The sequence below is a fragment of the Mycobacterium sp. MUNTM1 genome (genome assembly GCF_054660795.1).
Window position 1 is genome coordinate 1 of record NZ_BAAGDE010000012.1, and the last position, 115,343, is coordinate 115,343.

The 115,343-nt window shown below is 68.4% G+C and carries 95 protein-coding genes, 1 tRNA gene and 3 pseudogenes (1 of these 99 running past the window's edge); 54 read left to right on the top strand and 45 right to left on the bottom strand.

Going from position 1 to position 115,343, the window contains the following annotated elements; all coding sequences use genetic code 11:
- Positions 1-892, top strand: an 892-nt coding sequence (locus ACYQ8K_RS09065; protein WP_459968177.1) for an RluA family pseudouridine synthase, incomplete at its 5' end; no start/stop codon positions are given.
- A gap of 1 nt (position 893) precedes the next feature.
- On the opposite strand, the gene ACYQ8K_RS09070 is transcribed toward ACYQ8K_RS09065, so the two are convergent.
- Positions 894-1,652 carry a class I SAM-dependent methyltransferase gene (locus tag ACYQ8K_RS09070; RefSeq protein ID WP_459968179.1) on the bottom strand — a complete coding sequence of 253 codons (759 nt, stop codon included), beginning with the start codon at positions 1,650-1,652 and terminating at the stop codon, positions 894-896.
- Between the two features lie 138 nt (positions 1,653-1,790).
- Complete coding sequence (locus ACYQ8K_RS09075; RefSeq protein ID WP_459968181.1) at positions 1,791-2,201, bottom strand: group I truncated hemoglobin; 411 nt, start codon at positions 2,199-2,201, stop codon at positions 1,791-1,793.
- A 284-nt stretch (positions 2,202-2,485) separates the two neighbouring features.
- On the opposite strand from ACYQ8K_RS09075, the gene ACYQ8K_RS09080 reads away from it, so the two are divergent.
- From ACYQ8K_RS09080 to dnaE, 4 genes are all read left to right on the top strand, one after another.
- Positions 2,486-3,526: an SDR family NAD(P)-dependent oxidoreductase gene (locus ACYQ8K_RS09080; RefSeq protein ID WP_459968183.1), complete on the top strand. Its 1,041-nt coding sequence runs from the start codon at positions 2,486-2,488 to the stop codon at positions 3,524-3,526.
- A gap of 4 nt (positions 3,527-3,530) precedes the next feature.
- Positions 3,531-4,334 carry an SDR family NAD(P)-dependent oxidoreductase gene (locus tag ACYQ8K_RS09085; protein ID WP_459968184.1) on the top strand — a complete coding sequence of 268 codons (804 nt, stop codon included), beginning with the start codon at positions 3,531-3,533 and terminating at the stop codon, positions 4,332-4,334.
- Positions 4,335-4,503: 169 nt separating this feature from the next.
- The gene (locus tag ACYQ8K_RS09090; protein ID WP_459968186.1) at positions 4,504-4,935 is read left to right on the top strand and encodes a type II toxin-antitoxin system Rv0910 family toxin; all 432 of its coding nucleotides are present in this window, start codon (positions 4,504-4,506) and stop codon (positions 4,933-4,935) included.
- 67 nt (positions 4,936-5,002) lie between these two features.
- Complete coding sequence (gene dnaE, locus ACYQ8K_RS09095; RefSeq protein ID WP_459968187.1) at positions 5,003-8,536, top strand: DNA polymerase III subunit alpha; 3,534 nt, start codon at positions 5,003-5,005, stop codon at positions 8,534-8,536.
- Here dnaE and ACYQ8K_RS09100 read toward each other — a convergent pair.
- Complete coding sequence (locus ACYQ8K_RS09100) at positions 8,533-9,474, bottom strand: MBL fold metallo-hydrolase (RefSeq protein ID WP_459968189.1); 942 nt, start codon at positions 9,472-9,474, stop codon at positions 8,533-8,535. The genes dnaE and ACYQ8K_RS09100 overlap by 4 nt on opposite strands.
- Positions 9,471-9,911, bottom strand: coding sequence for a PPOX class F420-dependent oxidoreductase (locus tag ACYQ8K_RS09105; protein WP_459968191.1), 441 nt, complete (start codon positions 9,909-9,911; stop codon positions 9,471-9,473). The genes ACYQ8K_RS09100 and ACYQ8K_RS09105 overlap by 4 nt, the downstream gene beginning before the upstream one ends.
- Before the next feature lie 61 nt (positions 9,912-9,972).
- On the opposite strand from ACYQ8K_RS09105, the gene ACYQ8K_RS09110 reads away from it, so the two are divergent.
- The 4 genes from ACYQ8K_RS09110 (at position 9,973) to ACYQ8K_RS09125 (ending at position 15,161) form a co-directional block, all read left to right on the top strand.
- Entirely contained in the window at positions 9,973-10,374 is a 402-nt protein-coding gene (locus ACYQ8K_RS09110; protein WP_459968344.1) for a helix-turn-helix domain-containing protein, read from the top strand.
- Positions 10,375-10,530: 156 nt separating this feature from the next.
- On the top strand, positions 10,531-12,357 hold the full coding sequence (gene fadD11 / locus ACYQ8K_RS09115) for a fatty acid--CoA ligase FadD11 (RefSeq protein ID WP_459968193.1): 1,827 nt from the start codon (positions 10,531-10,533) through the stop codon (positions 12,355-12,357).
- On the top strand, positions 12,354-14,258 hold the full coding sequence (locus ACYQ8K_RS09120) for a lysophospholipid acyltransferase (protein ID WP_459968195.1): 1,905 nt from the start codon (positions 12,354-12,356) through the stop codon (positions 14,256-14,258). The genes fadD11 and ACYQ8K_RS09120 overlap by 4 nt, the downstream gene beginning before the upstream one ends.
- 117 nt (positions 14,259-14,375) lie before the next feature.
- The gene (locus tag ACYQ8K_RS09125; RefSeq protein ID WP_459968197.1) at positions 14,376-15,161 is read left to right on the top strand and encodes a DUF6065 family protein; all 786 of its coding nucleotides are present in this window, start codon (positions 14,376-14,378) and stop codon (positions 15,159-15,161) included.
- 7 nt (positions 15,162-15,168) lie between these two features.
- On the opposite strand, the gene ACYQ8K_RS09130 is transcribed toward ACYQ8K_RS09125, so the two are convergent.
- Together ACYQ8K_RS09130 and ACYQ8K_RS09135 are read right to left on the bottom strand one after the other, a co-directional pair.
- Entirely contained in the window at positions 15,169-16,635 is a 1,467-nt protein-coding gene (locus tag ACYQ8K_RS09130; protein ID WP_459968199.1) for an FAD-dependent oxidoreductase, read from the bottom strand.
- Positions 16,632-17,039: a hypothetical protein gene (locus ACYQ8K_RS09135; protein ID WP_459968201.1), complete on the bottom strand. Its 408-nt coding sequence runs from the start codon at positions 17,037-17,039 to the stop codon at positions 16,632-16,634. The genes ACYQ8K_RS09130 and ACYQ8K_RS09135 overlap by 4 nt, the downstream gene beginning before the upstream one ends.
- A 96-nt stretch (positions 17,040-17,135) precedes the next feature.
- Between ACYQ8K_RS09135 and ACYQ8K_RS09140 the strand changes: the two genes are divergently transcribed.
- From ACYQ8K_RS09140 to ilvA, 3 genes are read left to right on the top strand one after another with little or no spacing between them, the layout of a single operon-like run.
- Entirely contained in the window at positions 17,136-17,693 is a 558-nt protein-coding gene (locus ACYQ8K_RS09140) for a TetR/AcrR family transcriptional regulator (RefSeq protein WP_459968203.1), read from the top strand.
- A 46-nt stretch (positions 17,694-17,739) separates the two neighbouring features.
- The gene (locus ACYQ8K_RS09145) at positions 17,740-18,177 is read left to right on the top strand and encodes a nitroreductase family deazaflavin-dependent oxidoreductase (protein WP_459968205.1); all 438 of its coding nucleotides are present in this window, start codon (positions 17,740-17,742) and stop codon (positions 18,175-18,177) included.
- Between the two features lie 38 nt (positions 18,178-18,215).
- Positions 18,216-19,499 carry a threonine ammonia-lyase gene (gene ilvA / locus ACYQ8K_RS09150; RefSeq protein WP_459968206.1) on the top strand — a complete coding sequence of 428 codons (1,284 nt, stop codon included), beginning with the start codon at positions 18,216-18,218 and terminating at the stop codon, positions 19,497-19,499.
- 90 nt (positions 19,500-19,589) lie between these two features.
- On the opposite strand, the gene ACYQ8K_RS09155 is transcribed toward ilvA, so the two are convergent.
- Entirely contained in the window at positions 19,590-20,261 is a 672-nt protein-coding gene (locus tag ACYQ8K_RS09155) for a pyridoxamine 5'-phosphate oxidase family protein (protein ID WP_459968208.1), read from the bottom strand.
- A 40-nt stretch (positions 20,262-20,301) separates the two neighbouring features.
- Here ACYQ8K_RS09155 and ACYQ8K_RS09160 point away from each other — a divergent pair, with 40 nt between their 5' ends.
- On the top strand, positions 20,302-21,630 hold the full coding sequence (locus ACYQ8K_RS09160; RefSeq protein ID WP_459968210.1) for an aminotransferase class I/II-fold pyridoxal phosphate-dependent enzyme: 1,329 nt from the start codon (positions 20,302-20,304) through the stop codon (positions 21,628-21,630).
- A 7-nt stretch (positions 21,631-21,637) separates the two neighbouring features.
- Here ACYQ8K_RS09160 and ACYQ8K_RS09165 read toward each other — a convergent pair whose 3' ends face one another.
- From ACYQ8K_RS09165 to ACYQ8K_RS09195, 7 genes and pseudogenes are all read right to left on the bottom strand, one after another.
- Complete coding sequence (locus tag ACYQ8K_RS09165; protein WP_459968211.1) at positions 21,638-21,820, bottom strand: hypothetical protein; 183 nt, start codon at positions 21,818-21,820, stop codon at positions 21,638-21,640.
- Between the two features lie 56 nt (positions 21,821-21,876).
- Entirely contained in the window at positions 21,877-23,607 is a 1,731-nt protein-coding gene (gene treZ / locus ACYQ8K_RS09170; protein ID WP_459968213.1) for a malto-oligosyltrehalose trehalohydrolase, read from the bottom strand.
- Positions 23,600-25,900, bottom strand: coding sequence for a malto-oligosyltrehalose synthase (gene treY, locus ACYQ8K_RS09175; RefSeq protein ID WP_459968215.1), 2,301 nt, complete (start codon positions 25,898-25,900; stop codon positions 23,600-23,602). Before treY ends, treZ begins: the two co-directional genes overlap by 8 nt.
- Before the next feature lie 3 nt (positions 25,901-25,903).
- Positions 25,904-28,105, bottom strand: a complete 2,202-nt coding sequence (gene glgX, locus ACYQ8K_RS09180) for a glycogen debranching protein GlgX (RefSeq protein ID WP_459968217.1) — start codon at positions 28,103-28,105, stop codon at positions 25,904-25,906.
- Between the two features lie 61 nt (positions 28,106-28,166).
- Complete coding sequence (locus ACYQ8K_RS09185) at positions 28,167-30,323, bottom strand: acyltransferase family protein (protein ID WP_459968219.1); 2,157 nt, start codon at positions 30,321-30,323, stop codon at positions 28,167-28,169.
- A gap of 339 nt (positions 30,324-30,662) precedes the next feature.
- A pseudogene (gene ripD / locus ACYQ8K_RS09190) lies at positions 30,663-31,304 on the bottom strand (NlpC/P60 family peptidoglycan-binding protein RipD); the annotation flags it as partial.
- A gap of 340 nt (positions 31,305-31,644) precedes the next feature.
- Positions 31,645-32,121 carry a hypothetical protein gene (locus ACYQ8K_RS09195; RefSeq protein ID WP_459968221.1) on the bottom strand — a complete coding sequence of 159 codons (477 nt, stop codon included), beginning with the start codon at positions 32,119-32,121 and terminating at the stop codon, positions 31,645-31,647.
- Positions 32,122-32,183: 62 nt separating this feature from the next.
- Between ACYQ8K_RS09195 and ACYQ8K_RS09200 the strand changes: the two genes are divergently transcribed.
- The 4 genes from ACYQ8K_RS09200 to ACYQ8K_RS09215 are packed head-to-tail and all read left to right on the top strand — an operon-like array spanning position 32,184 to position 35,849.
- Complete coding sequence (locus ACYQ8K_RS09200) at positions 32,184-33,500, top strand: adenosylmethionine--8-amino-7-oxononanoate transaminase (RefSeq protein ID WP_459968223.1); 1,317 nt, start codon at positions 32,184-32,186, stop codon at positions 33,498-33,500.
- Positions 33,501-33,504: 4 nt separating this feature from the next.
- Positions 33,505-34,650 (top strand): 8-amino-7-oxononanoate synthase, encoded by a 1,146-nt coding sequence (locus ACYQ8K_RS09205; RefSeq protein ID WP_459968224.1) that lies wholly within the window; start codon positions 33,505-33,507, stop codon positions 34,648-34,650.
- Positions 34,651-34,659: 9 nt separating this feature from the next.
- Entirely contained in the window at positions 34,660-35,340 is a 681-nt protein-coding gene (bioD, locus tag ACYQ8K_RS09210; protein WP_459968226.1) for a dethiobiotin synthase, read from the top strand.
- The gene (locus ACYQ8K_RS09215) at positions 35,340-35,849 is read left to right on the top strand and encodes a 2'-5' RNA ligase family protein (RefSeq protein ID WP_459968227.1); all 510 of its coding nucleotides are present in this window, start codon (positions 35,340-35,342) and stop codon (positions 35,847-35,849) included. Before bioD ends, ACYQ8K_RS09215 begins: the two co-directional genes overlap by 1 nt.
- On the opposite strand, the gene ACYQ8K_RS09220 is transcribed toward ACYQ8K_RS09215, so the two are convergent.
- The 6 genes from ACYQ8K_RS09220 to ACYQ8K_RS09245 form a co-directional block, all read right to left on the bottom strand.
- A complete protein-coding gene (locus ACYQ8K_RS09220; RefSeq protein ID WP_459968229.1) occupies positions 35,846-37,258 on the bottom strand; it encodes a mechanosensitive ion channel domain-containing protein in 1,413 nt (470 codons plus the stop codon). The two genes, ACYQ8K_RS09215 and ACYQ8K_RS09220, sit on opposite strands and share 4 nt — an antisense overlap.
- Positions 37,255-39,435: an adenylate/guanylate cyclase domain-containing protein gene (locus ACYQ8K_RS09225; RefSeq protein WP_459968231.1), complete on the bottom strand. Its 2,181-nt coding sequence runs from the start codon at positions 39,433-39,435 to the stop codon at positions 37,255-37,257. The genes ACYQ8K_RS09220 and ACYQ8K_RS09225 overlap by 4 nt, the downstream gene beginning before the upstream one ends.
- Before the next feature lie 75 nt (positions 39,436-39,510).
- Positions 39,511-40,875 carry a hypothetical protein gene (locus tag ACYQ8K_RS09230; RefSeq protein ID WP_459968233.1) on the bottom strand — a complete coding sequence of 455 codons (1,365 nt, stop codon included), beginning with the start codon at positions 40,873-40,875 and terminating at the stop codon, positions 39,511-39,513.
- A complete protein-coding gene (locus tag ACYQ8K_RS09235; RefSeq protein WP_459968235.1) occupies positions 40,872-41,234 on the bottom strand; it encodes a hypothetical protein in 363 nt (120 codons plus the stop codon). Before ACYQ8K_RS09235 ends, ACYQ8K_RS09230 begins: the two co-directional genes overlap by 4 nt.
- Positions 41,235-41,238: 4 nt before the next feature.
- Positions 41,239-43,071 (bottom strand): hypothetical protein, encoded by a 1,833-nt coding sequence (locus tag ACYQ8K_RS09240; protein WP_459968237.1) that lies wholly within the window; start codon positions 43,069-43,071, stop codon positions 41,239-41,241.
- Between the two features lie 113 nt (positions 43,072-43,184).
- On the bottom strand, positions 43,185-43,376 hold the full coding sequence (locus tag ACYQ8K_RS09245; RefSeq protein WP_459968239.1) for a hypothetical protein: 192 nt from the start codon (positions 43,374-43,376) through the stop codon (positions 43,185-43,187).
- Positions 43,377-43,511: 135 nt separating this feature from the next.
- Between ACYQ8K_RS09245 and bioB the strand changes: the two genes are divergently transcribed.
- Genes bioB through ACYQ8K_RS09260 form a run of 3 tightly spaced genes read left to right on the top strand, consistent with a single transcriptional unit; the run spans position 43,512 to position 45,489 of the window.
- On the top strand, positions 43,512-44,549 hold the full coding sequence (gene bioB / locus ACYQ8K_RS09250; protein ID WP_459968241.1) for a biotin synthase BioB: 1,038 nt from the start codon (positions 43,512-43,514) through the stop codon (positions 44,547-44,549).
- Between the two features lie 29 nt (positions 44,550-44,578).
- Positions 44,579-44,815, top strand: a complete 237-nt coding sequence (gene bsaP, locus ACYQ8K_RS09255) for a biotin synthase auxiliary protein BsaP (RefSeq protein WP_459968243.1) — start codon at positions 44,579-44,581, stop codon at positions 44,813-44,815.
- Complete coding sequence (locus ACYQ8K_RS09260; protein WP_459968244.1) at positions 44,812-45,489, top strand: DUF2567 domain-containing protein; 678 nt, start codon at positions 44,812-44,814, stop codon at positions 45,487-45,489. Before bsaP ends, ACYQ8K_RS09260 begins: the two co-directional genes overlap by 4 nt.
- Here the strand turns inward: ACYQ8K_RS09260 and ACYQ8K_RS09265 are convergent.
- Positions 45,455-46,795, bottom strand: a complete 1,341-nt coding sequence (locus ACYQ8K_RS09265; RefSeq protein ID WP_459968246.1) for a lipase family protein — start codon at positions 46,793-46,795, stop codon at positions 45,455-45,457. The genes ACYQ8K_RS09260 and ACYQ8K_RS09265 overlap by 35 nt on opposite strands.
- Before the next feature lie 161 nt (positions 46,796-46,956).
- Entirely contained in the window at positions 46,957-47,682 is a 726-nt protein-coding gene (locus ACYQ8K_RS09270) for an NUDIX hydrolase (RefSeq protein WP_459968247.1), read from the bottom strand.
- A 46-nt stretch (positions 47,683-47,728) separates the two neighbouring features.
- On the opposite strand from ACYQ8K_RS09270, the gene nadA reads away from it, so the two are divergent.
- From nadA to nadC, 3 genes are read left to right on the top strand one after another with little or no spacing between them, the layout of a single operon-like run.
- Positions 47,729-48,778: a quinolinate synthase NadA gene (gene nadA, locus ACYQ8K_RS09275; RefSeq protein WP_459968249.1), complete on the top strand. Its 1,050-nt coding sequence runs from the start codon at positions 47,729-47,731 to the stop codon at positions 48,776-48,778.
- Positions 48,775-50,355, top strand: a complete 1,581-nt coding sequence (locus tag ACYQ8K_RS09280) for an L-aspartate oxidase (RefSeq protein ID WP_459968251.1) — start codon at positions 48,775-48,777, stop codon at positions 50,353-50,355. Before nadA ends, ACYQ8K_RS09280 begins: the two co-directional genes overlap by 4 nt.
- A complete protein-coding gene (gene nadC / locus ACYQ8K_RS09285; RefSeq protein ID WP_459968253.1) occupies positions 50,352-51,212 on the top strand; it encodes a carboxylating nicotinate-nucleotide diphosphorylase in 861 nt (286 codons plus the stop codon). The genes ACYQ8K_RS09280 and nadC overlap by 4 nt, the downstream gene beginning before the upstream one ends.
- An 84-nt stretch (positions 51,213-51,296) precedes the next feature.
- Here nadC and ACYQ8K_RS09290 read toward each other — a convergent pair whose 3' ends face one another.
- Positions 51,297-51,710 (bottom strand): nitroreductase family deazaflavin-dependent oxidoreductase, encoded by a 414-nt coding sequence (locus tag ACYQ8K_RS09290; RefSeq protein ID WP_459968254.1) that lies wholly within the window; start codon positions 51,708-51,710, stop codon positions 51,297-51,299.
- 96 nt (positions 51,711-51,806) lie between these two features.
- Here ACYQ8K_RS09290 and hisD point away from each other — a divergent pair, with 96 nt between their 5' ends.
- The 9 genes from hisD (at position 51,807) to ACYQ8K_RS09335 (ending at position 59,490) form a co-directional block, all read left to right on the top strand.
- Positions 51,807-53,165 (top strand): histidinol dehydrogenase, encoded by a 1,359-nt coding sequence (hisD, locus tag ACYQ8K_RS09295; RefSeq protein WP_459968256.1) that lies wholly within the window; start codon positions 51,807-51,809, stop codon positions 53,163-53,165.
- Positions 53,162-54,304 (top strand): histidinol-phosphate transaminase, encoded by a 1,143-nt coding sequence (locus tag ACYQ8K_RS09300; protein ID WP_459968258.1) that lies wholly within the window; start codon positions 53,162-53,164, stop codon positions 54,302-54,304. Before hisD ends, ACYQ8K_RS09300 begins: the two co-directional genes overlap by 4 nt.
- Positions 54,301-54,921, top strand: coding sequence for an imidazoleglycerol-phosphate dehydratase HisB (gene hisB / locus ACYQ8K_RS09305; RefSeq protein ID WP_459968260.1), 621 nt, complete (start codon positions 54,301-54,303; stop codon positions 54,919-54,921). Before ACYQ8K_RS09300 ends, hisB begins: the two co-directional genes overlap by 4 nt.
- Positions 54,918-55,541, top strand: a complete 624-nt coding sequence (gene hisH, locus ACYQ8K_RS09310; RefSeq protein ID WP_459968262.1) for an imidazole glycerol phosphate synthase subunit HisH — start codon at positions 54,918-54,920, stop codon at positions 55,539-55,541. Before hisB ends, hisH begins: the two co-directional genes overlap by 4 nt.
- Before the next feature lie 82 nt (positions 55,542-55,623).
- A complete protein-coding gene (priA, locus tag ACYQ8K_RS09315; protein ID WP_459968264.1) occupies positions 55,624-56,355 on the top strand; it encodes a bifunctional 1-(5-phosphoribosyl)-5-((5-phosphoribosylamino)methylideneamino)imidazole-4-carboxamide isomerase/phosphoribosylanthranilate isomerase PriA in 732 nt (243 codons plus the stop codon).
- Positions 56,356-56,361: 6 nt separating this feature from the next.
- Complete coding sequence (locus ACYQ8K_RS09320) at positions 56,362-57,162, top strand: inositol monophosphatase family protein (RefSeq protein WP_459968266.1); 801 nt, start codon at positions 56,362-56,364, stop codon at positions 57,160-57,162.
- 1 nt (position 57,163) lies between these two features.
- Positions 57,164-57,952 (top strand): imidazole glycerol phosphate synthase subunit HisF, encoded by a 789-nt coding sequence (gene hisF / locus ACYQ8K_RS09325; RefSeq protein WP_459968268.1) that lies wholly within the window; start codon positions 57,164-57,166, stop codon positions 57,950-57,952.
- The gene (hisI, locus tag ACYQ8K_RS09330; protein WP_459968270.1) at positions 57,949-58,296 is read left to right on the top strand and encodes a phosphoribosyl-AMP cyclohydrolase; all 348 of its coding nucleotides are present in this window, start codon (positions 57,949-57,951) and stop codon (positions 58,294-58,296) included. Before hisF ends, hisI begins: the two co-directional genes overlap by 4 nt.
- 102 nt (positions 58,297-58,398) lie before the next feature.
- Positions 58,399-59,490: a calcium:cation antiporter gene (locus ACYQ8K_RS09335; RefSeq protein ID WP_459968272.1), complete on the top strand. Its 1,092-nt coding sequence runs from the start codon at positions 58,399-58,401 to the stop codon at positions 59,488-59,490.
- Between the two features lie 3 nt (positions 59,491-59,493).
- Here ACYQ8K_RS09335 and ACYQ8K_RS09340 read toward each other — a convergent pair whose 3' ends face one another.
- Entirely contained in the window at positions 59,494-59,952 is a 459-nt protein-coding gene (locus ACYQ8K_RS09340) for a peroxiredoxin (RefSeq protein ID WP_459968274.1), read from the bottom strand.
- A 187-nt stretch (positions 59,953-60,139) separates the two neighbouring features.
- Between ACYQ8K_RS09340 and ACYQ8K_RS09345 the strand changes: the two genes are divergently transcribed.
- The 10 genes and pseudogenes from ACYQ8K_RS09345 to ACYQ8K_RS09390 all read left to right on the top strand — a co-directional run.
- On the top strand, positions 60,140-61,678 hold the full coding sequence (locus tag ACYQ8K_RS09345) for an anthranilate synthase component I (protein ID WP_459968276.1): 1,539 nt from the start codon (positions 60,140-60,142) through the stop codon (positions 61,676-61,678).
- A complete protein-coding gene (locus ACYQ8K_RS09350; protein ID WP_459968278.1) occupies positions 61,671-62,357 on the top strand; it encodes a TIGR02234 family membrane protein in 687 nt (228 codons plus the stop codon). Before ACYQ8K_RS09345 ends, ACYQ8K_RS09350 begins: the two co-directional genes overlap by 8 nt.
- Before the next feature lie 114 nt (positions 62,358-62,471).
- On the top strand, positions 62,472-63,290 hold the full coding sequence (trpC, locus tag ACYQ8K_RS09355; RefSeq protein WP_007776189.1) for an indole-3-glycerol phosphate synthase TrpC: 819 nt from the start codon (positions 62,472-62,474) through the stop codon (positions 63,288-63,290).
- Positions 63,291-63,359: 69 nt separating this feature from the next.
- Entirely contained in the window at positions 63,360-64,622 is a 1,263-nt protein-coding gene (gene trpB, locus ACYQ8K_RS09360; protein WP_459968346.1) for a tryptophan synthase subunit beta, read from the top strand.
- A complete protein-coding gene (gene trpA, locus ACYQ8K_RS09365) occupies positions 64,619-65,434 on the top strand; it encodes a tryptophan synthase subunit alpha (RefSeq protein WP_459968280.1) in 816 nt (271 codons plus the stop codon). Before trpB ends, trpA begins: the two co-directional genes overlap by 4 nt.
- A complete protein-coding gene (locus ACYQ8K_RS09370) occupies positions 65,431-66,966 on the top strand; it encodes a prolipoprotein diacylglyceryl transferase (protein WP_459968282.1) in 1,536 nt (511 codons plus the stop codon). Before trpA ends, ACYQ8K_RS09370 begins: the two co-directional genes overlap by 4 nt.
- 85 nt (positions 66,967-67,051) lie before the next feature.
- Complete coding sequence (locus tag ACYQ8K_RS09375) at positions 67,052-67,483, top strand: DUF2752 domain-containing protein (RefSeq protein WP_459968284.1); 432 nt, start codon at positions 67,052-67,054, stop codon at positions 67,481-67,483.
- Positions 67,484-67,549: 66 nt separating this feature from the next.
- A complete protein-coding gene (gene pyk / locus ACYQ8K_RS09380; protein ID WP_459968286.1) occupies positions 67,550-68,968 on the top strand; it encodes a pyruvate kinase in 1,419 nt (472 codons plus the stop codon).
- Between the two features lie 92 nt (positions 68,969-69,060).
- On the top strand, positions 69,061-69,909 hold the full coding sequence (locus ACYQ8K_RS09385) for an acyl-CoA thioesterase domain-containing protein (protein ID WP_459968348.1): 849 nt from the start codon (positions 69,061-69,063) through the stop codon (positions 69,907-69,909).
- A 513-nt stretch (positions 69,910-70,422) separates the two neighbouring features.
- A pseudogene (locus ACYQ8K_RS09390) lies at positions 70,423-71,364 on the top strand (bifunctional lysylphosphatidylglycerol flippase/synthetase MprF); the annotation flags it as partial.
- Positions 71,365-71,366: 2 nt separating this feature from the next.
- Here ACYQ8K_RS09390 and cydC read toward each other — a convergent pair.
- The 7 genes and pseudogenes from cydC to ACYQ8K_RS09425 form a co-directional block, all read right to left on the bottom strand.
- Positions 71,367-73,110, bottom strand: a pseudogene (gene cydC / locus ACYQ8K_RS09395) (thiol reductant ABC exporter subunit CydC).
- Positions 73,097-74,710: a thiol reductant ABC exporter subunit CydD gene (gene cydD / locus ACYQ8K_RS09400; protein ID WP_459968350.1), complete on the bottom strand. Its 1,614-nt coding sequence runs from the start codon at positions 74,708-74,710 to the stop codon at positions 73,097-73,099. The pseudogene cydC and the gene cydD overlap by 14 nt, the downstream one beginning before the upstream one ends.
- Before the next feature lie 62 nt (positions 74,711-74,772).
- Positions 74,773-75,813 (bottom strand): cytochrome d ubiquinol oxidase subunit II, encoded by a 1,041-nt coding sequence (gene cydB, locus ACYQ8K_RS09405; RefSeq protein ID WP_459968288.1) that lies wholly within the window; start codon positions 75,811-75,813, stop codon positions 74,773-74,775.
- Between the two features lie 35 nt (positions 75,814-75,848).
- On the bottom strand, positions 75,849-77,321 hold the full coding sequence (locus ACYQ8K_RS09410) for a cytochrome ubiquinol oxidase subunit I (RefSeq protein WP_459968290.1): 1,473 nt from the start codon (positions 77,319-77,321) through the stop codon (positions 75,849-75,851).
- An 88-nt stretch (positions 77,322-77,409) separates the two neighbouring features.
- On the bottom strand, positions 77,410-78,015 hold the full coding sequence (locus tag ACYQ8K_RS09415; protein WP_459968292.1) for an HdeD family acid-resistance protein: 606 nt from the start codon (positions 78,013-78,015) through the stop codon (positions 77,410-77,412).
- A 27-nt stretch (positions 78,016-78,042) separates the two neighbouring features.
- A complete protein-coding gene (locus ACYQ8K_RS09420; RefSeq protein ID WP_459968294.1) occupies positions 78,043-79,374 on the bottom strand; it encodes an adenylate/guanylate cyclase domain-containing protein in 1,332 nt (443 codons plus the stop codon).
- A 783-nt stretch (positions 79,375-80,157) separates the two neighbouring features.
- Positions 80,158-80,234: transfer RNA gene (locus ACYQ8K_RS09425), tRNA-Leu, on the bottom strand.
- 110 nt (positions 80,235-80,344) lie between these two features.
- On the opposite strand from ACYQ8K_RS09425, the gene ACYQ8K_RS09430 reads away from it, so the two are divergent.
- Entirely contained in the window at positions 80,345-80,962 is a 618-nt protein-coding gene (locus ACYQ8K_RS09430) for an ANTAR domain-containing response regulator (RefSeq protein ID WP_459968296.1), read from the top strand.
- Positions 80,963-81,092: 130 nt separating this feature from the next.
- Here ACYQ8K_RS09430 and ACYQ8K_RS09435 read toward each other — a convergent pair whose 3' ends face one another.
- Entirely contained in the window at positions 81,093-82,295 is a 1,203-nt protein-coding gene (locus ACYQ8K_RS09435; RefSeq protein ID WP_459968298.1) for a lipid-transfer protein, read from the bottom strand.
- Entirely contained in the window at positions 82,292-82,735 is a 444-nt protein-coding gene (locus ACYQ8K_RS09440; RefSeq protein WP_064952727.1) for a Zn-ribbon domain-containing OB-fold protein, read from the bottom strand. The genes ACYQ8K_RS09435 and ACYQ8K_RS09440 overlap by 4 nt, the downstream gene beginning before the upstream one ends.
- Positions 82,736-82,824: 89 nt before the next feature.
- On the opposite strand from ACYQ8K_RS09440, the gene polA reads away from it, so the two are divergent.
- The 3 genes from polA (at position 82,825) to coaE (ending at position 88,466) form a co-directional block, all read left to right on the top strand.
- A complete protein-coding gene (polA, locus tag ACYQ8K_RS09445) occupies positions 82,825-85,560 on the top strand; it encodes a DNA polymerase I (RefSeq protein ID WP_459968300.1) in 2,736 nt (911 codons plus the stop codon).
- 236 nt (positions 85,561-85,796) lie between these two features.
- Positions 85,797-87,233, top strand: a complete 1,437-nt coding sequence (gene rpsA / locus ACYQ8K_RS09450; protein ID WP_065056140.1) for a 30S ribosomal protein S1 — start codon at positions 85,797-85,799, stop codon at positions 87,231-87,233.
- 18 nt (positions 87,234-87,251) lie between these two features.
- On the top strand, positions 87,252-88,466 hold the full coding sequence (coaE, locus tag ACYQ8K_RS09455; RefSeq protein ID WP_459968302.1) for a dephospho-CoA kinase: 1,215 nt from the start codon (positions 87,252-87,254) through the stop codon (positions 88,464-88,466).
- 6 nt (positions 88,467-88,472) lie between these two features.
- Here coaE and ACYQ8K_RS09460 read toward each other — a convergent pair whose 3' ends face one another.
- The 4 genes from ACYQ8K_RS09460 to ACYQ8K_RS09475 form a co-directional block, all read right to left on the bottom strand.
- Complete coding sequence (locus ACYQ8K_RS09460; RefSeq protein ID WP_459968304.1) at positions 88,473-88,886, bottom strand: hypothetical protein; 414 nt, start codon at positions 88,884-88,886, stop codon at positions 88,473-88,475.
- A 56-nt stretch (positions 88,887-88,942) separates the two neighbouring features.
- Entirely contained in the window at positions 88,943-89,719 is a 777-nt protein-coding gene (locus ACYQ8K_RS09465; protein ID WP_459968306.1) for an Fpg/Nei family DNA glycosylase, read from the bottom strand.
- A 76-nt stretch (positions 89,720-89,795) separates the two neighbouring features.
- Positions 89,796-90,236 (bottom strand): ribonuclease FAU-1 family protein, encoded by a 441-nt coding sequence (locus ACYQ8K_RS09470; protein WP_459968352.1) that lies wholly within the window; start codon positions 90,234-90,236, stop codon positions 89,796-89,798.
- A gap of 96 nt (positions 90,237-90,332) precedes the next feature.
- A complete protein-coding gene (locus tag ACYQ8K_RS09475; protein WP_459968308.1) occupies positions 90,333-93,092 on the bottom strand; it encodes an ATP-binding cassette domain-containing protein in 2,760 nt (919 codons plus the stop codon).
- A gap of 413 nt (positions 93,093-93,505) precedes the next feature.
- Here ACYQ8K_RS09475 and ACYQ8K_RS09480 point away from each other — a divergent pair, with 413 nt between their 5' ends.
- From ACYQ8K_RS09480 to ACYQ8K_RS09490, 3 genes are all read left to right on the top strand, one after another.
- Positions 93,506-95,470 (top strand): serine/threonine-protein kinase, encoded by a 1,965-nt coding sequence (locus tag ACYQ8K_RS09480; RefSeq protein ID WP_459968353.1) that lies wholly within the window; start codon positions 93,506-93,508, stop codon positions 95,468-95,470.
- 136 nt (positions 95,471-95,606) lie between these two features.
- Positions 95,607-97,766, top strand: coding sequence for an excinuclease ABC subunit UvrB (uvrB, locus tag ACYQ8K_RS09485; RefSeq protein ID WP_459968310.1), 2,160 nt, complete (start codon positions 95,607-95,609; stop codon positions 97,764-97,766).
- Between the two features lie 57 nt (positions 97,767-97,823).
- Positions 97,824-99,242: an MFS transporter gene (locus ACYQ8K_RS09490; protein ID WP_459968312.1), complete on the top strand. Its 1,419-nt coding sequence runs from the start codon at positions 97,824-97,826 to the stop codon at positions 99,240-99,242.
- A gap of 2 nt (positions 99,243-99,244) precedes the next feature.
- On the opposite strand, the gene ACYQ8K_RS09495 is transcribed toward ACYQ8K_RS09490, so the two are convergent.
- A complete protein-coding gene (locus ACYQ8K_RS09495) occupies positions 99,245-99,964 on the bottom strand; it encodes an MgtC/SapB family protein (protein WP_459968314.1) in 720 nt (239 codons plus the stop codon).
- A 52-nt stretch (positions 99,965-100,016) separates the two neighbouring features.
- Positions 100,017-101,603 carry a mannosyltransferase gene (locus ACYQ8K_RS09500; protein ID WP_459968316.1) on the bottom strand — a complete coding sequence of 529 codons (1,587 nt, stop codon included), beginning with the start codon at positions 101,601-101,603 and terminating at the stop codon, positions 100,017-100,019.
- A 284-nt stretch (positions 101,604-101,887) separates the two neighbouring features.
- Between ACYQ8K_RS09500 and ACYQ8K_RS09505 the strand changes: the two genes are divergently transcribed.
- Positions 101,888-102,331 carry a universal stress protein gene (locus tag ACYQ8K_RS09505; protein ID WP_459968318.1) on the top strand — a complete coding sequence of 148 codons (444 nt, stop codon included), beginning with the start codon at positions 101,888-101,890 and terminating at the stop codon, positions 102,329-102,331.
- A gap of 7 nt (positions 102,332-102,338) precedes the next feature.
- Here the strand turns inward: ACYQ8K_RS09505 and ACYQ8K_RS09510 are convergent, their stop codons facing one another.
- Positions 102,339-103,016, bottom strand: coding sequence for an MBL fold metallo-hydrolase (locus ACYQ8K_RS09510; protein ID WP_459968320.1), 678 nt, complete (start codon positions 103,014-103,016; stop codon positions 102,339-102,341).
- Positions 103,017-103,149: 133 nt separating this feature from the next.
- Between ACYQ8K_RS09510 and uvrA the strand changes: the two genes are divergently transcribed.
- On the top strand, positions 103,150-106,065 hold the full coding sequence (uvrA, locus tag ACYQ8K_RS09515; protein WP_459968322.1) for an excinuclease ABC subunit UvrA: 2,916 nt from the start codon (positions 103,150-103,152) through the stop codon (positions 106,063-106,065).
- A 6-nt stretch (positions 106,066-106,071) separates the two neighbouring features.
- Here the strand turns inward: uvrA and ACYQ8K_RS09520 are convergent, their stop codons facing one another.
- Positions 106,072-106,320 (bottom strand): PspA/IM30 family protein, encoded by a 249-nt coding sequence (locus ACYQ8K_RS09520; protein ID WP_459968324.1) that lies wholly within the window; start codon positions 106,318-106,320, stop codon positions 106,072-106,074.
- A 270-nt stretch (positions 106,321-106,590) separates the two neighbouring features.
- On the opposite strand from ACYQ8K_RS09520, the gene ACYQ8K_RS09525 reads away from it, so the two are divergent.
- Positions 106,591-107,304, top strand: a complete 714-nt coding sequence (locus ACYQ8K_RS09525) for a hypothetical protein (protein ID WP_459968326.1) — start codon at positions 106,591-106,593, stop codon at positions 107,302-107,304.
- 42 nt (positions 107,305-107,346) lie between these two features.
- On the top strand, positions 107,347-107,949 hold the full coding sequence (locus ACYQ8K_RS09530) for a class I SAM-dependent methyltransferase (RefSeq protein ID WP_459968328.1): 603 nt from the start codon (positions 107,347-107,349) through the stop codon (positions 107,947-107,949).
- Positions 107,950-107,987: 38 nt separating this feature from the next.
- Here the strand turns inward: ACYQ8K_RS09530 and ACYQ8K_RS09535 are convergent, their stop codons facing one another.
- On the bottom strand, positions 107,988-109,853 hold the full coding sequence (locus ACYQ8K_RS09535; protein WP_459968330.1) for a putative bifunctional diguanylate cyclase/phosphodiesterase: 1,866 nt from the start codon (positions 109,851-109,853) through the stop codon (positions 107,988-107,990).
- A gap of 205 nt (positions 109,854-110,058) precedes the next feature.
- Complete coding sequence (locus ACYQ8K_RS09540) at positions 110,059-111,429, bottom strand: cytochrome P450 (protein ID WP_459968355.1); 1,371 nt, start codon at positions 111,427-111,429, stop codon at positions 110,059-110,061.
- Between the two features lie 264 nt (positions 111,430-111,693).
- Between ACYQ8K_RS09540 and ACYQ8K_RS09545 the strand changes: the two genes are divergently transcribed.
- Positions 111,694-112,536, top strand: a complete 843-nt coding sequence (locus ACYQ8K_RS09545; protein ID WP_459968332.1) for a class I SAM-dependent methyltransferase — start codon at positions 111,694-111,696, stop codon at positions 112,534-112,536.
- A 43-nt stretch (positions 112,537-112,579) separates the two neighbouring features.
- Here ACYQ8K_RS09545 and ACYQ8K_RS09550 read toward each other — a convergent pair whose 3' ends face one another.
- Together ACYQ8K_RS09550 and ACYQ8K_RS09555 are read right to left on the bottom strand one after the other, a co-directional pair.
- Positions 112,580-114,712, bottom strand: coding sequence for an Rv1355c family protein (locus tag ACYQ8K_RS09550; protein WP_459968333.1), 2,133 nt, complete (start codon positions 114,710-114,712; stop codon positions 112,580-112,582).
- Between the two features lie 64 nt (positions 114,713-114,776).
- Positions 114,777-115,343, bottom strand: the 3' portion of a protein-coding gene (locus ACYQ8K_RS09555) for a TetR/AcrR family transcriptional regulator (RefSeq protein WP_459968335.1). Its footprint extends 96 nt past the window's final position; the window shows 567 of its 663 coding nt (coding positions 97-663); the start codon falls outside the window, past its right edge; the stop codon is at positions 114,777-114,779.

A 115,343-nucleotide genomic window follows, 5' to 3' on the forward strand; every position in this document is an offset into this window, starting at 1 on the left:
GGCGGGCATGCGTGTCGACGCCGGGCTGGCCCGCCTGCTGGGCCTGTCGCGCAGCGCGGCGGCGGCGCTCGCCGAGGACGGCGGCGTCGAACTCGACGGCGTCCGGGCCGGCAAGTCCGACCGGCTGACCGGCGGCGCCTGGCTGCAGGTGCGGCTGCCCGAGGCGCCCGCGCCGCTGCAGAATACGCCGGTCGACATCGAGGGCATGACGATCCTGTACTCGGACGACGACATCGTCGCGGTCGACAAGCCGGCGGCGGTGGCGGCGCACGCGTCGGTCGGCTGGAGCGGGCCCACGGTGCTCGGCGGCCTGGCCGCCGCCGGCTACCGGATCACCACCTCGGGGGTGCCCGAGCGGCAGGGCATCGTGCACCGCCTCGACGTCGGCACGTCCGGGGTGATGGTGGTGGCGCTGTCCGAGCGCGCCTACACCGTGCTCAAGCGGGCGTTCAAACAGCGCACCGTCGACAAGCGCTATCACGCGCTGGTGCAAGGACATCCGGACCCGTCCAGCGGGACCATCGACGCACCGATCGGGCGTCACCGCGGCGGCGAGTGGAAGTTCGCGGTCACCAAGGACGGCCGGCACAGCCTCACCCACTACGACACCGTGGAGGCCTTCGTGGCCGCCAGCCTGCTCGACGTGCACCTGGAAACCGGCCGGACCCACCAGATCCGGGTGCATTTCTCCGCGCTGCACCATCCGTGCTGCGGTGATCTCGTCTACGGCGCCGACCCCAAGCTCGCGAAAAAGCTTGGGCTGGAACGTCAATGGCTGCACGCCCGCTCGCTGTCCTTCGCCCATCCGGCCGACGGCAGGCGGATCGAGATCGTCAGCCCCTACCCGCCCGACCTGCAACACGCGCTGGACGTGCTGCGCGACGAGGGCTGACTCAGGCGGGCTTGCGGGCCTCGACGAGCACCCGCGTCGGGTAAGTCACGAACGGCCCTTGGGCCTCGATGCGCTCGTGCAGTTCGGCCAGCCGCTCGCGGTAGCGCTGCACGCTGAAGTCGGGCACCGTCCAGATCACCTTGCGCAGGAAGTACACGACGGCTCCGACGTCGAAGAATTCGGCGCGCATCCGCTCCATCCGCATATCGACGATCTCGAGCCCGGCGGCCTCGGCCCGTGCGCGCACGGTGTCCGGATGGAACTCGGCCCATTTCTCGGGCTGCGGCCCGATGAAGTACTCGACCAGTTCGCTCATGGTGGCCGGGCCGATGTGCTGCGCGAAGTAGGTGCCACCCGGCCGGAGCACCCGAACGATCTCGCTCCACCAGACCGAGATCGGGTGACGCGTGGTCACCAGGTCGAACGCGTCGTCGGCGAATGGCAGCGGCGGCTCGTCACGGGTCGCGACGACCACCACGCCGAGCGCGTGCAGGCGCTGGGTGGCCAGCGCCGCGTTCGGCGGCCACGTCTCGATGGCCGCCATGGTCGGCGGGAACGGTGCCGCGCCGGACAACACCTCCCCGCCGCCGGTGTGAATGTCCAGCGCGGCCGACACCGTCGCCAACCGGGCCCGCAGCAGCCGCTGATACCCCCACGACGGGCGTGTCTCGGTGGCCCGGCCGTCCAGCCACGAAAAATCCCAGCCCTCAACCGGGGCGGCGTCCGCCTCGGCGATCAGGTCGTCAAATGTGCGCCGCATGTCAGGCATGCTAGGCGGCGAACCCGGCCCGCGACATGCCGAGATTGCCACCGTGGTCGTGCTTGGAGCCGCAATCGCAGCCCGCACGGCAATCTCGGCGCGCGACCCGCCTTTCGGCGCGCGGCCCGCCTCAAACCGTCAGATTCTGACCTTGCCGGCGTCGCCCGTAGCGATCTCGGGGGCCAGCGGCGCTATCGCGCCGAGGATCTCGCTGACCGTCTCCGACGGCACCCCGGCGGCGGCCAGCGCATCGGCCAAATGCCCCGCCACCAAACCGAAGTGGTGCATCGTGATCCCGCGGCCCTGGTGCACCTGCTTCATCGGGGCGCCGGTGTAGGGCTCCGGGCCGCCCAGGGCGGCGGCGAAGAACTCCACCTGTTTGCCCTTGAGGCGGTTCATGTTCGTGCCGGTGAAGAAGCCGGACAGTTCCTCGTCGGCGAGCACGCGAACGTAGAAGTCCTCGACCACGACTTCGATCGCCTCGTGCCCACCGATCCGGTCGTAGATGGATGCCGGTGCGGACCTGCGGAAGCGCGCCAGAATTCTCATAAGCACGATTGGAACATTGCGGCGTTGCTCGTCAGTTAGTGCGCGATCACACCCGGATTGCCCTGTGTAACAAGCGGATTGCCCACAGCTGGCGACCGTTGCCGGCGAACCGTGAGAACGCGCGTCGCGTTACATGACCGCAATCTGCGTCGGGGTGAGCCACTGATGTCCTAGGTTGGCTTAATGATGCACGTCACATCACTCGCGCAGCCCCGCAAGGCGGTCGTGGTCAACGGGCAGGCCAGGTGCGGCCGGGGGGCTCACATCATCAGGAGCGAAGGCCGATGAATCTTGGTGACTTAACGAACTTGGTGGAGAACTCGATCGGGAACCTGGTGGAAAAGCCACTGGCCGCGGTGTCCCACATTGTCAACACCCCGAACTCGGCCGGGCGGTACCGGCCGTTCTATCTGAGGAATCTGCTGGACGCCGTGCAGGGCCGCACGCTCGAGGAGGCCGTCGAGGGCAGGATTGCACTGATCACCGGGGGATCCTCGGGCATCGGCGAGGCCGCCGCGAAAAAGATCGCCGAGGCCGGCGGCACGGTGGCGCTGGTGGCGCGCACCCGGGAGAACCTGGAGAAGGTCGCCGACGAGATCCGCGGCGACGGCGGGACCGCCCACGTCTACCCGTGCGACCTGTCCGACATGGACGCCATCGCCGCGATGGCCGATCAGGTGCTCGACGATCTCGGCGGCGTCGACATCCTGATCAACAACGCGGGGCGCTCGATTCGGCGCTCGCTCGAGCTGTCCTACGACCGGATCCACGACTATCAGCGCACGATGCAGCTGAACTATCTCGGCGCGGTCCAGCTGATCCTCAAGTTCATCCCCGGGATGCGGGAGCGCGGATACGGGCACGTGCTCAACGTCTCCTCGGTCGGCGTGCAGACCCGCGCGCCGCGCTTCGGCGCCTACATCGCCAGCAAGGCCGCGCTGGACAGCCTGTGCGACGCGCTGCAGGCCGAGACGGTGAACGACGACGTGCGGTTCACCACGGTGCACATGGCGCTGGTGCGCACGCCGATGATCAGCCCGACCACGCTCTACGACAAGTTCCCGGCGCTGACGCCCGATCAGGCGGCCGGGGTGATCACCGACGCGATCGTGCACCGGCCGCGGCGGGCCAGCTCGCCCTTCGGGCAGTTCGCCGCCGTCGCCGACGCGGTCAACCCGGCGGTGATGGACCGGGTGCGCAACCGGGCGTTCGCCATGTTCGGCGATTCCGACGCGGCCAAGGGTGATGAATCATCAACCGATACAACGAAATTCGATAAACGCAGTGAGAACTTCGTACGCGCGACCCGAGGGATACATTGGTGACACGATGAGCCTGCCAAAACCTGACATTCAGACCACCGTTGTCATCACCGGCGCCTCGTCCGGTATCGGCGCCGAGCTGGCCCGCGGGTTGGCCCGCCGCGGATTCCCGCTGCTGCTGGTCGCGCGGCGCCGCGAGCGCCTCGACGAGTTGGCCAACGAGGTGGGCCAGGAGTACTCGGTGGGCGTCGAGGTGCTGCCGCTGGACCTCAGCGACGGCAAGTCCCGCGCCAAGCTGGCGAGCCGGCTGCGCAGCGAGCCGATCGCCGGCCTGTGCAACAGTGCCGGTTTCGGCACCAGCGGGGTATTCCACGAGCTGCCGGTGGAACGCGAGAGCGAAGAGGTCACCCTCAACGCGCTGGCGTTGATGGAACTCACCCATGCGACGCTGCCCGGCATGGTCGAGCGCGGCGCCGGCGCGGTGATGAACATCGCCTCGATCGCCGGGTTCCAGCCCGTTCCGTACATGGCGGTGTACTCGGCCACCAAGGCCTTCGTACAGACGTTCTCCGAAGCGGTGCACGAGGAGCTGCACGGCACGGGCGTGTCGGTCACCTGCCTGTGCCCGGGGCCGGTGCCGACCGAGTGGGCCGAGATCGCCAACGCCGAGCGGTTCAGCATTCCCATCGCGCAGGTGTCGCCCCGCGACGTGGCCGAGGCGGCCATCGGCGGCATGCTGGCCGGCCGGCGCACGGTCGTGCCCGGCGTGGTGCCCAAGGTGGTCAGCACCGGAGGCCGGTTCGCGCCGCGCAGCCTGCTGTTACCGGGCATCCGGATCGGCAACCGATTCCGCGGCGGGCCCAAGAACTGAGGTTGCCGAGCGTCGGCTCGGCCAGTGTGCATCCGGGGCTGCGCTGTGCGGCGACGGCTTTGATTGTGCGGCTACGGCGGGCTTGGCTCGGCGTGTCGTCGCCGTGAGCACACACGCAAAGCCCTGAACGCACACTCAAGGCGAGCGAGCGTCGGGCTAGGCTCAGGCGGTGGCTGCTGTGGACCTGACCGCCGACGTCCCGATGACCCCGCAGGACATGTGGGATCACGTCTCCGACCTGTCGGACCTGGGCGACTGGCTGGTCATGCACGAGGGATGGCGCGGCGAGCTGCCCGACGAGATCGCCGAGGGCACCCAGATCGTCGGCGTGGCGCGGGCCAAGGGCCTGCGCAACCGGGTGACGTGGACGGTCACCACGTGGGACCCGCCGCACGAGATGGCGATGTCGGGGTCCGGCAAGGGTGGGGCCAAGTACGCCGTGACGCTCACCGTGCGGCCCGCCGGCGAGGGATCGACGCTGGGGCTGCGTTTGGAACTGGGCGGACGGCCGCTGTTCGGCCCGGTGGGTTCGGCGGCGGCGCGCGCCGTCAAAGGCGACGTCCAGAAGTCGCTGAAGAACTTCGTCGAGCTCTACGGATAAACCCGTCAAGACACACGCCGCGACACGCCCAACTGGTGTCGGCCCGCGGTCATAGACTGGCGTCCCTATGAACCACTCGTCCTTCGTGCACCTGCATAACCACACCGAGTATTCGATGTTGGACGGTGCCGCGAAGATCGCGCCGATGCTGGCCGAGGTGGACCGGCTGCAAATGCCCGCGGTCGGGATGACCGACCACGGAAACATGTTCGGCGCCAGCGAGTTCTACAACGCGGCGACCAAGGCCGGGATCAAGCCGATCATCGGCGTCGAGGCTTATATCGCCCCGGCCTCGCGCTTCGACACCCGGCGGATCCTGTGGGGTGACCCGGGGCAGAAGTCCGACGACGTGTCGGGCAGCGGCTCCTACACGCACATGACCATGGTGGCCGAGAACGCCACCGGCCTGCGCAACCTGTTCAAGCTCTCCTCGCTGGCGTCGTTCGAGGGCCAGCTCGGCAAGTGGTCGCGGATGGACGCCGAGATCATCGCCGAACACGCCGAGGGCATCATCGCCACCACCGGCTGCCCGTCGGGGGAGGTGCAGACCCGCCTGCGGCTGGGGCACGAGCGCGAGGCGCTGGAGTCGGCCGCCAAGTGGCGCGAGATCTTCGGCGCCGACAACTACTTCCTGGAGCTGATGGACCACGGGCTGTCCATCGAGACCCGGGTCCGCGAAGGGCTGCTGGAGATCGGCCGCAAGCTGGGCATCCCGCCGCTGGCCACCAACGACTGCCACTACGTCACCCGCGACGCCGCCCACAACCACGAGGCGCTGCTGTGCGTGCAGACCGGCAAGACCCTGTCGGACCCCAACCGGTTCAAGTTCGACGGCGACGGCTACTACCTGAAGTCCGCCGCCGACATGCGCCAGATCTGGGACGCCGAGGTTCCCGGCGCCTGCGACTCCACCCTGCTGATCGCCGAGCGGGTGCAGTCCTACGACGAGGTGTGGGCGCCGCGCGACCGGATGCCGATCTTCCCGGTGCCCGAGGGACACGACCAGGCGAGCTGGCTGCACCACGAGGTGCTGGCCGGGCTGCAGCGCCGTTTCCCGTCCGGCGTCGGGCAGGACTACATCGACCGGGCCGAGTACGAGATCAAGGTCATCTGCGACAAGGGTTTTCCCTCCTACTTCCTGATCGTCGCCGACCTGATCAACTATGCGCGGTCGGTCGACATCCGGGTGGGTCCGGGACGTGGCTCGGCGGCGGGCTCGCTGGTGGCATACGCGCTGGGCATCACCAACATCGACCCGATCCCGCACGGTCTGCTGTTCGAGCGCTTCCTCAACCCGGAACGTCCGTCGGCGCCCGACATCGATATCGACTTCGACGACCGTCGTCGCGGCGAGATGGTGCGCTACGCCGCCGAGAAGTGGGGCTCCGACCGGGTCGCCCAGGTGATCACCTTCGGCACCATTAAAACCAAAGCGGCGCTGAAGGATTCGGCGCGCATCCACTACGGCCAGCCCGGGTTCGCGATCGCCGACCGGATCACCAAGGCGCTGCCGCCGCCGATCATGGCCAAGGACATCCCGCTGTCGGGCATCACCGACCCGGGCCATGAGCGCTACAAGGAGGCCGCCGAGGTCCGCGGCCTGATCGAAACCGACCCGGACGTGCGCACCATCTACCAGACCGCGCGCGGCCTGGAGGGCCTGATCCGCAACGCGGGCGTGCACGCGTGCGCGGTGATCATGAGCAGCGAGCCGCTGACCGAGGCCATCCCGCTGTGGAAGCGACCCCAAGACGGCGCCATCATCACCGGCTGGGACTACCCGTCGTGTGAGGCCATCGGCCTGCTGAAGATGGACTTCCTGGGCCTGCGGAACCTGACGATCATCGGCGACGCCCTGGAAAACATCAAGAGCAACAGGGGAATTGACCTCGACCTGGAATCGGTGCCGCTGGACGACAAGCCCACCTACGAGCTGCTCGGCCGCGGCGACACCCTGGGCGTGTTCCAGCTCGACGGCGGCCCGATGCGAGACCTGTTGCGCCGCATGCAGCCCACCGAGTTCAACGACATCGTCGCGGTGCTGGCGCTGTACCGCCCGGGCCCGATGGGCATGAACGCCCACAACGACTACGCCGACCGCAAGAACGGTCGTCAGGCGGTCAAGCCGATCCACCCGGAGCTCGAGGAGCCGCTGCGCGAGATACTGGCCGAGACGCACGGCCTGATCGTCTACCAAGAGCAGATCATGTTCATCGCCCAGAAGGTCGCCTCCTACACGATGGGCAAAGCCGACGCGCTGCGTAAGGCGATGGGTAAAAAGAAGCTCGAGGTGCTCGAGGCCGAGTACAAGGGCTTCTACGAAGGCATGACCGCCAACGGCTTCTCCGAAAAAGCGGTGAAAGCGTTGTGGGACACCATTCTTCCGTTCGCGGGGTACGCGTTCAACAAGTCGCACGCGGCCGGATACGGCCTGGTCTCCTACTGGACGGCCTACCTGAAGGCCAACTACCCGGCCGAGTACATGGCAGGCCTGCTGACCTCGGTCGGCGACGACAAGGACAAGGCCGCGGTCTACCTGGCCGACTGCCGCAAGCTCGGCATCACGGTGCTGCCGCCGGACGTCAACGAGTCCCTGGTGAACTTCGCCTCGGTGGGCCAAGACATCCGCTTCGGGCTGGGCGCGGTGCGCAACGTCGGCGCCAACGTGGTCGGCTCGCTGATCGGCACCCGCAACGGCAAGGGCAAGTTCACCGACTTCTCGGACTACCTCAACAAGATCGACGTCGCGGCCTGCAACAAGAAGGTCACCGAATCGCTGATCAAGGCGGGCGCCTTCGACTCGCTGGGCCATGCCCGCAAGGGCCTGTTCCTGGTGCACACCGACGCGGTCGACTCGGTGCTGGGCACCAAGAAGGCCGAGGCAATGGGCCAGTTCGACCTGTTCGGCGGCGATGACGGTTGCACCGAATCGGTGTTCAACATCAAGGTGCCCGACGACGAGTGGGAGGACAAGCACAAGCTCGCCCTGGAGCGAGAAATGCTGGGCCTCTACGTGTCCGGGCATCCGCTCAACCAGGTGGCGCACCTGCTGACCGCCCAGGTCGACACCCAGATCCCGGCCATCCTCGACGGCGATGTGCCCAACGACACCCAGGTGCGGGTGGGCGGCATCCTCGCCTCGGTCAACCGGCGGGTCAACAAGAACGGAATGCCTTGGGCCTCCGCCCAATTGGAAGACCTTACCGGTGGCATCGAGGTGATGTTCTTCCCGCAGGCCTACTCGGTGTACGGGGCCGACATCGCCGACGACGTCGTGGTGCTGATCAAGGCCAAGGTGTCGCTGCGCGACGACCGGGTCGCGCTGATCGCCAACGAGCTTGTGGTGCCCGACTTCTCCAACGCGCAGCCGAATCGTCCGCTAGCGGTCAGCCTGCCGACGCGGCAGTGCACTATCGATAAGGTCACCGCGCTCAAGCAGGTGCTGGCCCGTCACCCCGGGACGGCGCAGGTGCACCTGCGCCTGATCAGCGGTGACCGGATCACCACGCTGGAACTGGATGCCTCCCTGCGGGTTACGCCGTCGCCGGCGCTGATGGGGGATCTCAAGGCGTTGCTCGGCCCCGGCTGCCTGGGCGGCTAGGCGCTCAGTCCCAGCACGGCCTGGTGGTCGTGGGTCGGGACGATCGTGACCGAGTGCCGCGCCAGGTGCAGGCGGTGCAGGGTCTTGAAGGTCTGCTCGCGGTCCTCGTCCACCAAATTGCCTGGGTAGCTTGACTTTTGGCGGACCATCTCGATCTGCAAATAATGCCACGCGGCGTCGCCGGCGATGAGGATCCAGCCCCGCGCGGTATGGGCGAGCACCCCGACGCTGCCCGGGGTGTGGCCGGCCAGGTCCACCAGCAGCACGGACTGGTCCCCGAAGAGGTCGTGGCTTCGGGTGAAGGTGAGCACCGGCGGCCCGTCCAGCTCGTACTGGACAACGACCCGGTCGCGCAACGAATCCCGCACGCCGCCGACGGGCGCGACGGGCCCGGCGCCGATCCAGCCGTGTTCGGTGCGGTGCAGGTGCACGGGCAACCCGGGCAGGTCCAGTAGCCCCGAGACGTGGTCCCAGTGCGCGTGGGTGGGCAGCGCGAAATCCAGGCGCGGCGCGTCGGGCAACCGGTTCAGTGCGGTGCGGGTGGGGATCGTGCCGGCCGGCGGACGGACCGCCACCCGCAGCACCGCGGGCAGCTGGGCGATCGCTCGCCGCTCGACGTCGACGCACACGGCGGGGTCGACGATGAAGGTGGCCTGCGGGTGACCGACGACGAACGACGTCAGCGAGTTCTCGATGCGGGCCGGAGTGAAGGCGCCCTCGACGATGGCCGCGGTCGGCACCGAGCGGGGCACCTGGGGCAGCGCGGTCACCGTCACCGTGCGGCCGGGCGTCGGCAGCCCGGCGTCGGCGACGCTGCGGATGAACCGCTCGTCGGGCCGCCGCGGGCGCACCATGCCGAGCGCCAGTCCCGCTGCGGCGCTGCAACATTGGCGGATGCCGGGGGAGCGGACCGGGGCGGCCACCGGCGCGTGCGTCATGGCAGTTCCACCCGCACGATCACGCTGTCCGGCCACACCCCGCGGTCGCGGGCGCGCCGCAGCTTCTCTCGGGCGGACAGGTCTTGGTGCACGTTGGTCACGCCGGGAACCTTGATCAGCGGCACGATGTTCCATTGCCAGCCGTAGCGCCGGTGCAGCACGCGGTTGGCACGTTCCGCGTCGGCGCCGCAGAGCACCGTGGCGCGCCCGGCTACCGTCGCCGCGTCCGGACGCGGGCGGCCCCGGTAGTCGCAGGCCGCGAGTTCGACCTCGCGGCGCGCGGCCAGCCGCCGGGTCTTCGGGCCCACCTTGGTGCGGAACAGCAAGCCGCCGTCGTCGAAGGCGAACCAGATCGGGGTGTCGACGGGGCTGCCGTCGCGGCGAAACGAGCGCAACAGGGCGTAACGAGATTCGCTGAGTTCTCGGGGGATGGTCATGACCACAGTCAAGGACTTAGGGTTGACTCGAAGTCAAGCATTGAATTCCCGGGAGGCCGCGATGGCGCCGAGCCTGACGATCGGGGAGGTGGCGCGCCAGGCCGGGGTGGCCGCGACGGCGTTGCGCTACTACGAGCAGATCGGCCTGGTGCCGCAGCCGGCGCGGCTGGGCGGACAGCGCCGCTACGACGCCTCGATTCTGGCCCGCCTCGAGGTGATCGCGCTGTGCAAGGCCGCCGGGTTCTCGCTGGACGAGATCCAGCTGCTGTTCGCCGACGACGCCCCCGGGCGGCCGGCCAGCCGGGCGCTGGCCGAGGCCAAACTCGCCGAAATCGACGCCCAGATGGACTCGCTGGCCCGCGCCCGCGCCGTCATCGAGTGGGGGATGCGCTGCACCTGCCCCTCAATTGACGCCTGCACCTGCGGCATTCACCCACCCCACGCCGGCACGGAGCCCACATGACCGAGCAGCACCCCATCGCCGTGCGGAACTTCTCGCACGGTGCAGCTCTGGCGCCCCGAGGCGTGAACCGGTGAAGTCACGCGATCTGTTCCCCGCCCCGGTGCTCGGACGTAGGCTCACGGGGGCAGTGCTGGTGCGGCGCCGAGGAGGACGGGAATGACGACAGCCCAGGATCCGGCCACCTTGTGCGAGGCATTTCAGCGCAACGCGGCGATCGACCCCGACGCCGTCGTGCTGCGCACACCCGGCGCAACCCAGACGATGACGTGGCGCGAGTGCGCGGAACAGGTACGCAAGGTCGCCGCCGGTCTTTCCGGGCTGGGGGTACGGCGCGGCGACGCCGTCTCGCTGATGATGGCCAACCGGATCGAGTTCTATCCGCTCGAAATCGGTGCGCAACACCTTGGGGCGACATCGTTTTCGGTGTACAACACGCTGCCCGCCGAGCAGCTGACCTACCTGTTCGGCAACGCGGGCACCAAGGTCGCGATCTGCGAGGAGCAGTACGTGGACCGGATCCGCGCCAGCGGGGTGCCGATCGAGCACATCGTCTGCATCGACGGCGCACCGCCGGGCACCCTGTCGGTCGAGCAGCTGTACGCGGCGGCCGAAGACGGCTTCGACTTCGAATCGACCTGGCGCGCGGTACAACCCGACGACATCGCCACGCTCGTCTACACCTCGGGAACCACCGGAAACCCCAAGGGTGTGGAGATGACCCATGCCAACCTGCTGTTCGAGTCCCAGGCCCTCAACAGCGTGCTCCCTTCGAGATTCGGTGACCGGGTCACCTCGTATCTGCCGACGGCGCACATGGCCGACCGCGTGATGGGCCTCTATGCCCTGGAGGTGTTCGGCGCGCAGGTCACCGTCGTCGACGATCCGCGCGCCATCGCCGCCGCACTGCCCGACGTGCGGCCCACGGTGTGGGCCGCGGTGCCGCGGGTCTGGGAAAAGCTCAAGGCGGGAATCGAATTCACCGTCGCCAACGAAGCCGACGAGGCCAAGCGCCAGGCGTTGCAGTGGGCGATGGCGGTGGCCGCCAAGCGCGCCGACGCGCTGGTGACCGGCGGCGGGATGCCGGACGAGCTGGCCGCCGAATGGGCGCAGGCCGACGAGCTGGTGCTGTCAAGGCTGCGCGAGCGGCTCGGCTTCGGCGAACTGCGCTGGGCGGTCTCGGGCGCGGCGCCGATCCCCAAGGAGACGTTGGCCTTCTTCGCCGGCATCGGGATTCCGATCGCCGAGGTGTGGGGCATGTCGGAGCTGAGTTGCGTTGCGGCCGTGAGTCATCCGCGTGAGGCCCGGCTGGGATCGGTCGGCCGACTACTGCCCGGACTCGAGGGCCGGATCGCCGACGACGGCGAGTTCTTGGTGCGCGGTCCGCTGGTGATGCGAGGCTACCGCAAGGAGCCGGCGAAGACCGCCGAGGCGATCGACGCGGACGGCTGGCTGCACACCGGCGACATCCTGGAGGCGGATGCCGAAGGCTACCTGCGCGTGGTGGACCGCAAGAAGGAGCTGATCATCAATGCGGCCGGAAAGAACATGTCCCCGGCCAACATTGAGAATGCCATCCTGGCCTCCTGTCCCATGGTCGGGGTGATGATCACCATCGGCGACGGACGGCCGTACAACACCGCACTGCTGGTCTTCGACGCCGACTCGGTCGGCCCGTATGCGGCCCAGCACGGCCTGCCCGACGCCTCGCCCGCCGCGCTGGCGGCCGACCCCGAGGTCGTCGCGCAGATCGCGGCCGGGGTGGCCGCGGGCAACGACAAACTCTCCCGGGTGGAACAGATCAAACGGTTCCGCATCCTGCCCACGTTGTGGGAACCCGGCGGCGACGAGATCACGCTGACGATGAAGCTCAAACGTAAGCCGATCATGGCGAAGTACGCCGACGAGATCGAGCAGCTCTATGCGCCCGAACCGGTTCCGGAGGTCCACGAGCCCGCCGAAGTCGCCACGGTGCAGCCGGCATGATTGGGGAAACCGCGGGCGCGGCCCGGGAGATCGGCCGGCTCGGACTGCGAAAGGTGTTGCAGCGCAGCGGTCTTGTCGCGGAATCGACGTCACCGCTCTCGACGGACCCGGCCGAGGTCGCCGATTTGCTGGCTGCGCCATGGTATGACCAGCGGCTGGGCGAGCTGGCCGATGACCTGGGCCGCGACCTGGACAGCGTGCGCGCCGAGGCCGCCTGTTACCTGCGCGAGATGGCGCCCTCACTCGACGAGCGGGCGGTAAGGGCCTGGCGAAGCTTCAGTTGCTGGCTGATGCGCGCCTATGACGTGCTGACCGACGAGGATCAGATCGCCCAGCTGCGCAAGCTGGACCGCAAAGTCACGCTGGCGTTCGCGTTTTCGCATCGCTCCTATCTGGATGGGCTGCTGCTGCCCGAGGTGATCCAGGCCAACCGGTTATCGCCCGCACTCACCTTCGGCGGCGCCAACCTGAACTTCTTCCCGATGGGCGCCTGGGCCAAGCGCACCGGAACCATCTTCATTCGGCGCCAGACGAAGGACATTCCCGTCTACCGCTTCGTGTTACGCGCGTACGCCGCGCAGCTGGTGCAAAACCACGCCAACCTGACCTGGTCCATCGAGGGCGGCCGGACCAGGACGGGCAAACTGCGGCCCCCGGTGTTCGGGATTCTGCGGTACATCAGCGACGCCGTCGACGAAATCGACGGCCCCGAGGTGTATCTGGTGCCGACGTCGATCGTGTACGACCAGCTGCACGAGGTGGAGGCCATGACCACCGAGGCCTACGGCGCGACGAAGCGGCCCGAAGACTTCCACTTCCTGATCCGGCTGGCGCGACAGCAGGGTGAGCGGCTCGGCCGCGCCTACCTCGACTTCGGCGAACCACTGCCGCTGCGCAAGCGCCTCGAGGAGCTACGCGCCCTGCAAAAAACGTCAGAGTCCGGCGCCAGCACCGAGATCGAACGCATCGCGCTGGACGTCGAGCACCGGATCAACCGCGCCACGCCCGTCACCCCCACCGCGGTGGTGAGCCTCGCTCTGCTGGGCGCCGACCGTTCGCTGTCCATCAGCGAGGTGCTGGCCACCGTGCGCCCGCTGGCGAGCTACATCGCGGCGCGCAACTGGAAGGTGGCCGGGGCGGCCGACCTGACGAACCGTTCGACCATCCGCTGGACCCTGCACCAGTTGGTCGCCTCGGGGGTCGTCAGCGTGTACGACGCCGGCACCGAACCGGTCTGGGGCATCGGTGCGGAGCAGCACCTGGTTGCCGCGTTCTACCGCAACGCCGCCATTCACATCGTGGTCGACCGTGCGATCGCCGAGACGGCATTGCTCGCCGCCACAGAGGACGCCGAGGGTTCGGTCGACGGGCTGGTGCAACCGACCGCAGTGCGCGACGAGGCGCTGCGCCTGCGCGAGTTGCTCAAATTCGAGTTCTTATTCTCCGCACGCGCGCAATTCGAGAAGGAACTCGCCGACGAGGTGCGCCTGATCGGGCGGGTGGATGACACCAGCAAGGCGGCGAGCGCAGGCGACGTGCGTGGTCTGCTGGAAAAGGCCGACGTTCTGCTGGCGCACTTGGTGCTGCGTCCGTTCCTCGACGCCTACCACATCGTCGCCGACCGGCTCGCCGACTACGACGACGAATCGTTCGACGAGAACGAATTTCTCGCCGAGTGCCTCGAGGTGGGCAAGCAATGGGAGTTGCAGCGCCGGATCGCCAGCGCCGAGTCGCGGTCGATGGAGCTGTTCAAGACCGCGCTGCGGCTGGCGCGGCATCGCGAACTGGTCGACGGCTTCGGGGACCCGGAGATCGCCCGCCGGCGGCGTGAGTTCGCCGACGAGATCGCCACAGCCATCGCGCGGGTGAATACCATTGCGGAGCTGGCCAGGACGCGCTGAGCGCCCGCTCGCCGCGGGCGGCCTGGTTCACGGACCGTTAACGTTTGGTCGCGATAGTGCGTTGGCGACGTCGGTGATGGTCGGCGGTGTTCGATAGGGCCGGTGAAGCGAGGATTGATGAGTGAGAAGTCCGGTGGGCAGTCCCGCCCGCTGATCGGGTACGTCACCCACGAGATCGCGCCCCCGATCGGCCCCGCGCCGATCGGCCGGGAGTGGATGTCGGAGATACGGCAAGGGTGGCCGCACCGGTGTCTGCCGATGCTGATCGCCAACCAGAGCGGCTGGGAGGTGCGCAACCGCAGCGCGTTCACCGCGACGTGGATGGGCGGCAACGACCGCGCCAACCTGATGATCGCCCCCGACACCCGCGAAAGCGGCCAGTTCCTGCCGTCGAGCCACTTCGGCTACGGCATCTTGACCTGGCACCTGCCGATCCTGTTTCGCACCCCGCCGGGCTACAACCTCCTGGCCCGCGGGCCGGCCAACTATCCGAAGGACGCCATCTCCCCACTGGAGGGGATCGTCGAAACCGATTGGTCCAGCTCGAGTTTCAGCATGAACTGGAAGTTCACCCGCGAGTTCATGCCGGTGCGGTTCGAAGTCGGCGAGCCGATCTGCATGATCGTGCCGCAACGCCGTGCCGAGTTGGAGGAGTTCGCCCCCGAACTTCGGCCCATCGAATCCGACGAGGAATTGCACCGCAAGCACGAGCACTTCCTCGGTTCCCGCGGCGCACTGGGCCGCGAACAGGAAGCCGCGGGCGGCGCCGGGAACGAGAAGGTGCCGTGGCAAGGCGATTACACGCGGGGCCGGCACAGCGACGGCGAGCCCGGCGCCGAAGACCACCAGACCCGCCGTCACCTCCGGTCGTTCGTTCAGTACCAACCCGAGAACGCGGACTAGAACGAAATCACCTGGCGTGCAAGGTAGTTGCCGCGGTCGCCATGTTCCTGATCCGGGCCGGCGCCTGCGCCGACGCGCCGGCCCACGCGATGTAGCCGTCGGGACGCACCAGCACGGCCGGCCCGCGGTCGGCGCGCTCGGCCTGCGGCATCCCGGGTGTGTCGACCGGGGCGGTGCCGTATTCGCGAATGAAGACGAAGCCGCCGCCGCGCTGCAGGTGCGTCAACCTTTCGTCGACCAGGGGGATGGCGGCGGCACGGGTACCCACCAGCCCGCGCCGGCCGTACCGCAACGTCGTGCCCGCGAAACTGCCGACCACGAAGTCCTGCACCGCAGGTATCCGAAGCAGGTTGGGAGCCAACAGATTACGCAGCCAGATCGCCGGCCGCCGGTGCAGCGTCGCGCCCCGGGCGATCATCCCCGACTGCAACAGCACCCGCTTGCCGATCGGGTGGCGTTCATCCTGGTAGGTGTCCAGCAGGGCGTCGTCGGCGCCGCCGAGCACCGCGTCGAGCTTCCAGGCCAGGTTCGCGGCATCCTGGATACCGGTGTTCATGCCCTGGCCGCCCATCGGTGAGTGCACGTGCGCGGCGTCGCCGGCCAGGAACACCCGGCCGTGCCGGTACCGCGCGACTTGCCTTTCGTCGCAATGGAATCGCGACTTCCAGCCGATCTCGATCACGCCGAAGTCGGTTTGCATGGCGCGGGCCAGGACGTCGATGATCTCGGCGTCGTCGACGGGCGCGCTGTCCGGCAGCTGGTGGTCGCGGTCCCAGACCAGGGCCCGGTACCACGAGCCGTCCTCGTCGTGGCGGTTGTACGGGGCCAAGAAACCCAGTACGTCGCCAGTGGTGCCTACCACCAGCCCGCCGCGCGACGGGCCGTGCGCCAGCTTGACGTCGGCCAGCATCAGCGAGGTCAGCACCGTCTCGCCGGGGAAGTCGACGCCCAGCAGCGTGCGGACCGAGCTGTGCGCACCGTCGGCGCCGATCGCGTACCGCGCCCGCCACGTCTGGCGGTGGGCGGGATCGCCGTCGCCCTTGGGGCGGGCGGTGACGGTGACGCCCGCGGCGTCCTGCTCGAGCGCGACCACCTCGACGCCGCGCCGGATGTCGGCCCCCTCGGCCACGGCGTAGCGGCGCAGTGCCGCATCGACGTTGGTCTGGGGGGTGACCAGGACGAACGGGTAGGCCGAGTCGAGGCGGGTCAGGTCGAGGCGGGCCTTGGCGAACAGGGTCACGTCCGGGCCGCGCTGCCCGACCGCGAGCAGCTCGTCGTCCGCGTCGCGCGCGTCGAGGACCTCCAGCGTCCGGGGCATGACGGCGAACGCCCGACTGGTCGGGTTTTCGGCGGGCCAGCGCTCCAGCACCGTGACCGCCCGTCCGGCGCGGGCCAGGTCACCCGCGGCGGTCAGGCCGGTCGGGCCGGCCCCCACCACCAGGACGTCGATATCGCGAACAGTGGTTGTACTCATCGGACCGCTCCTTCCGGTTGCGGGAACCAGCGACGGATGTCGCCGGGGGTGGATTGCGCTGCCTGGTTGAAGACGAAGCGGCAGCCGGGCTGGGTGATGTGCGCGGTGTTGACGATCGACTCGAACAGCAGCGTGTTGCCGGCGACCAGGCGAATCCCGGCGCCGATGAGCACGGCGTCGTAGCGCTTGGCGCGCAGCCACTCGCCGGCCTTCTCGGCGCCGGCGGCGCCGAAGTCGATCAGGCAGTTGTCGACCTGGTAGCCGGCGGCGCGCAGGCCCGCGACGTTGTCGTCGTTCGCGGCCCGCAGCACCCCCCTCGACAGGCCCGCGAACTGCGCGAACTCCGGTGACGAGTAATCGATCACGTCGGGATCGAGCCCGATCTGGATGACGGTCACGGTCATGTCGGAGCCTCCTCGACCAACGGATTCAACAACTGTTGAAGTCAACGTAAGCCCAGTTCCTAGCCATGTCAACGGTTGTTGAACTAGAATTTCGGCATGCCCGGCAAAACCCGCGACGGCAAAGTCACCCGCGCGACGATCCTCAGCGCGGCGCGGACCCTGTTCTCCACCCACGGCTTCGAGCGCACCACCATCCGTTCGATCGCGGCCGAGGCCGGCGTCGACCCCGCGCTCGTCATGCACTACTTCGGCAACAAGGCCGACCTGTTCGCCGCGGTATCGCGGCTCGAAATCACCTTCCCGGACCTCACCGGCATCGCCCCCGACCGCATCGCCGACGTCCTGGTGCCGTTCCTCATTCGGGTGTGGGATCCGGCCGGGTCGTTTCTGCCGCTGCTGCGCGCGGCCGCCACCAACCGGACCGCCGCCGACGCCCTCCTGGAAGTGTTCGTCGAGAAGGTGGCGCCGGCCCTGGCCACGGTCACCCCCGACCGCGCCGCCGAGCGGACCGCGATGGTGGGATCGCAGGTTCTGGGAATCGCCATGGCGCGCAACGTCGTTGGGGTGCCCGCACTGGCCGCGATGGATGACGCGACGCTGACCGAATGGCTGCGCCCGGTGCTCGCCCACTACCTCACCGGGGCGGCGCCGTGAGCGCTAGCCGCGACGGGACCGCGAAACGCGCGCCTAGAGTTGAGCCATGCCGCTAGAAGGGGAGTACTTGCCGAGCCCATGGGATTGGTCTCGCGAGCAAGCTGACAAATACGCCGAGTCGGGGGGAGCCGAGGCCGCCGACATGAAGGGCAAGCCGATCATCCTGCTGACCACGGTCGGCGCCAAGACCGGCAAACTGCGCAAGACGCCGCTAATGCGGGTCGAACACGACGGCCAGTACGCGGTCGTCGCCTCACTGGGCGGGGCGCCGAAGAACCCGGTCTGGTACCACAACATCAAGAAGAACCCCCGCGTCGAGCTGCAGGACGGCTCGGTGACCCGCGATTACGACGCCCGCGAGGTCTTCGACGACGAGAAGGCCACCTGGTGGGAGCGTGCCGTCGAGGCGTGGCCGGACTACGCCGAGTATCAAACCAAGACCGACCGCCAGATCCCGGTGTTCGTGCTGACCCCGGTCGACTGAATTCCGGAGTTGGTCGGCTGTCGTGGCACCATTAATCAGTGTCCGCCGAATTGAGCCATCACCCGAGCGTCTCGCCGTTATCCGCGGCTGACATCGACAGCGCGGCCAAGCGGATCGCCGCGGTGGTCACGCCGACCCCGCTCCAGTTCAGCGACCGGTTGTCGGCGCTCACCGGCGCGCAGGTCTACCTCAAGCGCGAGGACCTGCAGATCGTGCGCTCCTACAAGCTGCGCGGCGCCTACAACCTGCTGGTCCAGCTGTCCGAGGCGGAGCTGGCCGCGGGCGTGGTGTGCTCCTCGGCGGGCAACCACGCGCAGGGTTTCGCCTACGCGTGCCGGATGTTGCAGGTGCACGGCCGCGTCTATGTGCCGGCCAAGACGCCCATGCAGAAGCGCGACCGGATCCGCTACCACGGCGGCGACTTCATCGACCTGATCGTGGGCGGCAACACCTACGACCTCGCCGCCGAGGCGGCGCTGGCCGACGTGCAAAGCACCGGCGCCACCCTGGTGCCGCCCTATGACGACCTGCGCACCATGGCGGGCCAGGGCACCATCGGCGTCGAACTGCTCGATCAGCTGGACGACGAGCCGGACCTGGTGGTCGTCCCGGTGGGCGGCGGCGGCTGCATCGCCGGCATCACCACCTACCTCGCCGAGCGCACCGACAACACCTCGGTGCTGGGCGTCGAGCCGGCCGGTGCCGCGGCGATGATGGCCGCGCTGTCCGCCGGCGAGCCGGTGACGCTGGACCACGTCGACCAGTTCGTCGATGGCGCCGCGGTGCGCCGGGCGGGCGACCTGACCTACGCCGCGCTGGCGGCCGCCGGCGACATGGTGTCGATCACCGCGGTCGACGAGGGTGCGGTGTGCACCGCGATGCTCGGCCTCTACCAGAACGAGGGCATCATCGCCGAGCCCGCGGGCGCGCTGTCCGTCACCGGTTTGTTGGACGCCGACATCGAGCCCGGATCCACTGTGGTGTGCCTGATTTCGGGCGGCAACAACGACGTGTCGCGTTACGGCGAAGTGCTCGAGCGCTCGCTGGTCCATCTCGGCCTCAAGCATTACTTCCTGGTCGACTTTCCGCAGGAGCCCGGCGCGCTGCGCCGCTTCCTCGACACGGTGCTCGGGCCGGACGACGACATCACTTTGTTCGAGTACGTCAAGCGCAACAACCGGGAGACCGGTGAGGCGCTGGTCGGCATCCAGCTGGGATCCTCGGCTGATCTGGATGGTCTGCTGGCCCGGATGCGTGCGACCGAGTTGCACGTCGAGTCCCTGAAACCGGGCTCGCCGGCCTACCGGTACCTGCTGCTCTAGACGCCGGGCCGCGGAACCGGGTCCATGGCCTGGGCCGGCACCGTGATGCTCGTCGGATCATGGTGGGACAACACCCGACGGGCGCGCGGCTCAGCGTCGGTACTCCCGTAAGTACGTCGGCACAGTGGTGCCGGGCGTCAGGTCGTCGGCCGGCACCGGCGTTCCGGCCGTCAGGCTCAGCGGCACCACGCCCGCCCAGTGCGGCAGCGGAAGGTCCTGCGGATCGTCGGCCGGGGGACCGCTGCGCACCTTCGCCGACACCTCGACGAGGTCGAGCGCGAGCACGCCGGTCGCGGCGAGCTCGCGGCCATCGGGCGCCCTGCAGTCGACGGCGCGCCCCGCCGCGATGTGGTCGAGCAGGCAGCTCAGCGCCCGCGACTTCTCCGCGGGGTCGTCGACGACGCGCGCGTCACCCACCACGACCGCCGAGCGGAAGTTCACCGAGTGGTGCATCGCCGACCGGGCCAGCACCAGCCCGTCGACCAGGGTGACGGTGACGCAGACCGGTAGGCCCGACCCCGAGGTCTGGGCCGCCCTGGCCGCCAGCAACGGGCCGCCGCCCGTCGAACCGTGCAGGTAGAGCGTTTCGTCTAGCCGGGCGTGCGTCGTGGGTAAGACCACCGTCCGGCCGGCGCTCGAGTAGCCCAGATGGCAGATCAGTGCCTCATCGAGGATGTCGTGAATGGCGCGGCGGTCGTAGCAAGCGCGCTCCCGGTAGCGGGTCGGGGTGGTGCGTGCCGTCGGCTGGTATGCGGTGTCCACAAGATTGCCCTCTAGTTTGTGCTAGTACATAATAGATTGCGTGCCAGTACAAAACAGCATAACCGGATCCGGCGCGGAATCCATAGCCGCCAGCATCGAGGCGGCGATCTCGGCCGGCACCCTGGGGCCCGGCGACGCGCTCCCGCCGGTGCGCGAGCTCGCCGCCCAGCTCGGCGTCAACCCGAACACCGCCGCCGCGGCCTACCGCCTGCTGCGCCATCGCGGGGCCGTCGAGACCGCCGGCCGGCGCGGCACCCGCGTGCGCGATCGGCCGGCGACCACCCCGCGCTCGCTGCTCGGCCTCGACGTACCCGCGGGCGTGCGCGACCTGTCGACCGGCAACCCGCACCCGGACCTGTTGCCCATCGCGGGCGTCTCGCGGGTCGGCTCCGGCGCCGGCCATCCCGTGCTCTATGGCGAGCCGGCCCTCTCGCCGGCGCTCGAGGAATTCGCCCGCCGCGCGCTGGCCGCGGACGGGATCCCCGCCGATCAGCTGGCCGTGACCAGCGGCGCGCTGGACGGCATCGAGCGCGCGCTCACCGCGCATCTGCGCCCGGGCGATCGCGTCGCCGTCGAGGATCCGGGCTGGGCCAACCTCCTCGATCTCCTTGCCGCACTAGGGCTTTCGGCCGAGCCGGTGCGGGTCGACGACGACGGCCCGCTGGCCGACGACCTGGCCCGGGCGCTGGGCAGCGGGGCACGGGCCCTGGTGCTCACCAGTCGAGCCCAAAACCCTACGGGCGCCGCACTTTCGGCGGATCGCGCCGAGTCGCTGCGCCCGCTGTTGGCGCGGCGGGCCGAGGATCTGTTGCTGGTCGAAGACGACCACTGCGCGGGCATTTCCGGGGCGCCGCTGCACACCCTGGCCGACTGCACCGCGCACTGGGCGTTCGTCCGCTCGGTATCCAAGGCGTACGGCCCCGACCTGCGGGTAGCCGTCCTTGCCGGGGACCACCGCACCGTCGAGCGGGTCCGTGGCCGGTTGCGGCTCGGGCCGGGCTGGGTGAGCCACGTCCTGCAGCGGCTCGCCGTCGGCCTGTGGTCCGACCGCGCGGCCGGGGAACTGGTCGCCGCGGCCGAGCGGCAGTACGCCGACCGTCGCCAACGGCTCTGCGACGCCCTGACCGAACGGGGTCTAGCGGCTCACGGCCGCTCGGGGCTCAACGTGTGGGTGCCGGTTCCCGACGAGGCGGTCGCGGTATCCCGGCTGCTCGGCGCGGGCTGGGCGGCGGCACCGGGCAGCCGGTTCCGGATGAACACGCCGGCCGGCATCCGCATCACGATCTCCGACGTGACTCCCGAGGAGATCGATCCGCTCGCCGACGCGGTCGTTCGGGCGGTGCGTCCGGCCGGGCGGGCCATCGTGTAGCCGCGACTCACGCGCCCTCGTCGTCGTCGCCGGGGCCGGGCCCGGGGCCGCTCCACAACAGCTCGACGCTGGGATACGGCGGCACGTCGTGACGCACGGTGCGCAGGCCCGGCGCCGGCCTCGTGGCGCGGCGGCCCGGCTTGCACAAGCAGATCCGTCGCAGTGGGTGACCGAATTCAGATTGACTCATGGCGGCATCATCGGGGGTGAGCCCGCCGCGCCGCCACTCAGTTATCCACAGCCCACTCAGGTCGACAGGATGGCGAACGAATGGCCTTGTAGCACAGTGCCGTCGGCATCGGCGGTGGGCTCGTCCCAGGCCAGCACCACCTCGCCGCTGACCGGGACCCGCACCGGCTCGGCGCCCAGGTTGCACACGATGCGCAATCGGCCCCGGCAGACGCTGATCCAGCGCGCGTCCTCGTCGTAGTCGACCGCGAGGTGTTGCAGCCAGGGATCGGCCATGTCGGGGTGGTTACGCCGCAACGCGATCAGGTCGCGATACAGCCCGAGCAGCCGGGCGTGCTTGCCGGTGTCGACCTCGGCCCAGGCCAGTTTTGAGCGCGCGAACGTCTGGGCATCCTGCGGGTCGGGGATCTCGTCGGCGTCCCAGCCGTGTTCGGCGAACTCGGCCTTGCGTCCTTCGGCCGTGGCCCGCGCCAGCTCCGGTTCGGGGTGCGAGCTGAAGAACTGGAAGGGGGTCGAGGCCCCGTATTCCTCACCCATGAAAAGCATGGTGGTGTAGGGAGATCCGAGCACCAGCGCAGCCTTGATGGCCAGCTGGCCGCCGGTCAGGTTCTGCGACGGTCGATCTCCCAGGGCGCGATTGCCGACCTGATCGTGCGTGCAGGTGTAGGCGACCAGCCGGGTGGCCGGGATGCCGGACTCCTCGCTGGTGTCCAGCGGCCGCCCATGGCGGCGGTGCCGGAACGACGAATAGGTGGCGGCGTGAAAGAAGCCGTGCCGCAACGTCTGCGCCAGGGTGGCCAGGCTGCCGAAGTCGCCGTAGTAGCCCTGGCGCTCGCCTGACACCGCGGTGTGGATGGCATGGTGAATGTCGTCGGCCCACTGCCCGGTCAGGCCGTAGCCGCCCCGATCGCGCGGGGTGATCAGCCGCGGATCGTTCAGGTCGCTCTCGGCGATCAGCGACAGCGGGCGCCCCAATTGCTGCGCCAGCCAGTCCGTTTCGGTGGCGAGCTCCTCGAGGATGTGGATCGCGGTGGTGTCCACCAGCGCGTGCACCGCGTCCAACCGCAGGCCGTCGGCGTGAAAGTCGCGCATCCAGCGCAACGCGCACCCGATGATGTAGCGGCGCACCTCGTCGGAATCGGCATCGGCGATGTTGATGCCCTCGCCCCATGGATTGCTCGCCGACGACAGGTAGGGCCCGTATCGCGGCAGGTAGTTGCCCGACGGGCCGAGGTGGTTGAAGACCGCGTCGATCAGCACCCCCAAACCCTTGGCGTGGCAGGCGTCGACAAAGCGCACCAGCCCGTCGGGGCCGCCGTAGGGTTCGTGCACGCTGTACCACAGCACACCGTCGTAGCCCCAGCCATGGGTGCCGGCAAAGGAATTCACCGGCATCAGCTCGACGAAGTCGACGCCGAGGTCGACCAGGTAGTCCAGCTTGTCGATGGCGGCGTCGAACGTGCCGGCCTCGGTGAACGTGCCCAGGTGCAGCTCGTAGATCACCGCACCCTCGACCGCGCGGCCGGCCCATCCGGTGTCGGTCCACGTCGCGGCGGCCGGATCCCACAACTGCGAGCGGGCGTGCACGCCGTCGGGCTGGCGGGCCGACCGCGGGTCGGGCAGCACGGTGGGGTCGTCGTCGAGCAGGTAGCCGTAGCGGGCATCCGGCGCGGTGTCCAGCGTCGCATGCCACCAACCGTCGTCCGAGCGCGTCATGGCGTGCACCCGGCCCTCGACGTCGAGCCGAACCCGCGCGGGTTTGGGTGCCCAGACCCGGAATTCAGTCATGATGACGCTCCAGCAGGGCCACCGGCAGATCGGCGAACAACTGCGCGGCCGAGGTGGGGCCATCGGCGATCACCCCGGTGAGCGCGTCCTTCCAGGTTCCGTCCGGGAGCGGCAAAACCGTGTTGCCCCAACCTGTTTCGCTCAGCCGCACCGTCCATCGGGTCACCGCCACCACGATGTCCTCACCCCGGCGGAAGGCCAGCACGTGATCGGCGGCGTCGCCGTCGGCCACCACCGGGACGTAGTCGCCGTGCAGGAAGGCGTCCGGATTGTTACGGCGCACGCGAAGTGCGGTGGTGACGACCCGGATTTTCGGATGCTCCAACGCCTGCAGGGCGGCGCGTCGGGCGTCGTAGTCGACGGCCCGGCGGTTGTCCGGGTCGACCAGGCTGTCGTCCCACAGCTCGGTGCCCTGATACACGTCCGGGACCCCGGGCACGGTCAGCGCCAGCAGCTTCTGGACCAGCGCGTCACTGGCGGCATGCGGATTGAGTTGGGCGACAAGCTCCGTCAGCTGGCCGGCCACCGGGCCGTCGAGCACGGTGTCCAGCCACCGGTGCACCGCGCCCTCGAACTCAGTGTCCGGATCGTTCCACGAGGTGTGCCAGGACGCTTCCCGGATGGCCTTCTCGGCGTAGGCGTGCAGCCGATCGCGCAGCGCGTCGGTGACCTCGCCGTTGACGGGCCACACGCCGAAGATGTTCTGCCACAGGAACTGTCCGGTCGCCGGATCGGGGGAGGGCGCGGCGATCTCCCAGCGCGCGAGGAACTCGGTCCACAGCGACGGCACCTGGGACAGCACCGAGATGCGGGCGCGCACGTCCTCGCCGCGCTTGGTGTCATGGGTGGTGAGCGTCGTCATGGTCTGCGGCCACAACCGGGCCCGGGCGGCGGCGCTGTGATGGAATTCGGCCGCGCCGACACCGAAGCGGTGCGGCTCGCCGCCCACCTCGTTCAGCGAAACCAGCCGGGCGTCCCGGTAGAACAAGCAGTCCTCGACGGCCTTGGCGGTGACGGCGCCGCACAGCTGCTGCAGCCGGGTGGCCGGCTCGCCGCCGCGGGCCAGCGCCGCGGCCAGCACCTGCAGGGCGGGCCCCAACTCCGGTGCGGCCGCCTGGGTTTCGGCCAGCGCGGTGGGCAGCAGCGCGACCAGCCCGGGGTAGTCGCAGCGGTACACCCCGATGTGGGTGAGCAGCGCGGCCACCGCCTCGGGCAACCGCGGGTGGTCGGCGCCGGCGGTGGACACGATGCTGCGGCGCAGTCGGCGCAGCTCACTGGCCAACGTGTCGGTGGCCGCGCGGATCTTGAGGTCCACCAACATGTCCGGCATCGCCTGGTAGTCCACGCCGGCCGACTCCACCAGCGCGGTCAGCGCCGGGGCCCCGTTGGGATCGATCAGGACGCCGCCGGTTTCGCGCAACACGTCGTAACCGGTGGTACCGCCGATGGGCAGGGTGGGCTCGAGCGCCTCGTCGACGGCCAAAATCTTCTCGATCACGATCCAGGCGTCCGGGCCGGTCAGCTCACGCAGCCAGGCCAAATAGCCACACGGGTCGGACAGCCCGTCGGGGTGGTCGATGCGGATGCCGTCGACCAGCCCCTCGGCGAACCACCGCCCGACTTCGGCGTGCGTGGCGTCGAAGACCGCGCGGTCTTCCTGACGCAGCCCCGCGAGCGAGGTGATCGAGAAGAAGCGGCGGTAGCCGCAGACGCCGTTGCGCCAGCCCACCAGCCGGTAGTGCTGGCGGTCGTGCACCTCGGGGCCGCTGCCCTCCGCAGTGCCCGGTGCGATCGGGAACGCCAGATCGCCCAGGCGCAACTGGTCCCCCTCGACGGACAGGCCGGCGGCGTCGTCGTCGGAGCCCAGCACCGGCAACACGATGCGGCCGTCGTCATCGAGGTCCCAGTCGATGTCGAAATACGTTGCGTAGGGCGAAGAACGGCCGTTCCGCAGGACGTCCCACCACCAGGCGTTCTGCTGAGGCGAGTCGATGCCCACATGGTTGGGCACGATGTCCACGATCAGGCCCATGCCGCGCGCCCGCGCGGCCGCCGACAGTCGCGCCAGGCCCTCGCGGCCGCCGATCTCCGGCGACACCGTCGTGGGGTCGGTGACGTCGTAGCCGTGGCTCGACCCCTCGGTCGCGGTCATGATCGGGGACAAGTACAGGTGCGACACCCCGAGGTCGTTCAGGTAGTCGAGCAGGTTCTCCGCGTCGGCAAAGGTGAACCCGAACCCGCTGGACTCACCTCGCAGTTGCAGCCGGTAGGTGGAGATGACGGGTAAAGCCATGCGTCACTGCGTCTTACGCAATACCAGCAGGGACCGCGAGGGCAACGACACCTTCTCCTCTGCGGTCACCACCTGGTCGGCTCCCTCTTTGCGGCCCGTCGGTTCGTTGGTGTCCAGTTCCACGGTCCACTCTTTCGCATAGTCGGTGTTCGGCGTCACGAATTCCACCGGTTCTTCACCGGCGTTGAAACACAACAGGAATGAGTCGTCGACGACCCGCTCCCCGCGTGCGTTGGGTGCGCTGATGGCCTCGCCGTTGAGGAACACCGCCACACACTTGTGAATGCTTTCGCCCCAGTCCTCGTGCGTCATCTCGCGGCTGCTCGGATTCAGCCAGGCGATGTCGCGCACCTCGTCGCCGGTCCGGATCGGCTCACCCTCGAAGAACCGGCGCCGCCGGAACACCGGATGCCGCTTGCGCAGCGTGCTCACCCGGCGGGCGAACGCCAGCAGGTCGGCATTCTTGTCGACCAAAGACCAGTCCATCCAAGACAATTCGGAGTCCTGGCAGTACACGTTGTTGTTGCCGTTCTGGGTACGCCCGAACTCGTCACCGTGGGCGATCATCGGCGTGCCCTGGCTGAGCATCAGCGTCGCCCAGAAGTTGCGCATCTGGCGGTAGCGCAGCTCGGTGATGTCGGGGTCGTCGGTGGGGCCCTCGACGCCACAGTTCCACGATCGGTTGTGGCTCTCCCCGTCCCGGTTGTCCTCCCCGTTGGCCATGTTGTGTTTTTCGTTGTAGGACACCAGGTCGTTGAGGGTGAATCCGTCGTGCGCGGTGACGAAGTTGATGCTGGCGCTGGGGCGGCGACCGGTCGCCTCGTAGAGGTCCGACGACCCGGTCAACCGGGAAGCGAACTCGCCCAGGGTTGCGGGCTCGCCCCGCCAGTAATCGCGCACAGTATCGCGATACTTCCCGTTCCACTCGGTCCACAAACCCGGGAAGTTCCCGACTTGGTAGCCACCCTCGCCGACGTCCCACGGCTCGGCGATCAGTTTGACCTGGCTGACGATCGGATCCTGCTGCACCAGATCGAAGAACGCGCTCAATCGGTCGACGTCGTGCAGTTCGCGGGCCAGCGTGGCGGCCAGGTCGAAACGGAACCCGTCCACGTGCATCTCGGTCACCCAGTAGCGCAGCGAGTCCATGATGAGCTGCAGCACGTGCGGGTGGCGCGGGTTAAGGCTGTTGCCGGTGCCGGTGTAGTCCTTGTACAGCCGCAGGTCGGTGTCGACGAGCCGGTAGTACGCGGCGTTGTCGATGCCGCGGAAATTGATGGTCGGCCCCAGGTGGTTGCCCTCGGCGGTGTGGTTGTAGACCACGTCGAGGATCACCTCGATGCCGGCCTCGTGGAAGCTGCGCACCATGGATTTGAACTCGGCGACGCTGGACGTGCGGTTGGCCGCGTACTGGTTGTGCGGGGCGAAATACCCGAAAGTGTTGTAGCCCCAGTAGTTTCGCAGGCCCAGGTCCAGCAGCCGCGAGTCGTGCATGAACTGGTGTACCGGCATCAGCTCGATGGCCGTGACCCGCAGCGACTTGAGGTGGTCGATGATCGCCGGGTGGGCCAGGCCGGCATAGGTGCCCCGAAGCTCCTCGGGGACGCTGGGATGGGTCTGCGTCATCCCTTTGACGTGGGCTTCGTAGATGACGGTCTCGTGATACGGGGTCAGCGGTGCGCGGTCGGATCCCCAGTCGAAGAACGGGTTGCTCACCACGCTGTTCATGGTGTGGCCCAGCGAATCGACCATGGGCGGAGTCCCCGGGTCGGCGCCGTCGGCGTTGGGCCCGCCCGGTTCGACCGCCTTCATGTCGTAGGAGAACAGCGCCTGGCCGAACGTGAAGTCGCCGTGGAAAGCCTTGCCGTAGGGGTCGAGCAGCAGCTTGCTCGGGTCACAGCGGTGACCGGCCGCCGGATCCCAAGGCCCATAGACCCGAAAACCGTAGCGCTGGCCGGGGTTGATGTTCGGCAGATAGGCGTGCCAGACGAATCCGTCCACCTCGTCCAGTGGAATCCGTGACTCGCTGCCCTGGTCGTCGATCAGGCACAACTCGACCTTCTCGGCGATTTCGGAGAACAACGAAAAGTTGGTCCCCGCGCCGTCGTAGGAGGCGCCGAGCGGATACGGATTTCCCGGCCAGACGGTGGCGAGCTTGGGTTGGTGGTTACCGCCTGCTTCTGAAGCGGGACTGTTGGTTGACACCTATCGACCTTATCCGCGCGCGGTTGCGCTCACTCGGGTAAGCGGCCAGGAGTAAGGCGGGTCACCACCAGCCGGTGGCCTCGGCGATCTGGCGGCCCAATTCCGGTGTCATGGTCCGCACATAGGTGGGGGTCAGGTGGTGGGCGCCGTGGTAGATCAGGATGTTTCCCTCGACCGGGCGGCACACGTCGGTGCGGCAGATCGCGTCCGACATGTCGAGCACCTTGAGCTGCGGGAACTGCCCGACGAAGTCGAGCGTCTGGTTGCGGTCCGAAAGCAGGTCGGAACGTTTGATCGCGCAGGACTGCGCGGTGCCGCCCCGTTTGGCCAGGCAGTCCGCCGGGTCGAACGGTTGTCCGTTCTTCACCAGCCACGGGGTGTCTCGCATCCCGAGAATCGGAATGTTGTTGTCGGACAACGTCTGCCAGATCCCGATATAGGTGGCGGGCATGACGTCGCCGCTCTTGATGTTCCACGGCCGGGTGGTGGTGGTGAAGACGTAGTCGGGCCGGTCGGTGACCAACTTGGTCATCGTGCGTTGCACCCATTCGCGGCACTGCGGGTAGGGGGCGTTGTTGCCCATGATCAGCGGGACCTGCTCGGTCGACAGCGGGCAGCCCATCTTCAGATACGTCACGACCTTGAAGTGGCGCGTCTTGCCCAGGATGTCCAGCGCGGGCAGCCAGTGCTCGGCGTGTGACCCACCGGCCAGCGCGATGGTCCGGTCGGCGGCCACATCGCCGTAGGTGCAGGTGACCACCGCGGGGTTGACGAAGTCGCTGATACAGCCGTCCCGGGTGGTGGCGGGCAGGTCCTGTTTGACCTCCAAGACGGAGGGCCGCATCGGCAGCGCAGGCACCCGCAAGCGTTCGGTCAGCGCACGCGCGCCGGGATAGTCCTGCGGGTTGAGGACGCTGAGTTCCTTGCCGGCCGATCGCAAGACGGTGACGTGCTGGCGCCAGGTGAACGAGGTCGCGGTCAGCGTCACGCCCAGCAGCACGATCGCCGATCCGAGCGCCATCGTCGGCCGGGCCAGGCGCGTCGGCCACGGCCGGGTGGTCGGCGCCGGCGCGGGCTTCGAGGATTTGCGGTAGCGCAACGGGTCCTCGACGAGCCGGTTGGTCAGATAGGCCAGCACGCCGGACACCAGCAGCAGCACCGCCCCTTCGATGAAGTTGGCGTGCTTGTGGCCGCTGTAGGACAGCCAGAAGATCAGCAGCGGCCAGTGCCAGAGGTAGAGCGCATACGCCATGGCGCCCAGTTCCACCAGCGGGCGCGTCGCCAGGATCCGGTTGGGCAGCGGCAACCGCTCGCCCCGCAGGTTGGCCCCGACGAGGATCAGCAGCATGGCGGCGCCGACCGGCACCAGCGCCCACGGGCCAGGGAACTCCTGCACGCCGTCGATCATCGCCCCGCAGGACAGCACCGCGCCGAGTGCGACCGTGGCCACCATCGTCCGCACCCACATCGGCCAGCGGACTCGGGTCACCAGCGCGCCGACCAGCGCGCCCAGCAGCAGCTCCCAGCCCCGCGCGAAGGTGTTGTAGTAGGCGGCCGCCTGGTCCTGCTGGTGCGCGACGATCGCGTAGACGAACGAGGCCACCGTCAGCGCCGTCAGCACGACCAGGATCACGGTCCGCAGCCGGGCGCCCAGCGGGCGCCGGAACAGGAAGGCCAGGCCGGCGATCAGCACCAGGAAGCTGACGTAGAACTGGCCCTGCACCGACATCGACCAGATGTGCTGCAACGGGCTGACCGCTTCGCCCGCCCGCAGGTAGTCCGAGGCGGTGTTGGCCAGCTCCCAGTTCTGGTAGTAACCGAGGCTGGCGAGGCTTTGGTCGGCGTACGTCTCCCAGCGGGTCTCCGGTTGAACCAGGATGGTCAGCACCGCGCAACCGGCCAGCACCACGACGAGGGCCGGAACCAGTCGTCGGACGAGCCGGACCACCTCGGACGCCGGCGACAGCGTCACGGCCGGGCTCAACGCGGCGCGAATCACCTTGCCGCCGAAGAAGAATCCGGACAACGCCAGGAACACGTCCACGCCGCCGGAGACGCGGCCGAACCAGATGTGGAAGACGGCGACCAACGCGATTGCGATGCCGCGCAGGCCGTCGAGGTCATAGCGATAGAACCGCTGCGACCTCGCTTTATGCGCCCCCGTGGCCCCCGGATCGGCGGTGGCGTCCGGTGCGGGAGGGGGTGGCGGGGTCTGCATGATCGACAGCTAATTTACCGAAAACCCGCCACCCGCTCCCGACCGCTCGCGGCGGGGCGGCTGCTCAGGCGGGTCGCGAGAGCTTCCGCACCGGGCGGCGGGGGAGCAAGTGGCGGGCGTCGGACGGCCGAGGACCGGCCGGCGAGATTACCTGCCGATGCCGGCGCCGGTCGGCTGCAACGGCGGCTGCTGGGTCGGCAGTTGCTGGACGGGCGCCTGCTGGAACGGCGACTGCTGCAACGGGGCCTGCTGCGTCGGAACCTGCTGCAACGGGGCCTGCTGCGTCGGAACCTGCTGCAACGGGGCCTGCTGGGCGGGCAGCTGCTGCGGCGTCTGCTGGTACGGCGTCTGCTGCAGCGGGGCTTGCTGGGTGGGCAGCTGTTGCGGGCTCTGCTGCAGCGGGGCCTGCTGGGCGGGCAGCTGCTGCGGGCTCTGCTGGGTGGGCAGCTGCTGCGGCGCCTGTTGCGCCGGCGCCTGCTGCAACGGGGCCCCGAGAATCCGGACCATGTAGGGGGTCATGCCGTTGGTGCGCACCGGCGAGACCTGCACGACGTCGCCGACCTCGAGCATCTGGTTGTTGCCCAGGTACATCGCGACGCTCTGCGTGCCCTCGGGGCCGTAGAAGATCAGGTCACCCTTGCGGGCCTGCTGCGGGCTGATCTTCTGGCCGACGCGGTAGATCGCGCCCGACGACCGCGGCAGCTTGATGCCGGCGCCGGCGTACGCGTACTGCATCAGCCCGGACGCGTCGAAACCGACGGTGTTGATGCCGGTGCCGGTGCCGCGGGTGGGGCCGTTGATGCCGCCACCGGCCCAGGAGAACGGCACGCCGCGCTGCGACAGACCGCGCGCGATCACCACATCGGTGGCCTGCTGATAGTCCATCGACCTGGCGCCCGGGTCGGCGGTCGCGATGGTGGGAACCACCATCGGCGCCCCGAGCAGGGCCAAACCGATCGCGAAGGCGTAGATGCGTTTCATGTTTCTGGCCTTTCCCTGGCCTCTCCAGGCGCTCAATGGGCCTCGACGCGGTGACCTCGCGCGTCCGCCCCCGGTTCATGGACCCGCGAAGGCCCCCACGCTGGGGCCGGACGCCGTCCATGGCACTTGCGAAGTGAATCAGCGGTCAGGCCGTTGTATTCACATCAGTCACACAAGCCACTTTGACAACAGATTTTGTTAGCCGCCAGGTCCACGCGGGATTTTTTGTCGTACCGTGACCGGACGGTGACTGGCGCGCCGAATCTCGCATGCGCAGTTGTGATTTCGGTCTCAGCCCACTACGAAATCGCACGTCCGCCGGGCGTCGCCGGTGGGGCGATCAGAGCCAGTAGCGTTCGCTGAACATCGTCAGCAGCGACCCGGCCACCGAGCTGACCATGACCAGCGCCAGCGACAGCACTGGCCAAAAGGACATGTACCAGCCCTTCAGGATCGACACGACCGGTCCGATGACGGCCGCGGCCATGGCCGCACCGATGCCGCCCCACACCACCGGGTGGATGTACAGGTCCAGCCCGTAGGGCACCGGCCCGCAGGTTTCGTCCTCGCAGACGTTGGCAAGGAAGCCGAAAAGCCGCGTCGGCCAGGTCGTCGCGGTGGCCAGCACCGCGAGCAGGATCAGCAGCACGACGGTGCAGGCGACGTCCCACGGCGCCAGCCGCACCCGGATCACCCGAGGCGCCTCGGCGTCGTAGTCGACCAGCGGGTAGTGCGTGTCTCTGGACCAGCCGGGCCCCGGCGCCGGCCCCGCCTCGGGTCCCGGCGTCGCGCTGTCGGACTGCTGCGGCGTGGCCATGATGTCCCATGCTTCCCGACGTCGGAGTTTTGCGCGAATCGGCTGCTTTACCCTCGATCACTATGCCCGCGGCCAAGGCCGGGCTGACGCCCGAGCAGATCAGCGCGATCGACGCCGCGCATTTGTGGCATCCCTATAGCACCATCGGCGCCGAAGCCGTCGCCCCCGTGGTGGCCGTCGGAGCCCGCGGCGCCTGGCTCACCCTGATCCACGACGGCGCGCAGGTCGAGGCGCTCGACGCGATGAGCTCCTGGTGGACGGCGATCCACGGGCACGGCCATCCGGTGCTGGATGCGGCGCTGACGGCCCAGCTCAACTCGATGAACCACGTCATGTTCGGTGGGCTGACCCACCAACCCGCGGCGCGGCTGGCCCAGCTGCTGGTCGACCTCACCCCGGCCGGGCTGGACACGGTGTTCTTCAGCGACTCCGGATCGGTGTCGGTGGAGGTGGCGGTGAAGATGGCGCTGCAGTACTGGCGCAGCCGCAACCGGGCCGGCAAGCACCGGCTGATGACCTGGCGTGGCGGCTACCACGGCGACACCTTCACGCCGATGAGCGTCTGCGACCCCGACGGCGGCATGCACTCGTTGTGGACCGACATCCTGGCCCGGCAGGTGTTCGCGCCGCAGGTGCCCCGCGACTATGACCCCGGCTACAGCGCGGCGTTCGAGGAACAGCTGGCCCGGCACGCGGACGAGCTGGCCGCCGTCGTCGTCGAGCCCGTCGTTCAGGGCGCCGGCGGCATGCGCTTTCACGACCCGCGATACCTGCGCGACCTGCGCGACATCTGCCGGCGGCACGACGTGTTGCTGATCTTCGACGAGATCGCCACCGGCTTCGGCCGCACCGGCGAGCTCTTCGCGGCCGACCACGCCGGCGTCAGCCCGGACATCATGTGTGTCGGCAAGGCGCTGACCGGGGGATATCTCACCCTGGCCGCGACCCTGTGCACGACCGACATCGCCCACACCATCAGCACGGGTGAGGCCGGAGCGCTGATGCACGGCCCCACGTTCATGGCCAACGCGCTGGCCTGCGCCGTGTCGGTGGCCAGCGTCGAGGTGCTGCTCGGGCAGGACTGGCGGGCGCGGGTCGGCGAGATCGGCGCCGGCCTGGCGGCCGGACTCGAGCCGGCCCGGGCGCTGCCCGGCGTGCGCGACGTGCGGGTATGCGGGGCCATCGGGGTGATCGAATGCGAGCGCCCGGTCGACCTGGCCGTCGCCACCCCGGCGGCGCTGGACAACGGAGTCTGGCTGCGCCCGTTCCGCAACCTGGTCTACGCGATGCCGCCCTACATCTGCACGCCCGGCGAGATCGACCAGATCACCTCGGCGATGGTCGAGGTCACCCGGATCACCGGCTCTCGTAGTCTTTAGGGCGATGAAGGCACCGATCGAGGTTTCCCCGCTGGCCTGGCTGGACGCGGTGGAACGGCAGCGCCGCGAGGCCGGGCTGCGGCGCTCACTGCGGCCGCGTCCCGCCGTCGCCACCGAGCTGGACCTAGCCTCCAACGACTACCTCGGGCTCTCCCAACACCCCGACGTGATCGACGGCGGGGTCGCCGCGCTGCGCCTGTGGGGCGCCGGGGCGACCGGGTCACGCCTGGTCACCGGCGACACCGAGCTGCACCAGCAGTTCGAGTCCGAGCTGGCCGACTACGTCGGCGCCGCCTCCGGACTGCTGTTCTCCTCCGGCTACGCGGCCAACCTGGGCGCGGTCGTCGGCCTGTCGGGCCGGGGTTCGCTGCTGGTCTCCGACGAGTACTCGCACGCCTCGCTGGTGGACGCCTGCCGGCTGTCGCGGGCGCGGGTGGCGGTGACGCCGCATCGCGACGTCGGCGCCGTGGAGGCGGTGCTGGCGGCCCGCGACGAGGAGCGCGCGGTCGTCATCACCGAGTCGGTGTTCTCCACCGACGGCGCGCTGGCGCCGCTGCGGGAACTGCACGAGGTGTGTCGCCGGCATCGCGCCCTGCTCATCGTCGACGAGGCGCACGGCCTGGGCGTGCGCGGCGGCGGCCGCGGGTTGCTGCACGAGGCCGGGCTGGCCGGTGCGCCCGACGTGGTCATGACCACCACGCTGTCCAAGGCGCTGGGCAGCCAGGGCGGCGCGGTGCTCGCGCCGGCATCGGTGCGCGCCCACCTGATCGACGCGGCGCGCACGTTCATCTTCGACACCGGCCTGGCCCCGGCGGCCGTGGGCGCCGCGCGGGCAGCGCTGACCGTGCTGCGATCCGAGCCGTGGCGGGCGGACGCGGTGTTGCGCCATGCCGCGTTCCTGGCCGAGGTCTGCGGCGTGCCCGGGACGCCGCAGTCTGCCGTGGTGTCGGTGATCCTGGGCGACCCGGACGTGGCGGTGGCCGCCGCGACCGCCTGCCTGGATGCCGGCGTGCGGGTGGGATGCTTCCGGCCCCCGACCGTGCCCGCCGGGACGTCGCGGTTGCGGCTGACCGCGCGCGCGTCACTGGACGACGCCGAGCTGGAGGTCGCGCGCCGGGTGCTGACCGATGTGCTCGCCAACCTTGGTTGAGGCGCGCCGGTGACGGTTCTGGTCGTCACGGGCACCGACACCGGAGTCGGCAAGACGGTCGCCACCGCGGCGCTGGCCTGCCACGCCCGTCAGGCCGGCCTCGACGTGGCGGTGTGCAAACCGGTCCAGACCGGCACCGACGACGGAGACGACGACCTCGCCGAGGTGGCCCGGCTGTCCGGGGTGACCGAGCTGGCCGGGCTCGGGCGCTATCCGCAGCCGCTGGCACCGGTCGCCGCCGCCGAGGCCGCGGGGATGCCGTTGCCCAGCCGCGAGCAGCTGCTGACGCTCATCGGGGAGCTGGACCGCCCCGGGCGGCTGACGCTGGTCGAGGGCGCCGGGGGACTGCTGGTCGAACTCGGCGAAAACGGTGTCACCGCACGCGATCTCGCCGTCGCGCTGGGCGCGGCGGTGCTGGTGGTGGTCGGCCCGTCGCTGGGCACCCTCAACCACACCGCGCTGACCCTGGAATCCATTGCCGCACAAAAACTTTCATGCGCGGGCTTGGTCATCGGCAGCTGGCCCCGGCGGCCCGGGGTGGTGGAGACGACGAACCGGCCCGCGCTGGCCCGGCTGGCCCCGGTGCGCGCCGTGCTGCCCGAAGGCGCGGCGTCGCTGGACGCCGCCGGGTTCGCGGCCCTGTGCGCGCAGGCGTTCGACCGCGACTGGGTCACCTCGCTGGTGGGCTGATGGTCGGATCCATCGAGCTGGTCTTCGACCGCGACACCGAGGCGGCGATCCGAAACGTCTGGGCAGCGTTGGCCGCGGCCGGAATTCCCAGTCAGGCACCGGCCAGCCGGCCGCACGTGACGCTGGCCGTGGCCGAAGGCATCGCCGCCGACGTCGACGAGCTGCTGAGCCCGCTCACCGAGCGGCTGCCGCTGCGCTGCCTCATCGGTGCGCCGGTGTTATTCGGCCGCGCGAGTGCGGTTTTCGCGCGGCTGGTGGTGCCGACCGGCGAACTGTTGGCCCTGCATGCCGAGGTGCACCGGGTGTGCGGGCCGCATTTGTCGCCCGGTCCGATGCCCAACAGCCTGCCCGGGCAGTGGACCGCGCACGTCACGATGGCCCGGCGCGTCGCCGGCGGTCAACTCGGGAGGGCGCTGCGCATCGCGGGCCGGCCCGCCCAGATCGACGGCAGCTTTGCGGGTTTGCGCCGCTGGGACGGCAGCAAGAAGCTCGAGCACCCCGTTACCTAGCTGCCCGAGGTCGCGAACTCCGGCGCGGTGGCAGCTTGCACCCTGGCGCGCCGCTCGTCGATGGTCCGGCCCAGCTCTTGCAGCAGCAGCGGCTTGTCCATCACCAGCTCGACCAGGTGGTCGCGATCGATCTCCAGCGCGGTCACCTCGTCGATCGCCTGCGCGTCGGAGAGGTTGGGCTGGCGGGTCAGGGCGGTCACACCCAGGAACGAGCCCTCGTCCAGCGCGCCGACCGCGACGACCGATCCGTCCGCGGCGGTCGCGGTCAACCGCACGCCGCCCTCGATCAAAAACGTCATCCCGGCCGGAACGCGACCGGCGTGCTCGACGATCTCGTTGGCCCCGTACCGAACGATTTTCGCGTGCGAGACCAAGGCCTGCTGATCCGGTTGGCTGAGCCGCAACGCCGGCGCCACCACCGTGCGCACCGCCTGCTCGATGCGCTCGGCCGTGGAGATGTCGTCCTCGGCGCCGTTCAGGTGCAGGCCCTCGCGCCGCGCCGCGTACCACAGCCAGCGCAGAAACGCCGCGTGTGCGGCCGCGTCGTCCGCGGGCGACCTCAGCCCGACGGTGACCCGATAGTCGGCACCCCCGGTCGGCGCCGACGTCGCCACCGCGTTGGGCCTGCGCTGCGGCAAGGCGTTCGCGACCCGCTCCAACAGCGCGCACACCCGATCCGGCGGGTCGATCTCGGAAAAGGTTGTGGTGATTGCCAATTGGTGTCCGCCGGGCGGGCGGCTCAGATTGGTGAACGAGGTGGTGGCCAGCACCGAGTTCGGGGTGATCTGCAGCCCGCGGCCGGATTCGATGTGCACGGACCGCCAGTTCGCCTCCACGATCCTGCCCCGCGCCGCCGGGGTGTCCAGCCAGTCACCGATCCGGAAGGGCTGCTCGAACAACATGAACAGGCCCGACACGATCTGTCCGACGGAGTTCTGCAGCATCAGGCCGATGACCACCGAGGTCACCCCCAGCGCGGTGAACAGGCCACCGACGCGCACGCCCCACACGTAGGAGAAAATGACCGCCAGTCCCACCCCGATCAGCACGAACCGGGTCACGTCCAAGAAGATGCCGGGGATCCGCTGGCGCCAGGAACCCTGCGGCGCGCCCTCGAAAACCGTTGCGTTGAGCCCGGATAGCAGCAGCACCAGCACCACGAAGCCGAACACCGTCGCCAGCACCCGAACCGACGTGAACTGGGCCGGCATCTGGGCGACATTCACCAGCAGCACCAGCAGGGCGCCCAGCGGGATGAGGTAACTGCGCATCAGCAGGACGGGCCGCGCCAGCGGGCTCCCCTTGCGGAGGAGGCTCTGGTGCCATTCGGTGAGGGCGATCAGCAGTAGCGGCAGGCCGAATACCACACCGGCGGCCCAGTACAGCGATGGCGAGTCGAAGGTTCTCACTGCCCCTGCCCTTCCGAGAGCTTCCAGATCTGCTGCTCCACGCCGCCGACGGTGATGGTGCCCGCCGGGGTGAATCGCCGGATGTCGTGCATCACCTCGTAGACCTTCGCGGTGACATAGATTCCCGATTGTGTTGTGCTGCTGCGTGTCTGATGGGCCAAGTTGACGGCCGCGCCCCACATGTCGTAGACGATGCTGGATCGCCCGACCAATCCGCTGATCACGTTGCCGGTGTTGATGCCGGCCCGCAGGGCCAGGTGGTAGCCGGTCTTGCTGTTGAAGCGCGCGATGATGTCTTGCATCTCCACCGCGAATTCGACCGTGCGGTGGACGCTGTCCAGCCGGGGAAAGTTCAGGCCGCAGCTGGCCAGGTAGCCGTTGTGCAGGGTGCGGATCGGCTCGATGCCAAGGGATTCCGCCGCCGAGTCGAGTTCGCGGACCAGCTGGTCGACGATGCCCACCAGCTCGAGGCCGGAAAGTTTGCCGGAGATGTCGTCGAGGCCGACGATGTCGGCGAAGATGACCGTGACGTCCTGGTGCTCCTGGGCGATGGTCTGTTCGCCGTCGCGGTAGCGCCGGGCCACCGGCTCGGGCATCAGCGAAGCGAGCAGCCGGTCGTTCTCCTTGCGCTGTTCGGTGAGTAGTTCCTCCTTGATCTGCAGGTTGCGGCTCATGTCGTTGAAAGCGGCCATCAGCTCGCCGATTTCATCGCGGGAGGTGACCGGGATCGACACGTCGTAGTTGCCGGCGCTGATCTCGCGTGCCCCGGCCTGCAGCCTGCGAATGGGACGCACGAAGATCTGGGCGACCAGCAGCGCGGCCACACAGATGACGAAAACCATTGCCGTGGTGGTCAATATCAGTGTCTGGGTGAGCGACGCCACCCGGGCGTTGGCCTCCGACGTTTCCCTGGTCGCCACGATCGACCAGTGCAGGTCGGAATTCGGCAGCGACAGTGGGGCATACGACGCGAGCTCTCGTCGGCCCAGATAACCGGTGTCGGTCACGGTTCCGGTCTCGCCGCGCTGCGCGGCGCGCACGGCCGAGGTGGCGACGGGCTGGACCAGCGTGGTGCCGCCCCAGCGGATCGCGGTGTCGACGGTCTCGCGGCGAGCGCCGGCGGACAGCGCCTCGCGCCGGTATCGCTGCGGGTCTTCCAGGAACAGCCGTGAATCGGAGCGCATCAGGTCGTCCGGGCCCGCCAGGTACGTCTCGGCGGTCTGGCCCATGCCCGCCGCCCGCCACTGCTTGTCCGCGGTCATAATCCGGTTCACCTTGGCAACCGGCAGCGGCAGCGCCAGCACTCCGGCCGGTTTGCCGGGCGGGCCGATCGGCGCGACCAACCATGCGATGGGCTGACCCAGCTGCGGCTGATACGGCTGAAAGTCGGTGATCCACACGAAGTTCACCGAGTTCGCGGCCATCGCCTTCTCGTACGCGCCGCGCAGGTTCGACTGGCGGTACGGCCCGGTGAGGACGTTGGTGCCCAGCGACGCGCTTTTCCGCACGGTGTAGACCACGTTGCCGCGGGTGTCCAGCAGCAGCGCGTCGCGGTACTCGAAGCGCGTGGCGATCTCGCGGAAGTAGTCGTTGAATCGGGCGTTGGCGGCCGACCAGGCGCTGCCGTCGCCGGCGTCGTCGGGCGCGGACCCGTTCGAAGACCCCTGCACCGCAACGGTGTAATGCGCCTGCAGGTAGCGCTGCGAGTTGTTGCTGGGCAGCACCGCGTCCAGGGCCAGCTTGCTGCCGGTGTCGCGCTCCAGCGGCTTGATCAGCCGCTCGTTGTAGAAGTCCACCAGTGCCCGCTGCTGCCCGGGGTCGACGGGCGCGTTGGCCAGCTGGTCGAAGCCGGTGGTGAACGCCTGCACCGCGTCCAGCGCGGTGGACCCCCGGCTGTAAACCACCAGCGAATCCGACAGGTCCGAGAACAGCGTCTCGATCGCGCGCTTCTGCGCCTCGCGCAGCTGCGTCATCCGCTCCGAAGCCGCCGGCAGCAGCGCGTTGCGCGCCGCGACGTACTCGACGGTGCCGATCACACCCAGCGACGCCAGGCTCGACACCAGCAGCATCAGCATCACCTTGGACTGAATGCTGACCCAGGACAGCGCACGCGGGCGACGCCAAATCTTTCGGGCCGGGTTCTGTTCGTCCGGGGGGACCGATTCGGTCGGACGCATCAACCGGCCCGGTGTCGGGTCGGCCCTCGACGCGCCGCTTCTCGCGATGGCGTTAGGAAGCGCACGCCCGGACGCCTACCCCCCGAAGAGCAAATACAAACCGGTGAAGGTGTAGCCGACCATTACCAGCATCATCGTCAGTTGGCCGGTGAGCTGATGGCCGGCGGGGAGCAGCCGCAGGGCTTTGTCGTGGGCCGCGATCACCGCGACGATGTGCCCGGTGACCACGCAGGTCACCTTGATCGCGGCCAGCACCGGCGGGTGCATGGACAAGACGTAGGCCACGTGCAGATGCGCCAGGCCGAGCAGATTCCACCCATGGCCGAACGGGTCGGCCAGCGCGAACACCGCTTGCTGTCCACGCTCCACCAGATAGGACAGGTAGTGCGCGAAGATGTAGCCGACGACGATGGGGATCATTGAATGCGCCATCTCGCCGGGCAATTCGCGGCGCCGCTGCGCGGTGACCCCGCCGGTGGCGCGCGCAGCAAGTGAAAACGTCACTGCCACAACACAAATGAAGACGACCAGTCCGATTGTGCGCAGTATCGACGACGCCAATGTCGGGGGAGCGGCGAATTCACGGGTGAGCTGATCGGAGAAGCCGCGCCACGTCGGCGACGACGAGAAACTGTCGAACGCCAGCGAGCCGAGCAGCACCGCCAGCAGCACCACGACGCCCGGCCGCACCGGCAGCGAGGGCAGGTGGTCGAGCGGGTTTCCGACGACGATCTTTGCGGTGTCCCGGTTGCGCCGAAAGGGCGAGAGCCGGGAGACCGCCATGCTGTACACGCCGAACGGGTCGGCGCGGGCCAGCCAGCGCTGGCCGCACAGCCACGCGCCGACCAGCATCAGCACGGCGTAGGCGGCTATCCACGTTCGCACCCACGCCAGTGCCGCCGGATTGGGGCTGGCCAGCTCCATCCAGACGAAGGCGAACAGGCCGACCGCGGCGGGGCGGTAGCCCCATCCTTCGGGGTAGGACAGCCGGGGCCGGCCGAACCGCTCCGGGACGACACGGCGCAGCAGCAGATACACCGTGCGCATCGGCGAGATCACCCGCCACACCGGCCCGATGGCCAGCGACAGCGCCACCAGCCCGACCCACAGCAGCACGTAGAACGCGCCGAGCAGCGCGTTGGACTCCGATTCGGGGCCCCATATTCCGGCGGCTACCACCCACCCCGAGAACACCAGGGCCAGCGCGGCCGCCGACCACCGGGTAACCCGGGAGTCGACGAACGTCGTCAGCGCCGTCGGCATGGGGCGTCCCGGCTTGAGCGGATCGAACCGCGGTCGCCGCCACGCGAACGCCACCAGGGCGAAGGTGAAGGTGAGCGCCCATGCCGCCCCGACCATCGCGTAGGCGTAGGGCACCGGAAGGTCACCCGACCCACCGAGGCCGTGCGCGAGCACCACCGCCGCGGCGGCGGAGCTCACGACTGCACTTGGATCGTTGCGATGGTGCGGTCCAGGTGGTGCAGCTCCACCGCGACGTTGCCGGGAACGTCGACGGCGAATCCGAACGTCTGGTTGGGAGCGGCGGCGACCTGGAACTTGTGATCCGGCGTCGAGTGCACGTGCAGCTCGTCGGTGGCGTCGCTGCTCACGTGCAGCGTGATCTGCTGGTGCACCTTGGCCTGCAGCGTGGCGTTGGTCGGGGTGACCTGCCCGTTGGCGATGGTCACGTCGATCATCAGCGGTGCGGCCGGGGACTCACTGGTCGAACCGGCGCAGCCGACCAGGCCGCAGACCAGTGCGGCCGCCCACGCTGCGATGAGAGCGCCTCGAAGGGTCATGGATTCACGCCGCCCGCGGGATCTGTTGCTTGTCCTCGACGGGTTCGGGCTCGGTGATCGCGTAGCCGAGCCGGCCCGCACCCCAGGTCAGGCCGGCGACCACCATCAGCGTCAGGAACAGCACCACGAACGAGCCGGCGGTGAACAGCCATACCGGGGCGTTCTGGTCACGCTCGCGCTGCAGGATGGTGATCTCCTGCACGAACGGCCGGTTCATCGCCGGCAGCGCCGGAACCTCGGGTGCCGGGATGGCGTCGTCGGCCGGCTCGTAGATCGGCACCGCGGTCATCGTGTAGCCGTCCTGAACCCGGAGGAGGGTTTTCCACGATCCCCAGACCGGCAGCGGTTGGGTGGACCGGTAGTGGCCCGGGCCGACCTTGTCGAGACGGTCGATCTGCAGGCCGCGGTTGTTCTCCATCCGGCCCTGCCAGGACAGGATCGTCACCCAGTCCGGATGGTCGCTGACCATGTCGGCGGGCTGGAGTTGAACGTCGGCCGACACCATGCGTTTTCCGGGTGCGCTCGGCAGGTCGGTCAGCATGATCGTCGCGTTGTTCTGCCGCGGCACGACGATGTGCAGGCCATTGGCCACCGCGCCGCCGATCACCAGCACCGTGGCCACGACGGCCGAGATGCCGACGGCCCGGCCGGGGAGCCGTTGCCCGGTGAGCACCAGTCCGAACAGGGCGCCGCACATCCCCATCAGCACCGCGACCGGCACGGCCATGGCCAGGGCCTCGCCCCACATGCTGATCGGCCACGGGTAGTGGTACACCGCCGCGATCCACAGTGATTCCAGGAAGAGCCCGACGGTGCCCACGCCCAGGCCGGCGACGGCACCGAAAACGATGGGGCGCTTGAACACCGGGGTCAGCGCGACCAGCTCGACGGCCAGCGCCGGGCCGAGATACAGCGGGAACCAGTTGATCGGGGCGGCCAGTATCGGCCCGACCAGCAGGGCGACGCCGCCGCGCAGCGCGATGGCGAAGATCGCCGCGATCAGGGCCGCGCCCCGCCCCATGGTGATGCGCGCGGCGACCGCCGCCAGCGCCGCCGCCGCGGCGATCAGCATGGGCTGGAACACCAGGCGGAATTGGGGAACACCGAAGTCGAACTCGATCTGATAAACCGACAAGCCGATGAACAACCCGCCGAAGGACAGGTAGCGCAGGAAGGTGATGACAACGCCGTGATAGACCTGCTCGCCCTCGTCGACCTCACCCTCGCGCTCCAGCATCAGCACCGCGAACAGTGAAAAGCACGCGCCGCCAATCATCATCAAATGTGTTGGGCCCCAAAGGGTTACGTCTTGTCCGAAGATGCGGTGCCAGATGTCGTCGAGCGGGAAACCGATCATCGCGTATAGTCCGCAGCCGGCCATCAGCACGCCGCCCACCGGGGCATGCCAGTTGCGCGTGATGCGCACCGGCGCGGGACCGGGCCTGTCGAACGGCAGGACGACCGACACCATGCCGGCCAGGAAAACCCCGAACAATCCGATGATGATGAAGTAGTGCGCCGGGTTGGCCAGCGGGCCCGGGTCACGGCCGTTGCCGATGTGCCAGCTGACGTCCCAGATGAATCCGAACAGCGCGCAGATGATCGATGTGGTGAAGATCAGGACCGGCAGCGCCACCCAGTTGGGCCGGTGGAACTTCTCGCCCATCTTGTCGGCCGCGCGGGTCAGCCACTGGATGCGATGAGTGCGATGGGCGTGGCCCACCCACAGCATCAGCAGCGTGATCACCACCGCGGCGATCGACAGCCCGATCACCTGGTTCAGCCCCGCGCCGCGCGCGGGCGCCTCAGCAACAATCGTCAGTTCATTCGACCGCATCGTCGTGCCTCCCAACCGCGCCGGGCTGCCCCGGAGGATCCGATTGATGTCAACCGCTTATTACCGTCAAGTAGGGTCGTGATTGTTTGTTTAATGCCCCGATCCAGGGCTCGTCAATCACGCTCTTTGTCGGGCGTGTCGGGACGGGAAGCGTCCTTGCCGGCGCCGGTGGTCGCCCGGCCTTCCCGGCGGTCGCGCAGCGCGATGTACAAGACCACCCCGACGACGATCACCGCAGGCAGAAACGCCGGCGCCGCCAACAGCAGGTAGTGGTGGGCCACGAATTCGACGTGCGGAGTCACCATGGTCGTATACCCATAGGTAGGTCGTGTAGTTCGGCCGTTACCCTACTTTGAACACCTTTTCATTCACCGCTGCCATCACACCTGGCAGATGTGTCCCCACGCGCGGGCACGAGAAAGAGGCAAGGGGAGTACCTGGTGACTCAAGCGGCAACTCGACCGACGGCCGAAACCGGCAACGACGAGGACATTCTGGCGGTAGCCCGGCAGCAGGTGCTGGAGGATGGCCGGGGACTGAGCCGGGACCAGGTGCTGCGGGTGCTGCAGCTGCCCGACGACCGCCTCGACGAGCTGCTGGCGCTGGCCCATGACGTGCGGATGCGCTGGTGCGGCCCCGAGGTCGAGGTCGAGGGCATCATCAGCCTGAAGACCGGCGGCTGCCCGGAGGATTGCCACTTCTGCTCGCAGTCGGGGCTGTTCGCGTCGCCGGTGCGCAGCGCGCGGCTCGACATCCCCAGCCTGGTCGAGGCGGCCAAGCAGACCGCCAAGTCCGGCGCCACCGAGTTCTGCATCGTGGCGGCGGTTCGCGGGCCCGACGAGCGGCTGATGGCCCAGGTCGCGGCCGGCATCGAGGCGATCCGCAACGAGGTCGAGATCAACGTCGCGTGCTCGCTGGGCATGCTCACCTCCGAGCAGGTGAATGAGCTGGCGGCGATGGGCGTGCACCGCTACAACCACAACCTCGAGACCGCTCGCTCGTTCTTCACCAACGTCGTCACCACCCACACCTGGGAAGAGCGCTGGGAGACGCTGTCGATGGTCCGCGACGCCGGCATGGAGGTGTGCTGCGGCGGCATCCTGGGCATGGGCGAAACCCTCGAGCAGCGCGCGGAATTCGCCGCCGAGCTGGCCGAGCTGGGCCCCGACGAGGTGCCGCTGAACTTCCTCAACCCGCGGCCCGGCACCCCGTTCGGCGACTTGGAGGTCATGCCGGCCAGCGAGGCGCTGAAGTCGGTGGCCGCGTTCCGGCTGGCGCTGCCGCGCACCATGCTGCGCTTCGCCGGGGGCCGCGAGATCACGCTGGGCGACCTGGGTGCCAAGAAGGGCATCCTGGGCGGCATCAACGCCGTGATCGTCGGCAACTACCTGACCACGCTGGGCCGGCCCGCCGAATCCGACCTGGAATTGCTGGACGACCTGCAGATGCCCCTCAAGGGGCTCAACGCCAGCTTGTAGGCCGGCTTCGCGGCTAGGGTTGGAGACTTGTGGTTGGCGATTTGGGCGCCCTGGGAGCAGTAGTCAGCGCCGGCGTCTACAACGTCTACACCGGGGAATTAGGGGGCACCACAGTGCCGACAGCGGCTCAGTTGGGTCTCGAGCCTCCCCGGTTCTGCGCGGCGTGCGGTCGCCGGATGGTGGTGCAGGTTCGCCCCGACGGCTGGCGCGCGCGCTGCTCGAGGCACGGTGAGGTCGATTCCGGCGATCTGGAGACGCAGCGGTGACCGAGCCGGCCAAGACCGATACGCCGCTCGTCACCGTTTCCCGGCGGGCCCGGGTGCGCGCGCTGCTGGTCGTCGCCCTGGGGTCGGCGGTCACCGGCCTGGTGATCGGCGGCGTCTGGGCATGGATCGTCCCGCCGATTCGCGCCGTGGTGGCCCTCACCCGTTCGGGCGAGCGGGTCCATGACTATCTGGGCAACGAGTCCGAGCACTTCTTCGTCGCGCCGGCCCTGCTGCTGGGGCTGCTGACCGTGCTGGCGGTGGTCGGCTCGGTCGGGGTGTGGCAGTGGCGCGAGCACCGGGGGCCCGCGATGGTCATCGCGCTGTCGAGCGGCATGGTGGCGGCGGCAGCGTTGGCGTCGGCGGTGGGGGCCGGCCTGGTCCGGCTGAGCTACGGCGCCCTGAACTTCGACGCGGTTCCGCTGACGAAGAGCCCGTCGGTTGCCTACGTCACGCAGGCGCCACCGGTGTTCTTCTCGACCGGTCCGCTGCAGATCGCGGTGACCCTGTTGTGGCCGGCCGGCATCGCGGCCCTGGTCTACGCCGTGCGGGCGGCCGCGGACGCCCGCGACGACCTGGGTGCGCTCCCGCCGGAGCCCAGGCCTTCCGAAGCGCTGCCGGTGGGACGCGGAAGCGCCGGTGTCATAGCGGGCGGCGGCCGATCTTGCGGCCCGTGACGACCTTGGCCGCGATTTTGAGCAGCCGGGCCATGCCGACGTAGGTCATCGGGTTGAACATCGTCGGCCACGTGGTGCGGACCAGGTTCTCGGTCAGCGGGCGGCCTTCGAACCGATCCGTCAGCCAGCGCAGCGTCATCGGAGCCGAGAGCGGGTGCAGCATCATGTGCTCGTTGAAGGCGTCGCGGTGGTAGGTGACGTGCGCGCCGCCGGCCGAATACGCGTCCGCGAGCACGTCGATGTCGTGGACGTCGATCAGGTAGTCGTGCACCGCCTGCACGATCAGCACCGGCGGCGTCGGGACGGCGGCACCCAGCTTGATGTGGTCGAAGACGTAGGTGACTTCGGGGGTGGACAGGATCTGCTCGAGCGGCTGGTCGAGGTAGTCGCCCATGTTCTTGCCGGCCATCCGCACCACGGCTTCCACCGTCGTCATCTTCTCCAGCGAGTCGAGCAGGGCGCGCCCCTCCTCGTTGGTGTGTTCCCGGATCACCCGGTCCAGATCGGGATAGATATGCGCGAGCGCGGCCACCACCAGCGCGGGAAGCCCCGACAGGAAGCTGCCGTTGAGCCGGCGGAACGTGTTGCCCAGGTCGCCGACGGGCGAGCCCAGCACCGCGCCGACGATGTCCAGCTCGGGCGCGTATTCGGCGCACGTCTCGGCGGCCCAGGCGCTGGCCAGTCCGCCGCCGGAGTATCCCCACAGCCCGACGGGGGCGGTGGCGGACAGGTTGAGGCGCTCCGAGTTGCGCGCGGCCCGGATGCCGTCCAGGACGCGGTAGCCCGGTTCGTACGGCGCGCCCCACAGGCCGCGCAGGCCTTCGTGGTCGGGCACGGACACGGCCCACCCCTCGGCCACGGCGGCGGCGATCAGGAAGAGCTCGAACTGTCCGATGGCGCCCAGCGCCTTCGCCCGGCGCCGCAGCGCGTAGGAGGGGAAGCAGCGCGACGAGACGGCGTCGATCGCGCACTGGTACGACAGCAGCGGGCAGGACTGGCCCGGAGCCAGCTCGGCAGGGACGATCACCGTCGTGGCGGTGGCCTCCGGCTCGCCGTTCATGTCCATGGTCCGGTACAGCAGCTGGATGGCCTTGATGGGCTGCGGGATCAGGCCGAGGAACGCCAGCTCGACGTCGCGCGAGCGCAGCACGGTCCCGGGCTCGGCGTGCTGGAAGCCCAGCGGCGGCTGATAGAACGGGTCGTCCGAGGGCAGCAGCGGACGCACCTTGTGCTGCAGTTCCTCGTGCGGCGGCCGGGCGATCCATTCCGCGCCCTGCGTGCCTGCGAGGTTGCCGAGCTCAGCCATTGAGGCTCCCTTCGTGGCCACCCGGCATTCTCGCGCACGAACAGCGGGTAACCAAAACGTAATCGCCGCAGTGTGAGCGACTTCTCGTCACTGTGGCCAGGCCAGAACGCCACTGAAAGTTCAATCGCCCCCGCGCCGCCCGATGACGCCCTTCCGCCAGCCTAGCCTGGCAGCCCCGGCGGCCTGAGCGCGGCGAACTCGTCGGTGACCCGCAACGCCGCGTCGGTGAACCGGTACAGCGCGGCCGGACGCCCGCCGCTGCGCCCGGATTGTGCGATGGTGCCGGTCGCCCTGATGACGCCGCGCCGGGCCAGCACCCGCTGCAGGTTCGTCGCGTCGACCTGATAGCCCAGCGCGGCGCCGTAGATGTCGCGCAGCGTGGAAAGCGCGAATTCCCTTGGCGCCAAAGCGAAGCCGATATTGGTGTAGGACAGCTTGGCGATCAGCCGGGTGCGGGCGTTGTCCACCATCTGACCGTGATCGAAGGCCATCGGCGGCAGCGAGTTCACCGGATGCCAGCGGGTATCCGGCGGCAGCTCGGGGCTGGCGGGGGAGGGCACCAGGCCCAGGAAAGTGGACGCGATCACGCGCGTGTCCGGCACCCGGTGCGGGTCGGAGAACACCGCAAGCTGTTCCAGGTGGGCCAGCTCTTTGAGGTCGACCTTCTCGGCCAGCTGGCGCCGGACCGAGGTGATCATGTCCTCGTCGTTGCGCAACTGCCCGCCCGGCAACGACCACGTGCCCTGTTGCGGCTCCCGGGCGCGCTGCCATAACAGCACGTTCAACTGCGGTTTCGCCGCCCGGCGTCCCTTCGTAACCTGTGCGGTCACTTCGCGAACCTGGAACACGACCGCGAGCACTTCGTGAGCGGTGCTACCATGGGCCATGTTTTCGATTATAAGTCGAAAACCTCCTGGGCTGAAAGGAGCCACCATGACGGTTATCAATCGCATGGACACGCTCGCCGAAGACATGGTCGCCGACATCACGAATTCACCAGCCGGGTACGCCGGCGTCGCCGGCGATGAGCAATGGGCCGCCGAGATTCGCCGCCTGGCCAAGCTGCGCGGCGCCACGGTACTGGCGCACAACTACCAGCTGCCCGAGATCCAGGACGTCGCCGACCACGTGGGCGACTCGCTGGCGCTGTCGCGGATCGCCGCCGAGGCGCCCGAGGACACCATCGTCTTCTGCGGCGTGCACCTCATGGCCGAGACCGCCAAGATCCTGAGCCCGGACAAGACCGTGCTCATCCCGGACCAGCGCGCCGGCTGCTCGCTGGCCGATTCCATCACCGCCGACGAGCTGCGCGCCTGGAAGGACGAACACCCCGGCGCGGTCGTCGTCTCCTATGTCAACACGACGGCGGCGGTCAAGGCGCTCACCGACATCTGCTGCACCTCGTCCAACGCGGTCGAGGTGGTCGAGTCCATCGACCCCGACCGTGAGGTGCTGTTCTGCCCGGATCAGTTCCTCGGCGCACACGTCCGCCGGATGACCGGTCGCGAGAACCTGCACGTGTGGGCGGGCGAATGCCACGTGCACGCCGGGATCAACGGCGACGAGCTCAATGACCAGGCCCGCGCCAACCCCGATGCCGAACTGTTCGTGCATCCTGAATGTGGTTGCGCCACTTCGGCCCTGTATCTCGCGGGCGAAGGCGCCTTCCCGCCGGACCGGGTGAAGATCCTGTCCACCGGCGGCATGCTGGAGGCCGCCAACCAGACCAACGCACGCAAGGTGCTGGTCGCCACCGAGGTCGGCATGCTCTATCAATTGCGCCGGGCCGCACCGCAAGTCGATTTCCGCGCGGTCAACGACCGCGCTTCCTGCAAGTTCATGAAGATGATCACCCCGGCCGCGCTGCTGCGCTGCCTCGTCGAGGGTGCCGACGAGGTCGATGTCGATCCCGACGTCGCCGCCGCCGGTCGGCGCAGCGTGCAGCGAATGATCGAAATCGGCCAGCCGGGCGGTGGCGAGTGACCGCCCGTCCCCAGTGGACGCACAGTACCGACGTCGTCGTCGTCGGTACCGGCGTCGCGGGATTGGCCGCCGCGCTGGCCGCGCACCGCGCCGGGCGCAGCGTCGTCGTGCTGAGCAAGGCCCACCAGGTCCGCGGGGCGACCGCGACGCATTACGCGCAGGGCGGCATCGCGGTGGTGCTGCCCGACAATGACGATTCGGTGGAGGCCCACGTCGCCGACACGGTGGTCGCGGGCGCGGGTCTGTGCGACCCCCAGGCGGTCTACTCCATCGTCGCCGACGGATACGCGGCCGTCGCCGAATTGGTCGGCGACGGAGCACGTTTCGACGAAGCCGCGCCGGGCAAGTGGGCGCTCACCCGCGAGGGCGGACACTCCCGGCGCCGCATCGTGCATGCCGGCGGCGACGCCACCGGCGCGGAGGTGCAGCGCGCCCTCGACCACGCCGCGCGCACCCTGGACATCCGCACCGCCCATGTGGGGCTGCGGGTGCTGCACGACGGTGCGGCCGTGACCGGTGTCCTGGTCGGCACGCCCGACGGGTACGGAATCATCAGCGCGCCGTCGGTGATCCTGGCCTCCGGCGGCCTCGGGCACCTGTACGGCGCGACCACCAACCCCGAGGGCTCCACCGGCGACGGCATCGCGCTGGGCCTGTGGGCCGGTGTCGCGGTCAGCGATCTCGAGTTCATCCAGTTCCACCCCACGATGCTCTTCGCCCCCGATGCCGCCAGCGGGCGGCGGCCGCTGGTCACCGAGGCCATCCGCGGTGAGGGTGCGAAACTGGTTGACCGGCAAGGTGATTCGGTGACGGCCGGTGTTCACCCGATGGGGGACCTGGCGCCCCGCGACGTCGTCGCCGCGGCCATCGACGCCCGGCTGAAGGCCACCGGCGACGCCTGCGTCTTCCTCGACGCACGCCACATCGGCGACTTCGCCAACCGGTTCCCGACGGTGACCGCCGCGTGCCGGGCCGCCGGCATCGACCCCGTCCGGCAACCCATCCCGGTTGTCCCCGGGGCGCATTACAGCTGCGGTGGCATCGTGACCGATGTCTACGGCCAGACCGAACTGCCCGGGTTGTTCGCCGCGGGCGAGGTGGCGCGCACCGGACTGCACGGCGCCAACCGGTTGGCGTCCAACAGCCTGCTGGAAGGTCTGGTGGTCGGCGGGCGGGCCGGCAAATCGGCGGCCGCGCACGCCGCGACGACGGGGCGGGTGCACGCGGTCGCGCCCGAGCCGCTCGTCCACGCCGCTCCCGAGCGCGCCGAGCTGCAGCGCGCGATGAGCCGCGACGCGTCGGTGGTGCGCGATGCCGCCGGGCTGACCCGGCTGTCCACCCTCCTGTCGCAGGCGCCGCCGCGTCCCGTGTCCGGGCGCCGCGAGTTCGAGGATGTCGCGCTGGCCGTCGCCGCCCGCGCGGTCACGGCCGCGGCCCTGGCCCGCGCCGAGAGCCGGGGCTGCCATCACCGCGAGGAATATCCGCAGACCGCGTCCGAGCTGGGGCGCAGCAACGTGCTGCGCCTGGCCGACGACCAGGACGCGGTGCTGGTGGAGGCGTTGGCGGCGGTCGTATGACCACGATGTCCGACTGCGAACTGACCGCGGCGCGCGAAACCATCAAGCGGGGCCTGGTCGAGGACCTGCGCTACGGGCCCGACATCACCACCCTGGCCACGGTGCCTGCCGAGGCGGTGGCGACCGCCTCGATGGTGCCCCGCGAGCCCGGTGTCATCGCCGGCATCGACATCGCGCTGCTGGTGCTCGACGAGGTGCTTGGCGCCCGCGGCTACGAGGTGATCGACCGCGTCGAGGACGGGGCCCGCCTGGACCCGGGCCAGCCGGTGCTGACGCTGCGCGCCGAGACCCGCGGCCTGCTGACCGCCGAGCGGACCATGCTGAATCTGATCTGCCACCTGTCGGGGATCGCCACCACGACGGCGCACTGGGTGGACGCGGTGCACGGCACCAAGGCCCAGGTGCGCGACACCCGCAAAACCCTGCCCGGCCTTCGCGTCCTGCAGAAATACGCGGTCCGGGTCGGGGGCGGCGTGAACCACCGCCTGGGGCTCGGTGACGCCGCCTTGATCAAGGACAACCACGTGGTGGCCGCGGGATCGGTGGTGGAAGCGCTGCGGGCCGTGCGCGAGGCGGCACCGGATCTGCCGTGCGAGGTGGAAGTGGATTCACTCGAGCAACTCGACGAGGTGCTGCCCGAGAAGCCCGAGCTCATCCTGCTGGACAACTTCCCGGTGTGGCAGACGCAGATGGCCGTGCAGCGCCGCGACGCGCGGGCACCCGCGGTGCTGCTGGAGTCCTCGGGCGGGCTCAGCCTGGAGAACGCGGCCGCGTACGCCGCGACCGGGGTGGACTACCTGGCCGTCGGCGCGCTGACCCATTCGGTGCGGGTGCTCGACATCGGCCTGGATATGTAGTGATTCAGTGCGCGCTCCGTCGAGTGTGCATCGCGGGCTCCAGCGCCACACTCAACGCGGGCCGTGGCGTTTCGGGCGCCGGCCTCAGGCGATGTCGCCGACGAACACGCCGATCCGGCGCAGCTGCATGCGCGCCATGCCCGGCAGGCCGTCCCCGTCCGAGCCGGCGGGCAGGATCCGCGGGTTGATCAGGTGCACCGTGCGGTTGCGGCTCAACTGGACGTCCGCCTCGCCCGCGGCCAGCACGTTCTTCACCCAGTTCGTCTTGCCGTGGCCCAGCGCGATCGCCAGGGTGTTGCCCTTGCGATACGTGGTCACGATGGTCTCGTAGGGCTTGCCCGACGTGCGGCCCCGGTGCTTGATTGTCGCGGTTCCGGGCAGGTACCGCACGATCGGCTTCAGCGCCGGATTGAAGTATTTGATCTGGAACCGCTCGAACCAGGGCGGGAAGACCATCGGGATGCCCGGGGCGTTGTTGGGGTGATCCTTCGCGGACATGGCGGCTCCCTGGGTCGGCTCTGCTATTCAGCGCGGGGTATGGCCTCGATACCGGCACTGTACCGGGCGGATATCGACTTGAGTTCCTCTGGGACAATGGACACCGTGAGCACCACCCAACCGTCGCCGATGGCCCGTATCGACCTGCGGGGCGCGGAGTTGACGGCTGCCCGGTTGCGGGCGGCGCTGCCCCGCGGCGGCGCCGACGTGGAGGCGGTGCTGCCCAAGGTCCGCCCGATCGTGCAGGCCGTCGCCGAGCGCGGCGCCGAAGCCGCCCTCGAGTTCGGCGCCACGTTCGACGGGGTCCGGCCCCCGGCCGTCCGGGTGCCCGACGCCGCGCTCGAGAAGGCCCTGGCCGAACTGGACGTCAGGGTGGCCGACGCGCTGCGGGTGATGATCGAACGCACCCGCGCCGTGCACGCCGACCAGCGTCGCACCGACGTCACGACCACCCTGGGTCCGGGCGCGACCGTGACCGAGCGGTGGGTTCCGGTCGACCGGGTAGGTCTCTACGTGCCCGGCGGCAACGCCGTCTACCCCTCCAGCGTGGTGATGAACGTGGTGCCGGCCCAGGCCGCCGGCGTCGCCTCGCTGGTGGTGGCCAGCCCGCCGCAGGCGCAATGCCGGGGCCAGTTTCAAGGCCTGCCGCACCCGACGATCCTGGCCGCGGCCCGGCTGCTGGGCGTCGACGAGGTGTGGGCCGTGGGCGGCGCGCAGGCGGTGGCGTTGCTGGCCTATGGCGGCACCGACCTCGACGGCGCCGAGCTGGCGCCCGTCGACATGATCACCGGGCCCGGCAACATCTACGTCACCGCCGCCAAGCGGCTGTGCCGGTCGCACGTCGGGATCGATGCCGAGGCCGGCCCGACCGAGATCGCGATCCTGGCCGACCACACCGCCGAGCCGGGGCACGTCGCGGCCGACCTGATCAGTCAGGCCGAGCACGACGAGATGGCCGGCAGCGTGCTGGTCACCCCCAGCGCGGAGCTGGCCGCCGCCACCGACGCGGAGCTGGCCAACCAGCTGCAGACCACCGTGCACCGCGACCGGGTGACGGCCGCACTCGGCGGGCGCCAATCGGCCATCATCCTGGTCGATGACCTGGACGCCGGCATAGAAGTGGTCAACGCCTACGCCGCCGAACACCTGGAGATCCAGACCGTCGACGCGGCCGCAGTGGCGGACCGAATCCGTTCGGCCGGAGCCATTTTCGTCGGCCCGTATGCGCCGGTGAGCCTCGGCGACTATTGCGCCGGATCCAATCACGTGCTGCCCACCGCGGGCAGCGCCCGGCACTCCAGTGGACTGTCGGTGCAGACCTTCCTGCGCGGCATTCACGTCGTCGACTACACCGAGGCGGCGCTCAAAGACGTGTCCGGACATGTGATCGCGCTCGCCGAGGCCGAGGACCTGCCGTCACACGGCGAAGCGGTACGGCGGAGGTTCGAGCGATGAGCACCGACAGGCCCACGCGCCAACCGACACTGGATGACCTGCCGCTGCGCGACGACCTGCGCGGCAAATCGCCTTACGGTGCACCGCAATTGGACGTCCCGGTGCGGCTGAACACCAACGAGAACCCGCATCCGCCGAGCAAGGCGCTGGTGGACGATGTGGTTCGGTCGGTGGGCGAGGCCGCCGCTGACCTGCACCGCTACCCCGACCGCGACGCGGTGGCGCTGCGGACCGACCTGGCCGCCTACCTGAGCGCCCAGACCGGCGTCCCGCTGGCGGTCGAAAACCTCTGGGCGGCAAACGGTTCCAATGAGATCCTGCAGCAGCTGCTGCAGGCCTTCGGGGGCCCGAGGCGCACCGCCATCGGTTTCGTCCCGTCCTATTCGATGCACCCGATCATCGCCGACGGCACCCGCACCGAATGGCTGCAGGCCGCCCGCGCCGACGATTTCGGCCTGGACATCGACGCCGCGGTCGCCGCCGTTATCGAACGTCAACCCGATGTGGTGTTCGTCGCCAGCCCGAATAACCCGTCCGGGCAGAGTGTTCCGTTGCCGGACCTGCGGCGGCTGCTCGACGTGGTGCCCGGCATACTGATCGTCGACGAGGCCTACGGCGAATTCTCTTCGCAGCCCAGCGCCGTCGAGCTGGTGGGCGAGTACCCGACCAAGCTGATCGTCTCGCGCACCATGAGCAAGGCGTTCGCGTTCGCCGGCGGCCGGCTGGGCTACCTGATCGCCACCCCGGCGGTGATCGACGCGATGCTGCTGGTGCGGCTGCCGTATCACCTGTCGGTGCTCACCCAGGCCGCCGCCCGTGCCGCGCTGCGGCACGCCGATGACACGCTGGGCAGCGTGGCGACACTGATCGCAGAACGCGAGCGCGTCTCAACGGCCTTGGCCGGCATGGGTTTTCGGGTCATACCCAGCGATGCGAACTTCGTGCTGTTCGGGGAATTCGCCGACGCGCCGGCCACCTGGCAACGCTATCTGGACGCCGGCGTACTCATCCGCGACGTCGGCATCCCCGGCTACCTGCGCGCCACCACCGGACTGGCCGCGGAGAACGACGCCTTCCTGCGCGCCAGTGCCGAGCTGGCCGCCACCGAACTCGCCCCCAGCCCCGTAGGAGCACCGTGACAGCGACCGCCACCCGTCGTGCGCGCATCGAGCGCCGCACGAAGGAATCCGACATCGTCATCGAGCTCGACCTCGACGGCACCGGCCAGGTCGACATCGACACCGGTGTGCCCTTCTACGACCACATGCTCACGGCCCTGGGCAGTCACGCCAGCTTCGACCTGACCGTGCGCACCAAGGGCGACGTCGAAATCGAGGGACACCACACCATCGAGGACACCGCCATCGCGCTGGGGCAGGCGCTCGGCCAGGCCCTGGGCGACAAACGGGGCATCCGGCGGTTCGGCGACGCCTTCATCCCGATGGACGAGACGCTGGCCCACGCGTCGGTCGACGTGTCCGGCCGGCCCTACTGTGTGCACAGCGGAGAACCGGATCACCTGCAGCACACCACCATTGCCGGCAACTCGGTGCCGTATCACACCGTCATCAACCGGCACGTGTTCGAGTCGCTGGCGATGAATGCGCGCATCGCGCTGCACGTGCGCGTCCTGTACGGGCGCGACCCGCACCACATCACCGAGGCGCAGTACAAGGCGGTCGCCCGCGCGCTGCGTCAGGCGGTGGAGTCCGACCCCCGGGTGTCGGATGTGCCGTCCACCAAAGGGGTTCTGTGACGGCACTCAAGAAAGTCGTTGTCCTTGACTACGGTTCGGGCAACCTCCGGTCGGCTCAGCGTGCCCTCGAGCGGGTCGGCGCGTCGGTCGAGGTGACCGGCGACGCCGATGCCGCGGCCGCCGCCGACGGCCTGGTGGTGCCCGGCGTCGGCGCCTACGAGGCCTGCATGACGGGGCTGCGCAACATCGGCGGCGAGCGCATCATCGCCGAGCGGGTCGCCGCCGGGCGCCCGGTGCTGGGCGTCTGCGTCGGCATGCAGATCCTGTTCGCCCGCGGCGTCGAATTCAGTGTGGAGACGCAGGGGTGCGGCCAGTGGCCGGGCTACGTCACGCGGCTGCAGGCGCCGGTCATCCCGCACATGGGCTGGAACGTCGTCGAATCCGGGCCCGGCACCGTCCTGTTCAAGGGACTCGATGCCGACACCCGGTTCTACTTCGTGCACTCCTACGCCGCGCAGCAGTGGGAGGGCCCGCCCGACGCGGTGCTGACGTGGGCCACCCACGAGGGCCCGTTTCTGGCAGCGGTCGAGGACGGGCCGCTGTCGGCCACCCAATTCCACCCGGAGAAGAGCGGGGATGCGGGCGCGGCCGTGTTGAGCAATTGGGTCCAGGGATTGTGAAGGGCCTCGCGAAAGCGCTTTCTAGCAAGCAACGTCCGGGGATGCGCGTAACGCGTTGCGGTCTCGGCACACAGGAGGGAATGTGTTGATCTTGTTGCCCGCGGTCGACGTGGTCGACGGCCGTGCCGTGCGTCTGGTGCAGGGCAAGGCGGGCAGTGAAACCGAATACGGCTCGGCGCTGGACGCCGCGCTGACCTGGCAGCGCGATGGCGCCGAATGGATCCATCTGGTCGACCTGGACGCGGCGTTTGGGCGCGGCTCCAATCGTGAACTGCTGGCCGAAGTGGTCGGCAAGCTCGACGTGCAGGTGGAGCTGTCCGGCGGGATCCGCGACGACGATTCGCTGGCCGCCGCCCTGGCCACCGGCTGCGCCCGGGTGAACTTGGGCACGGCGGCCCTCGAGGACCCGCAGTGGTGTGCGCGGGCGATCGGGGAGCACGGCGACAAGGTCGCCGTCGGCCTGGACGTCCAGATAGTCGATGGCGCGCACCGGCTGCGCGGTCGGGGCTGGGAAACCGACGGCGGCGACCTGTGGGAGGTGCTGGAACGCCTTGACGGGCAAGGGTGTTCGCGGTTCGTGGTCACCGATGTGACCAAGGACGGCACGCTGGGCGGCCCCAATCTGGACCTGCTGGCGTCCGTGGCCGACCGCACCGACGCTCCGGTGATCGCCTCCGGGGGCGTGTCCAGCCTCGATGACCTGCGCGCGATCGCCACCCTGACCGGCCGCGGGATCGAGGGCGCCATCGTGGGCAAGGCCCTCTACGCGGGCCGATTCACCCTGCCTCAGGCGCTGGCCGCGGTGGCGGAGTAGCGCCGCGTGGACGTGCATACGCTGGTGGCGCAGGCGTCGGCGATTCTCGACGACGCGGTCGAACCGTTCCTTGCCGGGCACCGGGCCGATTCGGCGGTCCGCAAGAAGGGCAACGACTTCGCCACCGACGTGGACCTCGCGATCGAGCGAGAGGTGGTCGCCGCACTCGTCGAGGCCACCGGGATCGGGGTGCACGGCGAGGAATTCGGCGGTTCGGCCGTCGATTCGCCGTGGGTGTGGGTGTTGGATCCCGTCGACGGCACCTTCAACTACGCGGCCGGATCGCCGATGGCCGGGATCCTGCTCGGCCTGCTGCACGACGGCGACCCGGTGGCCGGACTGACCTGGTTGCCGTTCATCGATCAGCGCTACACCGCGGTGGCGGGCGGGCCGTTGCGCAAGAACGGGGTGCCGCAGCCGCCGCTGGCCACCATCGATTTGGCCGACGCCCTGGTTGGCGCCGGGTCGTTCAGCGCGGACGCGCGCGGCCGATTCCCGGGGCGCTACCGAATCGCGGTGCTTGAGAACCTCAGCCGGGTGTCCTCGCGGCTGCGCATGCACGGCTCCACCGGACTTGACCTGGCGTTCGTCGCCGACGGAATACTTGGTGCGGCAATAAGTTTCGGCGGCCACGTGTGGGACCACGCGGCCGGGGTGGCGTTGGTCCGTGCCGCCGGCGGTGTCGTCACCGATCTGGCCGGCGAGCCGTGGACTCCCTCGTCGGATTCCGCGCTGGCGGCCGGTCCGGCCGCGCACGCCGAGATCCTGGAAATCCTGCGCGCCACCGGCCGACCGGAGGACTACTGAGATGGCCCCCAAACCGCACGGCCTCGCGGTGCGAGTGATCCCCTGCCTGGACGTCGACGGCGGCCGGGTGGTCAAAGGCGTCAACTTCGAAAACCTCCGGGACGCGGGCGATCCCGTCGAACTCGCGGCCGCCTATGACGCCGAGGGCGCCGACGAGCTGACCTTTCTCGACGTGACCGCGTCGTCGTCCGGGCGGGCCACCATGCTCGAGGTGGTGCGCCGCACGGCCGAGCAGGTCTTCATCCCGTTGACCGTCGGTGGCGGGGTGCGCACGGTGGCCGACGTCGACGTCTTGCTGCGCGCGGGTGCCGACAAGGTGTCCATCAACACCGCCGCGATCGCCCGCCCCGAGCTGCTGGCCGAGATGGCGCGGCAGTTCGGCTCCCAGTGCATCGTGCTGTCCGTCGACGCCCGCACGGTGCCGCCGGGCGCGGTGCCGACCCCGTCGGGCTGGGAGGTCACCACGCACGGCGGGCGCCAGGGCACCGGGCTGGACGCGGTCGAGTGGGCTTCGCGCGGAGCCGATCTGGGGGTGGGGGAGATCCTGCTGAATTCGATGGACGCCGACGGCACCAAGGCCGGATTCGACTTGGAGATGCTGCAGGCGGTGCGGTCGGCGGTCACGGTGCCCGTCATCGCCAGCGGCGGCGCCGGGGCGGCCGAGCACTTCGCGCCCGCGGTTGCGGCCGGCGCCGATGCGGTGTTGGCGGCCAGCGTATTTCACTTCCGGGAGCTGACGATCGGCCAGGTGAAGGCCGCCATGGCCGCAGAAGGGATCACCGTGCGATGACGCTCGACCCGCAGATCGCCGCGCGGCTGAAGCGCAACGCCGACGGCCTGTTCGCCGCCGTCGTGCAGGAGCGCGGCAGCGGCGAGGTGCTGATGGTCGCCTGGATGGACGACGCGGCGCTGGCCCGGACCCTGGAAACCCGTGAGGCGACGTACTATTCACGCTCCCGCGGTGAGCAGTGGATCAAGGGGGCAACGTCCGGCCACACCCAGTACGTCCACGCGGTGCGGCTGGACTGCGACGGCGACACCGTGCTGCTGACGGTCGACCAGGTCGGCGCCGCCTGTCACACCGGGGATCACAGCTGCTTCGATGCCGACGTGCTGCTCGAGCCCGAGCGTTGAGCCGACGAATCAGCCCGGCACCGACCCGACAAGCGTGACCAGGCGTGTCTAGGGTCACTTTCCGCAGGCGTGGGCGCATGACTTCGACAAGAATGGCGGTCAATGTCGAAATGGTCGTCCTGGAACGTCGTTGTGCCGGTGCTTTCCGTCGTCGTGCTGGTTTTGATCTGGGGCGAGAGTCTCGGACCGGTGCTGGTCGGGGTGGCGGCGCTGTTTCTCATCGGCGCGGTGATTGCGGCGGTGCATCACGCGGAGGTGGTCGCACACCGCGTCGGTGAGCCATTCGGGTCGTTGGTGCTCGCGGCCGCGGTGACCGTCATCGAGGTGGCCCTGATCGTCGAGCTGATGGCGTCCGGGGGCAACGAGACGGCCACCCTGGCCCGCGACACAGCCTTCGCCGCGCTGATGATCACCACCAACGGGATCGCCGGGCTGTCGCTGCTGCTCGGTTCCCGGCGCTACGGCGTGACGCTGTTCAACGCCGAAGGCAGCGGCGCCGCGCTGGCCACGGTGACCACCCTGGCGACGCTGAGCCTGGTGCTGCCCGCGTTCACCACCACGGCCGTGGGCAAGGAGTTCTCACCCGGACAGCTCATCTTCGCCGCGGTCGCCTCGTTGCTGCTGTACCTGGTGTTCGTGTTCACCCAGACGGTGCGGCACCGCGATTTCTTCCTGCCGATCGCGCAGAAGGGGCAGAAGAGCCTGTTCGCGGACGAAAGCCATGCCGATCCGCCGACCACCCGCGCGGCGCTGACGAGCCTCGGGTTGATGCTCGGCGCGCTGGTGGCGGTGGTGGGGCTGGCCGAGGAGGAGTCGCCGGCGGTCGAGAAGGCGGTGACCGCGGTCGGCTTTCCGCAATCGTTCGTGGGCGTGATCATCGCCGCGCTGGTGCTGCTGCCCGAGACGCTGGCGGCCGTGCGGGCGGCGCGCCAGGGCCGCATCCAGATCAGCCTGAACCTGGCGTACGGGTCGGCGATGGCCAGCATCGGGCTCACCATTCCGGCGATCGCGCTGGCGTCGATCTGGCTCAAGGGGCCGCTGGTGCTCGGCCTCGGTGCCATCCAGCTCGTGTTGCTCGCCCTGACGGTGGTGATCAGCGTGCTGACGGTGGTGCCCGGGCGGGCGACCCGCCTGCAGGGCGAGGTGCATCTAGTGCTGCTGGCCGCCTACGTGTTCCTGGCGATCAGCCCCTGACGGTTACGTCCGGGCGCGCAGCGTGGCCAGCGCCTTGTCGGCATGGCTGTCCATGTTGAACTCGCTGGAGATCACCTCGAGCACCGTGCGGTCGGTGTCGATGACGAACGTCGTGCGCTTGACCGGCATCAGCTTGCCGAGCAGGCCACGCTTGACGCCGAACTGCGTGGCGACGGTGCCGTCGGCGTCCGACAGCAGCGGGTAGTCGAACTTCTGCAGGTCGGCGAACTTGGCCTGCTTCTGCACGGCGTCGGCACTGATGCCCACCCGGTTGGCCCCCGCCGCGGCGAATTCGGCGGCCAGGTCGCGGAAGTGGCACGCTTCCTTGGTGCAGCCGGGCGTCATCGCGGCCGGGTAGAAGAACAGCACCACCGGCCCGCCGGCGAGTAGTTCGCTGAGCTTGCGGGGCGTCCCGGTCTGATCGGGTAGCTCGAAGTCCGCGACGGTGTCACCAGGTTTCATGGCGGACACGCTACGCCGCCGCCGTCGTCGTCGGGCTGGGTCCGATGGCCCGACTCCTCCTCACCCCGTCCCGGGCTGCATCGTCGTCGGGCTGGGTCCGATGGCCCGACTCCTCCTCACCCCGTCCCGGGCTGCATCGTCGTCGGGCTGGCCCTAAGCGCAGCAACCCGTCTGGGAGGATGGTTCGGTGCACGCCCACCTCGCCGCGACGACCTCACGAGAGGATTTCCGCCAGCTGGCAGCCGAGCACCGCGTGGTTCCGGTGACCCGCAAGGTGCTGGCCGACAGCGAGACGCCGCTGTCGGCCTACCGCAAACTCGCCGCCAACCGCCCGGGCACCTTCCTGCTGGAGTCGGCCGAGCACGGCCGTTCCTGGTCGCGGTGGTCGTTCATCGGCGCCGGGGCGCCGTCGGCGCTGACCGTGCGCGACGGTGAGGCCGTCTGGCTGGGCGTGGTGCCACAGGACGCGCCGACCGGGGGTGACCCGCTGCAGGCCCTGCGCGCCACGCTGGAGCTGCTGGCCACCGGCCCGCTCGACGGGGTGCCGCCGCTGTCGGGCGGGATGGTCGGGTTCTTCGCCTACGACATGGTGCGGCGCCTGGAACGGCTGCCCGAGCTGGCCGTCGACGACCTCAAGCTGCCCGATATGTTGCTGCTGCTGGCTACGGATCTGGCGGCGGTCGACCACCACGAGGGCACGATCACGCTGATCGCCAACGCGGTGAACTGGAACGGGACCGACGAGCGGGTGGACGAGGCTTACGACGACGCGATCGCCCGCCTGGACGTGATGACGGCGGCGCTGGGCCAGCCGTTGCCGTCCACCGTCGGCACGTTCGAGCGGCCCGAGCCGTGTTACCGCGCGCAGCGCAGCGTGGAGGAGTACGGGAAGATCGTCGACTACCTGGTCGACCAGATCGCCGCGGGTGAGGCCTTCCAGGTGGTGCCGTCGCAACGGTTCGAAATGGACACCCACGTCGACCCGATCGACGTCTACCGGATGTTGCGGGTCACCAACCCGAGCCCGTACATGTATCTGCTGCAGGTACCGAATGGTGCTGGCGGAACGGACTTTTCGATCGTCGGCTCCAGTCCGGAGGCGCTGGTCACCGTGGCCGACGGCACCGCGACCACCCATCCGATCGCCGGCACCCGGTGGCGCGGGGACACCGAGGAAGAGGATCAGCTGCTGGAAAAGGAGCTGTTGGCCGACGAGAAGGAACGCGCCGAGCACCTGATGCTCGTCGACCTGGGCCGCAACGATCTGGGTCGGGTCTGCGCGCCGGGGACGGTGCGCGTCGAGGACTACAGCCACATCGAACGCTATAGCCACGTCATGCACCTGGTGTCGACGGTGACCGGCACGCTCGACGAGGGCCGCACCGCGCTGGACGCGGTGACGGCCTGTTTTCCGGCCGGCACGTTGTCGGGCGCACCGAAGGTCCGCGCCATGGAGCTCATCGAAGAGGTGGAGAAGACGCGCCGCGGCCTGTACGGCGGCGTGGTCGGCTACCTGGACTTCGCCGGCAATGCCGACTTCGCGATCGCCATCCGCACCGCCCTGATGCGCGACGGCACCGCCTACGTGCAATCCGGTGGCGGGGTGGTCGCGGACTCCAACGGTCCCTACGAGTACACCGAGGCGACGAACAAGGCCCGCGCGGTGCTGAGCGCGATCGCGGCCGCCGAGACGCTGACCGAACCCGGCCCCAGCGGCGATGAGTGAGACGGGCGCGGACACCGGCCGGCCGAAGAGCCGGTGGCTGATCCGGATTGCCCAGGCGGTGCTGGTGATTGCCGCCGGGACGTTGTGGCTGGCCTCACGCCTGCCGTGGGTCGTCATCCGGTCGTTCGACGGGCTGGGGCCGCCCAAACAGGTGACCTTGGCCGGCGGCGCGTGGTCGACGGCGCTGCTGCCGTTGGCGTTGCTCCTGCTGGCCGCGGCCGTCGCCGCCATCGCCGTGCGGGGTTGGCTGCTGCGCGCGCTGGCGGGCCTGCTGGCGGTGGTCAGCCTGGCGGTGGGCTACCTGGGGATCAGCCTGTGGGCGCTGCCCGACGTGGCGGTACGCGGCGCCGAGCTGGCGCACGTGTCGGTGATGACGCTGGTGGGAAGCGAGCGGCGGTACTGGGGCGCGGGCGTCACGGTGGCCGCCGCGGCGTGCACGCTGATCGCCGCCGTCCTGCTCATGCGCTCGGCGTCGGACTCGGGGTCGGCCCGCTCCAGCGCAATCAAGTACGCGGCACCGGCGACGCGCCGGTCGATTGCGCGACGCGACGAGGCCGACGGGGCGATGCTGGAGGAGCCGAAGACGCCGGGAATGTCGGAGCGGATGATCTGGGACGCGCTTGACGAGGGACGCGACCCAACCGATCGGCCGAACGAGTCTGACACCGAGGGTCGGTGACGGGCCGCAAGCCGCGGGCCGCTACCCTTCATTCACGTCGTCGCAATCGGCCGGGGACAACACAGTGTGGCCGTGGGATGACAGCGGACGACAGGGCGAAGGGAAACGACAGGCATGAGTCCGGCAACCGTGCTTGACTCCATCCTCGAGGGAGTCCGGGCCGACGTTGCCGCGCGCGAAGCGTTGATCAGCCTGTCCGAGATCAAGGCCGCCGCAGCGGCCGCGCCGCCGCCGCGCGACGTGATGGCGGCCCTGCGCGAGCCCGGAATTGGCGTCATCGCCGAAGTCAAGCGCGCCAGCCCGTCGGCGGGTTCGCTGGCCACCATTGCCGATCCGGCGAAACTGGCCCGGGCCTACGAAGACGGTGGCGCCCGCATCATCAGCGTGTTGACCGAGGAGCGCCGCTTCCACGGCTCGCTCGACGACCTCGACGCGGTTCGCGCGGCCGTCTCGATACCGATTCTGCGCAAAGACTTTGTCGTGCAGCCCTATCAGATTCACGAGGCCCGCGCGCACGGCGCCGACATGTTGCTGCTCATCGTCGCGGCGCTGGAGCAGTCGGCGTTGGTGTCGATGCTGGACCGCACCGAATCGCTGGGCATGACGGCACTCGTCGAGGTGCACACCGAGGAGGAAGCCGACCGGGCGCTCAAGGCCGGGGCCAACGTGATCGGCGTCAACGCCCGCGATCTGGCGACACTCGAGGTGGACCGGGACTGCTTCGCGCGCATCGCTCCCGGGCTGCCCAGCAACGTGATCAGGATCGCCGAATCCGGTGTGCGCGGTACGGGAGACCTGCTGGCGTACGCCGGTGCGGGTGCCGACGCCGTGCTGGTCGGCGAAGGTCTGGTCAAAAGTGGTGACCCGCGCGCCGCGGTCGCCGACCTGGTTACCGCGGGCACCCATCCGTCCTGTCCGAAACCGGCCCGCTAGTCACTACGCCACTGAAGAGCCCCAGCGCTGGAACGTTGAATCCATGAACCATCCCCGCGTAGAGACTTGGTGATGGTGGACCTGTCCCGCCCGGACCTTCCGCTCGCGAGCGCAGCCATCGCCGAACCCACCCGCCACGAACCCGATGCGGGTGGCCATTTCGGGGTGTACGGCGGCCGCTACGTCGCCGAGGCGTTGATGGCCGTGATCGAAGAGGTCACCGCGGCCTACGAGAAGGAACGCGTCAACCAGGATTTCCTGGACTCCTTGGATTACCTGCAGGCGAACTACGCCGGCCGGCCGTCGCCGCTGTACGAGGCCCCACGCCTGTCCGAGCAGGCCGGTGCGCGCATCTTCCTCAAGCGAGAAGACCTGAACCACACCGGTTCTCACAAGATCAACAACGTGCTCGGTCAGGCGTTGCTGGCTCAGCGGATGGGCAAGAAGCGGGTGATCGCCGAGACCGGGGCCGGTCAGCACGGCGTGGCGACCGCCACCGCGTGTGCCCTGCTCGGCCTGGAGTGTGTGATCTACATGGGCGCGGTGGACACCGAACGTCAGGCGCTCAACGTGGCGCGGATGCGCCTGCTGGGGGCGACGGTCGTCTCGGTGGAAAGCGGTTCCAGGACGCTCAAGGACGCCATCAACGAGGCGTTCCGGGATTGGGTTACCAACGCCGACAACACCTTCTATTGCTTCGGCACCGCCGCGGGCCCGCATCCCTTTCCCGCCATGGTGCGCGATTTTCAGCGGATCATCGGCCTCGAGGCGCGTGCCCAGATCCAGGCCCAGGCGGGCCGGTTGCCCGACGCGGTGGTGGCCTGCATCGGCGGCGGTTCCAACGCCATCGGGATCTTCCACCCGTTCATCGACGATCCGAATGTGCGGCTGGTCGGATTCGAGGCGGCCGGCGACGGTGTCGAAACCGGCAGGCACGCCGCGACCTTCAGCGGCGGCTCACCCGGTGCGTTTCAGGGATCGTTCTCGTATCTGCTGCAGGACGAGGACGGGCAGACCATCGAATCCCATTCCATCTCAGCGGGTCTCGACTATCCCGGAGTTGGTCCAGAACATGCGTATCTGCGTGAGACGGGCCGCGCCGAGTACCGTCCGATCACCGACTCCGAGGCGATGGATGCATTCCGCGTCCTGTGCCGCACCGAGGGGATCATCCCGGCCATCGAATCCGCGCACGCCGTGGCGGGTGCGCTGAAATTGGGCACCGAGTTGGGCCGCGGCGCGATCATCGTGGTGAACCTGTCCGGGCGCGGCGACAAGGACGTCGAGACCGCCGCGAAGTGGTTCGGGCTGTTGGGATCCAGCGATCGATGACGGTCAAACACAGCGAAGCGGGCAAGCTCGAGTCGGTCTTCGATGACTGCCGCAACAACAATCGCGCGGCGCTGATCGGCTATCTGCCCACCGGATACCCCGACGTGCCGACGTCGATGAAGGGGATGACGGCACTGGTCGAATCGGGTTGCGACATCATCGAAGTCGGGGTTCCCTATTCGGATCCCGGCATGGACGGCCCGACGATCGCCAAGGCCACCGAGATCGCGCTGCACGGGGGAGTGCGCGTTCGCGACACCCTTGCCGCGGTCGAGGCGATCAGCGCGGCCGGTGGCCGCGCCGTGGTGATGACCTACTGGAATCCGGTGTTGCGCTACGGGGTTGACGCGTTCGCCCGGGATCTGGCAGCTGCGGGCGGCTTCGGCCTGATCACGCCGGATCTCATCCCCGACGAGGCCGGGCAGTGGTTGGCGGCGTCCGAGGAGCACCGGTTGGACCGGATCTTTTTGGTGGCGCCGTCCTCGACGCCGCAGCGGTTGGCGATGACCGTCGACGCGTCGCGTGGATTCGTCTACGCGGCCTCGACGATGGGCGTGACCGGGGCGCGCGACGTCGTGTCCAACGCCGCGCCCGCATTGGTGGGCCGGGTCAAGGAGGTCTCCGACATACCCGTCGGTGTCGGGCTGGGGGTGCGCTCGCGGGAGCAGGCCGCCCAGATCGGCAGCTACGCCGACGGTGTCATCGTCGGGTCCGCGCTGGTGTCGGCATTGGGGGACGGGGGGTTGACTGCATTGCGTGCACTGACTGAGGAACTCGCCGCCGGTGTTCGTCAAAGGGCGGTCGACTCGTGACGAAGCTGCTGGCCTATTTCCCGAGCCCGCCGCAGGGCGTGTGGCACCTCGGACCGCTGCCCATCCGGGCCTATGCGCTGTTCATCATCGCCGGCATCGTGGCCGCACTGCTGATCGGCGACCGGCGCTGGGAAGCCCGCGGCGGCGAGCGCGGCGTGATCTACGACATCGCGCTGTGGACGGTGCCGTTCGGCTTGATCGGTGGACGGCTCTATCACCTCGCCACCGATTGGCGCACTTATTGGGGCCCGGGCGGCGCCGGGCTCGGGGCGGCCGTACGGATCTGGGACGGCGGCTTGGGCATTTGGGGTGCCGTGGCGCTCGGCGGCGTCGGTGCCTGGATCGGCTGCCGCCGGCACGGGATTCCGCTTCCGGCCTTCGCCGACGCGCTGGCCCCCGGAATTATCCTGGCGCAGGCGATCGGCCGGCTCGGCAATTACTTCAACCAGGAGCTCTACGGCCGCGAGACGACGCTGCCGTGGGGCCTGGAGGTCTTCTACCGCCGCGACCCCTCGGGTTACATCGACCCGCATTCGCTGGATGGCGTCTCGACGGGCCAGATCGCGTTCGTAGTGCAGCCGACCTTCCTCTACGAATTGATCTGGAACGTCCTGATTTTCGTCGCGCTGATCTATGCGGACCGACGCTTCACGCTGGGCCATGGCCGGCTGTTCGCCCTGTACGTGGCGGGCTACTGCGTCGGGCGGTTCTGTGTCGAGTTGCTCCGCGACGACACCGCCACCCACATCGCCGGCATCCGGATCAACTCGTTCACATCGACTTTCGTGTTCATCGGGGCCGTGGTGTATCTGATGGCCGCGCCGAAGGGCCGCGAAGATCCCGAGAGCCTGCGCGGCAACCAGTATCTCGACGAGGAAGCCGAGGCCGAGCCGGAGGGCGAGCCCGCGACAGTGGCCGCATCGACGGCCGCGGTGGGCGCGGCGGGTGTCGCGGCAGCCGATGCGCCGAGATCCTCAGCCGAGACGGCGGAGGCCGACGAAACCGCCTTCGCCGATGCGGAAGCCGAAGAGCCGGTGGCGGACTCGACGGAGGCCATCGAGACGGAGCCCAGCGCGGTGGAGGCCACCGAAGCGGAGGAGGCCGAAGTAACCGAGGCCGCAGAGCCCGACGAACCCGAGGCCGGGGAGCTCGAGGCCGAAGAGCCCGAAGCCGAAGAACCCGAGGCCGGCGAGGCCGAAGAGCCCGAAAAGGTTGAGGCCGAAGTGGAATCCGACGAGCCTGAAGAGGCCGAGCCTGAAGCGGCCGAAACCGCGGATTCCGAAGCCGAAGAGCCGAAAGCCGAAGAGCCCGAAGCCGAAGCGGCAGAGGCAGATTCCGAGTCCGACAAGCCAGAGTCCGACAAGCCGGAGTCCGACAAGCCAGAGTCCGACGAACCCGAAGCGGAGAAAGCGGAGGCCCCAACGGAAGACGAGCCGGCCGCCGAAACACCCGAATCCACGACGAGCCCGGCCCAGCCCGAACCCCGTCGGCGATGGGGCTCGCGCCTGAGGAACCGGCTGTCGGGCCGCTGACCACCGGCGAGCGCCGATTTCACAGCTCCGGGCGCAACGGATCTGGCATGCTGAAAAGCGTGACCAACGCAGGTTCGGCGGCTAAATGACGCAACCTCATCCACCCGCGCAACACGCGCACGGCCTGCGGCGCCATCGCCTCTCCATCGCGGTCGGGACCGGCGCGGCGCTGGGTGGCGCGCTCGGCTACGTCGCGCTGGCCGACCCGCACAGCCCGAGTGCGATCTACCCGACCTGCCCGTTCAAATGGCTCACCGGCTGGAATTGCCCGTTTTGCGGCGGGCTGCGGATGGTGCACGACGTGTTGCACGGCGACCTGATGACCGCCATCCACGACAACGTCTTCCTGCTGGTGGGACTCCCGCTGCTGGCCGCATGGCTGCTGGTGCGCCGCGCCCGCGGCAAGGGATTGCCGCCCAGGGCGGCGTTGCTGACTGTCGTGGTCGCGACGTTCGCCTGGACGGTGCTGCGTAACCTGCCCGCCTTCCCCTTGTTTCCCACCGTTCTTGGTGGGTAAAAGCACACCCCGCGACGTCACCGATGTGGCGTCCGTGGGGGTTACACACGACTATGCTGGGTCGGCGTGAGTAGACGCGGGAAGATCGTCTGCACCCTTGGCCCTGCGACCAATTCGGATGAGTCGATCCTGGCCCTGGTTGAGGCCGGAATGGACGTCGCGAGGCTGAACTTCAGCCACGGCGACTACTCCGATCACAAAGCCGCCTACGAGCGCGTCAGGTCCGCTTCCGACGCCACGGGCCGCGCCGTCGGCGTGCTCGCCGACCTGCAGGGCCCCAAGATCAGGCTGGGGCGTTTCGCCACCGGGCCCACGTACTGGGCCGATGGCGAAACGGTGCGGATCACCGTCGCCGACTGCGAGGGCGACCACGACCGGGTGTCGACCACCTACAAGAAGCTGGCCGAGGACGCCGCCGTCGGCGACCGGATCCTGGTCGACGACGGCAAGGTCGGCCTGATGATCGACGGTATCGAGGGTGACGACGTCATCTGCACGGTCGTCGAGGGCGGCCCCGTCAGCAACAACAAGGGCATCTCGCTGCCGGGCATGAACGTGTCCGCGCCGGCCCTGTCGGAGAAGGACGTCGAGGACCTCACCTTCGCGCTCGAGCTCGGCGTCGACCTGGTCGCGCTCTCCTTCGTGCGTTCGCCCTCCGACGTCGAGTTGGTGCACGAAGTGATGGACCGGGTCGGCCGGCGGGTGCCGGTGATCGCGAAGCTGGAGAAGCCGGAGGCCGTCGACAATCTGGAGGCCATCGTGCTGGCCTTCGACGCGATCATGGTGGCCCGCGGCGACCTGGGCGTCGAGCTGCCCCTGGAAGAGGTCCCACTGGTGCAGAAGCGGGCCATCCAGATGGCCCGGGAGAACGCGAAACCCGTGATCGTGGCGACGCAGATGCTCGATTCGATGATCGAGAGCTCACGGCCGACCCGGGCCGAGGCCTCCGACGTCGCCAACGCCGTTCTGGACGGCGCCGACGCGGTGATGCTGTCCGGGGAAACGTCGGTGGGGAAGTATCCGCTGGCGGCCGTTCGGACCATGGCGCGGATCATCTGCGCGGTCGAGGACAACTCCACGGCCGCGCCGCCGCTGACTCACGTGCCGCGCACCAAGCGCGGCGTGATCTCGTATGCGGCCCGCGACATCGGTGAGCGGCTCGACGCCAAGGCGCTGGTCGCTTTCACCCAGTCCGGCGACACCGTCAAGCGCCTCGCGCGCCTGCACACCCCGCTGCCGCTGCTGGCCTTCACCGCATGGCCCGAGGTGCGCAGCCAGCTCGCGATGACCTGGGGCACCGAAACATTCATCGTCCCGATGATGACCTCCACGGACGGCATGATCCGCCAGGTCGACAAGTCGCTGCTGGAGCTCGGCCGCTACAAGCGGGGCGACCTGGTGGTCATCGTCGCCGGCGCGCCACCTGGCACAGTAGGGTCAACCAACCTCATCCATGTGCACCGGATCGGGGAGGACGACGTCTAACCAGAGGAGAGCCTGTGCCGGCCGGCTGTGAGTCTCAGGAGCCGAATGCGGTCGACGAAGCCGCGACACAGACCCATCCGGATTTCGCGGAGCTGCTGGCGACCCTCGACCTCCACCGCGTCGACGACGACCTGTTCATCGGCTCGCATCCCAGCAAGAACCCCATGCGGACCTTCGGTGGCCAGCTGATGTCGCAGTCGTTCGTCGCGAGCAGCCGCAGCCTGGTCCGCGACGACCTGCCGCCGGGCGCCCTGTCGGTGCACTTCATCAACGGGGGAGACACCGCCAAGGACATCGAATTCCGCGTGACGCGACTGCGCGACGAGCGCCGCTTCGCCAATCGGCGCGTCGACGCGGTGCAAGACGGCACGCTGCTGTCCACGGCCCTGGTCTCCTACATGGCCGGCGGCCGCGGCCTGGAACACGGCATCGAGCCGCCAACGGTGGCCGAGCCGCACACGCAGCCCACGATCGGTGAACTCCTGCGTGGCTACGAAGAAACCGTCCCGCACTTCGTCAACGCCCTGCAGCCCATCGAATGGCGTTACACCAACGACCCGGCCTGGGTGATGCGCACGAAGGGCGATCGGCTCCCGCACAACCGGGTCTGGGTCAAGGCTTTGGGAGACGTTCCCGACGACCCCGTATTGCACACGGCAACAATGGTGTATTCGTCGGACACCACGGTATTGGACTCGGTTATCACCACCCACGGCCTTTCCTGGGGATTCGACCGCATATTCGCCGCCTCAGCCAATCATTCCATTTGGTTTCACCGGCAGGTCAACTTCAACGACTGGGTGTTGTACTCCACATCGTCGCCGGTGGCGGCCGATTCGCGGGGCCTGGGAACCGGGCACTTCTTCGACCGGTCCGGGCAACCGCTCGCCACGGTGGTGCAAGAAGGCGTGCTGAAATATTTCCCGTCTTCCGCGCGGTAAAACGTGACCTAATAGCTGCGGAATCTCCGCGCGAATTCGTGCCCGAAACGGCCCTGATCCGGCGTAGCTTTGACGTAGTCGGGTATTCGGTGCAGAGGCGGTAATCAACCCGCCCAGCTGGTGTCAGCGCATCGGGAGGTGATTGTGAACGGGCCAGTGGTGGACGTCACGGTAGCAAGGCCCCGTGCGCGCGAACGCGTTGTCGTGTCGGTCGATTCGCTCGCGGCCCGTTTGATCGGCGCGTTGGCGCTGTTCGGGGCGGCATGCTGGCTCATCGAGATCCTCGCTCGGCACCATAGCCATCCGAGCTGGAACTACACCGACCGGTTGGCCTGGTCGCTCACCGTGCTGGTGGCGGTGGCCTGGATGGCTCGCGGCATCTTCCTGGGCCGGCCGGTGACGACCATGCATGCCATCGCCGCCGCCTTGTTCGTCCTGGCCGGACTCGGCCTGCATGTGCTGTCGTTCGATCTGCTCGGTGACCTGGTGATCGCCAGCTCGGGCATGGTGTTGATGTGGCCGACGACCTCCTATCCGCGGCCCGGTGACCTGCCGCGCGTGTGGAAGCTGATCGACCAGACCGGCGGCGACGCGCTCGCGCCGTTCGCCATGCAGACCGGCAAGAGCTATCACTTCAGCGCCGACGGCTCGGCGGCGCTGGCCTACCGGACGCGGATGGGAATCGCCGTCGTCAGTGGTGACCCGATCGGCGACGAGGCCCACTTCCCGGAACTGGTCGCCGATTTCGCCGCCACCTGCCACGCGCACGGCTGGCGCATCGCCGTGGTGGGGTGCGGCGAGCGGCGGCTTGGCCTGTGGAGCGATTCGACGGTGTTGGGACAATCGTTGCGGCCCATACCGATTGGCCGCGATGTGGTGGTCGACGTGTCCGGCTTCGACATGGTGGGCAGGAAATTCCGCAACCTGCGGCAGGCGGTGAAGCGCACCCACAATTGCGGTGTGACAACGGAAATCGTGTCGGAGCAGGAACTCGACGACAAGCTGCTGGCCGAGCTGACCGAGGTGGTGCGGGAGTCATCCAAGGGGGCCCACGCCGATCGCGGATTCCACATGAACCTCGACGGGGTTCTGCAGGGCCGTTTCCCGGGAATCCAGCTCATCATCGCCCGGGACAAGAAGGGCACGGTACAGGCGTTCCACCGGTATGCCACGGCCGGCGCGGGCAGCGACATCACGCTCGATGTGCCGTGGCGCCGGCGCAGCGCGCCCAACGGCCTCGATGAGCGGCTCAGCGTCGACATGATCATGGCCGGCAAAGAGACTGGGGCGCAGCGGGTCTCGCTGGCCTTCGCCGCGTTCCCGGAGATTTTCGACGACAAGAACCGCGGCTTGACGCAGCGTGTCTTCTACCGGCTGATCCACGTTCTCGATCCGTTGATCGCCCTCGAGTCGTTGTACCGGTATGTGCGCAAGTGGCACGCGCTGGACGCCCGGCGCTACGCGCTGATCTCCATGACGCAGATCGTCCCGCTACTGTTCGTGCTGCTGTCGCTGGAATTCATGCCCCGCCGGCGACACCTCTGAGTCCGCCAGCGCCACCTCGTCATCGACGCGCAGTTGCCGGCAGCCCAGGCCCTCGGGCAGGTGGTGAGTCGCCACCACCACCGTCCGGTGCGCGGACATCAACCGCGAATCCGGGGCCAACAGGTCGCGCAGAACCTGTTCGGCGTCACCGACATCGAGGTGTTCGGTCGGCTCGTCCAGCAGCACGATCCGCGTGGGCGAGATCACCGCCCGGGCCAGCAGCAGCCTTCGGCGCTGGCCGGCCGAAAGGGCTTGCGCCCCGCCGGTGAGCACCGTGGACAAGCCGTCGGGCAGACCGGCGAGCCAGGCGCCCAGGCCAACCACTTCCAGTGCTGCCGTCAAGTCGTCGTCGGGGCAGTCTCCGCGGGCGACCAACAGGTTGTCGCGGACGGTGGTGGCGAAGATATGGGCGTCCTCGGCGAAAAACCCTATCGCGCTGTGCAATTCGTCCTCGCCGAACTCGTTGATGCCGGTGCCGTCCAGCGTCACCCGCCCGTCCAGGGGCGGCAGCAGGCCGGCGAGCGTCATCAAGAACGTGGTCTTGCCGGAACCGCTGGCGCCGGTGACGGCCAGCCGCGCACCGGGCGGCAGATCGACCGCTATCCGGGGAGAGCGTGCCGCGCCGTCATGACCGGAACGCACGTTGGCCGACAACCGTCCGGGGCCGACCGGTGTGGGCGCGCTCACCGTCGCGTTCTCGGGCCCGGGCGGGGTCAGTTCGAGCAGGCGACGCGCGGCGATCCGCGAGCGCGTCAATTGGATCGCGGCGGCCGGTAACGCCGCCATCGCCTCGAAGGCGGACAGCGGCAGCAACATCAGCACGGCCAGCGTGGTGGGCGCGACCGCGTGTGCCAACCCGATCCCGCACACCACCGCGCCCAGCACGCTCGCCCCGATCGCCGCGGTCGGCATCGCCTCGGCGATGGCCGCCGGTTTGGCGGCCGCGTCCAGCGCTTCGCCCCACGCGCGCTGCCGGCGTTGCGATTCGGCGATGACATCGGGAAGCAGGCCGGCGACCCGAAGTTCGGGGGCGTGTTCGAGGGCGACCATCGCGGACGTGTCGCGTTCGGAATGATGCTGCCGCGCAACGTCTTCCTGGGCTGCGGCGGCCCGGCCGGCGAGCCGGGGCGCGGCCAAGCCGGCGACCAGCAGGCAGAGGGCCAGCACCACGGCCGCGGCCGGTGAGATGGCCGCGACGACGGCGGTCGCCGCCAGGGCCAGCACCACTGCGACGCCGATCGGCACCAGGGCGCGCACCAGGACGTTGGCCAGTTCGTCGACGTCAGCGCCCACCCGCGCCACGAGTTCACCGCTGTGCAGCCGGACGGCGGCCGCCGCGGGTCCGCGCGCGAGCCGCCGATAAATCTCTGCCCGGGCGGTGCCCGCCGCGCGCAAAGCCGTGTCGTGGGTGGCCAGTCGCTCGCAGTAGTGCAGCACGCCGCGCGAGATCGCGAACATCCGAACCGCGACCGCCGCCACCGACAGGTCCAGCACGGGCGGCATCTGCCAGGCCCGTGTGATCAGCCACGCCGAAACAGCGGCCAGGGCCAGCGCACTACCCAGCGCGAGCACTCCGAGCGCAATCGCCGCCAGGACGCGGGGCAGCCGCGGGCGCAGCAGCGTCACAGCGTCGATGAGCGGATCAGGCCGGCGCATAACGCATCCCCCGGTCGGCGACGACGTCGATGACCCAGTCGCCGATGGCCAGCACCGGCGCACGGTGGCCGACGACGATCACGGTCGCGCCGGCGCGCGCCCGCTCCGCGATGGCCCGCAAGACGCGGTCCTCGGTCGCCGCGTCCAGGTGTGCGGTCGGCTCGTCGAGCAACAGCACCGCGGCCGTCGACCCGAGCGCACGGGCCAGCCCCAGTCGTTGCCGCTGCCCCAACGACAGTCCCACGCCGCCGCGTCCGAGGATGGTGTCACGCCCATTCGGCAGCTCCGCCAGCACCGCGTCGAATCCGGAATCCGCACAGGCCTTTTCGGCGTCATGAAGCTCTCCGAGCAGCCTCAGGTTGTCGTCGACGGTGCCAGGCACGAGCACCGGCCGTTGCGGAAGCCAGGACAGCTGAGCCCACCAGCCGGCCGGCTCCAGGTCGGCGACGTCAACGCCGTCCACCACGATCCGGCCCGACGAGGGCACGCTGATGCCGGCGATCGCCTGCAGGGTGGTGCTCTTGCCGGTGCCGTTGCGCCCGGTCAGGACGGTCACCGAGCCGGGCTCGATGGCCGCGCTCAGCTCGTACGGCGCCCTCCCGTCGCGGCCGTCCACGCTCAATCGGTCGATGCGGATCCGCGCGCCGCGCGCGGTGACCGTCCGGGTTCCGGCCGTCGCCGCGACCGGCTCGCCGATGAGGGCGAAAGCGGCACCGGCGGCGGCCCTGCCGTCTTGGGCGGCATGGAATTCGACGCCGATGCGGCGCAGGGGCCAGTAGACGTCCGGCGCCAGCAACAGGACGGTCAGCCCCGTGGTCAGGGTCATCTCGCCGAACACCAGCCGCAGGCCGATTCCAACGGCGATCAGCGCCACCCCGAGGGTGGCCAGCAGCTCGAGCACCAGAGCCGACAGGAACGCGATCCGCAGTGTCGCCATGGCCGAGCGGCGATGGGCCGCAGCCAGTTCGGCGATGCGGTGCTCGGGGCCCGCGCTGCGGCCCAGCGCCCGCAGCGTGGGGATGCCGGCGATCAGATCCAGCAGCCGGGCCTGCAGCGTCGTCATCGCGGCCAGCGCCGCGGCCGACCGGTCGGCGGTCGCCAACCCGATCAGCACCATGAAGATCGGTATCAGGGGCAGCGTGATCGCCACGACGGCCGCCGATTTCAGGTCGTAGGCCGCCACCACGGCGACGGTGGCCGGGGTCAGGATCGCGGCGAGCATCAGCGTCGGCAGGTAGCCGGTGAAGTAAGGGCGCAAGCCATCCAGCCCGCGGGTGACGACGACGGCGGCGGTGTCGCGTTGCGTCGCCAGTTCGCTGGGCTGCCTGGCCGTCACCGCACTGAGGACCTGGCCGGACAGATCGGCGATGACGGCGCTGGCTCCCCGTTGCCCCAGGCGCGCCTGAAGCCAATGCGCCACCGCGCGAACCGCCCAGAGCGCCAATAGGATTGACAGCGGACCCAGCCAGACATGCATTCCCCGGGCGGCGGGCTCGCCGACGACGCGGGCGACGATGCGCGCCAAGACGATCGCCGACCCGATCGCGCAGCCCGAGATCAGCACGCCGCAGCCGACCACGGCGACCAGGTAGCGGCACACCGCCGCCGAGGCCCGCCACAGTCTCGGGTCAAGCGGCGCCCGGCTGGTACGGTCCGCACCGCTCAGGACGGTCGCCTTGCCAGTCCGATCGGCGCGGGTATCCGGTCGGCCGAGATCCGTTGCCGGAAAATCCAATACGACCAGGCTTGGTAGACGACCGTGAGCGGCGCCATGAACGCCGTCACCCACGTCATGACCTTGAGGGTGTAGTGGGTGGAGGAGGCGTTGTAGATGGTCAGGCTCCACTGCGTGTTCAGCGTCGAGGGCACCAAGTTCGGATACAGCGAGCCGAAGAGCAGGATCACCACGGCCGCGACCACCAGCGCGACGCAGGTGAACGCCCAGCCGTCGGACGCCCGGCGCCACACCAACAGCACCGCCGCCAGTTGCGCCAGCACCGCGACGGCCAGCACCAGCCAGGTCCAGTCCTTACCGTGAGCCAGCTGCGTCCAAAGCCCAAAAGCGGCAACCAATCCGGTGACCGGGAGCGACAGCCAGACGCCGAACCGGTACGCGTCCTCGCGGATGGCCCCGGAGGTCTTCAACGCGACGAAGGTCGCCCCGTAGAACAAGAACAGGCCGGCGGTGGCCAGGCCGCCCAGCAGCGTGTAGGCGTTGAGCACATCGGTGATCGACAGGTGGATGTGGCCGTTGGCCTCGACCGGGAGTCCGCGGACCAGGATGGCGAAGGCGACGCCCCACAAAACGGCCGGCAGCCAGGACCCGGCCGCGATGGCGACGTCGGCCCAGCCGCGCCACTTGGTGTCGTCGATCTTGCCGCGCCACTCGATCGCCACAGCGCGCACGATCATGCCGAACAGGATCGCCAGCAGCGGCAGGTACAGCGTGGAGAACACGGTGGCGTACCAGGCGGGGAAGGCGGCGAACATCGCTGCGCCGCCGACGATCAGCCACACCTCGTTGCCGTCCCACACCGGTCCGATGGTGTTGAGCGCCGTGCGGCGCAGCGGTTCGGGTTCGCCGATGCCGACGCGGGCGAACGGCTCCATCAACATGCCCACGCCGAAGTCGAAGCCCTCGAGGATGAAGAAACCCAGGAACAGCACCCCGATGATGCCGAACCACACTTCCTGCAGTCCCACCGTCGCAACTCCTTTCGGCGTCGGGTAAGTCCTCGTCAGTACGCGAAGGACAGAGGCGCCACCTCGTCCTCGCTGGGCGCTTGCGGGGGAGCGGGTTCCGCGTCGTGTTCCAGCGGCCCCTCGACGGTGTAGCGCTTGAGCAGGAAGAACCAGAGGACGGCGAGCACCGCGTAGACGAGGGTGAAGGTCACCAGGGAGGTGACGACCATGCCGGGCACGTGATGCGACACCCCTTCGCGCACGGTCATCCGAATCAGTTGGTCCCCAGTGGGATTGGGCGCCACGACCCACGGCTGGCGGCCCATCTCGGTGAACACCCACCCCGAGATGTTGGCCAGGAAGGGCATGGGGATGGTCAGCAGGGCGAACCAGGACATCCAGCGGCTCTGTGGTGTTCGTTTGCCGCGGGTGACCCACAACACGGTCAGGGCGAACAACACCGGGATCGCCAAAAATCCGATCATCGCCCGGAAGGACCAGTAGGTGACGAACAAGTTGGGCCGGTAGTCGTCGGGCCCGTAGCGATGCTGGTATTCCTGCTGTAACTCGTCGACACCGCGCAACGTCACTCCGCTGAATCTGCCCTCGGCCAGGAACGGCAGCACGTAGTGCACCTTGATGACCTCGGCGACGCTGCCGCAGTTGTTGTGCGTTCCGATGGTCAGCACCGAGAAGTCGGGGTCGGTCTGGGTGTGGCACAACGCTTCTGCCGACGCCATCTTCATCGGCTGCTGCACGAACATCAGCTTGCCCTGCCTGTCGCCGGTGAAGAACAGGCCGACAGTGGCCAGCAACACCACCCCGCAGCCCAGGACGGCCGCCGGGCGAAACATGGCGCGGGCCTCGGTTTGTGCTTCGGGCGTGCTGGCCGTCTGCCTGCGTGAGCGCACCATCCACCACGCGCTGACCGCGGCGACGAAGGTGCCCGCAACCAGCAGCGCGCCGGTCACGGTGTGCGAAAACGCCGCTTGCGCAGTGTTATTGGACAGCAGGGCGAAGATGTCGTCCAGCTCGGCCCGTCGCGTCGACGGGTTGTAGTGCGCGCCGACCGGGTGCTGCATGAACGAGTTCGCCGCGATGATGAAGAACGCCGAGGCGTTGACGCCGAACGCGACGATCCAGATGCAGGCCAGGTGTATCAGCTTCGGCAGCCGGCTCCAGCCGAAGATCCACAATCCGATGAACGTGGACTCGAAGAAGAAGGCGAACAACCCCTCCATCGCCAGCGGCGCACCGAAGATATCGCCGACGAACTTCGAGTACTCCGACCAGTTCATCCCGAACTGAAACTCTTGGACGATCCCGGTCGCCACGCCGATGGCGAAGTTGATCAGGAACAACTTGCCGAAGAACTTGGTCAGTCGGTACCAGGCGGTGTTACCGGTGGCCACCCACACCGTCTGCATGATGGCGATCAGCGGGGCCAAACCGATGGTGAGCGGCACGAAGATGAAGTGGTAGACGGTAGTGATACCGAACTGCCACCGCGAAATATCGACGACATTCATCTGTCATCTCCCGAGACTGCGGAGGGCCGATCAACGGCTACGACAGAGTGTAGTAGATGAGTCGGCGCCTCCGCTACCGGCTCCCTCGTCAGGCGGCGAGGGTTTTGGAGGCCTTGCGAATTCCGAACGACGAAATGATCTCGAACACGCCGATGACCACGAACCACGCGCCGACCACGATCGCCAGGGTGACGATGGATTGGAACGGCGACGCCAGCACGACGATGCCGGCAAGCAGGCTGATCACGCCGACGAAGATGTTCCAGCCCCGGCCCGGCAGGTGCGGGTCACTGACGGCCGAAATCGTTGTGGCGACACCGCGGAAGATGAAACCGATGCCAATCCAGATGGCTAGCAGCAGGATTGCGTATCCCTGACCGAAGTGACGGAACGCCAGCAGCGCGAGGATCAACGACGCTGCGCCACTGATGAACAGCAGGATGCGGCTGCCCGCCGAGACGTGCAGCGAGAACGCGAAGACAACCTGAGCGACACCGGTGATCAACAGATAAACGCCGAAGGCGACGGCGGCGACCAGGATGGAAATTCCCGGCCAGGCCAGCACCAGGACACCGAGGACAATCGACAGAATTCCCGACAGCAGAGCGGATTTCCACAGATGCGGCAGCAAGCTCGGAACGGGGTGGGTTCCAGGAGAGCCAGGGGAGATAGTCATGGCCGCAGTCTGGCACAAACGTGGGCCGTGGTACAGGGACTTTCGTCAGACGTGGACCGTGCGCGGGTCTTCGGCACGCAGGTCGGTGGGTTCTTCGCCTGCCTTGCGGCCGATTAGATACCAGGTGCGCATAACGCCCTTGCCCTTGATCTCGATCCGGCCGCGCTCCTGCAGAACGAACTCGTGTTTGAGGCGTTCATACATCGCCTCGGGCACCTGAATTCGGCCCACCGAATCGGTGGACTCCATTCGCGACGCGACGTTGACGGCGTCGCCCCACACGTCGTAGAAGAACCGGCGCGAACCCACGACGCCGGCCACCACTGGTCCGCAGGCCATGCCCATCCGCAATGGGACCGCGTTGCCGTGCGGATCCTTCAGTGCCGCAGCAACATTGGCCATATCGAGCGCCAAAGCGGCCAGGGCGAAGGCGTGGTCCGGCCGCGCGCGCGGGACCCCGCTGACCACCATGTAGGAGTCGCCGCTGACTTTGATCTTCTCCAGGCCGTGTCTGTCCACCAACTCGTCGAACGCGCCGTACAACCGGTCGAGGAACCGCACCAAGTCGGCCGGGCTGGTGCTGCTGGCGCGTTCGGTGAAGCTGACGATGTCGGCGAACAGGACGGAGGCCTCGTCGTACTTGTCGGCGATCACGTTCCGGTCGGCACTTTTGAGACGCTCGGCGATGCTGCCCGGCAGCATGTTGGCCAGCAGCGCCTCCGACCGTGCGTACTCGGATTCGATTACCGCCTCGGCGCGCTGGGTGTCGCGCAGCGCGTACGACACGGTGATGAACACCATCACGCAGGCGGAGACGATGGTGACGACGAACATCATCGACTGTGCCCACGTCGGCACCAGGCCGGTATCGCGGGGAACCAGGAATTCCAGGGCGATGATCAGGCCCGCGGCGATCGCCGCCAGGAATGCGGCCAACACGATGTGATCAAGCCCCAACACCAGGACCACCAGGCAGGCGCCCACCACCAAGAAGAACTGGGCGCCCGAGGCGGTGCCCGCATCCCAGCAGGTGGCCAAGACCGTGACGTAGGCGGCGCCGATAAAGGTCAGCGGCGCAACCAGATTACCGAAGCGGTGCAGCCACGGCACACACGCGAAGATCACCGCCGAGACGACATTGAGGAGCAGCATCTGCCAGATCCAGGCGCCGGTGACGACCTGCAGCACGACAAAAGTGGTGCAGACCGCCACAGCCAGCCAGGCCGCGATCGTGAGCACCCGGTACTGGCGTGCGGCGCTGTCGGCGTAGTGCTGATTGCGGTCGCGCGATTGGGCCCGCGCCGCGGCCACGCAGTCCGGGCGCTCCGAGGAGCCGTTGAGGCGTCTTGGTGGGGCACCACACTTCTTGGCCGCCACGCAAGCAAGCCTAACCGCCGAGCAGCACACTCGTCGCCTGTCCTCAAGAAAATCGCCGTTTTCGCCCCCGTAAGTTTCTGATTCTGATAACAGTTCTTGTTATCGGGTTGTAATCGGGTTTGGGAGTCATTGGTTCGGGTTATTAGACACGTGTTCGCAGGGCTCAGGGAGACGTGTTTGCCTCAACTAAGGGGTGCCTGATGGTCGGTGTCAAAATGTTCGGTCTTGGGTTAATCTTCGCTCTTAGTGCGGTGTATATGGATGGCTGCCGCACCGCCTGCGGTGACCCGAGTTGGTTGCTCCGGGCGGTCAGCGAGTCCATCGGAAATTACGGTACGGGGCCGGACTTCTCGGCCCTTGGCCAGGTGTGCATCAGCCGTTCGCTCGGGGATTAGACTGGCGCACTTGGCGATTGGGGCGGCGACGGTGAGGCGACGCCGCGCCGTCGCCGAATCTGGTCCCGCGCCAGATTACCAGCACGGTGACGGGCCGGCGTTGCTGCTGTGTGTCGCGCCGCCCGTCACGAATGCGGAGAGTTCCGCCGCGAAAGGCGGCGACAAATCGGATGAATTCAAATGATCATGCATTCGGATGGCCATTTGCCGGAACGCAACGAATTAGCCGTGGATGCGCGCAGTTTCTAAATTCGGTCAGTTCATACCATTAGGATGTTCTGACCGCGATTTCAGACTGCATGTTCGTGGAAATGCCTAAAAGCTTCTACCGTCGGTATCGGAAAGCGGATGAAGACGCCGCCGAGCCGGCTCAAGCCCCACGTGCATGTGGTGCCCTCGGTGAGATTCGAACTCACACTGGACGGGTTTTGAATCCGTTTCCTCTGCCAGTTGGGATACGAGGGCGCGGCCTCTTACCTTAGAGGCAGCCTCCCACCATAGAGGATCAGGAGTGCTCAACTGCCTCACCGCCCCCGAGGTCGCTGGTCTGAGGCGTTCACGACACAATATGCGTCATGACAGGCCCCACGACCGACACCGACGCCGCTGTGCCGCGCCGGGTCCTGATCGCTGAAGACGAAGCGCTCATCCGAATGGATCTCGCCGAGATGCTCCGAGAGGAGGGGTACGAGATCGTCGGGGAGGCCGGCGACGGACAGGAAGCCGTCGAATTGGCCGAGCGCCATCAGCCGGACCTGGTGATCATGGACGTGAAGATGCCGCGCCGCGACGGCATCGACGCGGCCTCGGAGATAGCCAGCAAGCGCATCGCCCCGATCGTGGTGCTGACCGCGTTCAGCCAGCGCGATCTGGTAGAGCGGGCGCGCGACGCCGGGGCGATGGCCTATCTGGTGAAGCCGTTCACCATCAGCGACCTCATCCCGGCCATCGAATTGGCCGTCAGTCGCTTCGCCGAGATCGCCGAGCTCGAACGCGAGGTCGCCTCGTTGTCCGACCGGCTGGAGACCCGCAAGCTCGTGGAGCGCGCGAAAGGGCTGCTGCAGAGCGAACAGGGCATGACCGAGCCCGAGGCCTTCAAGTGGATTCAGCGGGCCGCCATGGACCGCAGGACCACGATGAAGCGGGTGGCCGAAGTCGTCCTGGAGACCCTCGATCCGTCCAAAGACGCCTGACTGCGCACCGAGGGCGTCGAGTGTGCGGTGGGGGCGAATACACGCCGACGGCAGCCGCCGTGGTTGCCCACTGAAAGCCGTGGTTGCACAGCCAAGCCCACAATCGGCGGCGGCCCTGGGCCCTAGGCCCCTAGCGCGCGACGATCACCGACGAGCCGTGCCCGAACAGGCCCTGGTTGGCGGTCACCCCGACAGTGGCGTTCTCCACCTGCCGGCCGGTGGCCTGGCCACGCAGCTGCCAGGTCAACTCGCAGACCTGAGCGATCGCCTGGGCGGGAATCGCCTCGCCGAAGCACGCCAGCCCACCCGACGGGTTGACCGGGACCCGGCCGCCGATGGTGGTGGCGCCGCTGCGCAGCAGCTCCTCCGCTTCGCCCTTGGCGCACAGGCCAAGGTGCTCGTACCAGTCGAGTTCCAGCGCGGTGGACAGGTCGTAGACCTCGGCCAGGCTCACGTCCTCGGGCCCGATGCCCGCCTCGGCGTAGGCCGCATCGAGGATCTGATCCTTGAACACCCGCTCCGGTGCGGCCACGACGGCGGTGGAATCGGTTGCGATATCCGGCAATTCGGGCAGGTGCTGCGGGTAGCGCGGCGTGACCGTGCTGACCGCGCGCACCGACGGCACGCCCTCGAGCGAGCCCAGGTGCTTGCGGGCGAACTCGGCGCTGGCCACGATCAGCGCCGCGGCGCCGTCGGAGGTGGCGCAGATGTCGAGCTGCCGCAGCGGGTCGGAGACGACCGGGCTGGCCAGCACGTCCTCGACCGAGGATTCCTTGCGGTAGCGGGCATTCGGGTTCTGCAGGCCGTGCGCAGAGTTCTTCACCTTCACCGCGGCGAAGTCCTCGGACGTCGCACCGTAGAGGTCCATCCGGCGCCGCGCCAGCAGCGCGAAGTACACGGGGTTCATCGCACCGATGAGGTGGAAGCGCTGCCAGTCGGGATCGTTCTTGCGCTCGCCGCCAACCGGGGCGAAGGCGCCTTTCGGGGTGGTGTCGGCGCCGATGACCAGCGCGACGTCGCAGAAGCCGGCCAGGATGTGGGCGCGGGCGCTCTGCAGCGCCTGCGACCCGCTGGCGCAGGCCGCGTAGCTGGAGCTGACCGGCACACCGTTCCAGCCGAGCTTCTGCGCGAACGTCGACCCCGCGATGAAGCCCGGGTAGCCGTTGCGGATGGTGTCGGCCCCGGCGACCAACTGGATCTGCCGCCAGTCCAGCCCCGCCTCGGCCAGCGCGGCGCGCGCGGCGACCACGCCGTATTCGGTGAAGTCGCGGCCCCATTTGCCCCACGGGTGCATCCCGGCGCCGAGGATGAAAAGCGGTTCCGGAGCGCTCATGAGGCCACCTTCCAGGCGTGCACGAGGCGTTCGACGCCGTCGGCGTCGGTGAACAAGGTCATGGTGGCCAGCTCCATCTCGATGCCGACCTTCAGGTCGGCGGCCAGCGTCCCCTCGACCACCTTGCCGAGCACGATGATGCCCTCGTCGGCCAGCTCCACCGCGGCGATGGCGAACGGCTCGAACGGGTCCGCCGCCGGATAGGGGGCGGGTGGCGGGTACCGGTTCTCGGTGTAGCTCCACAGCGTTCCCCGGGTCGACAAAGCGACGGACTCTAGGGCGTCGCTGGCGCACGCCGGGTTGGGGCAGTTGTTCTCCCGCGGCGGGAACACGTAGGTGCCGCACTCGGGGCACTTGCTGCCGATCAGATGGGGATTTCCGGCGTCATCGGTGGCGAACCACCCGTCGATCGCGGGTTCTTGACTGGTGACCTCTGGCACTGGGCCAGACTACCCAGCCCCCACCCAAAACTGAAACGTGTTGCAGTTCTCCTGGTGGCGCGGTTGGGGCGCCCAGCCCGTCACACCGGATGCTTAGAGTGAGAGCCGTGCCCGCCACGAAAACCACCACGAAGGCCAGTGAGGAAGAAACCGCGCCGACGCTCATGCTGCTGGACGGCAACTCGCTGGCGTTTCGGGCGTTCTACGCGCTGCCCGCCGAAAACTTCAAAACCCGCGGCGGGCTGACCACCAACGCGGTCTACGGCTTCACCGCCATGCTGATCAACCTGCTGCGCGACGAGGCCCCGACCCACATCGCCGCGGCGTTCGACGTGTCCCGGCAGACCTTTCGCTCCGAGCGCTACCCGGAATACAAGGCCAACCGGTCGGCCACGCCCGACGAGTTCCGCGGCCAGATCGACATCACCAAGGAAGTCCTCGCGGCACTGGGCATCACGGTGCTGGCCGAGGAGGGGTTCGAGGCCGACGACCTGATCGCGACCCTGGCCACGCAGGCCGAACACGAGGGCTACCGGGTGCTGGTGGTCACCGGCGACCGCGACTCGTTGCAGTTGGTCAGTGACAACGTGACGGTGCTGTATCCCCGCAAGGGGGTCAGCGAGCTGACCCGCTTCACCCCGGATGCCGTCGTCGAGAAGTACGGGCTGACGCCCCAGCAGTACCCCGACTTCGCCGCCCTGCGCGGCGATCCCAGCGACAACCTGCCCGGCATTCCCGGCGTGGGGGAGAAGACCGCCTCCAAATGGATCGGCGAATACGGGTCGCTGCAGGCGCTCGTCGACAACGTCGATTCGGTGCGCGGCAAGGTCGGCGACGCGCTGCGCGCACACCTGGCCAGCGTCATCCGCAACCGTGAGCTGACCGATCTCGTAAAAGACGTGCCGCTGGCCCAGACCCCGGACACGTTGCGGCTGCAACCGTGGGATCGCGACCAGATTCACCGGCTCTTCGACGACCTGGAGTTCCGGGTGCTGCGGGACCGGCTGTTCGAAACCCTGGCCGCGGTGGAGCCCGAGGTCGACGAGGGCTTCGACGTGCGCGGCGGCGCGCTGGAAGCCGGCGAGCTCGCCGTGTGGCTCGCCGAGCACAGCTCGGGGAAGCGGTTCGGCCTGGCCGTCGTCGGCACCCATCTGGCCTACGACGCCGACGCCACCGCGATTGCCATCGTCTCCGCCGACGGCGAGGGCCGCTACATCGACACCGCGACGCTGGATCCCGAAGACGAAGCGGCGCTGGCGTCTTGGCTCGCCGACCCCGGCCCGCCCAAGGCGCTGCACGAGGCCAAGCTGGCGATGCACGACCTGGCCGGACGGGGCTGGACGCTGGCCGGCGTCACCTCCGACACCGCGCTGGCGGCCTACCTGGTGCGGCCCGGGCAGCGCAGCTTCTCCCTCGACGACCTCTCGCTGCGCTACCTGCGCCGCGAGCTGCGCGCAGAAAACCCTGAACAGCAACAACTTTCGCTGCTCGATGACAACGAGGGCACCGACGACCAGGCGGTGCAGACGCTGATCCTGCGCGCCGTGGCGGTACTCGACCTGGCCGATGCGCTCGACGAGGAATTGGCGCGCATCAACTCCACGTCGTTGCTGAGCGGCTTGGAGCTTCCGGTGCAGGCGGTGCTGGCGGGCATGGAAAACGCCGGTATCGCAGTCGATTTGGATCTGCTCAACGAGCTGCAAAGCGATTTCGCCCAGCAGATCCGGGACGCCGCCGAGGCGGCGTACGAGGTGATCGGCAAGCAGATCAACCTGGGCTCGCCAAAACAGTTGCAGACGGTGCTCTTCGACGAGCTGGAGATGCCGAAGACCAAGCGCACCAAGACCGGCTACACCACCGACGCGGATGCCCTGCAATCGCTTTTCGACAAGACCGGCCATCCCTTCCTGCAGCATCTGCTGACCCACCGCGACGCCACCCGGCTCAAAGTCACCGTCGACGGGTTGCTGAACTCGGTGGCCTCGGACGGGCGCATCCACACCACGTTCAACCAAACCATCGCCGCCACGGGCAGGTTGTCGTCGACCGAGCCGAACCTGCAGAACATTCCGATCCGCACCGAGGCGGGCCGGCGGATCCGCGACGCGTTCGTCGTCGGCGACGGCTACAGCGAGCTGATGACGGCCGACTACAGCCAGATCGAGATGCGGATCATGGCCCACCTGTCCAAGGACGCGGGCCTCATCGAGGCGTTCAACACCGGGGAGGACCTGCACTCGTTCGTCGCCTCGCGGGCGTTCGGCGTGCCGATCGAAGAGGTCACCGCCGAGCTGCGCCGCCGGGTGAAGGCGATGTCCTACGGCCTGGCCTACGGGTTGAGCGCCTACGGGCTGTCCGCGCAGCTGAAGATCTCCACCGAGGAAGCCAAAGACCAGATGGAGCAGTACTTCGCCCGGTTCGGCGGGGTGCGTGACTACCTGATGGACGTCGTCGAGCAGGCCCGCAAGGACGGCTTCACGTCGACGGTCTTCGGCCGCCGCCGCTACCTGCCCGAACTCGACAGCAGCAACCGTCAGGTGCGGGAGGCCGCCGAGCGGGCCGCGCTCAACGCGCCCATTCAGGGCAGCGCGGCCGACATCATCAAGGTGGCGATGCTCGAGGTGGACAGGGCGATCAAGGACGCCGGGCTGTCCTCCCGGATCTTGCTGCAGGTGCACGACGAGCTGTTGTTCGAGGTCGCGCCCGGCGAGCGCGAACAGTTGGAGGCGCTGGTGCGCGACAAAATGGGCGGCGCCTACCCGCTCGACGTGCCGCTGGAGGTTTCGGTGGGTTACGGCCGCAGCTGGGACGCCGCGGCGCATTAGTGCCGCAACCCGTCGGCGCGGCGCCCGCGGACGTATATTCGCTGCTCAACCGGTCGTCGAGCCTGTCGTCACGGTGAAAAGTTCGCCGGGGATTCGGCGTGGCGTCATGTTCGGTCCGGCCGTTCGGCCAGATGCGGTGGCGTTGAGTTTGGCCAGCGTGTGCACAGTCGAGTAGCCTCGACAGGTAAATCCTGAATTATCCCTACGACCAAACCTGTCCGGAGCAACCCAACAATATGCCGAGTCCCGCCGTCACCTCGCCGCAAGTAGCCGTCAACGACATTGGCTCGAGCGAGGACTTTCTCGCCGCAATAGACAAAACGATCAAGTACTTCAACGATGGCGACATCGTCGAGGGCACGATCGTCAAAGTGGACCGGGACGAGGTGCTCCTCGATATCGGCTACAAGACCGAAGGGGTCATCCCCGCCCGCGAACTCTCCATCAAGCACGATGTCGACCCCAACGAGGTCGTTTCCGTCGGTGATGAGGTCGAAGCCCTGGTCCTCACCAAGGAGGACAAAGAGGGTCGCCTGATTCTCTCCAAGAAGCGCGCGCAGTACGAGCGCGCCTGGGGCACCATCGAGGCGCTCAAGGAGAAGGACGAGGCCGTCAAGGGCACCGTCATCGAGGTGGTCAAGGGTGGCTTGATCCTCGACATCGGGTTGCGCGGCTTCCTGCCCGCCTCGCTGGTCGAGATGCGCCGGGTCCGCGATCTGCAGCCGTACATCGGCAAGGAGATCGAGGCCAAAATCATCGAGCTGGACAAGAACCGCAACAACGTGGTGCTGAGCCGCCGCGCCTGGCTGGAGCAGACCCAGTCCGAGGTGCGCAGCGAGTTCCTCAACCAGCTGCAGAAGGGCGCCATCCGCAAGGGTGTCGTCTCCTCCATCGTCAACTTCGGCGCGTTCGTCGACCTCGGCGGTGTGGACGGCCTGGTGCACGTGTCCGAGCTGTCCTGGAAGCACATCGACCACCCGTCCGAGGTTGTGCAGGTCGGCGACGAGGTCACCGTCGAGGTGCTCGACGTCGACATGGACCGCGAGCGGGTTTCGTTGTCGCTGAAGGCGACTCAGGAAGACCCGTGGCGCCACTTCGCCCGCACCCACGCCATCGGCCAGATCGTGCCCGGCAAGGTCACCAAGCTGGTTCCGTTCGGTGCGTTCGTGCGTGTCGAGGAGGGCATCGAAGGTCTGGTGCACATCTCCGAGCTGGCCGAGCGCCACGTCGAGGTGCCCGACCAGGTGGTCGCGGTCGGCGACGACGCGATGGTCAAGGTCATCGACATCGATCTGGAGCGCCGCCGGATCTCGTTGTCGCTCAAGCAGGCCAACGAGGACTACACCGACGAGTTCGACCCGGCGAAGTACGGCATGGCCGACAGCTACGACGAGCAGGGCAACTACATCTTCCCCGAGGGCTTCGACTCCGAGACCAACGAATGGCTCGAGGGCTTCGAGAAGCAGCGCAACGAGTGGGAAGCCCGCTACGCCGAGGCCGAGCGCCGGCACAAGATGCACACGGCGCAGATGGAGAAGTTCGCCGCCGCCGAGGCTGCCGGGCACGCCGAGCAGTCGCCGGGCAACGGCGCTCCTCCGGAGAAGGCGGGCGGATCGCTGGCCAGCGACGCCCAATTGGCCGCTCTGCGGGAGAAACTCGCCGGCAACGCGTGACGCTCTGCTGAGCACGCCATGCTGCGGATCGGGCTGACCGGTGGCATCGGCGCCGGCAAGTCGGCGCTGTCGTCCACCTTTGAGCAGTGCGGTGCCGTCATCGTCGACGGGGACGTCATCGCGCGTGAGGTGGTGCAGCCGGGAACCGACGGGCTGGCCGCGCTGGTCGAGGCGTTCGGCAGCGACATCCTGCTCGCGGACGGATCGCTGGATCGACCGGCGTTGGCCGCCAAGGCCTTTCGCGACGACGAGGCACGCAAGACGCTGAACGGGATTGTCCACCCGCTGGTGGGCAATCGCCGTTCGGAGATCATCGCCTCGGTGCCCGAGGATTCCGTTGTGGTGGAGGACATTCCGCTGCTGGTGGAGTCGGGGATGGCGCCGATGTTCCCGCTCGTCGTCATCGTCTACGCCGACGTCCAGGAGCGGTTGCGGCGGCTGGTCGAGCAGCGCGGCATGCCTGAAGACGATGCCCGTGCGAGGATCGCCGCGCAGGCCAGCGACGAGCAGCGCCGCGCGGTCGCCGACATCTGGCTGGATAACTCAAGCAGCCCCGAGGATCTGGTACAGCGGGCCCACGACGTGTGGAACAACCGCATCGTCCCGTTCGCGCACAACCTGAGCGCACACCAGATCGTCCGGGCTCCGGCGCGGTTGGTGCCGCCCGACCCCAGTTGGGCGGACCAGGCGCAACGAATCGTCAACCGCCTCAAGACCAGCTGCGGTCACCGCGCGCTGCGCGTCGATCACATCGGTTCGACCGCGGTGCCCGACTTCCCGGCCAAGGACGTCATCGACGTTCAGATCACCGTCGAATCCCTCGCCGTCGCAGACGAACTCGTCGAGCCGTTGCTGTCCGCCGGATACCCGCGGATCGAGCGCATCGCCACGGACGTGGCCAAGCCCGACGCCCGCAGCACCGTCGAGAGCTACGACCGCCGCGACGATCCGAGGCTGTGGCGCAAGCGAATTCACGCCTCGGCCGATCCCGGTCGACCCACCAACGTGCACATCCGGGTGGACGGCTGGCCCAACCAGCAGTTCGCCCTGCTGTTCGTGGACTGGCTGACGGCCAACCCCGACGCCCGCGCCGACTACCTGGACGTCAAGCGCGCCGCCGAAAAGGCCGGCGGGGGAGACACCGCAGCCTACGTCGAGGTCAAAGAGCCGTGGTTCCTCGACGCGTACCGGCGGGCCTGGGAGTGGGCCGATTCGACGGGCTGGAAGCCCTGACCCGTATCAGGGCAGCGGTGCGCCGCACTGCAGCGCCCCGTTGTTGGGGTCGCCGTTACCGGCCGCCGGTCGCACCATCTGGTCGGTTTGGGTGAAAACGTTGTCGTCGGCGTCGATCTCGCAGTGCACGTTGGCCGCGTAGGGAAAGCGCAGCACGATCCGCAGGCCGGCCTGCGCCGGGTCGGGGAGCACGGTGTTGGCCTCGAATACGTTGCCGGGCATGGAAGGAAGGCCGGTCGTGCTGGCCTGGCCGCCGTTGGTTACGAACGTCGCCTGGCTACCGGTCGTCAGAGCGTCGATCCTCGCCCGATAGGTGATGTTGTGCAGGTCCGCTCTCGCGGTTGCCGGGCTCAGCTGGATGCTGGCGGCGATGACCGTCAGCGCGGCGATCGGCATCCACCGGCGGGATCGAGAGGTCATAGCAGCTGAGATTACGCCCAGCGTCGCCCTGGCCACCAGGCGGTTCGGTGCAGCGCCTAGGGCTGGCAATGGGGACACCAGAACGACATCCGGCCGCCGATTCGGCCGTGGCGAAGGGCCGTGCCGCAGCGCGGGCAGTGCGGGTCCGGCTCGTCGCGTGCCCCGGTGAGCCAGCGCGGCAGGCCGGGCACCCGGCCGTGGCGCACCGCCGTGTGTAGCACCTGCGTCATCGCGCGATGCAACTCCTTGACGGCTTCGTTGCCCAGCTCCGCGATGGGGACGGTGGGCCGAATCCTGGCCCGCCAGCAGATTTCGTCGACCAGCAGATTGCCGAGGCCCGCGATCACCGACTGGTCCATGAGCGTCGGCTTCAGACGACCGCGTCGCCCGGCCATCACGTCGCGAAACTCTCGCAGGCCCAAGCGCAGCGCGTCGGGGCCCTGCGGACCCAGCATGTCCGCAAGGTCGTCCTCGTCGTCGGCCAGCCAGACCCCGCGCAGCTTGCGCAGATCGGCGTAGCGCAGTTCACCCTTGTCGAGCGACACCACCAGGCGCTCATACTTTTCCGGCTCGGTGCCGTCGTTCGCGTAGTACGGGTGTCCGGTCATGCCGCTGTGGATCAGCAGCGCCGGACCGTCGGTCGGCAGTATCAGCCATTTGCCGTGCCGGCGTGGGGCTTCGAAGCGGTGCCCGGCCAGGCGCCGGGCGAGGGCGGTGGAGGAGGTGTTGCGCAGAATTCCCGGGTCGAGGACAGCTACGTGTTCAATCCGGCGGCGGGGCAACCATTTCGCCAGCTCGCGCCGGAATCCATCGACGTCCGGCAGTTCAGGCACGAGGTTTCGCCGTCATGACGTGCTGGGTGACAAAAGACATCTCTCGTGCATACCCGGCGCCGCACCGGGAAAACGGCTACGGCCCGCGCCACGTCAGCGCCACGCCGTGGTGCGCCAGCCAGCGCGACAGGTCATAGCCGTTGCAGGCCAACCCATCGACGGCGCACACGGCGCGTCGCACCGCCCGCTCGGCTGCCTCGGGAGTCAGCAATCCGTGGCGGACGGCGTCCAGCAACTCGTCGACGTCGGTGAGCTCGGCCCTGGCGCCGGTGCGGACCTCGATGTCCAGGTAGTGGTCCTCGGAATGCCACACGGCGGGACCGGGTGAGTATTCGCCCACATCCAGGTAGTAGTCGTGGTCGCGTTCGTGCCCGGGATTGAAGTGAAACACGGTGGCCCGCAAGCCCAACGACGGCAGCAGCCAGGACTCGAGGTAATGGAACTGGGCGCGGCCGGGAGTGGGGCGGGCGACGTAGAGGCCCCACGGATGCACCGCGTACTCGTCGACGGCCCGCACGATGCCCTTGGGATCGGTGTTCGTACGGGCCACGAGGTCGAACGTCTCGTGCTTCGGCGCGTGAATGATGTCACCCTACCGCCGCGAGGCGACCCGTTAGCGACGCAACCGGATCTTCCACCGCACGAACCCGGCGTAGAAGAGCGACAACGCGGCCAGCATGCCCATGTCCAGCAACCAGATCTTCGGCGTGTGCTGCCAGAACCGGTCCTGGGACAGCAGCGAATCGGGCACCAGGTGGCGCAGGTCGACCGTCGACGCCGCCGCCGCGTAACCCCAGCGCGCCGGCATCGCCCACGACAGCTGGTTCAAACCGAGCCGGCCCGTCACCGGGACCATCCCGCCGCACAGCACCAGCTGCGCCATCACCGTCACCACGAACAGCGGCATGATCTGCTCGCTGGACCGAACCAGCGACGAAATCGCCAGGCCCAGAATGGCCGACGCGACGCACGTCGCCGCCACGGTGGCGAACAGTTCGACGGTGGCCCCGACGGTCGAGTGCCCGAACAGCACCGCGCCGCGCGTCGGGGCGCCCTTGCCGATCACCACGATCGCCGTCACGATCGCCGACTGCAGTATCGCGAACCCGCAGAACACCGCGCTCTTGGCGAGCAGGTAGGCGGTGGTCGACAACCCGACCGCCTGCTCCCGCTGGAAGATGGCGCGCTCGCCGACCAGGTCGCGAATCGTCAAGGCGGTACCCATGAATGCCGCGGCCGGCATCAGCAGGGCCAGTATCTGCGCGGCCTCGTCGGGCGTCCCCGCGTTGGGTGCCGGAACATGAAATCCGTTGCTGCCCGGGACGGTCAGCGACAGCGAGCCGAGGATGAACGGCAGCAGCGCCAGAAAGACGAAGTAGGCGCGGTCGGCGATCACCAGGCGGACCTGGCGACGTGCGATCGTCGAAATCTGGCGCCGCACGCTGGTGTGCACCGGTTCGCCCAGGCCGCTCGGCTCGTCGGTCTTGTCCGGCAGGTACTTCTGCGGCCGCTTCTGCGCCTCGTTCTGTTCCAGGAAGCGGCGGTTGGCCTCGTCCGGGTCAGCGCCGACCTGGGTGAAGATCTTCGCCCAGTTGGTGGTGCCCATCGCCCCGCCGATCTGGTCGGGCGCGCCGCAGTAGGCCGTCTTGCCGCCGGGCGCCATCAGCAGCACCTGGTCGCAGACGTCCAGGTAGGACAGCGAGTGCGTCACCACCAGCACGACGCGGCCGGCGTCGGCCAGTTGGCGCAGCATCGTCATCACCTGCAGGTCCAGCGCGGGATCCAGGCCCGAGGTGGGCTCGTCGAGGATCAGCAACGACGGCCCGGTCAGCAACTCGAGGGCCACCGAGGCGCGCTTGCGTTGCCCGCCGGACAGCTTCTCCACGCGGGTATCGGCGTGCTTGGTCAGGTCGAGCTCCTCGAGCACCTGGGCGACGACCTTGGCGCGGTCGGCTTTGCTGGTGTCGGGCGGCAGGCGCAGCTCGGCCGCGTACCCCAAGGCCTGGTTGATGGTCAGCTGGCGGTGCACCACGTCGTCCTGCGGGACGATGCCGATCCTGCTGCGCAGCGACGCGTACTCGGCGTGAATGTTGTGTCCCTCGAACGTCACTGAACCCGACGTCGGGGTGGTGTAGCCGGCGATCAGCCGGGCCAGGGTGCTCTTGCCGGCGCCCGAACCGCCGATGACGGCGGTCAGCGTGCCGGGGCGCGCGGTCAGCGAGATGTCGTCCAGCAGTTGTTTGCCGTTGTCGACGACGTATTTGACGTCGCGCACTTCCAGGCCGCCGGTGCGGGTGTCGGCGCCGGCGTGCTCGGTCAGGGTGCCGTCGCGGAACACCAGATCGACGTTGCCGATGGTGACGACGTCGTCCTCGGACAGGATGGCCGACCCGATCCGGGTGCCGTTCACGAACGTTCCGTTGACGCTGTTGTCCCGGATCTCGGTGCCCAGCTGGGTGGGCACCAGGGTGGCGTGCTGACGCGACGCCAGGACGTCGGAGACGACGATGTCGTTCTCGGCGGCCCGGCCGATCGTCATGGCGCCGGCCGTGCCGGCGGCCGATGACGCGCGTGGCGAGAGCAATTTCACAAAACGCGTCGCGAGGTTCGACACGTCGGCCGTCTTGGTGTCGATGACGGTGAATTCGGCTGCGGGCGTGGGGGATGGCGGCGGCGGCGCCGCGGTTTCGCGCGCCACGGGCGGCGTGACCTGCAACCTTGCCGGGGACCCGGGGTCGATGACGGTGGGGTGCTCGGGCGGTGTGCCACGCGATGCCGGTGGCGGCGGCACGCGCGGCGGCGGCGGCTGACGGGGCGGTGTCGCCGGCTGCCGCGGCGGTGCGTTCGGCGGCCTGGCCGGCTGCCGCGGCGGCACGGGGCGCGACGGCGCCCCCTGCGGACCGCCGCGCGCCGGGCTCCTGGCCGGGCCGCCCGGCCGGGCCTGCGGGGGCCGCGGCGGGTGTGTGGGGTTGGTTTGCTCAGCAACCGCGGACCACGGCAGGGTCGGCGGCCCGGAATCGTGGCTCGGCCGGGTCCGCGGCGGATACCCGGCATGACCCTGCTGCGGCCCGATCGCGAAGGTCAGCCGCGGGCCCTGCGGGTTTCCGATGTGAATGCTCTGGCCGTCGTGGATATCGACCACCGGCATCCGGTAGCCGTTCAGGTAGGTCCCGTTGAGCGAGCCGTTATCGATTGCCAGCCAACGGCCTTGGTCGAACCGCAGCAGCAGATGCGCGCGCGAGATCCGCGGATCGGCGATGCGCACATCGGCCTGCACGTCGCGCCCGACGACCACCTCGTGGCCGGCCGCGAAGGATCGTTGGGACCCGTCGTGCCGAATTGTCAGGATGGGCGGGGCGGGTCGAGTCACCACACAAGTATCGGCCCGGGATGGCAGTGCGCTCTATTTGACTCAGCTGTGACTTCGCTTTGTTTCGATCCGGCCACTCATAGCCCTTTCATAGCCCGCTGCGACGAATCGCCCACGGCGGTACGGCATTATTCGATCGGGAGGGGAGAGTTCGATTGTGTCCGCGCGCCGAGCACAGCGTTGTGCCGGTAGCCAGCGAGACGGAGTAGAGGGCCCAATCGCTATGCGCATGCCCATGGTGTGCGATCCGCATCACAGTGCGGCGACACCTGGGCGGTGCCGGGAAACGAGGGGGCAAGGCATTGACGAACGAGCACAAGGGAACTACGCGGCGCATCGGCGCCGGGCGACGGCTGCTGAGCAACCCGCGACAGGCCCGAGAGGCGTTGCGCGCGGGTTTTCAGTCGTTGCCCGCCATGCCCATCGGGCAGCTGTTCCGCCGGATACCCCCAGTCGATTCCGCGCCGAACGTGGAACCCGTGGCGGCGCAACGGGCCGACGATTCCTCGGGGTCGCGCCTCGCGGTCGTCAACGGCGCGTCGTTCGCCGGCTACACGATTCTGCGGCAACTTGGCGCCGGTGGCATGGCCGAGGTGTATCTCGCGCTGCACCCCAGGCTGCCCCGCCGCGACGTGATCAAGGTCCTCGCCGAGGCGGTGACCGCCGACCCCGAGTTTCGCGAACGGTTCAACCGGGAGGCCGATCTCGCGGCGACGCTGTGGCACCCGCACATCGTCGGTGTGCACGACCGGGGCGAATTCAACGGGCATCTGTGGATCTCGATGGACTACGTCGAGGGCACCGACGCCTCGCGGCTGGTCAAGGAGAACTACGCCGACGGGATGCCGATCCACGAGGTGTGCGCCATCGTGCAGGCCGTCGCGGGCGCGCTGGACTACGCCCACGATCGAGGGCTGCTGCACCGCGACGTCAAGCCGGCCAACATCCTGCTCACCCATCCCGACGAGGGTGAGCGCCGAATCCTGTTGGCGGACTTCGGCGTCGCGCGTCACCTGGGCGACATCAGCGGGATCACCGAGACCAACGTCGCGGTCGGAACCGTGGCATACGCCGCGCCCGAGCAGCTGACCGGTTCCCCGATCGACGGCCGGGCGGACCAATATGCTTTGGCCGCAACGGCTTTCCACCTGCTGACCGGGGCGCCGCCGTTCCAGCACTCCAACCCGATCGCGGTGATCAGTCAGCACCTGCACGAGGACCCGCCCCGGCTCAGCGATCACCGCCCCGATCTGGCCGAGCTCGACGAGGTGTTCTTCCGCGCCCTCGCCAAGCAACCGGAGGACCGGTTCGAGCGGTGCCGCGCGTTCGCCGCCGCCGTCGGCGAGGCAGTCGGCGGTGCGGCCGAAGCCGGTCCGGGCGACCAGCCACGCGCCGACGTGTCGGCGCCGCATCGCCGGCGCGGGCCCGCCGGCGCCGTCGCCGGGCTGAGCCACCGGTTTTCGGCGAAAGCCCGGTGGGCGACCGCGCTGGTGTGTGCGGTGCTGATCGCCGTCGCGGCGACCTGGTCGCTGCTCTACTCGTTCCAGCCCGACACGCCGCCGGCCAACCCCGCGCTCGCGTCGAGACCGTCCGCCCCGGCCGCCAGCGCAGCACCCACCCCGGGCGGACCGGTGCTCAACGGCACCTACCGGCTGGACTACGACCAGACCAAGCGCACCACCAACGGCATCTCGATCCGGCACGACGGGGCCGCCACCAGCTGGTGGGCGTTCCGGTCGGTGTGCACCACCAACGGATGCGCAGCCACCGGGACCCAGCTGGACGATGCCACCCATCAGGTGGCCGACACCACCGACGGGGGGCAGACCGACACCCTGCGCTTCGTCGGGGGCTACTGGCAGGGCGACCCGGTGCAGCAACGGGTGGGCTGCACGCAACCCAACGGCCAGGTCCGGGCCACCCAGCAGGAAACCATCGCCTGGTCGCTGGCGCCGCAAGCCGACGGCACGCTGCGCGGCACGCTGACCGAGACGGTGCTGAGCAACGAGTGCGGCGCCCAGGGCGCGGTGGTCCGGGTGCCCGTGGTGGCCACCCGGACCGGCGACGTGCCCGCGAAGGTGACGTTGGGCGACCCCACCCAGGTCATCAACGCCTCGACCACCGCGTCCGCTCCGGCGCCGCCGGTGCTCGGCGGGCTGTGCAGCGACGTGGGCAAGGTCGCCTACGACCCGACCAACAACGAGCAGATCGTCTGCGAGGGCAGCAGCTGGGCCAAGGCGCCGATCACGATGGGCGTGCACGCCGCCGGCAGCTCATGCGACCGGCCGGGCACGTCGGTGTTCGCCATGAGCACCTCGAGCGACGGCTACCTGCTGCAATGCGATCCGGTCACCCGGACGTGGACGCGCCCGGCGGGTTAGCCTGCCGAGGGGTCTCCTGGGAATCACCATGTCCTTTCGGACTGGTACGAATGGGGCGGCTGTGGCCCACCGCGGGCGCTGACCTGGGCGGACCGGCTCCGCGACACTTGTCGGTGATCGGTTCTACCCTGGTGGCATGGCATTCGCCACGGAGCATCCCGTAGTAGCGCATTCGGAGTATCGCGCTGTCGACGATGTCGTGCGCGTCGGCGGCGACTTCGAGGTGGTCAGCCCGCACGATCCCGCCGGCGACCAGCCAGCCGCCATCCAGGAGCTGGAACGGCGGATCAGGGCGGGGGAGCGCGACGTCGTGCTGCTGGGTGCCACCGGCACCGGGAAGTCGGCCACCACCGCGTGGCTCATCGAGCGGCTGCAGCGGCCCACCCTGGTGATGGCGCCCAACAAGACGCTGGCCGCGCAGCTGGCCAATGAGCTGCGAGAGATGTTGCCGCACAACGCGGTTGAATACTTCGTCTCGTACTACGACTACTACCAGCCCGAGGCGTACATCGCGCAGACCGACACCTACATCGAGAAGGACAGCTCGATCAACGACGACGTGGAGCGGCTACGGCACTCCGCGACGTCCTCGCTGCTGTCCCGGCGCGACGTGGTCGTGGTGGCGTCGGTGTCGTGCATCTACGGCCTGGGCACGCCGCAGTCCTACCTGGACCGCTCGGTCGAGGTGCGGGTGGGCGCCGAGGTGCCGCGGGACGCGCTACTGCGGCTGCTGGTCGACGTCCAGTACACCCGCAACGACCTGTCGTTCACCCGCGGCTCGTTCCGGGTGCGCGGCGACACGGTCGAGATCATCCCGTCCTACGAAGAGCTGGCGGTGCGCATCGAGTTCTTCGGTGACGAGATCGAGGCGCTGTACTACCTGCACCCGCTCACCGGCGACGTGATCCGCCAGGTGGACTCGCTGCGGATCTTCCCGGCCACCCACTACGTGGCCGGCCCTGAGCGGATGGCCCACGCGATCTCGACGATCGAAGCCGAGCTGGCCGAACGCCTGGCCGAGCTGGAGGGCCAGGGCAAGCTGCTGGAGGCGCAGCGGTTGCGGATGCGCACCAACTACGACATCGAGATGATGCGCCAGGTCGGCTTCTGCTCGGGCATCGAGAACTACTCCCGGCACATCGACGGCCGGGGTCCGGGCTCGCCGCCGGCGACCCTGTTGGACTACTTCCCCGAAGACTTCCTGCTGGTCATCGACGAGTCCCACGTCACCGTCCCGCAGATCGGCGGGATGTATGAGGGCGACATGTCGCGCAAACGCAACCTGGTCGAATACGGGTTCCGGCTGCCGTCGGCGTGCGATAACCGCCCGCTGACCTGGGAGGAGTTCGCCGACCGGATCGGGCAGACGGTGTACCTGTCGGCCACCCCGGGACCCTACGAGCTCAGCCAGTCCGGCGGCGAATTCGTCGAGCAGGTGATCCGCCCGACCGGCCTGGTGGACCCGAAAGTGGTGGTCAAGCCGACCAAGGGGCAGATCGACGACCTGATCGGCGAGATCCGGAAGCGCACCGAGGCCGACCAGCGGGTGCTCGTCACGACGCTGACCAAGAAGATGGCCGAGGACCTCACCGACTACCTGCTCGAGATGGGCATCCGGGTGCGATATCTGCACTCGGAGGTCGACACGCTGCGCCGGGTGGAGCTGCTGCGCCAGCTGCGGCTGGGCGAGTACGACGTGCTGGTCGGCATCAACCTGCTGCGCGAGGGGCTCGACCTTCCCGAAGTGTCTCTGGTGGCGATTCTGGACGCGGACAAAGAGGGCTTCCTGCGCTCATCGCGCAGCCTGATTCAAACCATCGGCCGCGCGGCCCGCAACGTCTCCGGTGAAGTGCACATGTACGCCGACACCATCACCGATTCGATGAAGGAGGCCATCGACGAGACCGAACGGCGGCGGGCCAAGCAGGTCGCGTACAACGAGGAACACGGCATCGACCCGCAGCCGCTGCGCAAGAAGATCGCCGACATCCTCGACCAGGTCTACCGCGAGGCGGACGACAGCGAGACGGTGGAAATCGGTGGCTCGGGCCGCAACGCGTCGCGCGGCCGCCGCGCACAGGGTGAGCCGGGCCGCGCGGTGAGCGCGGGGGTGTTCGAGGGCCGCGACACGGCCGGCATGCCGCGCGCCGAGCTGGCCGACCTGATCAAGGACCTCACCGCCCAGATGATGGCCGCGGCGCGTGACCTGCAGTTCGAGCTGGCGGCGCGGTTCCGCGACGAGATCGCCGACCTCAAGAAGGAACTGCGTGGGATGGACGCCGCCGGCCTGAAATGAGTTTGCTGGCAACCGATCTCCGGCCCTTATCCCCGCGCGACCCCATACTGTGGAGGCGTGACCGACGCGGCGACTATCACCGGCGGCTGGCGGGAGCTGTTGGGCGCGAGGTACCTGAGAACGTCCATCCTGCTGGCCGGCGGGGTGGCGCTCTACGCCACGAATGAGTTCCTGACCACCAGCTTATTGCCCAACACCATCGCAGAAATCGGCGGCAGCCGGCTCTACGCGTGGGTCACGACGCTGTACCTGGTGGGGTCCGTGGTCGCGGCGACGATGGTCAATCCGATGCTGCTGCGCATCGGGGCGCGGTCGTCGTATCTGATGAGTCTCGCCGTGTTCGGCATCGCCAGCCTGGTTTGCGCCGCCGCACCAACCATGCATGTTTTGATTGCTGGACGGGCCATGCAGGGGGTTGCCGGGGGCTTGCTGGCCGGCCTGGGTTATGCGGTCATCAACTCCGCCCTGCCCCGCTGGCTATGGACGAGGGGCTCGGCCCTGGTATCGGCGATGTGGGGGGTCGCGACGGTGGTCGGACCAACCACGGGAGGCCTGTTCGCGCAGCTCGGGATCTGGCGCTGGGCGTTCGTCGCGATGGCCGTCCTGACCTTGCTGATGGCTCTGCTGGTCCCGGTCGCGCTGGCCCGCGTCAACCCGACGACGGGCCTCGCCAGGATGAAGGTCCCGGTGTGGTCGCTGCTGATCATCGGGGCGGCGGCGTTGGCCGTCAGTGTCGCGCAGATTCCGCGCAACACCGTCGCGACGTTTGGGCTGTTGGCGGCGGGCATCGGCCTGGTCGGCGTCTTCGTGGTCGTCGACTGGCGGATGCACGCGGCCATCCTGCCGCCCAGCGTGTTCTCGCCCGGTCCCCTGAAGTGGATCTACCTCACCATGGGCGTGCTGATGGGCGCGGCGATGGTGAACACCTACGTGCCCCTGTTCGGGCAGCGGCTGGCGCACCTGACGCCGATCGCGGCCGGATTCCTGGGGGCGGCGCTCGCGCTGGGCTGGACGGTGAGCGAGATCGTCAGCGCGTCGCTGGAGAACCCACGGACGATCGGGCGGGTGGTCATGGTGGCGCCGATGGTGGCCGCGTCGGGCCTGGCGCTGGGCGCCGTCGCCCGGCACGGCGACGACTCGGCCTGGACCGCCGCCCTGTGGGCGGTGGCCCTGCTGGTCGCCGGGATCGGGATCGGGATGGCCTGGCCGCACCTGTCGGCCCGCGCGATGGCGTCCGTCGCGGACCCGGCCGAGGGCGGCGCCGCCTCGGCGGCGATCAACACGGTCCAGCTGACCTCCGCCGCGATCGGCGCCGGACTGGCCGGTGTCGTCGTCAACACCGCCACCGGCGGCGAGGAGATGGCGGCGCACCTGCTGTTCACGGTGTTCACCGCGTTGAGCGCGGCTGGCGTGGCGGTGTCCTACGCCGCCACGCGGGCCACCCGGCAAGCCGAGCCGGTGGCCACCGGGGGCTGAGCTCAGTCGGGCGCGTCCTCGGGTCGCAAGACCGCCACCACCCCGTCAACCTCGCCGAACACCTGCTGCGCGTTCGCGATCTTGGCGCCCGACAGCGTCATCGTCACCCGGACCTCGCCGTCGTCGATGTCGTGCGCGTCCGCGTCGAGCTCGGTGAGCTGCCAATTGCGCTGCCCGCAGATCCGCAGCACCTCACGCAGCATGCCCCGGCCGTTCTCGTAGATGATCTGCACCCGGATCGTCCCGCCCAGTTGGGCCGTCAGGCGGCTCTCGACCGCCTTGAAGGCGAGTGCGCTGACGAAGTGCAGCGCCACCACCGCGACCGCGAGCATCAGCAGACCGGCCCCGGTCGCCAAACCGATTGCGGCGGACTCCCATACGGCCGCGGCCGTCGTCAGCCCGTGCACCGCCCCGCGCCGGGTGATGATGATGCCCGCACCCAGGAAGCCGATCCCCGAAACCACTTGGGCCGCAACGCGTGACGGGTCCAGCACATTCGTACCGGCGGTCAGGACGTCGGTGAAGCCGTACTTGCTGACCAGCATGATCAACGCCGACGAGGTCCCGACGATCGTCTGGGTCCGCAGCCCCGCGCTCTTGCCCTGGATGGTTCGCTCCAGCCCGATGAGCGTCGTCAATCCGAACGCCACAAACAGTTCGATGAGGTGCCGGACACCCTGCACGTTGCCTCCGAATAGCGGTGCGGTCAGCCAGGTCTGCATGTTCAACAACTACCCACCACAAGGCGGTTGACGCCGCGAGGACAGCGGCGAATCACCGCGTGGACTTGACAACCTGCGAGTAGTGGAACTGCCACCGCTCGACGATGTGGAACCCGAGATAGCCGGGGAACCGGTAGGCCGGGGCGCGCCCGAATGCGCTTCCGGGCGGTAGCGATTGCCCGGCCTGATGGTCCGGCAGCGAGTTGTCCTTATTGGTGATCGTCCAGATCGCCGGGCATTTATTGATTTTGGCGGTCGTCAGCCACACGGCGACGTGCCCGTCCCACAGCGATCCGACCCTCGGGCCGTACGCACCTCGCTCCACGTCGATCAGCGACCGGAAGGCCGCGGGGCGGGTGGCCAGCAGCGCACGAATCGGTCCGGGCCGCCACGGCACGGTGTTGTCCACCATCAGACAGTCGCCGGGCGCGGCGTGGGAGCTGATCAGATCGGCGACCTGGCTGTAGTCCCACCCTTCTTTGGCGTACGGCCAGCGTTGGACGAACAGGTAATCGGGGACGGCCGCCCCGACGAAAAGCGCGACGAGACCGGCGATCAGCCACGCCCGGCGCCCCACGGTGATGATGCAGATGGCCAGCACCACGGCCATCGCCGGCGTGGTCAGGATCAGGTAGCGGGGGAAATACATCGGCTCGCCGACCGCCGAATAGATGACGACCGCGGCGGTGGGCAACACCATCCACGCGATGCAGATGGTCAGCAGGCGACGCATCTCGCCCGGCGGGGCCGGCGCGCCGGCCAGCCGAGCGGCGACCGCGGCCACCATGATGACCGCACTGAGCACCGCGAACGGCACGCTGTGGTCGAAATACTGGCGCTGGGTGATGTCGAAGGCGTAGTGCCAGCTGATCGGGAAAAGCCAATTGACCTGGAACGCCTGACCATGGGCGAACAGGATGAAGGGCGTCATCGCGCCTAGGGCGACGGCCGTGCTGGCCGCCCACCAGATCGCCGGCAATTTCCGGGATCCTTTGGGCGCCAGTAGCGGCAGCATCGCCGCGTAGACGAGGACGAGCAGGATCAGGTTGAGGCTCAGCAGAATCGACGCCATCAGCGCCACGGTGTAGCCGACCCAGAGCCTGGACCGGTGTCGCCGCACCGCGGCGACGAACAAGACCGTCAGCCAGATCGCCGCGGCCACCGACATCGCATACGAGCGGGCCTCGATGCCCGCCCACGTGGTTCGCGGCAGGATGGCAAAGAGGATGCCGGCGCACACCGCGGTACCGCGGCTGGGCGTGAACTGCCTGGTGAAGACGATGACGCCGGCGGCGGCCGCTCCGATCGCCAGGGCGCTGGGGAAACGCGACCAGAATTCGGTGGGCGGGAACAGGGCGAACCAACCGTGCATCAGCAGGTAATAGGCGCCGTGGACGGCGTCGATGTGACCCAGCAACCGCCACAGCTCGGGCAAAGTCCGGCTGGCCGAAGCCGATATCGTCGCCCCTTCGTCGAACCAGAACGAGGGCCGGCAGGCCCAGGCGGCGCTGACGGCGGTGGCGAACAGCGCGATCGCCCACGGGTCGAGCAACCGGCCGCGCGCACTCCCGGACGCGGGCTCGCCGCCGAAATCCCCGGCACGGGGCTCGACGGTGGGCTCGAGGGTGGGCATGGACATGATGCTTGTTACTGTAAGGCGCGGTTGATGGAACGGGTCACAAACCGCGTCCGGCGCATTCGGACTTCGTGTCCGCTTTACCGAAAAGCGGCGTAATGCAATGCCTTCCGCGTTGGCCCTGCACATTCGATTGTTTTGTCGTTGGCGATATTGTCCGTTGCCGCAGCCGGCGCCCGCAAATTGCGGATGCGCCACGCCACGCGGTGTCGTTAATCTGCCTCCTGCGCATCGAGCAAACGCGCTACTGTCTTGGGTTGGCTGACCAACCGAAACTGGGAGGGTAAATGGGCGCCTATCGGACTGTGGTGGTAGGAACCGATGGCTCGGATTCGTCGATGCGCGCGGTGGAGAAGGCGGCGCAGATCGCGGGAGCGGAGGCCAAGCTGATCGTGGCGTCGGCGTACCTGCCCCAACATGAGGACGCCCGGGCCGCCGACGCCCTGCGGGACGAAAGCTACAAGGTTTCGGGCACCGCCCCGATCTACGCGATCCTGCGCGACGCCAAGGACCGCGCCCACGCCGCCGGTGCGCAGAACATCGACGAGCGGCCCATCGTCGGGGCGCCGGTCGACGCGTTGGTGCACCTCGCCGACGAGGAGCAGGCCGATCTGCTCGTCGTCGGCAACGTCGGCTTGAGCACGATCGCGGGCCGGCTGCTGGGATCGGTGCCGGCCAACGTCTCGCGTCGGGCCAAGACCGACGTGTTGATCGTGCACACCACGACGTAGCCGCGCGCTACCAGCCCCGCTCGCGCCATTCGCTCAGGTGCGGGCGTTCGACGCCCAACGCCGTGTCGTCACCGTGACCCGGGTAGATGACCGTGGAGTCGTCATACACGTCGAACACCCGGGTGGTGACGTCCTCGATCAGCTGAGTGAAATCGCCCGGCTGCCACGTCTTCCCGACGCCGCCGGGGAACAGGCAGTCGCCCGTGAACAACTGGGTGACCCCGCCGGTCGCGGGCCCGTCGAGGGCCAGCGCGATCGAGCCCGGCGTGTGCCCGCGCAGGTGGATGACGTCGAAGGTCAGTTCGCCGATCTGCACGGCGTCGCCGTTGCCCAGCAAACGGTCCGGTTTGACCGGCAGCGGTTCCGCGTCGACCTCGTTGGCGGCGGTCGGGGCCCCGGTGGCGGCCGCCACCGCCTCCAGCGCCTGCCAGTGATCGAAGTGCTGGTGGCTCGTCACGATCAGCGACACCTTCGGCGCGTGTTGCCGGATCAGCTCGAGGAGCACGTCCGCGTCGTTGGCGGCGTCGATCAGCAGCGTTTCGCCGGTAGCGGAACAAGTGATCAGATACGCATTGTTGTCCATGGGGCCGACGGAGACCTTTAGGATCGTGGCGCCGGGTAGGGTCCGGCGAGCCGCGGTACCGGGGTCGACGTGCCCGGTGTAGTTGTCGTCCACTGCAGTCATACCGGTCACGCTACTGGTCAAAAACTGCTTGTCGGTATGGACACATAGCATGGAATGCGCCGCGCGCAATTCCGGTTCGGATTTCGCAGTGCGGCTACGAGAAGTCGCCAGATAGTTCCTGAGAGGGGCAGCGTTGGCTGACCGTCTGATCGTCAAGGGCGCCCGCGAGCACAACCTGCGCGGCGTCGATCTTGACCTGCCCCGCGACGCGCTGATCGTCTTCACCGGGCTGTCGGGTTCGGGGAAATCGTCGCTGGCCTTCGACACGATCTTCGCCGAGGGGCAGCGCCGCTACGTGGAGTCGCTGTCCGCCTACGCCCGCCAGTTCCTGGGCCAGATGGACAAGCCGGACGTCGACTTCATCGAGGGCCTGTCCCCGGCGGTGTCCATCGACCAGAAGTCCACCAACCGCAACCCGCGTTCGACCGTCGGCACCATCACCGAGGTGTACGACTACCTGCGGCTGCTCTACGCGCGGGCGGGCACGCCGCACTGCCCGATCTGCGGCGAGCGGATCGCCCGCCAGACCCCGCAGCAAATCGTCGATCAGGTGCTGGCGATGCCCGAGGGCACCCGATTCCTGGTGCTCGCCCCGGTGGTGCGCACCCGCAAGGGCGAGTTCGCCGACCTCTTCGAGAAACTCAACGCGCAGGGCTACAGCCGGGTGCGGGTCGACGGCGTCGTGCGCCCGCTGACCGATCCGCCCAAGCTGAAGAAGCAGGAAAAGCACGACATCGAGGTGGTGGTGGATCGCCTCACCGTCAAGGCGTCCGCCAAGCAGCGGCTCACCGATTCGGTGGAAACCGCGCTGAACCTGGCCGACGGCATCGTGGTGCTCGAGTTCGTCGACCACGAACACGACGCGCACAACCGGGAACAGCGCTTCTCCGAGAAGCTGGCCTGCCCCAACGGGCACGCGCTGGCGGTCGACGACCTGGAACCGCGGTCATTCTCGTTCAACTCGCCCTACGGCGCCTGCCCGGAGTGCAGCGGCCTGGGCATCCGCAAGGAAGTCGACCCCGACCTGGTGGTGCCCGACCCCGAGCGCACCCTGGCCGAGGGCGCGGTGGCGCCGTGGTCGGCCGGCCACACCGCGGAGTACTTCACCCGGATGATGGCCGGGCTGGGCGACGAGCTGGGCTTCGACGTCGACACCCCCTGGCGCAAGCTGCCGGCCAAGGCCCGCAAGGCGATCCTCGAGGGCTCCGATCATCAGGTGCACGTGCGGTACCGCAACCGGTACGGCCGGACCCGGTCGTACTACGCCGATTTCGAGGGCGTACTGGCGTTCCTGCAGCGCAAGATGGCCCAGACCGAATCCGAGCAGATGAAGGAACGCTACGAAGGCTTCATGCGGGACGTGCCCTGCCCGGAGTGTGACGGAACGCGGCTCAAGCCGGAGATTCTGGCCGTCACGCTAGCCGCGGGGGACCGGGGCGCGAAGTCCATCGCCGAGGTCTGCGAGCTGTCGATCTCGGACTGCGCGGACTTTCTGAACGGGCTCACCCTCGGCCACCGCGAGAAGGCGATCGCCGGGCAGGTTCTCAAGGAAATCCAGTCGCGGCTGGGCTTTTTGCTCGACGTGGGGCTGGAGTACCTGTCGCTGTCCCGCGCCGCGGCGACGCTGTCCGGCGGTGAGGCGCAACGCATCCGGCTGGCCACCCAGATCGGGTCGGGTCTGGTCGGCGTGCTCTACGTGCTCGACGAGCCGTCCATCGGGCTGCATCAGCGCGATAACCGCCGGCTCATCGAAACCCTTACGCGGCTAAGGGGTTTGGGTAACACCCTGATCGTCGTCGAGCACGACGAGGACACCATCGCGCACGCCGACTGGATCGTCGACATCGGCCCGCGGGCCGGTGAGCACGGCGGCGAGATCGTGCACAGCGGCACCTACAGCGAGCTGCTGGCCAACAAGGATTCGATCACCGGCGCCTACCTGTCGGGCAAGGAACGCATCGAGATGCCGGCGAAGCGGCGACCCGTCGACCGCAAGCGTCAGCTGACCGTCGTCGGCGCCCGCGAGCACAATTTGCGTGGCATCGACGTGAATTTCCCGCTCGGCGTGCTCACCTCGGTGACCGGTGTGTCCGGATCCGGCAAATCGACGCTGGTGAACGACATCCTGGCCGCGGTGCTGGCCAACCGGCTCAACGGCGCCCGCCAGGTGCCCGGCCGGCACACCCGGGTCACCGGGCTGGATCACCTGGACAAGCTGGTGCGGGTGGACCAGTCCCCGATCGGTCGCACGCCGCGCTCCAACCCGGCCACCTACACCGGGGTGTTCGACAAGATCCGCACCCTGTTCGCCGCCACCACCGAGGCCAAAGTCCGTGGCTATCAACCGGGCCGGTTCTCGTTCAACGTCAAGGGCGGCCGCTGCGAGGCGTGCACCGGTGACGGCACGATCAAGATCGAGATGAACTTTCTGCCCGACGTGTACGTGCCGTGCGAGGTCTGCCACGGCGCCCGGTACAACCGGGAAACCCTGGAGGTGCACTACAAGGGCAAGACCATCTCCGAGGTGCTGGACATGTCCATCGAGGAGGCGGCGGAGTTCTTCGAACCGATCACCGGCATCCACCGTTACCTGCGCACCCTGGTCGACGTGGGGCTGGGATATGTGCGACTCGGCCAGCCCGCGCCGACGCTGTCCGGCGGCGAGGCTCAGCGCGTCAAACTGGCCGCGGAACTGCAGAAGCGCTCGACCGGGCGCACGGTGTATATCCTCGACGAGCCCACCACGGGCCTGCATTTCGACGACATCCGCAAGTTGCTGAAGGTCATCAACGGCCTGGTCGACAAGGGCAATACGGTCATCGTCATCGAGCACAACCTGGACGTGATCAAGACCTCGGACTGGATAGTCGACATGGGACCGGAAGGCGGCGCCGAGGGCGGAACCGTTGTCGCGGAAGGTACTCCGGAGGACGTCGCCGCGGTGCCGGAGAGCTACACGGGGAAGTTCCTCGCCGAGGTGATCGGCCGCAGCCCGGCGCCGTCCAGCGCTCCGCGCCGAGCGAACCGACGCCGCAAAGTCACCGCCTGAGCGCGGTCATCCCTGCTCGGGCCGCATCGAGTCCCGGATCTGGGCCAGCCGTTCGGCCGCGGCCCGCTGGCGTTCGTCGTACTGCTCGTCGACCGAGCGGCCTTCGGGTGATTCCGCGTCGAGTTCGGCCGCGCCCTGCGCGGTCGCATACCGGGCCTCGATCTGGTCGCGCACCGACTCGAAGGTCGGTACACCGCTGTCGTCGTATTCGGGGACGGGCCCGGCGGGGCCGGGCGTGACTGGTTCGTCGGGCATGCCGTCACGGTACTGCGACGGTCGAGAGAAATATGCATGGTCGTTTTGGGTGCGGAAGCGTCAATATCGGCGTCGCGGTAGTACGGCGAACCCCCGAGCACCAAAACAAAAGGTACACAAGGGCCTTTTTGCGCCCTAATGCCCTCGCCGGGGCGGTCGAATTCGTCCGTTTATGTCACAATCCCTTTGGTTAATTTCTTGCGAGTCGAAATAGCAAAGACGCTCTCAAAAAATTACTCGTTAGTAACGGAGAATAGGCGGAGGTCACGCATGGAAGCGGTGCAAATCACGGGGCTCGGGATTGACGGTCCGTGGTCGGAAGGGTTTGGTTGGCGTGATCACGCGACCGGCTGCTGGGTCGCCGCGGCGACGCCGGCCGCGGAACCCGATCTGTGGAATCAGTACCTGGAAGGCGCGCTGAACAGCTATCGGCGGCACGGGCTGGATTGGGTACTCGATCTCGACCAGATTCAGGATGGAACCGACACGTCCCTGTTTTTTGCTGCGCTTGACCCGCAAGGGCGAGTCGTCGGAGGTACACGTGTTGTCGGGCCTTTGCGCTCGCCGGAGGACTCCCATGCTCTCGAGGAATGGAAAGGCAACCCGGGCCTTCCGTTGCTGCGCCATATGATTTCCAACCGGCTTCCGTTTGGCGTCGTCGAGGTGAAAAGTGCGTGGACCAATTCTCGCGAATACGGCAATCGCGCGCTCTCCACCGTGTTGGCCCGCACCGCGCTGCCGATGATGACTTTGCTGGGTGTTCAATTCGTGATGGCCACCGCGGCGGCCCACGTGCTGGAGCAGTGGCAGTCCTCCGGGGGCGTCGTTGCTAACCGGGTACCGGCGGCGGCCTATCCCACGCAGGACTACCGAACCAAGGTGATGTGGTGGGATCGCCGCACCCTTGCCACACATGCCGAGCCGGCACAGTTCAAGCTGATGTGCGCCGAGAACGCCGAAATCCTCAGTCGCATCTCGGCGTAGGGCGGTGCCGGGCCCGTTGGCGCGAATGTCATCATTGCGGCTATGGCTTCTCGACACAGGAGATTTCGGTTCTTCTACCGGGTCGGCTTCACGCCGTGGGAAGGTCACCCGATCGGGCAAGGTCTGCGAGATCTCGTCGAGGGAACCAAAGACACACCTGCGCTGACCACGGGGCAGGCTCTCGACGTGGGATGCGGGACAGGGGACTGCGCCATCTACCTCGCCCAGCAGGGCTGGCGCGTCACCGGGGTGGACTACGTCGCGAAGCCGCTTGAAAAGGCGCAAGCGAAAGCCGGCAAGGTCGGCGTCTCGGTCGACTTCATCCGTGCCGATGTGACGCAGCTGAGTCAGTCCGGGATCGGCACAGGCTTCGACTTGATCGTCGACAACGGCTGCATCCACAACATGAGTGGCGGCGACCGTGAGGCGTACGTCCGGGAAGTCGGCGCCGTGGCGGCACCCGGCGCGCGGCTGTTCATTGCCGCATTTCCTCCTGGCGGCCGGTTCGGCGTGCCGGGCATCGATCACGCCGAGATCCAACGACGTTTCACTCCCCACTGGACGCTGTTATCCACCGGCGACGAGCAGGAGCTCGACGATAGGAAGACCCCGGCGTATTACTACCTGCTCCAATATCGCGACTGAGCGCCCGATCGGATGCCAGTGCCGTGAGTTCGGCGGGTTTAAACCGCGTTCCCGCTTCCCGAAGACCGGGTGCTGGAGAAGTCCATCGGTATGGCGCGTTTCGCCAGGAGCGACTCCATTGCCGCGCTGTCGAGCGGGCGGGACAGCAGAAACCCTTGTGCGCGATGGCATCCCAGGCTGAGCAGTCTCTCGGCTGCGGCCACGGTTTCCACCCCCTCGGCCACGACGTCGAGCCCGAATGCGTCGGCCAGGGCCATCGTCGAGCGCACGATCGCAAGATCACCGGCGTTGGTATCAAGACTCTGGACAAACCCTTTGTCGATCTTCAGCGAATCGACGGGAAGGGATTTCAGATAGGTCAACACGCTGTAGCCGGTCCCGAAGTCGTCGATGGCGATCTGTACCCCAACGTCCTTCAATCCGAACAATGTCTGACGTGTTGCGTCGATATCTTGGACCACAACGCTTTCGGTGATTTCCAGACATACAGTGCTGGGATCAAGCCCGAACTCGTCGAGGGTGGAAGCGACCGTGTCAACGATGCCGGCCGTGACGAGCTGCACGGGCGATACGTTGATTCGAAGCACCGTGCCGTTGCCAACACCGTGTGACCGCCAGATCCCGAATTGCGCACACGCCGAGCGCATTACGAGCCGGCCTAGTTTGGCACCGAGGTTGATCGATTCCACGACCTGGATGAACGAATCGGGCATCAAGAGCCCCAGCGTCGGGTGCTGCCAACGTATCAGCGCCTCGGTGCCGAGGATCTCGCCGGTGCGCATGTCGAACTCCGGGAGGTAGTGCAGGACCAACGCGCCGCCACCGCCCTCGATCATCCCTGCCAGGTGCAGCTCGATGTCGTTGCGAATCATGTCTGTTGTCGACATTTCCGGGCGGAAAGTCGTGACGTTGTTACCGCCGGATGCCTTGGCCGACCGGGTGGCCTGGTCGACCCGTCGTAGTAGGTCCGACGTGGTCTCTTCCCCGGGTAGGCCAGACGCGACGCCGATACTTACTGTGCGACTGAGCATCTCACCGTCGATGCGGATCGGTAGGTGGACCCGGTCGTACAGCGAGCGGGCGAATGCTTCGGCGGCCTCGACATCCATGGCCGCGGAGGGCACGACGCCGAATTCGTCGCCACCGAAACGGGCGATGACCGAGGGGATCTGGGTGGCCTCGCGTAGTAGCGCGGCGAACTTCTCGATGAATCGATCGCCGGCGTCTTGGCCGAGGCGACTGTTGATGACCTTGAAGCGGTCTATAGCGAGGAATACGACCGAGACCGGGCCGGGCTGTCCCTTCGCGAGCCGGGTGTCGAGGTGTGCGATGAGCGCCCTGCGGTTCAGCAATCCGGTGAGTTCATCGTGCTCAGCGAGGTAGTGAATTTGCTGTTCGGCGACGACGCGGGCTTGCAGTTGCGCGAAAAGCGCGGCGATCGCCTGCAGCGCATTGAGTTCTTCGGATAACCATTCACGGTCGCCGAGCTTGCCGAAGGCGAGCGTGCCGGTGGTTACGTCGCCGGACAGCAGCGGAACGGCGGCCAGGGAAACGGCGGGAGCTCCGGTGCCCTCTTCGATCCGGTGCTGGTAGTCGGCGTTCTCGGGCTCAGGTCGAACCACCTCGGGCGCCTTGAGGTGTTCGGTCCGCGCGAAGATGGAGTCGGCATCGGCGAAGTACACCAAACCGATCGGGTCCGGGTCGGCGTTGCGTGGCGGGAATTCGGCGATGAGGACGGTCGCGCGGATGGTGTGATCGTTGTGGCGCAGGAAGCTGAAGTCCACGCTCAGGTCGCGAACCAGGTTGCCGAGCACGCGTTGGCTGATCGCGGCAGAGTCCGCCGCGGTGGCCGCCATCAACTCAGCGGCGGCAGCGGTGACCAGGTGGTCCAGTGTGCCCGACATTGCCCTAACCGTAGCGGTAAGCGGTGCGCTGCGGTTCGCATTGCATAGGGCGTCTAGCAATGATTCGCTCACGTTTACGCCAGCGTGTGATCAAGGCCGCATGGACTCATACCAGTGAGTGTCTCGACAAGGAAACGCGGCGCCGGCGCGATGAATTTTTGAACGGTCTGCTGACACAAGCGCGTTAGCTGGTCGGCGTACTGGGCTAGCGACGCCGTCGAATACGAGCGCGGATCGGACCGCCGGCAATCATGGTGAAGTGCAGCGCGAGCGGAAATTCGTCATCGAGAGAGCGGATTTCGGCTCCGCGGACGAGGGTTGCCAAGGCGAGGGTCACTTCGAGCATGGCGAAATGGTCGCCGATGCAGGAGCGCGGTCCGCCACCGAAGGGCAGGTATTGCCAGCGATCGAGCGCCTTGAAGTTTTCCGGGCTGAACCTCTCGGGGTCGAACCGAAGTGGATCCTCCCAGAGTTGGGGGTCGCGCTGTACGGCCATCCGCCCGACGATGAGCATGGTGCCTTTCGGCACCCGATAGCCGCCCACCGCGACGTCGCGGGAGGCCATGCGCGTGCCCGTGGGTGCCGGGGGACACAGGCGGAGCGATTCTCGTATCACCTGCATCGTGTACCCGAGGCGGGGAAGGTCGTCGGACGTCAGTGGCCGATCCGGTAGGGCGGCGACTTCGGCTGCAACGCGCTCTTGACAATCGCGGTGGTGTCCCAGAGCCCACAGTGCATAGGTCAAGGCCGTCGTCGTGGTGTCGTGGCCGGCGAAGAGGAACATGACCAGCTCGTCGCAAATCTCCTCGTCGGTCAACCGTTTTCCGGTCACCGGATCCTCGGCAGCGATGAGCGCGTGGACCAGCGGTGCGACTCGTGTCGGATCGGCGCGACAGTCCCGCAAGATCTCCTGCGTCAGAGCGTGGAGTCTGGCGCTTGCCGCTCGCGCACGCCGACGCGCCGGTGTGGGCAACCAGCGAGGCGCGCGAAGCGGACTCGTCGCGCGCCTGACCGCGTAGGCGAGGGCAACCCGCAGCGGCTCGACAACCTCGTCGGCACGCTGTTCCAGGTCGAGCCCGAGCACCGATCGTCCAAGCGCACGCAACGTGATCGTGCGGCATTCGGCGTCCAAATCGATGACGGCGTCCTCACGCCACCCCTCACTCACGGATTGCGCAGCCTGCTCCATGTGACCGCCGAACTCGCTCACACGCTGTTTGGTGAACACCGGCTGAAGGGTGCGCCGGCGTGACTTCCATGGTTCGAAGGGAAGATCGGTGAGGCTGGCGCCGATGATGTGGCGCACCTGCTCGAAGACCGGTGTGGTCTTGTCGACGGAATCGTCTTTGGTACTGAGGATGTCGCGGATGGCTTCCGGAGACGTCGCAAGCACCATCGGAGGCATCAGCCACCGCGGCCCCAAGGTGAAAAAGCTCACCCGTCCGCCGGCGTCACGCAGCCTTTCCGTCCCGGTGCTGAATTCCCTCACCGCCGCGAGGCGCTGACGAAAGGGCATCGGGTTCACCGGCGGCAAAGGTAGACACTTGATTCCGTCACTCGCAAGGGCCTGAACCACGCCTACCTCCCGCTGATAATGACGTTGCCCACGTCGATCCAAAGGACCGCGCAGGCCGAAAGCTTGCCGGCCCCCGCTGACCGGACAAGTATTCCAGGACATCCGTTCCGACGCGGCGAATTCAACGGGCTGCCAGTGAAACTGCAAAAACGGGTTGATAATCAGTTTGGCACGGTGCTCGACCGTCGCCAGAACCCAACTCAAAGTCGATGACGCGGACTCCATGAAAGGTTGAGGGTGAAGAGAATTCGGCCCCTATGGCGGATGCCTGGGATCGTCCTGCGTGAGCGGTCGCATCCGGCAGGGCGTGAGCGCATTCCCGAGCCGATGGTGGTGGACGATCCGGAGTCCGTCGCCCAGTTTCACACCGGTGGCGGATCCAACCCGGGGATGCGTGCGGTGTACGACTTGTGCGCTCGAGCGCTTGATGCGCTGCTGCCCCCGGGCGGCCACCTGCTGGACCTCGGCGTCGGTTCGGGCCGTGCGCTCAGCGCCGTCCTGCGCCGACGGCCCGACGTTCGGGCCACCGCCGTCGATCTCGCCCCCAACATGCTGTCCACGGCCCGAGAGCTGTTCGACGCTGAAGGCCTGGGAGAACGTGTCGAACTGCGGCAGGAGGACATCACGGCGTTGCCGGAGCGGATATTCACGCACCCGTGGGACGCCATCTCCTGCATGTGGACCCTGCATCAGCTACCGGATTTCGACACCTTGCGTGGCGCCCTGCGACAGATCGCTGACCTGCAGCGCCGCAGCGGGGCGGCAGTGTGGATTTCCGATTTTCAGCGCCTGCGCGACCCGGCGGCCGCCCCCGAGATGCTGGAGATCGCCGATCCCGCCTCGCCGGCCGTCCTGCGCCAGGACGCCATCGCAAGCGAGGCGGCGGCGTTCACCATCGCGGAACTGTCGACAGAGCTTGCCGCAGCGGGACTGCACGAAATGCATTGCGGCCATTCCACACCGGTGCCCTATCTGCAGGCGTACTGGACATTCGGGGCGCGCGGTCAACCGAACGGTCTGACCGGCTCGCGTGACCCAGGGTTGCGCGGTCGGGCCCGTCGCGAGTCGGCTTTGCTGCGCTGGGGATTCACGACGAAACCGTTCTGAGGTGCTGTGGCGCCAATGGTGCTCGCCGCGCGACAGCGGCGGGTCAGCGTCCTTGAGAACGGACGCGGCTCAGGCTGCGGCGACTGGATACCGACGGTGGCGGCGCGGTGGTCAAGCGCAGAACCAGCACGATGGATTCGTCGGGATCGGTCGCGGTGAGGCGGACAAAATCGCCTTGTAATCGCGCTAATTCGCCGGCAAAAACGGCCGATAACTCATAGAGATCGGCAGTATTTCGCGCGTGCAGAAAGACCGGCGACAACGGCCGGACTGCGAGGCCTTCGCGCTGGGCGACGATCCACACCGCCTCAACGGCCGACCCACCGCGGACGTAGTCGCCGAGTCGCCCTCCGGTCACGGTGAGCACCGCCAGCGCGGAGCTGCCGAGGACTTCGTCGCGCATGCCGTCGCCCAGGGCGCTGCCGGCGTTCCATTCGGCAAGGTAGGCCATGACGTCGGGGCGGCGCACGATATCCATCAGCGCCAAGTCGCTGGCGTCGAGTTCCAGGGAGCGTACGTCGATACCGGTGTCCGGGTCGGGATCTCCCGGCCAGCGCAGTTCCGAGACCATCTCGGTGTGCAGTTGCCGCGTCAAGTACCGGATGCGGTCGGCCGCACCGAAAATCGTTGCGGCCCGCGAAAGGTCGTCCCGCCCGGTGAGCAGGTGCAGGCGCGCACCCTCGCGCTCGGCGGTGACGGTGAGCACCTTGGCCGTCTGATCGTCGAGTGGTTGTGGCGTTCCGCGATGACGGTTGGTCTCGCGCACGAGCATCGGTTCATAGAGCTCGGCCAGGGCGGAGTCGTTACCGTTTCCAAAGTGCATCGTGGCCCGTACCGGAGACCCGTCTACGTCTTCGGAGACGCTCACCGGGCCGAGCATCCCACGGGCGGCGGCGGCGATTCTGACGTTATACAGCGCGGCACCCACTGCGACAGCGCTACCTCGGAAGCCCACGTCCATCGTCGAAGTATGTTCCGGGGCAACGCTTATGGTGAACTTGGTCGGCTGCGCGTCGATGCACCATGGCTGGCTGTTTCCCCCCGAGGGTGCGCGCATAGCGGCAGCGAGAATCGTGTCGTCGACTGCGGGAGCCGCCGGGGTGCTGCCCTGTTCGTTGTCACGCGCGGGGTGATGCCGGGCCGTCTCGACTTCGCCCAGTTGGTCGAGCGCCCAGCCAGTGTCGATGCGGCACCGGCCGGATCTCAGGTTCTCACCCAATCCGATTCGGCGCACGGCCTCGGCCATTGCCGCGGCACCCACGATGACATCGGATGCTAATTGCGGCCAGGTGGACAGCGATCGGTCGATCTCGATGAGCGACGCGGCGGTGCGGGGCGAGATATGTTCGGCTTCGTCGTAACGCAGCATGTGCGGGAGCTTTTCGCGGCGACTCATCCCTGCCACCAGGTTGATATCGAGCTGGTCCAGTAACCCGTGCATGACCGGACGCTCAGGGTCTTGATCAAAGCGTTCTACGTCGACCCGCCCGCGGTCGCTGGTCGCCATCAACACGGGGACATGCCTGTCACGGGCCGCGATCCGCAGGGCGACCTTCATGTCCAGCGAGTCACATTCTTCGATGACGATGTCCAGTCCATCCAGAAAGGCGTCGATCGTGTCCGTGTTGATTCCGGCATCGAACACCTCCACCGCGAGGTAGGGATCGAGTTCAGCAACCCTGCGTGCCGCAACCTGGGCTTTGTTCAGCCCGAGGTCGAACACGGTGGCCGGCACGCGATTCAGATTCGATAGTTCCAAATGATCGAAATCCGCCAGCCGAAGGCGGCCACACAATCCCTGAACCGCCAAGGTGTGCGCGATGACATGGCCGACGCTGAGCCCGGCGACGCCGATGGTCAGCGAGCTGAGGGTGGTCTGTTCCTGGCTTGTGATGTTGTTCCTGTTGCGATCAAGTCGCAGCGCCCGAAACCCACGCGGCCCCAGCACCGCAACGACGGCACGCCGCCACGGGTAGTACGCCCACCGCGTGCCTTCGCCGAGGAGTGTCGAATCCGGCGCTGGGTTTAGACCGCGTAGGTTGGCCAATTGCGCGTCGAGCCGGTCGACGACCTCGACGGTGGGATCGGCTCGCAGCCGCTCCAATGCCAGACGGCCGTCGGGCTCATCGGGGTCGAGAATTTGTGCGCTGTTCGCGGTTACGGTGCGCTCGTCCATGCTGTTTCGTGTATAGCACCTGACTGGCGCGTCGGCTGCGGTAACGCGGCGTTCGGCCGGCCCACTAAGCGATGACGTCTTTGTCCTGGAGCTCCGTTTGCTCGAGGAATTGGCCGCGTCGTATCAGGCTCGTGACCGCGGCGTCCCAGCGCCGCAGCTGTCGCTCGCTGAAGAACGACTCACCCAGGTAGAGCTCGATGTAGGGGTGCAGAATGATGGCGCCGATGCGCAGGATGAGCGGGTTGAGTGCGCCCCAATCGGGATCGAGGTCGGGTCGGAGCTTGCCCTGTTGCCCGAACTGGTCGCCCTGGCCCGCGCTGATACCCGCCAGCCCTGTGAAGATGACCGAACCCAATGCGCCGCCCTCGGCGAGCGCACGCCCGAGATAGGTCATCACGTCGGGACGTTCGACCATGAGTGCGGTCAGCCGACGCCCGGCCTCGTTGAGACTGTCGGATGACGGCTCGGACAGCGTAGCGACTTCCAATGCCTCACTTACCGTCTGCAGGACGTACTGATCGACCGCGGCGGTCAGCGCGGCCTTGGTGCGAAAGTGGTGCTGCACCAGCCCAATCGAGACCTCCGCGGTCTCCGCGATCGCGCGCAGCGTCGTGGCGGCGATGCCGCGAAC

Bases quoted from the DNA above. Each gene is read 5' to 3' on its own strand.
- ACYQ8K_RS09140 (WP_459968203.1), top strand. From the start codon at position 17,136: ATGCCCGGCAAAACCCGCGACGGCAAAGTCACCCGCGCGACGATCCTC.
- ACYQ8K_RS09480 (WP_459968353.1), top strand. From the start codon at position 93,506: ATGCCCATCGGGCAGCTGTTCCGCCGGATACCCCCAGTCGATTCCGCG.
- ACYQ8K_RS09495 (WP_459968314.1), bottom strand. From the start codon at position 99,964: ATGCAGACCTGGCTGACCGCACCGCTATTCGGAGGCAACGTGCAGGGT.
- ACYQ8K_RS09510 (WP_459968320.1), bottom strand. From the start codon at position 103,016: ATGACTGCAGTGGACGACAACTACACCGGGCACGTCGACCCCGGTACC.
- ACYQ8K_RS09125 (WP_459968197.1), top strand. From the start codon at position 14,376: ATGAGTGAGAAGTCCGGTGGGCAGTCCCGCCCGCTGATCGGGTACGTC.
- ACYQ8K_RS09530 (WP_459968328.1), top strand. From the start codon at position 107,347: ATGGCTTCTCGACACAGGAGATTTCGGTTCTTCTACCGGGTCGGCTTC.
- ACYQ8K_RS09225 (WP_459968231.1), bottom strand. From the start codon at position 39,435: ATGCGTCCGACCGAATCGGTCCCCCCGGACGAACAGAACCCGGCCCGA.
- fadD11 (WP_459968193.1), top strand. From the start codon at position 10,531: ATGACGACAGCCCAGGATCCGGCCACCTTGTGCGAGGCATTTCAGCGC.
- hisI (WP_459968270.1), top strand. From the start codon at position 57,949: ATGACGCTCGACCCGCAGATCGCCGCGCGGCTGAAGCGCAACGCCGAC.
- ACYQ8K_RS09550 (WP_459968333.1), bottom strand. From the start codon at position 114,712: ATGGACGAGCGCACCGTAACCGCGAACAGCGCACAAATTCTCGACCCC.
- ACYQ8K_RS09185 (WP_459968219.1), bottom strand. From the start codon at position 30,323: ATGCAGACCCCGCCACCCCCTCCCGCACCGGACGCCACCGCCGATCCG.
- uvrB (WP_459968310.1), top strand. From the start codon at position 95,607: ATGGCATTCGCCACGGAGCATCCCGTAGTAGCGCATTCGGAGTATCGC.
- ACYQ8K_RS09235 (WP_459968235.1), bottom strand. From the start codon at position 41,234: ATGACCCTTCGAGGCGCTCTCATCGCAGCGTGGGCGGCCGCACTGGTC.
- ACYQ8K_RS09430 (WP_459968296.1), top strand. From the start codon at position 80,345: ATGACAGGCCCCACGACCGACACCGACGCCGCTGTGCCGCGCCGGGTC.
- treY (WP_459968215.1), bottom strand. From the start codon at position 25,900: ATGGCTTTACCCGTCATCTCCACCTACCGGCTGCAACTGCGAGGTGAG.
- ACYQ8K_RS09500 (WP_459968316.1), bottom strand. From the start codon at position 101,603: ATGTCCATGCCCACCCTCGAGCCCACCGTCGAGCCCCGTGCCGGGGAT.
- ACYQ8K_RS09130 (WP_459968199.1), bottom strand. From the start codon at position 16,635: ATGAGTACAACCACTGTTCGCGATATCGACGTCCTGGTGGTGGGGGCC.
- ACYQ8K_RS09215 (WP_459968227.1), top strand. From the start codon at position 35,340: ATGGTCGGATCCATCGAGCTGGTCTTCGACCGCGACACCGAGGCGGCG.
- ACYQ8K_RS09350 (WP_459968278.1), top strand. From the start codon at position 61,671: ATGAGTGAGACGGGCGCGGACACCGGCCGGCCGAAGAGCCGGTGGCTG.
- ACYQ8K_RS09535 (WP_459968330.1), bottom strand. From the start codon at position 109,853: ATGTCGGGCACACTGGACCACCTGGTCACCGCTGCCGCCGCTGAGTTG.
- ACYQ8K_RS09120 (WP_459968195.1), top strand. From the start codon at position 12,354: ATGATTGGGGAAACCGCGGGCGCGGCCCGGGAGATCGGCCGGCTCGGA.
- polA (WP_459968300.1), top strand. From the start codon at position 82,825: ATGCTTAGAGTGAGAGCCGTGCCCGCCACGAAAACCACCACGAAGGCC.
- ACYQ8K_RS09100 (WP_459968189.1), bottom strand. From the start codon at position 9,474: ATGACGCACGCGCCGGTGGCCGCCCCGGTCCGCTCCCCCGGCATCCGC.
- ACYQ8K_RS09270 (WP_459968247.1), bottom strand. From the start codon at position 47,682: ATGGCCCATGGTAGCACCGCTCACGAAGTGCTCGCGGTCGTGTTCCAG.
- ACYQ8K_RS09085 (WP_459968184.1), top strand. From the start codon at position 3,531: ATGAGCCTGCCAAAACCTGACATTCAGACCACCGTTGTCATCACCGGC.
- ACYQ8K_RS09240 (WP_459968237.1), bottom strand. From the start codon at position 43,071: ATGCGGTCGAATGAACTGACGATTGTTGCTGAGGCGCCCGCGCGCGGC.
- hisF (WP_459968268.1), top strand. From the start codon at position 57,164: ATGGCCCCCAAACCGCACGGCCTCGCGGTGCGAGTGATCCCCTGCCTG.
- ACYQ8K_RS09245 (WP_459968239.1), bottom strand. From the start codon at position 43,376: ATGGTGACTCCGCACGTCGAATTCGTGGCCCACCACTACCTGCTGTTG.
- ACYQ8K_RS09265 (WP_459968246.1), bottom strand. From the start codon at position 46,795: ATGGCTGAGCTCGGCAACCTCGCAGGCACGCAGGGCGCGGAATGGATC.
- ACYQ8K_RS09080 (WP_459968183.1), top strand. From the start codon at position 2,486: ATGAATCTTGGTGACTTAACGAACTTGGTGGAGAACTCGATCGGGAAC.
- ACYQ8K_RS09110 (WP_459968344.1), top strand. From the start codon at position 9,973: ATGGCGCCGAGCCTGACGATCGGGGAGGTGGCGCGCCAGGCCGGGGTG.
- ACYQ8K_RS09375 (WP_459968284.1), top strand. From the start codon at position 67,052: ATGACGCAACCTCATCCACCCGCGCAACACGCGCACGGCCTGCGGCGC.
- nadC (WP_459968253.1), top strand. From the start codon at position 50,352: ATGACCACGATGTCCGACTGCGAACTGACCGCGGCGCGCGAAACCATC.
- ACYQ8K_RS09340 (WP_459968274.1), bottom strand. From the start codon at position 59,952: ATGAAACCTGGTGACACCGTCGCGGACTTCGAGCTACCCGATCAGACC.
- ACYQ8K_RS09195 (WP_459968221.1), bottom strand. From the start codon at position 32,121: ATGGCCACGCCGCAGCAGTCCGACAGCGCGACGCCGGGACCCGAGGCG.
- ACYQ8K_RS09410 (WP_459968290.1), bottom strand. From the start codon at position 77,321: ATGAATGTCGTCGATATTTCGCGGTGGCAGTTCGGTATCACTACCGTC.
- rpsA (WP_065056140.1), top strand. From the start codon at position 85,797: ATGCCGAGTCCCGCCGTCACCTCGCCGCAAGTAGCCGTCAACGACATT.
- ACYQ8K_RS09545 (WP_459968332.1), top strand. From the start codon at position 111,694: ATGCCTGGGATCGTCCTGCGTGAGCGGTCGCATCCGGCAGGGCGTGAG.
- ACYQ8K_RS09205 (WP_459968224.1), top strand. From the start codon at position 33,505: ATGAAGGCACCGATCGAGGTTTCCCCGCTGGCCTGGCTGGACGCGGTG.
- ACYQ8K_RS09460 (WP_459968304.1), bottom strand. From the start codon at position 88,886: ATGACCTCTCGATCCCGCCGGTGGATGCCGATCGCCGCGCTGACGGTC.
- treZ (WP_459968213.1), bottom strand. From the start codon at position 23,607: ATGACTGAATTCCGGGTCTGGGCACCCAAACCCGCGCGGGTTCGGCTC.
- ACYQ8K_RS09075 (WP_459968181.1), bottom strand. From the start codon at position 2,201: ATGAGAATTCTGGCGCGCTTCCGCAGGTCCGCACCGGCATCCATCTAC.
- trpC (WP_007776189.1), top strand. From the start codon at position 62,472: ATGAGTCCGGCAACCGTGCTTGACTCCATCCTCGAGGGAGTCCGGGCC.
- trpA (WP_459968280.1), top strand. From the start codon at position 64,619: ATGACGGTCAAACACAGCGAAGCGGGCAAGCTCGAGTCGGTCTTCGAT.
- ACYQ8K_RS09200 (WP_459968223.1), top strand. From the start codon at position 32,184: ATGCCCGCGGCCAAGGCCGGGCTGACGCCCGAGCAGATCAGCGCGATC.
- hisD (WP_459968256.1), top strand. From the start codon at position 51,807: ATGGACACCGTGAGCACCACCCAACCGTCGCCGATGGCCCGTATCGAC.
- ACYQ8K_RS09335 (WP_459968272.1), top strand. From the start codon at position 58,399: ATGTCGAAATGGTCGTCCTGGAACGTCGTTGTGCCGGTGCTTTCCGTC.
- ACYQ8K_RS09135 (WP_459968201.1), bottom strand. From the start codon at position 17,039: ATGACCGTGACCGTCATCCAGATCGGGCTCGATCCCGACGTGATCGAT.
- ACYQ8K_RS09070 (WP_459968179.1), bottom strand. From the start codon at position 1,652: ATGCGGCGCACATTTGACGACCTGATCGCCGAGGCGGACGCCGCCCCG.
- ACYQ8K_RS09290 (WP_459968254.1), bottom strand. From the start codon at position 51,710: ATGTCCGCGAAGGATCACCCCAACAACGCCCCGGGCATCCCGATGGTC.
- ACYQ8K_RS09525 (WP_459968326.1), top strand. From the start codon at position 106,591: ATGGAAGCGGTGCAAATCACGGGGCTCGGGATTGACGGTCCGTGGTCG.
- ACYQ8K_RS09435 (WP_459968298.1), bottom strand. From the start codon at position 82,295: ATGAGCGCTCCGGAACCGCTTTTCATCCTCGGCGCCGGGATGCACCCG.
- nadA (WP_459968249.1), top strand. From the start codon at position 47,729: ATGACGGTTATCAATCGCATGGACACGCTCGCCGAAGACATGGTCGCC.
- ACYQ8K_RS09300 (WP_459968258.1), top strand. From the start codon at position 53,162: ATGAGCACCGACAGGCCCACGCGCCAACCGACACTGGATGACCTGCCG.
- ACYQ8K_RS09505 (WP_459968318.1), top strand. From the start codon at position 101,888: ATGGGCGCCTATCGGACTGTGGTGGTAGGAACCGATGGCTCGGATTCG.
- ACYQ8K_RS09165 (WP_459968211.1), bottom strand. From the start codon at position 21,820: ATGAGTCAATCTGAATTCGGTCACCCACTGCGACGGATCTGCTTGTGC.
- ACYQ8K_RS09520 (WP_459968324.1), bottom strand. From the start codon at position 106,320: ATGCCCGACGAACCAGTCACGCCCGGCCCCGCCGGGCCCGTCCCCGAA.
- dnaE (WP_459968187.1), top strand. From the start codon at position 5,003: ATGAACCACTCGTCCTTCGTGCACCTGCATAACCACACCGAGTATTCG.
- coaE (WP_459968302.1), top strand. From the start codon at position 87,252: ATGCTGCGGATCGGGCTGACCGGTGGCATCGGCGCCGGCAAGTCGGCG.
- ACYQ8K_RS09145 (WP_459968205.1), top strand. From the start codon at position 17,740: ATGCCGCTAGAAGGGGAGTACTTGCCGAGCCCATGGGATTGGTCTCGC.
- ACYQ8K_RS09105 (WP_459968191.1), bottom strand. From the start codon at position 9,911: ATGACCATCCCCCGAGAACTCAGCGAATCTCGTTACGCCCTGTTGCGC.